Source organism: Pseudomonas sp. IT-P100, assembly GCF_949767185.1.
GTDB classification, from domain to species: domain Bacteria; phylum Pseudomonadota; class Gammaproteobacteria; order Pseudomonadales; family Pseudomonadaceae; genus Aquipseudomonas; species Aquipseudomonas fluorescens_B.
In genome coordinates, this window is sequence record NZ_CATKQK010000010.1 from 1 (window position 1) to 112,541 (window position 112,541).

Genomic DNA, 112,541 nt, shown 5'->3' on the forward strand with positions numbered 1-112,541 from the left:
TTCCCGAGTAAACGGTCCGGCGCGATCGATTCATTGACATGTTAAATCCTGCTAGCGGTCCCGTAGACAATGGAGGCACAGGCTGAATGCCCGTGCGCTACGCGCCAGGTCGAGGCGTTTATTCGGGGACTTCCAGTCGCAAGGATAAAAAGAGCGGGGGCCTGTGTATCGCTGTGTATCCGGACCCGCTGTACAGATGCTGGTGTACAAATGCCCCTCGATCCGGATACATCCGGGATACACGGTTGCAGTCAAATAGCCTGGCCTTAGCGAGAAAGCAAATGCCTCTCGCACCACGGCTTATCGCCCCAGTGGCATGACCCTAAGCGGTCTTACCGCGTACAGTATCCGGAGAAATAACCATGTCACATATCTCGAACAAATCCCGTATTGGCCTGATTGCTGTCGCGCTGGTTGGCAGCATGAACCTCGCTTCGTCCGCCTTCGCCGCTGACGCACTGCCTCAAGGCTACCAACTCGCCGCGGCGGAAAAGACCAGCGAAGGGAAGTGTGGCGAAGGCAAGTGCGGCGCCAGCGAAACCGGCGCCAAGGTCACCAAGACGGGTGAAGGCAAGTGCGGTGAAGGCAAATGCGGCGACGCTTCTTTCGCTCGTACTGACACCGACCACGACGGCCGCGTTTCTCTGAAAGAGTTGCTTGCCGTCGCCCCGCAAGGCGCTGAAGAGTTCAAGGCGATGGACACCAACAACGACGGTTTCCTCTCCGAAGGCGAGGTCTACAAATTCCGTACCAACCAGTTCACCTCCAACGGCAAGAAAGTACCGACCGAACTGTTCACCAAAATGAGCAAAGCGCAGAACTGATAGCAGCGGCTGCCAACTACTGCACCTGTTTCACCCCAACGCCCGATGCATCACATCGGGCGTTTTGTATTTCAAAAGGCAGGTGCCTGAGGTTCAAGTCGACCACTGATTAATACGTCGGGCCAACAGAGTGAACTTCACCCGTTCCTCCATGACGTCCACTACCGGGGAGCCGCCGCTGACTTGCATGACCGCGAGTGTTTTTCCTTGGGGCGGACACTCGGATGACACCAGACCTGTCCTTCAGACCATTGCATCAGCTCGAGCAATTCCTGAACTTTGGGGTGATCGTTTGGAGCGTCATCCGGTAACGGCAATCCCGATGGACTGATCGACTCAATGGTCAGACTCGTTTGCCTCAACCCGTTCAGAGCAAACTCCACGATACCCCGACATACACCCCCAAACCTTCACCCGGCGTGGATCGTGCTGCGTCCAGTCCTTTGTCGTCATAGCCCGGGGTGACGGTGGCGGCGTAGTGCTTGTCGGTCAGGTTGCGCACGTCCAGCCAGGTCTGCCAGTCGCCCTTGGGTGTGTTGTAACCGAGGGTGGCGCCGAACAGGGCATAAGGATCGGCGTAATAGCTGTTGGCGTAATCCACCGCAACTTTGGACACCCACTGCGTGTTGAACGCTGCGAAAAAGCCTTGCGGCCAGTCGTAGCGCAGCTCGCCCTGGTAGTAGTGCATCGGCAGGCCCGGCAGACGGTTGTCGCCGAAGCGGTCGTCGTCGCGGTAGTGGAAGTCGCTGAAGGTATAGCTCTGGCGCAGGCTCAGTTGGCCGCCATCGTCCCGCGACCACAGGTTGCTCTGCAGGCTGGCTTCCACACCCTGGTGAACGGTGGGGCTGGCGTTGAGTTCGTAAGGCGTGGTGGCGCTGGCATCCGGCAATACCGAGAGTAATTCGTGACGCACTTGGGCGAAGTACCAGGCCAGGCTCCATTGCCCCATCGCGCTGTCGCCGCGGCCGCCGATTTCCAGGGTGGTCGCGGTCTGGTTTTGCAGCTTGATCGGATCGCGCTGAGCGCCTGTGGCAACGCCGCTGCCTGCCGGGAATCGAATGTTGGAGCTATAGATCAGCGACCACGGGTGTGGCGCTTCGACCGAGCGGCTGAGATTTCCGAACACTTGCACGTCAGGTGTCAGTTGGTAGCGCAGGCCTAAACGAGGAGCGTAGTCCCAGTCGTTCAGGCTTGTCTTGCCGCCCCCTTGCGGGTAGGTCACGGCACTTTCACGGCGCGTGTAGATAGCCGCGAGACCGGTCGTCAGCCACAGGTCGTCGGCAATCTCCAGGTCGTTGCCCATGTGCAGGACGGTGTCCGAGCCCTGATAGGTGAAGTTGCGAATGGGTGTGCCTGGCGTGTAGCGGGCGGTGTTGCCGGTGGGGATGCGCACCGATTCGCTGGCTCCCGCGTTGGGCAGGTGTTTGGTCACGCGAAGTCCCAGCATGCTATGGCTTTCCAGGCCCCAGAGTGTGTCGCGACGCTTGTAGTCGAACGTGCCGCTGACGTCCGTGTACGCGACCTTCAGACGGTTGGGGCCTTCACGCAAGTCCATGGGATAGTCGTGGTAGACAAGACCGGCCTGAATGCTCGAATCGTCATCGATATAGTAAGTGGTCTTGTTGCCGATGAAGGTACTGCCCGGTTGTTCACGGCTGTCATCGCGCGACACGTAAGCGGGGTTGGCTGCTCGTGAGTCGTGCTCGATGGAGTGCTTGGTCACCCGTCCGGCGAGCTCGTTGTCGGTCTGGCGATAGCGCAGATAGAAACGCGTTTCCAGGTTCGGGTTGAAGCGATAACCGAAGTTGGCGATGACGCCCTGGCTCTCGCTGGTCGTGTGGTCCTGGTAGCCGTCGGAGCGTGCATCGGTCGTGGCCACGTAGTAGTCGAAATCGCCCAGTACCTGCCCGGAGCTGACCTGGCGCTGCTGATAACCATGGCTGCCCATCGCATAACGCACCTGTAACAGCGGTGCGTTGTAGCCGGTGTGGCTGACGTAATCGATCGCCCCGCCCAAGGCCAGGGCGCCCCGGTCGAAACCGTTGGCGCCGCGCAGCACCTCCACGTGGTCGAGCCACAGCGGTTCCAGCAGTTCATAGGGCGTGCCACCCGGGCCGGTCAGAGGCAGACCGTCGAGCAGGGTGTACAACCCCGAGGCATGGGCGCCAGGTGCACGGTTGATCCCCGACCCGCGGATCGAGATTTTTACCCCTTCGTTGCCCGCAGACTGGGCATAGACTCCCGGCTGATAAGCCAACACATCCTGGTTGCTGGCCACGCGGCCCTGCAAGGGGCGGCGCAGGTCGACGACATTGGTGCCGCCAGGCACTTCGGCAAGTCGGGCCTCGGCGTCTTCGACCGACGCGTCTTCGCCGCTCTGGTCCTCAGCCCTGATCAGCACTTGTCCAAGTTCCAGGCCTTGGGCATCGGCCATGGCCGGACAGACAAAGGCCAGGCCCAGCAGCGCAGCGGGCAAGGAATTGGGCGAGGGCATTGAGAAACTCCAGACGAACAGAATGGGCAGTGAAGAACTGCGACGTAGGGAAGAACGAAGGAAACACATGGCAATTTTGTTTTTTGACCAGATAAGCGCGGGGGAGAAGAACGCTCTTGCTACCCTACGCGCCTAATTTCTGCACTCGGCCAACACCACCTGGCAGGTATCCGGCGTGCCACCTGAGCGGCCGGCATAGCGAATGCAGTTGTTCATGGATTTCTGGCGCGCCATGTCCAGGGTATCCCCCCAAGCGAGGCCGCCCTCACCGGAAGTGGGCAATGCCTTGGCATAGCAGCTTGAGCCTATGCTTGAAGCCGAATACCGAACTGTGGAGTTTTTTCCCGAGCATCCCGCCATCATCACCAGATTGATGGCAAGCAGGGAGTGCAGGGCCCATGACGAGTATTGACGTGCTGTTTTTCCGGTCATGGCGTTTTCCTGCAACAGACGACTCGCAGTGTCTGCAGTCGTGTACTCATCAGTTTAGACGGTTGGCTGCGGTTGAGAGCTGGCGGTGTAAACCCACCACGTTGTTCACGGATGCTATTCGGCTAATGGGTGGCAAATGACTCAGGCTGGCATGCGGGCTCAAGCCAGCAGTTCGCTGATCCACCGGGCCTGCCGGGCAATGTCCTGCGCCTTCTCCATGGGCACGGCCTGTCGCGCCCGGGTGAACTGGGCCAGGGTCTTTTGCTTCTGGCGCAGCAGGCGCTGCCACTTGTCCAGGAACGCCGGGCTGCGTGCCTGCATCTGCAGCGGGCCGAAATACAACTCTTCGGCGGTGTACGTCACCGGCCCGGTGCGCTCTGCGACGATGATTTCGTAGTCGAAGCGGTTTTCCCGCAGCACCTCCTCGACGAGGATTTGGTAGCCATTTTCCATCAGCCATTGGCGCAGTGGCTGCTCGCCGCCGTTGGGCTGCAGGATCAGGCGCTCCTGGCCGTTCAGACGCGCTTTGCCATTGTCGAGGATGTCGCGGATCGTCTCGCCGCCCATGCCGCAGATACTGATCGCCGTGATCCCGTCTCTCGGCTCGATCGCTGCCAGGCCATCGGCCCGGCGCACGGTGATCCACTGGTCCAGGTCGTTCTCGCGCACGGTGCGTTCGGCAGAGCGGAACGGCGTCTCTGCCACTTCGCCGGCCACCGCCGCGGTGATGGCGCCACGGCGCATCAACGCCACCGGCAGGTAGCCGTGATCCGAGCCGATATCGGCCAGGCGCGCACCTGCTGGCACATGCGCCGCCACGTGCTCCAGGCGCATGGACAATGTCTGTTCGTTCAACTGCAGCCTCTTTTCATTACGAGCGCCCGCCACTTTTGGCCGGATCGGGACGCGATTCTGCCGAGCTACGCGGTGCATTACAAATGCCTGCCATCCGATGGCCTGACCACGAACGCCCCTTCAACCTTTACGCAACTGCGCCGGACTCACGCCAAGGCGTTGCTTGAAGGCGGTCGCCATGTGCGCCTGGGAGTTGAAACCGCAGGAGAGGGCGATCTCCGGCAGGCTGGCTGTTGAATCGCGCAGCCGGGCACGGGCCTTGGCGAGGCGTCGGTCGATCAGGTAGCTATGCGGGCTTTTGCCCGTCGCGTTTTTGAATGCGCGCATGAAATAGCCTTCGGACAGTTCAAGCAATCCTGCCATCGCCTGCACACTGAGCGGGCCCTCGAGGCCCGCGTCGATAAATTCATCGAGCAGGCGCATTCGGCTGTGGGTGATAGACCCCTGGAACGGTATCGACGACACGTCGTGCCCCTTCGCCCGTTGAGCCAGGGCAAGTGCCCAGGCCTCCCAATCGTCATCCACCGAGGCACGCAACAGCGCGCTGCGCATTCGCAACGCGAGGGTAATGGCCTGCGGATCAATGCGATTGTTGAAGGCATGATCACCTATCCATTCCATACCCTCGGTATGTATGACCCGCAGGTACTCACCGCCTTGGGATGATTCGGACAGCACGTCGCAACCGACCGGGACGAACGCCAGGCTATTGGGCGTGGCCAGGAAAGGGTGCACCCGGTCGCTGCCGATCGCGTGCAGGCCTCGCTGGCTGTCGAAGGCAAAACCGATCGCCGCGTGGGTCGCTACATATCGGGCTGAGTAGGCGCAACCGGGTAACAGTTCGATCGCCCAAGGCCCTGCCTCGGCACGGCGGACCGGTTCAGGAACGAGCGATGGCTGCAGGCGGTTTCGACGGTTCATAAGCGCCATAGTAGAGAAGAGCGGGCATAAAAGTCAGGTCAGTTTTTTGAAAGCCAGCGCAGTGCAGCGGTGCCTAGACTGGGCAAAACCTCAGGAGGCTGCTTCATGAACAGACTGACTCGCGACGATATCGAACAAGCGGCTCGCCATGTGTACCAGGTCATGCCCGCCACCGCCCAGTACGCTTGGCCCTTGCTGGCGGAGCGTGTGGGTTGCACGGTGTGGGTCAAGCATGAAAACCACACCCCTACGGGTGCTTTCAAGGTGCGCGGCGGCATTACCTTCATGCACTGGCTCAAACGTGCGCACCCGGACGTGAAGGGCATTGTTTCCGCTACCCGAGGCAACCATGGCCAGAGCCTGGCGCTGGCCGCAAGCGCGCTGGGCTTGCGGGCGTTGATCGTAGTGCCGGAAGGCAATTCGCTGGAAAAGAACAATGCCATGCGCGGCTTCGGCGGTGAAGTGGTCGAGTATGGCCGCGACTTCGATGAGGCCCGTGAAGAGGCTGCACGCCTGGCAAAAGTGCATGACCTGTACCTCGTGCCGCCATTCCACACCGAGCTGGTCAAAGGCGTGGCCACCTATGCGCTGGAACTGTTCAAGGCTGCGCCGGACCTGGACACCGTCTATGTACCGATTGGCTGTGGCTCTGGGATTTGTGGAGTGATCGCCGCCCGCGACGCACTGGGCTTGAAAACCCAAGTGGTGGGGGTGGTTTCCACAGAGGCGGCAGGCGCCAAGCTATCGTTCGAAGCGGGAGCAATCTGCGAAACCGCCTCGGCGAATACCTTTGCCGATGGCCTCGCCGTACGCAAGCCGGTTCCCGAGGCCTTCGCTATCTACGGGGCAGCGGCGGCGCGGATCGTATCCGTCAGCGAGGGCCAGATTGCCGAGGCCATGCGCGTGTATTACACCGATACCCACAACCTCGCTGAAGGGGCAGGCGCGGCAGCCCTGGCGGCGCTTATTCAGGAGCGTGAAACCATGGAAGGCAAAAGGGTCGGAGTGATTCTGTCTGGCGGGAATGTTGACCGAGCGGTGTATGCGAGAGTGATCGCCCCAGACCTTCATGCCTGAGTGGAGGCCTGTATCTCATAAATGCGAGGCATCTGTGTCTATCGCAAGTCTCTCTGGATGGCTACGGTCCACAGACATTCTTCATTGATGAGGCAACCATGGATCTCACGGCTGTTCCCTTTGGTACGACTGATTGGTCGACGGTCGAACCAGTCCAGCATGCTGGACAAACCGGTACCGCCTCTTGGCGAACGTGCCAGTTTGGATCGACGCGCGTGCGGATGGTCGAATACAGTCCCGGCTATCTGGCCGATCACTGGTGCTGGAGGGGTCATATCCTGTTGTGCCTGGAAGGCGAGTTGCACACGGAACTGGAGGATGGTCGCCAGTTCACACTTACCGCCGGGATGAGCTATCAGGTGGGTAGCAATGCAGAGGGGCATCGATCTTCCAGCCCCCTGGGTGCCAGGTTGTTCGTGGTGGATTGACGCTGGGAGTGACCACTTGCGCACGTTCTTCGTTATCGCCCGAGTTGCTCCACCAATTCAGGCGTCACGTAGTGTGGTCCGTCGAACAGGTAGAGCGGATAGCCGTCATAGGCGGCCAACTGCGGTTTGAGCTCGGCGGCGGTGGCGGAGCGGAATCCGCCACCGAAATTGGGGCGGAAGGCTTCGACGATGATCCGCACACGGTCTTTGCCCAGACGCTGGCGCAAGGCGTCGGCGTAGGTTCGGGCGACCGGCGCGGTGCGGGCGTAGACACCGACGCCATCCTGGAAAAACACGCCAATGTCATTCGGCAGCCACTGTTTGAGCCATTCGGCCGTGGCGACGGGGCCGATATTGGCGCCGTCGTAAACGCTGATCCACAACGGTCGCGGCAGTTTGGCAAGCAGGGCGGGCAACTCTTTGGCACGGGTCCAGCTGGGGTCGACTTCGGCAGGAAAATACCAGCCGGTGACGTGGAGCGGTGTAGGCAGTTTGGCGATGCGTTCCGAGACTTTAGCCAGTTGCTCGATGTTGTCCCGCGAGCGATTTTCGCTGAAGTAACCCGCCAGCCCGAGGATCACATCCTGCGCCCAGGGCGCCTTGGCGATGCGCACCCAGTCGGGCAGCACCGGCACACCGGGCAGGCCGGTGCCGGGGATGAAGGCCTGGTCGTCAACGACGGTCCATTGCACCAGCAGTTCACGAGCACCGAGTTTTTCCCAGTGACCGTTGATGCCGACCGTTCTGTTGTCCGGCTGCCAGACGATGCCGACAATCCCCGGGTTCAGGGGCTTGTTTGTCATGTAGAGCATGCTGGTTCCTGCGCTGAGGGTGACGGCAAACAACAGCGCCGCCACGCTGGCGCGGCGGGCGGTATAGCCAAAAATATTCACGGCAGTGCCTTGTTGATGCGTTGATGCCATTGGCTCAGCGAGGTGACGCCCTTGGCGCTCCAGTTGGCAGTCGCATCCGGGCCAAGATGAAACTGCCCCTCATTGAATTGCCAGACGATCACTTGCGGCTTGTGTTGGGCAAAATCCGCCGACTCCAGGTATTGCAGCAGCGTAGCCCATGGGCCGACATCACCGGGGTTCCAGGTCAGCGCGACGGGGCGGTCCAGCGCATTGGAGAGCTTCTGGGTAAAACCCAGGTAAGGCTGGACAAAGCTGTTGCCGATGACTTGCACCGGTGCCGGCGCGTCATCGATCAGCAAGTCGTTTTCTGCCTGATGGCGAACGGTGTAGAGGTCGCGGCCAATCGCCTTGCGTTTGATCGCCGGCAGAAAATTGCTCGCCAGATCGCCGAACGCGCGGCGGTCGAACCACGGGCCCAGCGCGGCGCCGCCACCGGGTTCGCCTTGCAGCCGATAGCGTTCGCCAATCAGTTGCGCCGTGGCGTCGGCGGTGTTTTCGGCGCTCCAGGCGGTCCAGTGATAGTCGGCGCGGTAAAACGCCGTTTGTTTGCCTTGCTCGGTCCTTTGCAGGATGGGCTTGATGTTCAGCGTACTCAGTCCGGCGCGAGTCAGGTCACTTTGCAGGTGTTCGTAACGCTGCATCACTGCCGCGCTGATCGGCTGATCGACGGGCAGGCGCTGGGCATAGAACGGCGCTTTCATCGGCACAACCAGCACGATCAGCCCGATGTGTTCGCGTTCGAGTTGCTGCTGCAATTCTTTGATCAGCACAACATTGCGGGCAGTGCCGGTGTTGTCGACCTTGCTCAGGCTTTCCCAGGCCGGAAACAGCCACCCGCCGTCGCCCGTGATCACTGCCGAAGCCGCTTGGACGGCGGTGCTCGAGAGGCTCAGCAACAGACCCGCAATCAGGGTGGAAACCGCCAGGCGCGGGGTCAAGCGAACGTGTTTAAAGGGAGAGGTCATGGCGCGGTCTGGTCCACAAGGCCAATCAATCGTGGCGCCTGGCCGGAGCCGATCAGGAACAGGCTGTAACGATCGCCGGCCTTGAACGGTTCCAGCTTCAACGGCAGGCTTCTGTGCTCATTGCAGCTGGCAACCAGCGTCGCCTGAACCGGGTTGATCGTGCGCTGGGCCTGACCGTTGAACGGCACCTGGCTGAACACCGTGGCGCCATTGGCCAATTGGACGTTGGCCTTTTCGCAACCGCTGCCCAGGTTGTACACGTTGAGTTCGGCGCGCAGGTCTTTACCGCGCAAGGGCGGGTCGATCACCAGGCGAGGTGCACGTGCCGGGTCGCTGTCGAGAATCAGCGTGACCCACGCACTTTTTGGTGCGCTCAAGCCCTGGATCACGCGACCATTGACGGTGACTTGCAACGGCTGTCGCGAGTCGACGACCTGAAAGGGACTGGCCACCGCACTCTGGGCGGAAAGTGCGACGCTCATGCCTTGGCCTACCTGAACCTGCATGGCCGTGTCGGATGGATTGACCACCCGCAGCCACGCCGAACCCTCGGGCAATGCGGGTGCGTACAACCGGGCAATGTCGGGGGCGGCCTGGGCCCACGACGGGAGGAGGGCAAGGCCCAGCCACAAACAGATTCGAACGTTCATACAAGTCCTCAATAGGAATAAGTCAGGCGACCGAATACGCCTTGAGCGCGGTCATCGCCCAGCACCCTCACGCGGTACTGCAAGGAAAAATCCACGTAGGAGCGGGGCGCGTTGTACGCGTCCTCGCGGAACCAGTAGCGGACGTTATTGCCGACACCCACGCCTCCGGCCTTGCCGGACGATGATTCGATGCGGCCATCGGCATCGGTCCCGCTGTTCATTTTCGAGTCGTAGTCGAAAGCGGCCACCACATGGGGGAAGGTGATCCAGCGCGAGCCCGCGCCGCCAATGGCGTAGCTGCGACCGACCTGCCATTCGCTGTTGAAGTAGTCCCGCGAGTCGTTGATGTAATGACCGGCTTCAGCGAAGAACTGCGAGGTCCACCAACTGGAAGCATCGACCCGCAGATCGGTGCCGACGCTTGAGCCATACCCCAGGCGCACCAGCCAGTCACCGTCGACGTCTGACGATCCCAAGGGGAATGTGCGCTCGAAGGCAGCCATCACGTTCAGCGACGTGAACGGTTTGACCCGGATTCCGACGGCGCCTTGCAGCGCATCGAAACCGGTATCCGAATCGCCGTTCTTGCTCCACAGCGTGTCAGTGATGCGGCCGTGGAGTTCGACAAAGCGAGCGTTGCGATACCCCAAGGCACGCCAGGACAGTTCGGTGCTGTTTTGCAGGCTGTCATTGCTGCTACTGCCGCTGCCGGGCGCCGAACTCAGGCCACTGCTGGAATTGTTGCCGCGATAGCTGGTGGTGCTGGTCAGGCCGATTCTGCGCGAGACATCGCCCACCGTGCGGCGGGTGTCGAACAGCTGTTGCGCAGGCATGTCCAGGTCACCGGACGCTTGCGCATCGATGACGCGTTTGAAGTAGGCCACGGCTTGCGCGTCGTCATTGACCCGGATGGCGTTATAGGCCGCGTCCTGAGTGGCTGTCGGCGTGAGTGGGGTGACTGCATCGGATTGACGAAATGACGCGTGGGCACCGTCATCATCGCCGGCCTGGACCGACAGATAAGCGATCTGCAAATCGCTCATCGACTCCAGTTCGCCGGTGTCGCGCGCTTGTTGCAATCGTTCGCGCGCAGTCCGGCGCTGGCCGATGGCGGCATACAGGCTGGCCTCTTCGTAAGCGGGCAAACTGCCCATTGCCAAGGCCTGAGTAAAGTCCTGGCGTGCACCGGAATCGTCACCCGACTGTTGACGCAGGCGACCGCGTTGGGCCAGCAGCCGAGCGTCATCGCCGGTGATTATCAGACCTTCGCTGGCCGCCGCGATGGCTTCGGGTACACGTTTCTGCTCGCCCAAGGCGCTGACCAGCAGACGTCGGTAAGCTGGATTCTGCGGCGCCCGGCGAATGGCTTCAGTCGCCAGTGCACCCGCTGTTGCCGGGTCTTTGCGGGCCAGCGCCGCGTAGGCCTGACCGGCCATCTCGGTGCCGCCGTCGCGCTGATTGCCAGGCCAGATATCGCAGACCAGGCCGAACGCGGTTTCCTGACAGTTCAACGCCGGTGCCGGAAAGCGGGTCACTGCATTCGAGCCGTTGTCTTTCTGTCGTAGCGCCATGCGAGCGGCGGTGCGTCGGCGGGCCACTTCGCCGCTTTCATCGTCGGCCAGTGGCTGCAGATGATCGAGCGCTTGTTGCGGCTCGCCATGGGCCAGTGCGGTGTCGGCGGCGAAGAAACGAATGTCACGGGTTTCTGTTGCCAGCAGGCCATCGATAGCCAGGGCATGATTCAGGTCTGCCTGGGCTGCCTGCGTTTTGCCCTGTCGATCAAGGGCGTAGCTGCGCAAAATCCACGGTGCAATTTCCCCGTCGTCCTGGGCCAAAGCGCCTGATGCGGCAAGCTCGGCGCCGCGGTAGTCGCTGGCGGCGAGGAGGGCACTGATCAGCAGTTGCTGATGGGCGCCGATTTCCGGCGCCCAGGCCACGGCTTTTCTGGCCTGGTCCACGGCCAGCGGCACATGGCCTTGCTCGAGGGCGCGATAGCCCGCAACCGCCAGTGGCGCGGCCAGTTGCCGACGAATCGCTTCGCGGCGCATCAGCAACGTATCGTCGTCCGGGAACACGGCCAGCGCCTGAGACGTCGCCTGATCCGCTTCCTGCAAATTCTGTTGGCGCTGCAACGACTCGATCAGCAGCAGCCGATAATCCATGCGTTTGGGTGCCTGAGCGATTGCAATACGTGAAGCTTGAGCCGCCGCGCCGAAGTCATCGCGATCATAGGCCTTGAAGGCCTTTGCCGCGGCCCCGAAGCCAGGGGCCTGACGGGACTGCGGATAGCGCTTGGGATGGTCACGCAATTCCTTGTCGCGCTCAGCCAACGCAATCAGCGTATTCAAGCGCGTGATGTCGGCGCGCTGACGCAATGCTTCGCGGGCCTTGGCGATGGCCAGGTCATAGTCTTTGCGCTCGTAGGCACTGTACGCCTCGTTGGCGGTGACATAGGCCGGACCGGTCAACGGCAGCGGCAATGTTTCGCCGTGCACAAACGCGGGCAGCAGGCTCAGCCCCGTGGCCATGAGGGTCAGCAAGGGGCGGTTCATGCCGGAAGCTCCGCAGGGTAGTGGCTGTGCTGACGGGCCACGGCCTTTTCGATGGTGGAGCGGGGCAGCACGCCGCTGTCGACCAGATAGTCGCCGATGCGTCCGTGACGCTGCGGGCGGTACTGCAACATGGCGCGGTTGAACTCGTCGCGATTCAGCAGGCCCATTTCGATCAGCAGGTCACCCAGCAGTGGCGCGCGGGCATCCGGTACGGCTTGGCCATCGCGCACGCTCAATTGACGCAACTGCGCAACGATTTCGCTTTCCCGGGCAATCAGCTGCACCGGTTCACTACCCAAGACCTCGCTGACTTGTTGCAGGCCGGCGGTCGGCAACGGGCTGGCCACGGCAACTTGTGCGCGGCCGTCGGCATTCAAGCCAAGCGGCACGACGCGCCAACGCAAAGCGAATTCATCGTCCAGGGTCAGGGTCGACAACTGCGCCTTGGCAGCCACATCGAATACCCGCGGCAGGTCGTTCTGGAAGGCGATGGCCTCCGCCAGTGTCTCGTCATCCAGCCAACCGTTGCTGAGCAAAATCCGCCCCAATGGCATGTGCCGGGTTTTCTGTTCGATGAGGGCACTTTGCAGGTCGGTTTCGTTGATCGCCTGCCAGGACAGCAACACGCTGCCCAGCTTGCGCGGTGCGGCCGCGACCAGGTCGGTGGACGGGAAGTCGTGCATGGTCTTGTCCCACACCAGCTTGCGGTTCAGCACTTTGCCGACGATGAACATGCGCCAGGCCCTTGATGCGGCCATGAAGTTGACGAAGTTGCCCACGACCATGCGCGGGATCGACAGCAAGCCATGCTGCCAGCCGTACAGCACGGTGGTGAAATAGCAGCGGTGGGCGATACGCCAGGCCAGCGCGATACCGTTGGCCAGCAGCAGGTATTTGATGAAACCGCTGGTCTCGAACGGCGTCGGGAAACTCACGTCCCACAGACCGCTCTGGCGCAGGATGATCAAGCCCAGCAGTTGCACCAGAATCACGTAGGCGATGATGCTGACGAACGCGGTCACCACGCCTTTGCGGTCACGGAACAGCAAATAGCGGTTGGCCAGCGAACCGTTCCAACCCATTTGTTCCCAGCCTTGCAGGCCGATGCCCAGCGTCCAGCGAGCTTTCTGGCGAAACGCGGTGCGAAAGGTATCGGGAAAGAATTCGCGCACGCACAACGGCATCTTCAGGGTCGATTCGTAAGGCTTGCGAAACCAGGATTTGCGCAACACGCGAAACTGCACCGGGAAACGCACGAAGATCGCGTTCATGCCGACCTTGGCCAGGCGCGCGCCGACGTCGTAGTCCTCGGTGAGACTGTCGGTGTTGAATGGCTGGTTCTGGGTTTCCCCGGCCAGCACTCGCAGGGCGCGATGGGAGAAACAGGTGCCGACCCCGGCGGACGGTACGGTATCGGTCATGCTTTCACGCACCACCAGATCCTTGCCGTGCCATTCGGCGAATTCGTCCATGTAGGTGCCGGCCACCCATTCGTACCAGTTGCGCTCCAGTGACACCACGGGTAACTGGATCATGTCCTTGCGCGGCAGCAAGTAGTTGAACAGGCGCAATTCCATTGGGTGCAGCACGTCTTCGCTGTCGTGCAGAACCACGCCAGCGAAAGTCATGCCGTGGGTTTTCTCGTGCAGGAATATCGCCTGGATCACCCAGTTCAGACAGTCGGCCTTGCAGGTCGGCCCGGCATGCGGGACTTCCACTCGATGCAGTTGCTTGTAGCGCCGACGCATGCGTTCCACTTCGTCGATGGTGCGCTGGTCGTTGATGTAGGTGCCGACGAAGACCACATAGTTCTGGTAATCCAGGGTCGACACCATGTTCTCGATCATCGGCGCGATGACGTCGTATTCCAACCAGGCCGGGACCATGATTGCCAGCGGCTGTTCATCCCGCGCCATCAATTGCTCGGCGGTCAGCGGCCGGTATTTTCGGTCCACGGTGAACTTGCGGAACAGGCGACGAGACCAGTACCACAGGTCAATGAACAGATCGTCCAGGCTGGAGATCAGGATCAGCACCGCGACCACGATGGTCGAGATTTCCAGGAAGCTGTAGTAGTGGGCCAGCCAGTAGGGCCAATAAAGCGACGTCATCGAAGGGTTCCGTTACTGGCGATTGCGACGGGCGTTTCGGCCAGCCAGCAACAGGATGAGAACCAACAGGATGCCACCCGGGATCAGCCACAACAGCGAGGGCGTGCGCCAGGCGTCGAGGCCCTTGGGTTCATTGTTGTCGATCAATTGGCTGCCGCTCGGGTCCTGGGTGTCGAAGGTGTTCAGTGCGCCGTTGTCACCGAGGATCGCCACGTCGCCGCGGGTCAGCAGAATCTGTTTGGCGAAGCGTGGCGCGTCAGTGCCCAGCGGTCGATAGACCAGACCGTGCTGTCCGCCGGCATTCACTACTTGCAACGAGGCCAGGTGGTTCAGGGGATGCACGTCCAGCAACACCTGATCCTTGTGATTGATGCGCAGGCGACCCTGCTCATCCGCTTGTACCGATTCCTTGCTGTCCTTGATCGGCAGCTCGAAGGCGAGGAAGGCTTTATCCGGTGTGACCGAAATCTTTGGATCGGCACTGACTTTCAGTTGTGCCCGCAGCGGCGAAACCCCGGCGCCGTCAGCCACCGAAATCACTTGCGGCAAGCTGCTTGCCGGGTGGTCGAGGTAGGTCTGGGGGACGAGGATTTGCGTGTCCATGGCAAAGCGCGCGGCCATGCCGGAGAAGTCATCACCCAGGGCCGTCTTGTCCAGCACGATGTGGCTGGTCGGCAGCACCGAGACCGGGAAGGCTTGTGGCGTTTCCAGGCAGCGATCACTCACGGGCTGGCGCTGGAACGACACGCGCAAGACGTTCGTTGCACCCACCGCATAACGCGGGATACGCGCTTCGATGCGCTGCATTTCACCGTTGGCCACGAGCTGTTGCGCGCCAATCAGATAATCATTGAGAAACAGCGAGGCTACCGGTGCAGTGTCTGAGGCACCGGGCGCGGCAGACACATCGATCACTGCCTTGACTGGCAAGCGGCCGTCATAGGCCACGCTGCCGAGAGGAAACGAAGTACTCCAGTCGGATTTGGCCAGCACGTCGATGGCACCAGGATTACCGCCCAGGCGGGACAAGGCCACGCGGCCGTCGGCGCTCAATGGCAACTGCGCTTCGCTGACCGTCAATTGGCGGCTGCGCGCCAAGGTGTTCCAGGCCGAACTGAACAGGGCCAGGGCCTTGCCGGTGGCTTGCGGCGCGATCATCAGCACCGGACGTGTGCCGAGTAGTGCCAGGCGCACGTTGTCAGCACCGGTGGCGGCCAGGCCTGCATTGATATGCCGTTCACGCCACTGTACCAGCGCGTTGGCGGCTGTGGCGTCGAGACCTTGAATCTGGCTGTGCAGCGCGTCCAGAGATGCATTGACGGCCTTGAGCAGTTGCGGGTCGTTGATGGCCAGGTCCGCCTGGACGTTCGGCGTCTGGCCCAACATCAGGAGGGCGCCGATTTGTGCAGCGTCCGCCAGCGCGTGCGGGCCTTTGCCGTTGAGGCTGGCGAATGCTGGAATGCTCAGCAGCTCAGCCGGAATGTGCAGGCTGCCCAGGTCAATACTGTCTTGAATGGCAGGGAAGGGCAGGATGCGGCTGTGTTTGCCGATCCGTTCCAGCGCTACCCCGAGGCGCCACGCCGCATCGTAGCTTTCGGCGGACAAGGTGCCCGACGCGACCATGATTCCCGGTTTGCCCGGCAGTGCCGTCCACGCGGCGCCGACGTCCTGCAACTGGCTGGCGTCGTAGCTGTAGGTGAGGCGCGTGTCCGGTTCGATACGCAGCACGTTGCCGATGGCGCGTTCGTCTTCGCACAACACGCGGGACACGATGGACGACCAGGCAATGCCCAGACGCAGCGAGCCGCTGTCCCGCGCTTTCTTGTCCACGCCCAGCGTGGCGCTGGCGTCACCCTGGGGTTCGCTGAGCCCTTCGGCGCGCACCGGATAACCGTCCAGTGAGAGCAGCAGCGTATTGCGGCCGCCTTCACCATTGAGATAGCTGGCGTCGAAATTCAGGGTGGCCTCTGTCAGCGGCACACCCGCCGGCACCGGCAGATAGAGCTCGCGACGGGCATCGGTGGAGCCGAGAATGATCGGCGCGTCGATCCCCAGATCGCTCAAGCGCACCTCACGCTCCTGGCGAGTGTCGGCGTTGAGCCGGTTGATCGCCTGGGTGAGCGGGCTGTCCGCGGCCAGGGCAAAGGTCGGCATGAGCGCGAGCAGGCTCACGCCACAGGCAAGGGCGCTGAGCGCACCCGTATGGATGGCAACGGAAGACTTCATTCAGGCAGATCTCGAGCAGATAGGGGGAGGAGCGGTTTTGGTTTATAGAGAGGTGGAGGCCGAGAGATTTTTCCCGGGTTCCTCGCGCACGGCAGCCGCTGTCGGGTGTTGCAGGAACTTGGGCAGCGTGCGTGCCACGACGAAGTCATCGACCGCGCGACCCATCAGGGCGTCGACGATGCGCGCGCTGGCCTTTCCATCGCCATACGGGTTGGCCGCCTGGGCGCAGCGACGCCACAGCAGTTCGTCATCAAACAGCGCGTTGACACCGGCGATAATCGAGTCCGGTGCGGTGCCAACCAAGCGCACAGTGCCCGCTGCGACCGCTTCCGGACGTTCCGTTACATCACGCATGACCAGCACCGGCTTGCCCAGTGACGGCGCTTCTTCCTGCACGCCACCGGAATCAGTGAGGATCACATGGGCCCGTTGCATCAGGCGCACGAAGGTCAGGTAATCCAGCGGCTTGATCAGGTGCACGTTGGGCAGATCGCCCAGTTGCTCGGTGACCGGGCCGATGACATTGGGGTTCAAATGCACCGGATAGACGATCTGGATATCCGCGCGCCGGGCCAGATGACTCAGGGCCTTGCAGATATGCAGGAAGCCTTCGCCGAAGTTTTCCCGACGATGCCCGGTGACCAGCAGCACCTTGCGGCCGCTTTGCAGAAACGAGAATTGCTGGTCCAGACTGGCCCGCAAGTCAGCGTCCTGCTCGATGCGCCGTGCGGTCATCTGCAACGCATCGATCACCGTATTGCCGGTCACGAAGGTGCGGCCCTGCAGGCGTTCATCGAGCAGGTTCTGGCGCGACTCATGGGTCGGCGCGAACAGCATGTCCGCACCCAGGTCGATGCAGCGACGGTTCATTTCTTCCGGCCACGGGCTGTAGATATCCCCGGTTCGCAGCCCGGCCTCCACGTGGCCGACCGGAATGCGTCGATGAAAAGCTGCCATCGCGGCGACCATGGCCGAGGTGGTATCGCCATGCACCAGCACCCGGTCCGGGCGGGTCATTTCCAGCACCGGGTCAATTGCTGCGTATAACGCCGCAGTCAGCGAGTTGAGCGTCTGGTGTTGCGTCATCACATCAAGGGTGTAATCAGCCTTGAGGTCGAACAGATCCAACACCTGTTTCAGCATGCTTTGATGCTGGCCAGTGACGCAGATCCGCGAATCAATTCCCGGTTCTTCGGCGAGGGCTTTGACTAACGGCGCCATTTTGATGGCTTCTGGACGGGTTCCGAAGATCGAAAGGATTTTAATCTTATGGCGAGCGATGATGCCTTCCTTGCGCAGTTTTAGTGCGCAACACAACAGCGGCCCAGGTTTTATTGGAACTTGGGCAAGCTAGCGTTTTGAATTTAATTAAGGTCGGGTCATCGGCGTGAGAGGTGAGTAGATGTTCACTTCAGGTCAATAAGTTTGTTGCCTGGAACCCGGAATCGTCCGAATTATTAGCATCCGAGAACAGTATTTAAAAGTGTTAAATGTATTTTTTTATCAGATGGAAAAAGTTTGAAACTTTTATATGGGGGGTCGGTCTTTTTTAGTTTTTTACAATTTAAGCAAGAGTCTTGTTGTTTGTTGTGTTTAATTTAACATTATGATTTATATAGGTTTTCTTATTATTTAATACCATTCGTCGCTACGTGTGAATTATTCTCGCATTATAAGAGTCGGGAGCGTTCCCGGTAAGGAGTCGGCTGGCTGGAGTATAACGGGTTATAGTCACTTAAGTGACGCCTGTATATTGTCGCGACGCAACAATGTTTTGTGAGCTTGTCGCCCGTGTTTGATAAAGGTCCTGCTGCGAATTGGCAGGTTAAGTGTTTGACTGCCAAATTAAGCCTGGCTAATCACTTCGCTTTCCAGTGTCCGCCACCCGACTCGCAATCAATCTTCAGCTGGCTCAAGTGTTCGGCGTCGTAGTAATACGTGGTCACTTGGGCATTGTCTGGAATGTTGAGCGGCTTGGCGTTCTTGTCCTTACTGGTGGAGTGAGGATTGGCCAGCGACTCCTGAGTCAAGGTCGCAATGCAAGTGGCCTGATAATGACCGTCGCACTGTTTCACCTTTTTCTTGGTGCTGGTCATCATTTCCTTGCTTTCATTACTGCATGACCAATCGATGGAATTGACCGGCATGCCTTCATACTCATAGCAACTATGGGTTTCGACCACGGGCACGGAAGGGCTTTGGGAGCGGGTCAGGACGTCGCAGCCTTCAGCGAAAGCCAGGGTCGGACTGAGGCTGGCGATCAGAAACAGCACTCTACTGTTCATCGGGGTTTCCTCTCCAATGGCGCCTTGCCAGATCAAGGATCGGCGCTGATAACGTTTCGAAAACGCGATGACGCGCCGGGTTCCATTCGTTTTTGATCGGCGACAGGCTGTCACTGCAGAAGTCGCGAATCGAAGGTACGAATCATGGCGCGGTCCCCAGAGGAACCGATGGGAGGAGCGTGGACCGTTTTGCGATATCCTGATGCACCAGACTCCTGTCCGTTCACGCAACCGAGTGCCAAAAACATTGATCGAACGACGCCAATTTAGCGGAGGCATGAAGGGGAAAAATCTCCGCTATCTGAACGACAACCCCAACGAGCCTGTTCAAATGACGCGAACAGGCTTTTTGCTGCTCGAACATTTCTCGCTGCCTGCTTTTACCCAGGCGCTGGATACAATCGTCACCGCGAATCTGCTACGCCCCAAACTGTTTTCGTCCCGCACCTTCGGCTTGAACGACGGGGAAGTGGTCAGCGATCTGGGGCTGGTCATTCGGCCGGATGCGCGCATCGACTGCTCGGTGATTCATGACCTCGATCTGCTGGTCATTTGCGGTGGCTACCGAACCGAGCTGAAGGCGACTGACGAGTTGATCAGTCTGTTGCGAGCGGCCGCCGACCAGGGCGTGAGCCTGGCGGGATTGTGGAATGGCGCATGGTTCCTCGGGATCGCCGGGTTGCTCGACGGTTATCGTTGCGCGATTCACCCCGAACATCGCCCCGCGCTCGCGGAAATTGCCAAGGCCACGCACGTCACCAGCGAGCCCTTTGTCATCGACCGGGACCGGCTCACGGCGTCCAGCCCGTCAGGTGCCTTCCACATGGCGTTGGACTGGATCAAGGGCCTGCACGACAAGGCGCTGGTCGAGGGTATTGAGGACATCCTCGCGTTCGAAGAGTCCCGCTACCGGCGCATCAAACCGACGGAGAACGTCTGTGTGAGCGCTCCCTTGCGCGAGGTGGTGAAGCTGATGGACGCCAACCTCGAAGAACCGCTGGAGCTGGAACAACTGGCCGTCTATGCAGGTCGTTCTCGTCGACAACTCGAGCGTTTGTTCAAGGAGCAACTCGGCACCACGCCGCAGCGTTATTACATGGAGCTGCGGATTACCGAGGCGCGTCGACTGCTCCAGCACACGGAGCTGTCCCAGGTGGATGTGCTGGTGGCCTGTGGGTTTGTGTCGCCGAGCCATTTCAGCAAGTGCTATAGCTCGTATTTCGGTTACAGGCCGTCCAAGGAAACGCGGCTGGTCAAATGACACTCTTCTGAGCCGGTTCTTCGAGACCGGCAATCTTTGCGTTCGACATGTGTTGTCGTACGACTATCTGAAATTAAAAATATGCTGGCAATTTCGCCCGGACTAAAGGCTGTCGGACTGCTTCGCCCCGCGTGTTTGGCCGATAGCGAATCTTCAGCGAGGGGTGAATGGCGAGACGAACGGCAATTTTCCAGATTGACAGCCGGGTAGGGGACTCGCTATAAAAGGCGCAGTTGTACGACGACATACGATGTTACACCCCTAAAAACAAAAACCGGGTCCCATCATGAACTCAATCCGCTTTCTCGCCTCCCTGCATCCCGCTTCTTATGGTCCGGTCCTGACTGCCTGCCCGTGCGCATTGTCTGCGGCAGCTCCGCCAACCCCCTGCTTGCACGTGCTACTCGTCTGACGCGAGCCGCAGAGCGGCGTGCTGCGCGTAAGAAGTGATCTCGCTTGAAACCGAGAGATCATCACCATAATCCAATAATAAAGTGATGCCATGAATCTGAACGAGCCCATCAATGCGCAACGTGTCGGCCAGGCTGTCGGTAAATACCGCTGGACGATCTGCGCGCTGCTGTTTTTTGCTACCACCGTCAACTACCTGGACCGCCAGGTGCTCAGCCTGCTGGCACCGGATTTGTCGACGCAATTTGGCTGGAGTAACAGCGACTACGCCAACATCGCTTCCGTTTTCCAGTTTGTGTACGCGATTTCCATGTTGTTTGCTGGTCGGTTCGTCGACAAGATCGGGACCAAGAAGGCCTACATCATTGCGATCAGTATCTGGTCGACCGGCGCCATGATGCATGCCTTTTCAGTACCGATGGGCGAGGGCATCGCAGCGGTGTGCGGCGCGTTCGGACTGGCTGTCATCCCAGTGTCGATCGCAGGCTTCATGCTCTCCCGCGCCGTGTTGGCGATAGGCGAAGCGGGTAACTTCCCGATCGCGATCAAGGCCACTGCCGAATACTTCCCCAAGAAGGAACGCTCCTTCGCCACCGGTATCTTCAACTCCGGCGCCAACGTAGGCGCGATCCTGGCACCGATCTGCGTACCGCTGATTGCCGGCCTGTGGGGTTGGGAAGCGGCGTTCATCGTGATCGGCATGCTGGGCTTCGTCTGGGTGGCCGTGTGGATTGCGCTGTACGACAAACCGGAAAAGCAAAAACGTCTCTCGGCGCAGGAGCTGGCCTACATCCGCAGTGATGCGCAGGTGATCGATACTCCGGCGCCGAACGTCGCCGAAAAGAAAGTATCGTGGTTCAAGTTGCTGACCTACCGCCAGACCTGGGCTTTTGCCTTCGGCAAATTCATGACTGACGGCGTGTGGTGGTTCTTCCTGTTCTGGCTTCCGACGTATCTGTCAGCGCAATACGGCATGAAAGGCCAGGCCATCGTGTGGCCGCTGGCCGTGTTGTACAGCATGACCATGGTGGGCAGCATCGGCGGCGGCTGGTTCCCCAGCTACTTCATGGCTCGCGGCGACGCGCCGTATGACGGTCGTATGAAAGCCATGCTGGTGATCGCTTTCTTCCCGCTGCTGGTACTGTTGGCGCAGCCCTTCGGATACATCAGCTTCTGGGTACCGGTGCTGTTGATCGGCGTAGGCGCGTCGGCGCATCAGGCGTGGTCGTGCAACATCTTCACCACCGTGTCCGACATGTTCCCGCAAAAATCCATCGCATCGGTGGTCGGCATTGGCGGATTGGCGGGCGGCTTGGGCGGCGTGGCAATGACCAAAGTCGGCGGCTGGGTGTTCGACTATTACAAATCGATCAACGACATTCACACCGGCTACATGATCATGTTCGCCATCTGTGCGGTGGCTTATCTGGTGGCCTGGAGCGTGATGAAACTGCTGGTGCCACGCCATAAGGAAATCACCGACCTGTAAGGGGCGGGCCCGACAAAAGTGAATGGCAAGGCCCGATTTTATCGAGCCTTGCCATTTTGCGTATCAGCCCAACGTAAATCGTTCGGGCTTCTGAAGAAGGTTGCTGCCTATCGACCATGAGCAACCGCCGCCAGTTGCCCGGCATCGACGCGCACAAAAATGGAGTCCCCGACCGCCGTCAGCACATCCCCGGCATAGACCTCGCAGACGACGCGGGTTTTGCGTCCCACTTCGCCTTCCACTTTCGCACGCAGGGTCAGCGGTACGCCCATCGGCGTCGGCTTGATGAATTTGATGCCCAGGTTGCCAGTGACGCAGTTGATGCGCGGTAGGCTGGCGACTTCGCGGTTTTCCATGCGGTAGTGATAGGCCATCGCCGTCCAGTTGGAATGGCAGTCAACCAGCATCGCGATCAAACCACCGTAAACCAGATCCGGCCAACCACAATACTTGGCTTCCGGCATATGCTCGGCAATGACATGCTCGCCGTCTTCATGCCAGAAGCTCTTGATGTGCAGCCCGTGTGGATTGCTGCCGCCGCAGCCGTAACAAACGCCGTCAGGCGCGGCGGTGTCTTGCAGGGAAGTGTCGGGTGTGGACATGCCTGGATCATCCTCAAGAATGTGAACGGGAGCGGGCAGATATTAACGCTGAACCGCTAGCGATGGTTGCTGCAAATCATGTCCGGCGCGGGTGCCGGATCGTTCCCCAGTGACATCTGTTCACAGTCAGATCGTGGCGGGCGCAGAACCATAGGCTTTAATAGTAATCGGCCCTTCATGGATGCCGCTGTTCATCGTTCTGCCAACGCGGCCGATATCAGGGTATGCAACACACTAACGTCGACGACCAGCAGGAATCTATGCCGAACAGTTCCACCTCCAGTAACCCTGCTTCCTCCCGTCGCTCGAGCGTGGTACTGGCTCGCGCCTCGCTGCTCAAGTTTGTGGGTCTATTGGCGGGCGTGTTTTTACTGGCCAGCTATTCACTCGTTTACCTTGCACATGATTTGGACCGGGCAGAGGAGGCTGAAAGCGCGTTCTACACGAAGAAGGCCGTCCAGTCGCTGGAAAAATCGCTGCGCTCAACCGTCAAGGATTACGCCTTCTGGGGTGACGCCTACAGGCACCTGCATGCCGAAGTGGACCCTGACTGGGCCTTCGTACGACAGAACGTCGGAGCAACGCTTTACACGGATTTCGGGGTCCAGGGACTGTTTGTCGTCAACGACGTTGATCGCACTGTTTACGCTGTGGTCAAGGGTGAGCTGAAATCCGTGGAAGTCACTGAGTGGCTCAAGCAGTCCATCGCCGGAATTCTTGACAAGGCGCGTGCAGGAGCGGAAACAGAGACGCCGATAACAGCCTTCATCAACCTGGGAGGAGTACCCGCCCTCGTCGCGGCAGCAGCCATTACGCCGGGAACCGATCCGACAGTGGTGCCTGATGACAGGCCACCTTCAGTGCTGGTTTTCGTCGATGTGTTGAACAACGCCAAGCTGCAGATGATCGGCGACGATTTCGGGGTCGATCGTTTGCACGTCGTCACGTCCGGCGAAACCGACACTGCGTCGCTCTTGCCACTGGGCGATGACGGTTCGGCCGGCAGCCTGCAGTGGAGACCGGAAAGGCCGGGCCTGCGGTTGCTGGGGATAGGGTTGCCATTGATCGGCATTGCCGCGTTGTTGGTGTGCCTGATGACGTGGGTCATTTTGCGTCGCACGACCGCGGGTGCGCTGGCACTTGATGCCAGCTATGCGTCACTGCAAAGCAGTCAGGACGCCCTTGCCACCAGCGAAGCACGCTTTCGCGACGTGGTTGAAGCCAGCTCGGACTGGGTATGGGAAATTGATCCCGAGTGGCATTTCACCTATTTGTCAGAACGATTCGAAGACGTGACGGGGCTCTCGAGAGACATCTGGATTGGTTCGGTAATCGATGATCTGCTGAGTACCGAACTGGGCACGCTGGCTCAGTGGCTCAGCATCCCGAACCGTCGTCCGGATATCAGCATTCAGTGCCGATACGTCGATACCGAAGGCCAGGAGCGAATCACTCGTCTTTCGGCTCGAAAGATGGCAGGTGGAGGGTTCCGGGGGACTGCGACGGATGTGACAGAGGAAGTCGAAGCTCGTCGGCGTATCGAATTCCTCTCGCAGCATGACGCCCTGACCGGGCTGCCGAACAGAACCCGCCTTCAAGAGTTTCTCGACGGTAAACTTAAGGCATTGCCAACGATAGAACAGCCGCTGGTCATGCTCAGCCTGGATCTGGATCGTTTCAAGCCGGTGAATGACTTGCTCGGGCATGCCGCAGGTGATCTGGTCCTTAATGAAGTGTCGAGTCGCCTGTCAGAGTGCGTGCGCCATGGCGACCTGGTCGCTCGGGTGGGCGGGGATGAGTTTGTATTGATCCTGACCGACGTGAGTTCCCAGGAAGAAGTCGAGACGCTCTGTCGCCGCTTGATCGAGTCCATCGAGCAGCCAATAACGATCGATGAGCAGGAAGTGTTCGTCAGCGCCAGTCTAGGCATTGCAATGGCGCCTCATGACGCATGCGAGGCGACCGAGCTGCTTCGCTATGCGGATATCGCACTCTACGAGGCCAAGGCCGGAGGGCGTAACACCTGGCGCTTTTATGCCGGCGATATGAACGCCAGGATCATCGAGCGCCGTCGTCTGGAAAGCGACCTGCGCTTCGCGATCAAACATGGAGAGCTGCGGCTGCATTTCCAGCCACGCTATCGTATCGCTGACGGTCAGATGGTGGGTGCTGAAGCGCTGGTCCGGTGGCAACATCCTGAGCGCGGTTTGATACCACCCGACACGTTCATCCCGATTGCCGAAGAGTCCGGGCTGATTCTTTCCCTGAGCAACTGGGTTCTCGATACCGCCTGCCGCTGCGCCGCACGGTGGCCGGAAAGTTTGTTCGTATCAGTCAACCTGTCACCGACCGAATTCAAACGAGGCAATCTGGTCGAGCGTATTCAGACAACCCTTTTGGACTCTGGCATCGACCCTGGCCGCGTAGAACTGGAAATTACCGAAAGCGTCATGCTCGAAGACGCCACCGGCGCTCTTGAGGTCATGCGTACGCTCAAACGTCTCGGCGTACGGATATCAATGGACGACTTTGGAACGGGATATTCTTCGTTGAGCTACCTTCGCGCATTCCCGTTCGACGGCCTGAAAATTGACCGCAGCTTTTTGAACAGGCTGGCCGATAGCGAGGATGACAAGGCGATCATCCGGGCTATCGTGGGCCTGGGACGTGCGTTATCGCTCACCGTAACGGCTGAGGGCATTGAGACGGCCGATCACCTGAAGTTGCTGAAGGCGGTATCGTGCGATGAAGGTCAAGGCTATTTCCTGAGCCGGCCGCTGGATATTGTTGCTTTCAATGAGTTGGTAGGCCTCTTCGAGGAAGCTCGTTAGAGGCAGGCTACCAACCCTGAACAACGGTCATTCATCCCTGGACGGATTCCGGAAGTCTGGCGATCACCTTGATCTCGAACTGGAAACCATACAGCCACGTGACGCCAATCCCGGTCAGCGTCGGGTGCGGCGCGTTGCCCCAGAACTCCGGCACGATCTTCCAGATCGTTTCGAACGTCGATTCGGGATCGACGATGAAGACGGTGACATCAATCACGTCGTCGAAAGTGCAACCAGCCGCGACCAGGATCGCGTTCAGGTTGTTGAAGGCAAGCCGGACCTGATTCTCCAAATCAGGCTCGGGCGATCCATCCTCTTTGCTGCCGACTTGTCCGGACACGAACAGAAAGCCATTGGAGCGAATCGCCGGCGAGTAGCGATTGCGCTCATAAAGCGCTTGGCGTCCGCTCGGAAAAACTACGTCACGCGTTGTCATAAACCACCTCGATCAAAAGGGCCGAAACCGACCCGAAACTAACGATGTAGGGACTGTAAGGACTTGCGCCGGGGCGATAAACGAGCAACCTTGGTGATCACTGTTTGGAAAATACAAACAATCTGATCGGAACAAGGGGTGGCGATGGACCGTTTTGACGCGATGCAGGCATTTGCGCGTGTGGTGGAGGCGGGCAGTTTCACCAAGGCTGCAGAGACCCTGCACATGAGCAAGACCACCGTGACTCAACTGGTGCAGCAACTGGAAGCGCGGTTGCGCGTCAAGTTGCTCAACCGTACGACGCGCAAAGTCAACGTCACCGCCGATGGCGCCGTGTATTACGAACGCGTGATCAAACTGCTGGCCGACATCGACGACGCGGAAACCAGTCTGTCCGGCGCCTCGGCATCGCCCCGGGGCCGGTTGCGAGTCGATGTGCCGAGCCCGTTGGCGAGCATGATTCTGATGCCGGCATTGCCTGGGTTCTACGCGCGATATCCGGACATCCAGATCGACATGGGCGTCAGCGATCGCATCGTCGACATGATCGATGAGAACGTCGATTGCGTGGTGCGCGGCGGTGAACTCACGGATCAGTCGCTGATGGCCCGGCGCGTCGCTGATCTGTCGCTTGGCGTTTTCGCAGCACCGAGCTATCTGGCTCGCGTCGGTACACCCTTGCATCCGCGAGAGTTGGAAGAGTCGAACCATAGGATCGTCGGTTTTCTGTGGGCGCGCACCGGCAAACCATTGCCCTATGCGATGCATAAACACAGCGAGCGCTTGCAGATCAAAGGTCGCTACGTGTTGGCCGTCGACGATGGCAATGCCTACCTCGCGGCCGGCCTGGCAGGGTTGGGTGTTCTTTGGCTGCCCAAGTACATGTCCAAAACCTTCGAGGCGAGTGGCGAGTTAGTGCCGCTGTTCGAAGACTGGCACCTCGACACGATGCCGCTTTACGTGGCTTTTCCACCGAACCGGCATATAAGCCTCAAGTTGCGCGTGTTCATCGATTGGGTCGTCGAGGTGATGGCGCTCCATGCGCCGGTGGGCGACCGACAGGCATTGCCGCTGGGCAAATGATCGATGGCTTCGTTGACCCGACGCATGGAGGAAGATGTTCGGCTCCGGTCGAGCGACTCGCGTGGGCATCCTGCGATGACGCCGGGCAGAGCATCGCAGCACTTTGAAATTATCGGCAACACCGGTCACTCTGCACTAACGTTTAGGCATTCGTTCTGAACTGCAACTACGCTACATGTTTTTGCTCGGCCACCGATTCTGAATCTTCTTACTCAGGATCTTATGAGCACGGCGTCAACCTCGTATAGATCATGCGGAGCATAAGGATTAAATGCACGATATTCGCCCAAACCCAACGTTAAGGCTGGAATACTGTGCCGAACGCCCAATATTCATGGACTTCTTGCAGCAGGCGAGGCGTTCGCCCGATGCCATCGCTGTCATCTCTCAAGACGCGACGTGCAGCTATCGACAACTTGAAGAAATAAGCCGGGGCATGGCGTCCTTGCTGATCAGGGAGGGCGCAAAACAATCCGACCGGGTTGTTATTGTTTCGAGTCGTTGTGCGGGGCTGGTCTACGCCATGCTCGGAGCGTCGCGGGCCGGATTGATGTTCACGGTGGCCGACGTCGCCTATCCGCCAGCGCGTGTAGGGCAAATCATCAAGGCGCTGGAGCCTTCCTTTGTGCTGGTGTGCGGCGAGGCGCCTGACGAACTCAGGCTTGAATGCCTTGAGACAAGTACGCGGGTCGTTCACATTCCGGAAAGTCCCGCCCTTGCACTGCAAGCCTTCGCCTGTGATCAAACAAGCCTGCCTGAAGTCAATCCGGCCGATCCGGCCTATGTCACCTTCACCTCCGGCAGCACGGGTGAGCCGAAAGGAATCGTGACTCATCACGCGCCTTTGGTTCACTTCATTGAATGGCATGCCCGGCGTCATTCATTAACCAAAGACGATTGCTTTTCCCTGCTGTCCGGTCTGGGGCATGACCCGGTGTACCGGGATGTTTTTACGCCGCTCTCCATTGGCGCGAAAGTTGTGGTTCCATCGCAGTCAATTGTCATTGATCCTTCAGCTTTGGCTACGTGGATACAGGAAAATGGCGTTTCGATTATTCATCTGACGCCCCCGTTGGGAAAATTGATTGAAACGGGCGCGAAACTTAAAAAACTTGAATTCAATGCCCTGCGATATCTGTTCTGGGGCGGAGATGCATTAAGCCAGACGCTGTACAAACAAATTCTCGTTATTGCGCCCGGTGCCGTCAGCGTGAACTTCTACGGCACGACAGAAACGCCGCAGGCCATGGCGTACCATCATCTAGATCCTGAAATCGACCGTCTGAAAATTCCGCTGGGCAAGGGGATTGAAGGTGCGCAACTGCTGGTGGTCAATGAGTCAAATCAGTTGGTCAGCGAAGGCGAAGTGGGTGAGATTCTGATACGCAGCCCTTATTTGTCGTTGGGTTACTGGAATGACACATCGCAAACCAGAGAAAAGTTTGTGGTGAACCCGTTTACGAACGACGAACACGATATTTGTTATAAAACCGGTGACCTGGGCACTTATCTTATCGATGGCAGTGTCAGCTTCCTGGGGCGAGGTGACAGTCAGGTCAAGATTCGCGGCCATCGAATCGAACTGACTGAAATCGAAGGCGCGCTGTCACGGCATCCCCGAATCAAGCAGTGTGTCGTGCTTGCCAACCATGACACGTCGCTCGCCCGGCTGGTTGCCTACTGCGTTGCGACTACGCCGGTTACATCGGTTGAATTGCGTGACCATGTCGGCAAGGAGCTCCCCGACTATATGGTCCCGGCGTTGTTCGTCTTCCTGGACGCTATTCCACTGACGCCGAACGGAAAGATAGATAGGCGCGCATTACCCTCGATTGATACGGACGCGACGTCGATCAATTCGAGCCAGAACCTGTCACCGCTGGCGCTCCAGCTGGTAGCCGCCTGGTCGGAAATACTCGAAGTCCCGCGTATTGATTCAAATTTGTCGTTCGTCGAACTGGGTGGGGATTCGCTCTCGTTTGTACAGGCTTCCATGGCACTTGAAGCGCTGATTGGCCATCTCCCGGATCAGTGGGAAATGATACCGGTGCGTGAATTGTGTGAGCTGACCCATAAAACCCGGTCTTCCCGGTTTTCACTTCGGGCAATGGAGGTTCCTGTTCTTCTGCGTGTCATGTCCATTTTGCTTATTGTTATCGAGCATCTTGATATTTTTTCAAAATTCCCGCTTGCAGGCGAGACGAAGGTGTTGTTTATCGTGTCGGGCATCAGCCTGGCCAGGTTTCAACTTCAAGCGATCAATGAGCGCGGTAATGCGCGTACACTTTTAAAGTCCATTGTCAGTATCGCGATACCCACCATCCTGTACGCCATCTTGATTCAAATAGTTTTCGACAGGGTTCATTGGCAAACGGTATTGCTCGTTTCGAACTGGTTTCCAGAACGTGTTGTAGGCACCTTCACCTATTGGTATGTCGAAGTTCTTCTGCAAATGATCCTGATCATTGGATTCGCCCTGTCGTTCGAGCGAGTCAGAAAAATGATCATGTCAAATCCGTTTCAGAATCTGGTCATTGCGGCCTGCGTATTGGCCGTGGCGGATGTTCTGATCAGTGCCTATTTGTTTGATGCTGCCGAACTCTATGACAGAGTGCCGCAACACTATCTGGCGATCATGGTGCTCGGAATGGCCATCCATTATGCCAACTCGAGCATCAAGAAATGGATCGTCAGTGCGGTGGCCGTCATTGTGCTGGGCGGGCAGGATCTTCTGCTCATCTATGGACCGCACAACATGGACATAAACGGATATGTCGATATCGCTTTGCCTGCCGTGCTCGTGGTGATCTGGGTCAAGTCCATTCCTGTGCCTGGCTTCATTGCGCGGGGCCTGGCGTTAATTGCCGCATCAACGCTGTATATCTATTTGACGCATTTTCAGTTTCAGTCCCTGGCGCGTCACATTGTTGATGTGCCGGCGTTGTCGGTTGTCGTCGCTCTCGTTGGTGGTGTCGGGGTTGGTTATGTGTGGAACAAGGTGGTTCGGATTGTCTTGATGCGGTGGAACAGGGGGAAGAAGAAAGCCAGTGTGGATGCGGTTGAGCGGGTGGCTTGAATAGAGATTGGGATTGGGATTGGGACTGGGTGAATATCCATTGCTGCGGTGACGGCCACTAATGGTTCCGCCCTTACGGCGGGTTACTTGGAAGAGCGCCAAGTAACCAAGCGCTTGCGCCCCTGACGTACGGTGCCTCGCTAAAGCTCGGCATGCCCTCGCTCCGGTCCTGCTCCGTGGGCCCGCCGCCATCGGCCATCCATGGCCGGGGGCGGCTAACCCGGCATCCATGCCGGGTTGCCCACTGCGCAGAACCTGCGCTCGGCCTTCCGACGGGGCAGATCAAGATCAAAGGCCAAAGCGAGGCGGCCTGATAGCCGGCCTGATTCCGTGAGGTCATCGGCGGCGAACCCCCTGCTCATGCCCGCCAAAAGTCCCCTGTGGGAGCTGGCAAGCCAGCCGGGCCACCACGCCCAACCATTCGTTTAATCAATAACCACCATCAATAAACGCAAGTTCTGTTTTTCCGGCAACGGAGGAGGATAGCTACATACCGAATTCGCCTCCGAAGGAATCTGCGCGATGAGAATCTCTACCTGGCTGGCCCTTGTCGCTGTATTGACCGGCAGCGTTGCCGCCACCGCACCGGCCTATGCCGCTGAACAGACCTGCCATTTCTTGCCGGTCGCCGACAGCGCCGCCAGCCTGAAGCCTGCCCAAACGGTGGGTGTGCTCTACAGCGAAAACACCGTCAACACCCTCGAATACCTTGAGCAGTACCACTCGGTTGCGCTGAACGGCGCGAAGAACCCGGCGCTGGATTCGCGTATCAGCAATGCCTTCGTGAAAAGCTCCGATCCGAAATTGGCAATCAACTGGCTGATGGGTTCGTTGCACAAAAAATTTGCCTCGGTGACCGTCTACGACAACCTTGACGCACTGGTGCAAGCGCACCCGGACGTGGTGGTGATGCTGGACACTTACAGCCGTCTGGTGTCGAAGCGCAACAATCAGGTTGAAGCGCGTTTCATGGCGAAATTCTACGACTCGAACCTGCAATACATTGGCAAGGCCGAAGGCGCTCGCGCACAGCAAATGCCTTCGGTGTGGGTGCAGGGCAAGGCAGCGCCGGAAATCGCCGCGCAGATCGACCAGCAAACCGAGCTGCAAGTGAGCGCCCTGAAACAGTTCGATGCCTCCCTGGCGGCACTGGTGAGTTCGGGCACTGTGGCTCAAGTCGCGAGTAACTGACGGTTGCCCATCGCCGCGCCGATTGTGTTTGCGCCTGGGTTTAGCTAATCTCGCACAAACCCGCAAATTCAGGCGAAAACATGCACGATCATTCGGCGGCCGAACTTCCCCAGCTGCGCCGGCAAAAAATCCTCCTGATCCTCGAGCGTGACGGCAAGGTCATGGCCTCCGAGTTGAGCCAGCATTTCGCAGTCTCCGAAGACACCATCCGCCGCGATCTGTCGGAACTGGCCACGGCCGGTCTGGTGCAGCGCGTACACGGTGGGGCGCTGCCTCGGCCCAAGGACACGGGCAAGGATTATTTCACCCGTGTCAGCGAAACCGATGAGGTGAAAACCCGCCTGGCGCAGCTCGCCGCGGACCGGGTGGAGAATGGCCAGATCGTGATGTTCGATTCCGGCTCCACCACGCTGCAGATCGCGCGTTCGTTGCCGACGGACATTTCTATCACGGCGATCACGACCTCGCCGATGACCGCGATTATCCTCGCCGAATACAAAGGCATCAAAGTGATTCTGGCCGGCGGACAACTCAACCTGGCGACGATGTCGGTCAGTGGTCACGAGACCGTGCGCCTGCTGCAGGGCATCAAGGCCGACGTGCTGTTCACCGGGGTCTGCGCGATTCATCCGGAAGTCGGCATCAGCTCACTGCATTTCGACGAGGTGCCGGTGAAGCAGGCGCTGATTGACAGTGCTTCGCAAGTGATCGCCGTCACCACAGCGGACAAACTGGGCGCGGTGGAACCGTTCGTGGTCGCGCCATGCAACCGCATTCATACGCTGATCACCGAGCGTCATGTGGCGTCGGGCGATGTTGGGGATTATCGGAAACTGGGAATCGAGGTGGTTCAGGCGCAGGACTGAAAACGACGCAACGCCCACCATTCTCAGCCGCCAGTGACTGGCGGAAAAAAGGCGATCTCGTCTAAGTCTCCTACGGCCTGATCGAGCCTCGGTCTACCGCTTTGCACATGTCGTAGATGGTCTGCGCTGATGTCCGTGGCGGAAGCCATCGCCCGACTGCTGACGATGGCCAAGTCGCCCCGTCTCGATCACTCAAGCACAAAATCAACGGGCTCCAGAACCGGAGGAAGTTGCGTCACCCCCAGCGCCGACAGCACTTCACGTTCGATGATACGCACCAAGGCATCGGTGGGCAGGTCATTTTCGTCGCGACCGAGCGGGTCTTCCAGCTCATCGCCAATCGCGTCCAGACCGAAAAACGTGTAGCTGACAATGGCCCAGGCGTTGTTGCGAAAGCTCATGAAGATCGACAACGACAAGCCCAGCAGGGTGAACGGCGTTGCACTGACCTTGGAGAAGTAACTGGGGTGCAGGGTTTCGATCAGCACGATGGCCGAGGCGAGCAATGTCACCATCAGGCTGCGCCAGGCAATGCGTTTGGCGATCGAACCCTTGAGTGAAGTCAGCACGCCGATCAGATTGGGTTTGGGCCTGACAATCATGGTCTTCAGCCGCCGGTCATGTTCATGAAGCGAACCACCTGAACATCATCGTTCACTTCAAAATTGTGCCGATAGGGCTTGAGCTTCATCGCCTCGATAATAGCGTTCTCCAGGCGCTCGGGCTGGCCTGGATGGGCGCGCAACACGGCCTTGAGATCGACGGAATGCTCGTTGCCCAGGCACAGCAGCAGTCGACCTTCGACGGTCAGCCGCACCCGGTTGCAGGTGCCGCAAAAGTTGTTGCTGTGAGGAGAAATGAACCCCAGTCGGATCTGCGGCGCCTCGGCCAGGCGCCAGTAGCGGGAAGGGCCTTGGGTCGACTCGGCGGAGTCAATCAACGTGTAGCGTTCGGCAATCCGTTCACGGACCTGGGCGCTGGAATAAAACGATTCCGCGCGGCTGTGCTCATGGATGGTGCCCAAGGGCATTTCTTCGATGAATGAAATATCGAGCTGGCGGTCGATGGCGAAACTCACCAGGTCGTTGATCTCGTGATCGTTGCGACCCTTCATGACCACGCAGTTGAGCTTGGTGTTGCGAAACCCGGCTGCATTGGCGGCGTCGATGCCCTTGATGACCTGCGCCAGGTCGCCGGTGCGCGTCAGTTCGCGAAAGCGCTGCGGGTCCAGGCAGTCGAGGCTGATGTTCAGTCGCTTGACCCCGGCGTCGAACAACGGCTTGGCCAGTTTGCTCAACTGAGAACCGTTGGTGGTCATGCACAATTCGCGCAGGCCGGGCAGGGCGGCGATGCGTTGGCACAGTTGCACCACGCCCGGGCGAATCAGCGGCTCGCCGCCGGTCAGGCGGATTTTGCGCGTTCCCAGCGCCACGAAGCTTTCAGCGACTTCGTAGATTTCTTCCAGGGTCAGGATCCGTTGGCGTGGCAGAAACTGCATGTCTTCGGCCATGCAGTACACGCATCGGAAATCACAGCGATCCGTGACAGACATTCGCAGATAGTCCACACGCCGGGAGAACCCATCGATCAAGACTCGCTCTGACATGACAGCCTCGCTTGGCGATTCGGGTCGCACTTCTAATGGGTATTCCGTCATTAACGGATGTGTGAGCCGCAGGCTAAGAGCAACTTGAGGGGGCGTCCAATCACTATTTATGACCGGGTGATCGATGGGCTCTATGACGAATTCCGGGAGGGGACCGGTTGCCTGGTGAAACCGGCCTGCTTCAACAAATACGGTCGAACTGCTGTGCAGGGTGGGCATCGGCTACATAGCGTCGACGCCACACCCACTCCGGGTTTTTGCGTTTGTATGGGAGGTGCCTTACGGCGTACCGAACATCGCCGTCCAGTAAATTCCCGAATCACTTTTCGGGTCCACCGCATACGCCGCACCCAACTCCTGGAATTGCGGGTTCATCAGGTTGGCGCAATGTCCGGGGCTGGCGACCCAGCCATCGACTACCTTGCGCACGGCGTCTTGTCCGGCGGCGATGTTCTCGCCGATCTGCTGGCCGCTGTAACCCGCCAGCTCTGCCCGATCACCGGGCGTGCGGCCATCGCGGTCCTTGTGATCGAAATAGTTGTTGTTGGCCATCGACCGCGAATGGGTCTCGGCCGCCGTTGCCAGGATAGCGTTCCAGGTCAGCGGCGTGGCGGCAGCGAAGGACTGCGTGCCGCACTGGCGCGGCCGACCGCGTGCGACATTGAGCTCGGCCAGCAATTTCTGGCCTTCGGCCTGCCAGTCGCTCAGCCGTGCGCTCAACAGTGGACGGGCCAGCACAATGCGCCATTCACGGTCCTGGCGGCTCACACCAATGTCGACGAATTGCGGGTCCAGCACGATCTGGCAAAAGCTCTCCTGGATCGCTTTCATCGCTGATGCCGCATCACGCGGCCCGGACAGGCTGATCGCCTGCACATTCTTCATCGGATAATTCGCGGCGACCATGGCCTGTTGCAGATTGACGACGCTGGTGGCGGACAACGCGAGCCGTGGATCACCCGCCAGCGGCGGCAGTTCCGCCGATACCTCACCCGCGCAACGCTGCACCTGGCTGCGGTAGTCGTTGATCGAATCGATCAGTTGTTTCTCGTCAGCCGCCAGCGCCTTCGCGGCGAACAGCAAGCCCAACGACAACGTGGCAAGACGCAAAGCGGATGACAGGACACGCATGGAAATCTCCCTTGGATCTGACTGCGCCCATGATGCGCGAAGTGGCCCCCCTGCAGGCAATGGATTTTTCCAAAATGCCGGGGAGGTGATTGCTGTCATTTCACTACTACACTTATCCGAAACCGCCAACCGAGTCTTTCGACGATGCGCTTCCATTGGATTGCCACCTGCCTCGCAATTACCCTGTTTGCCGGCCTGGCTTTCGCCACGGATCAGGAGCAAAAACAGCAAGCGGCCGAGAACAAGGCCGAGGTACTGGAGCAAAAAGCGGCGGATAACCCCAGCCCCGCGCCGGCCCCAAAATCCGAAGCCATTACCCAGTCCGAGGTCCAGGCCGTGGATCCCGCAGGCGTAGCGCCGCTGGACGATGCGATCACTTGCCTGGCCCGTTCCATCTATTGGGAAGCCAAAGGCAAGGACGCTGTCGACATGGAAGCGGTCGCCAACGTCGTCATGAATCGCCTGGGTCACAAAGGTTTTCCGGACACCGTGTGCGGTGTGGTCAAGCAGGGCTCCGAAACCAAAAGCTGCCAGTTTTCCTGGTGGTGTGACGGCCGCTCCGATTCGGTCCAGGAAGAGGTGCCTTACGCACTCGCCAAGGAAATCGCGCGCAAGGCGCTGAATAAACAGCTGCCGGATCGCACAAGCGGAGCCTTGTACTTCCACGACCGCACCGTGAAACCGGATTGGGCCAAGGAGTACATCAAAACGGCGGATATCGGATTGTTCCGCTTCTACAAGCCCCATGATGGCGATGCGAAATAGGAGAGTTTTTCGTTCGCCCCGGAGCGTGTCATCTGGGTGTCATCGAACCCATGTCAACATCCTTGCAAACCGTCTTGAGTGTTCAGCGGAGCGGCTTCTGCTGACAGATGAATTGCGCAAGGAATACCTCAATGAAAGGAGACGCCTCCCTGTTTGCGGCCATTGACCTGGGCTCCAACGCGTTTCGTTTGATGATCGGCCAGTCGGTCAGGCGGAACCAGCAACTGGTGATCCAGGAAGTGAAGACCCTGCGTGAGCCCGTTCGGTTGGCGGAGGGGTTTCAGGGTGGCGCGCTGGACGAAATGGCGCTGGATCGTGGATGGCAGGCGCTCGCGCGATTTGGCAAAAAATTGCGTGGCTTCGAGCCCGGTCGTGTGCGGGCGGTGGCCACCAGTGCGGTGCGCGAAGCTGACAATGCGCAGCTGTTTCTGGCCAGCGCGGAAAGGCACCTGGGTTTTCGTATTGATGTGATTTCCGGGCATGAAGAAGCCCGGCTGGTGTACGCCGGCGTGGCCCATACGGTGCCCGGCACCGAGCGCAAGCGACTGGTCATCGATATCGGCGGCGGTTCCACGGAATTGATTCTGGGGCAGGGCGCTCAACCGCTGTTGACCGAGAGCATCGCCATCGGCAGCGGCACCTTTGGCGCGCGCTATTTTCAAGGCGGCCGCATCTCGGCCCCGGCACTGCTGGAGGCCGAGCGTGTCGCGACTCTGCAGTTCGAACGCGTCGCGCGCCGTTATCGCACGCTGGGCTGGCAGCAGGTCATCGGTTCTTCAGGCACCGCACGCATGCTGGCCAAAGTCCTCAAGGCCAACGGTTTGAACGACGATGGCCACAGCGGAATCACCTACAGCGGCCTGTTGCGTCTTTCGTTGCGCCTGCTGGAAGCAGGGCACGTCGAACAGCTCAGGCTGGCCGGTCTGCAGAGTCATCGCCTGAGCATCCTGCCGGGCGGACTGGTGCTGATGCTGGCGGCGTTCAAAGTCTTTGGCGTCTCGCACATGACACCTTCCGAGCCAGGCTTGCGGTTCGGTGTGCTGCACGGGTTGATGACCAGGCACTAGCGACTGATTCAGGAGTACAGTGCAGACTCGGCTGACCGGAAACCCGTCATGCCACCTTTAAGGTCAAAGGAGTCTGCCACCGTGCACAACATCGGCCTCATCGTTTACCCCGGTTTCCAGGTGCTGGGCCTGGCCATGTGTGCGGCTTTCGAAATGGCCAACGGTGCCGTCGACACTCCGATGTACGACATCACCTTGCTGTCCGAGCACGGCGGTACCGTGCGGACCTCGGCGGGTTTCGGCGTGGAGACCACGGCGTTCCACCATGGCCCCTTCGACACGCTGCTGGTGATGGGCGACAACCTGATCCGTCCGGTCTCGCCCGGCATGGTGGAGTTTTTGCGCAGCGCCAGTCGGACCTCTCGACGCCTGGGGTCCATTTGCACCGGGGCCATCGCATTGGCCGAAGCCGGCCTGCTCGATGGCCGGCGTGCGACCACGCACTGGTGTCATGCGCCGGCATTGCAGCGGGCGTACCCGAAAGTGAGGGTGGAAGAAGACCGGATTTTCATCAACGACGGTAACGTCTGGACCGCGGCGGGCATGAGCGCGTGCGTCGATTTGGCGCTGGCGCTGGTTGAAAAGGATCTGGGCGCCGACGTGGCGCGGCGCGTGGCCCGGCAATTGGTGGTGTATCACCGGCGCGCGGGCGGGCAGTCGCAGTTTTCGGTGATGCTCGAACTCGAGCCCAAGACTGACCGCATCCAGTCCGCGTTGATCTACGCCAAGCAGAACCTGAAGTCCGAGCTGTCGGTCGAGGCGCTGGCCAGCGCGGCCAACCTTAGCCCGCGACAGTTCAGTCGTGTGTTTCATGCCGAAACGGGTCAATCACCGGCCAAGGCTATTGAGAACCTGCGAGTGGAAGCCGCGCGCCTGATGATGGAAACCGGCCGGCATGCCATCGATGTGGTGGCGACAGAGACCGGTTTTGGTGATCGTGAGCGTATGCGCCGGGCTTTTATTCGTGCGTTCGGCCAACCACCGCAAGTCATCCAGCGTGCCAATCGGAGTTGATCCCAGGCCGATGGCCGAGCGCTCTACTGTGGCGAGGGAGCTTGTCGGAACGCCGCACCGTCCCGCTCGGCTGCGCAGCAGTCGCAAAATCCAATGGGCACGGATTGTCCTGAAAGGTGGTGTATTCGACATTCAAGACAAAATATTATTACCGTAATCTGGTCCTCGTTGAAACCCATTCCCCAACGAGATCGCCGTCATGACCATCGTCAAAGCCGCCGCCGTTCAGATCGCTCCTGTGCTCTACAGCCGTGAAGGCACTGTAGAAAAGGTCGTCAACAAAATCCTAGAACTCGGCGAGAGGGGCGTGCAATTCGCCGTTTTCCCGGAAACCATCGTGCCGTACTACCCGTATTTTTCCTTCGTGCAGGCCCCATTCAAAATGGGCGCCGAGCACTACAAACTGCTGGACCAGGCCGTCGTTGTCCCTTCCGCGACTACCGATGCGATCGGCAAAGCCGCGAAGGACGCCAACATGGTCGTGTCCATCGGCGTCAATGAACGCGATGGCAGCACCCTCTACAACACTCAGTTGCTGTTCGATGCGGACGGCACCCTGATTCAGGCGCGGCGCAAGATTTCGCCGACCTATCACGAACGGATGATCTGGGGCATGGGCGACGGCTCCGGCCTGCGGGCCACCGACAGCGCCGTCGGCCGCATCGGCCAACTGGCTTGCTGGGAGCATTACAACCCGCTGGCGCGTTACGCCTTGATCGAAGACGGTGAACAGATTCACGCCTCGATGTACCCCGGTTCATTTGCCGGCCCGCTGTTCACTCGCCAGATGGAGGTCAGCATCCGCATGCACGCGCTGGAATCGGCGTGCTTCGTGGTGAACTCGACGGCCTGGTTGTACCCGGAACAGCAGGCGCAAATCATGGCTGACACCGGTTGCGAGATCGGTCCGATCTCCGGCGGCTGCTACACCGCGATCATCGATCCGCAAGGTGAGGTTGTCGGCGCACTGACCGAAGGTGAAGGCGAAGTCATCGCTGACATCGACTTGTTCCAGATCGAAATCCGTAAACGCCAGATGGATGGCCGCGGTCACTACAGCCGACCGGAAATTCTGAGCCTTAACATCGACCGCACGCCCCATCGCCATGTGCATGAACGTAACGCTCAACCGCAGCTGGTGGTGGCTGCCCAAACGGAAGAAGTGAGCCTGTAGCCATCGTTGCAAAAAAAAAGGCACCTTCATCGTCGTATGAAGGTGCCTTTTTCGCGGGTGTGGGCCTTACAGTTCCATACCCAAAAAGATCAGCGTATTGCCATGGGCCTCGGCCGCTGCACGCTGGTTGTAGCTGTCACGGTGCGAGCAGTTGAAGCCATGTTCGGCTTCCGGGTACACGACGATTTCCACGTTATCGTTGTTGTCGAAGCGCTCGGCGATTTTCTCGACGGCTTCCAGCGGAATGTGGCTGTCCTGTTCACCGAAGTGCATCAGCAGCGGCACTTCGATTTCGTCGGCCCGGTCCAGTTGGTTCTGGATGCCGCCGCCGTAATAGGCAATGGCCACGTCCACCAGCCCGTTGGCGGCGGTGTGGTACGAGAGCAGGCCGCCAAAGCAGTAGCCGATGGAAGCGATCCCGCCGTCCAGGCCCGGCTGGGCTTTCAGGGCGTCGATGGCCAGTTCGATGTCCTTCTGCGCCTTGTCGACGTCGGTGGCGTTCATCAACTCGATCGCACGTTTCCAGCCGGCTTCATCGTAGGTCAGTTCGATACGGTGGCCGCTGCGCCAGAACAGGTCCGGCGCGATCACCAGGTAGCCGTCGGCGGCGTACTGTTCGGCGACGGAGCGAATGTGTTCGTTGACGCCGAAGATCTCTTGGATCAGCACGATCCCAGGGCCTTTCCGGGTATGCGGAATGGCCAGGTAGGCGCCGAATTTACCTTCGGCGCTGTCGATCTCGATCCATTGGGTGGTCACGCTCATGGTGGCTCCTGTCTACGCAAGTGAGGTGGGAGGTACAGCTTGCCACATTAACATTTCAGCGATTGTTGCGACGCCAGAAGAATCGGGCCAGCAACGCATCGAGGCTGAGTTTGCCGGCACCCGAGAGCAACAGTGGCATCAGGGCGGCGAGGTAGATCAGCGGCAATTTGAAGTTGCCGTACCCCTTGTTGCTGATGGAGTAACCCTGGGCAAGCTCACTCAATGTAGACCAATCGGCTGGCCAGTGAACGGCAGCGGTCGCAACGACAGTCACCACGATCAACACAATGGCGGAAATCCGCGTACCCAGTCCGACAAGGATGGCGAGGGCGCAGATCAGTTCGGCCCACATCGACAGTTCCCAGTTCAGCGTGGCCGGCACATGGTCGAAGGGAAACGGGAAGCGGTCCTGAATGTCGGCGAACCAGTTTTCGCCGTTCCACTTTTCCAGGCCCGACTCGAAGAATTCCCAGGCGATGAACAACCGCAAGGTCAGAGGGGCGAGCCAGCTACCGGCACGGTCAAGGTTCAGGTGCAGGCCTTTTACGGCCGACGAGATTGCAGCGTTCATGGACTTGGTCTCCGTTCAGTCAGGGATGCGGGGCCCGACGGCCCTGCGCAGGGGTTACTCGCTGGCGCCGCACTTGCCTTCGCCGCATTTGCCTTCAGCCGGTTTTTCCGCGGTGTCGGCCTGGACCTGGCTGTAGCCGTGGGCCAGCTGTTTCATGCTGAACGCTTCGGACTCGGAAGCCGACGCGACGTTGGACAGGGCCAGGCCGCCCGCAACGATCAGGCCGAGGGTCAGGGAAGAAGTCGAGAGCTTGAACATGGTGATACCCCATAGCATTGAGTGAGTTGAGCGCTTTGATCGGCTGAGCCAATCGACAGGCACATTTCATCAATCGGGTGTATCTGCGATGTGTCGCGGGTGCGGGGTTTTATGGACGGGGTGTGTCAAAAACGGGGCTGTATACATGCTGATACACAGGCAATGCAAATCCCCTGTGGGCGCGAGCAAGCCCCCACGGGGAGCAGTGGTGTTTATGAGATTGTGCTCAGGCAATCTGTGATTCGTTGCTGACCGCCAGCGTCTAGCGTCAGTGTCCCCGCAATCCCATGGGGCAAGACTTCGGAACCCGGCATGCAAGCGCTGTTGAACGAGATCCTTGACGCAGTTCGTCCCCTGATTGGTCAGGGCAAGGTGGCTGACTACATTCCCGCCCTCGGCACCGTGCCGGCCAACCAGTTGGGCATTGCCGTGTATGGCAACGACGGCGAACTGTTTTGTGCCGGTGACGCCCATACACCGTTCTCAGTGCAGAGCATTTCCAAGGTGTTCAGCCTGGTGCAGGCCATCGATCATTCCGGCGAAGCCATCTGGCAGCGCCTGGGCCACGAACCTTCCGGCCAGCCGTTCAACTCGCTGGTGCAACTGGAGTTCGAGCGCGGACGCCCGCGCAATCCGTTCATCAACGCTGGTGCGCTGGTGATCTGCGACATCAACCAGTCGCGTTTTGCCGCCCCGGCGTTATCGATGCGCGATTTCGTCCGGCGTTTGTCGGGCAACCCGCAGGTGATGGTGGACGGCAAGGTCGCCGAGTCCGAATACCAGCACCGTGCGCGCAACGCCGCCATGGCCTACCTGATGCAATCCTTCGGTAACTTTCATAACGATGTCGAAGCGGTATTGCGCAGCTATTTCAGCCATTGTGCCCTGCGCATGAACTGCGTGGACCTGGCCCGGGCGTTCTGCTTCCTGGCCAACGACGGTTTCTGCAAACACAGCGGCGAACAGATCCTCAGCGCCCGCCAGACCCAGCAAGTCAACTCGATCATGGCCACCAGCGGCCTCTACGACGAGGCGGGCAACTTCGCCTATCGTGTCGGCCTGCCTGGCAAGAGCGGCGTGGGCGGCGGGATCGTCGCCGTGGTGCCGGGGCAGTTCACGGTGTGCGTCTGGTCGCCGGAACTGAACACGGCCGGCAACTCGCTCGCGGGCATGGCCGCACTGGAACTGCTGAGCCAGCGAATTGGCTGGTCGGTGTTTTGAGAAATTCGAGCGGGCGGGGTTAATGACGCTTCCGGCGTTTTGCTATACATTTTCCAGCCGCCCCTTGCATGGTGAAACCGCTTCATGTCTCTTGCGCTCGAACGTCTAATCGCTGGCACGCCAATTCCTTTCGCTGGTAACCGCGTCACCGTGGTCAGCCCCGAACTGGCCTTGCGCTTTCAGCCCGGGGACCACCTGCTGGTGGAGCAGGTCAGCGGCGAGTTGCTGCTGATTCCCGTCGCGGACCAGAAAGCGGCGGCGGTAGCGATCGAGCGGGCCGAAACGGCGTTTACGGCAATGTCCGCCGTGTCGGACCAGGCGATCAGTGAGTTCTTTGATTTCTTTGCCCGGCGCCTTGAAGATCAGGGCTGCTGGGACTTGATCGAGGCGGCCAACCTCGCCGACATCGAGTGGGCCAAGTCTCGTGGACGCTCGACCACGCGGTTGCTGGCCGATGAACGCATGCGCCGCGACATGATCGCGGGCCTCAGGGCCTGGCGCGATGCGTCAGCCACGCGTGGCAAAGTGATCAGTTGCGTCGAGCATGACGGCTGGAAAGTCGAGCAGGTGGTTTCGCCGCTGGGTATCGTCGCCTTCGTCTTCGAAGGACGGCCGAATGTCTTCGCCGACGCCGCTGGCGTGTTGCGTACTGGCAACACCGCGGTGCTGCGCATTGGCAGCGACGCCTTGGGCACGGCGAAAGCCATCGTCACCCACGCGTTGAACCCGGCGTTGAGCGACGCCGGTTTGCCGGTGGGTGCGGTGTCGCTGGTGGAAAGTGTCAATCACGCCGCCGGTTGGGCGATGTTCGCCGACCGACGCCTGTCGCTCGCGGTGGCCCGTGGTTCGGGGCGTGCCGTCAGCCAATTGGGCAGCATCGCGCAGCAGGCCGGCACGGCCGTCAGTCTGCATGGCACCGGTGGCGCCTGGCTGATCGCCGACAAGGAGGCCGACGCCCAGCGTTTTGCCGCCGTCGTGCGCAATTCCCTGGACCGCAAGGTCTGCAACACCCTGAACGTCTGCCTGATCCACCGCGACCGCGCCGCCGAACTGGTGCCGCTGTTTCTGCAGGCCTTGAAACAGGCTGGCGCCGCTCGGGACGAGGGCTGCAAGTTGCACATCGTCGAGGGCAGCGAGACGTACCTGCCTTACGATTGGAGGACCGCGAAGGTCGACGTCTGCCGCGCTGAAGGTTATCAAACTGAAGCATTGGCCGAGCCGCTGCCCGAGGACCAGTTGGGCCGCGAGTGGGAGTGGGAAGAAACCCCGGAAGTCAGCCTGAAGATCGTCGACGACCTGGACAGCGCCATCGCCTTGTTCAACCGCTACAGCCCGCAGTTCACCGTGTCGTTGATCAGTGAAGATGCCGAGGCCCATGAGCGTTTCTACAATGCGGTCAACGCGCCTTTTGTCGGCAACGGCATCACTCGCTGGGTCGACGGACAATACGCGCTGAACAAGCCGGAGCTGGGGCTTTCGAACTGGGAGAGCGGCCGCCTGTTTGCCCGCAGCGCGATTCTCTCGGGGGATGGTGTGTTCACGATTCGCAGTCGCATGACGCAGGTGGATCTGTCGGTCAAACGCTGAGAACCCCGACCACAGACGCAGGCCGCACTATAATTTAGGTGTCTGCGTCTGCGTTTCGAAAGAGGGTTCGCCATGAAACATCATTCCTTGGAGCATTACTCTCATCAATTGGGAATAATCGCGCATGACGCGTGGCTGACCGCTCGGGTGAAGTCGGCCCTGGCGCTGGCCGATCCTGCCCTTAGTCTGCAAGTCCATGTCAAAACACTTGCAGGAACGGTGGTGTTAAGTGGTCGCGTCAACACCCATAAACAATGTGAGCAGGTCGTTGCGCTGGCCCGCACGGTGAATGGCGTCAATGAAATCGATGCCAGGGAATTGCTGACTCACGTGTTCACGCCCGGAAGCGTTCCAACACCGCCAAGCGCCGAGGACAGCCCGGAGATCCGGTCACCAGCGTCAGGCAAGCCTGACGACAAATGAAACTGGATGCAGCGCTCCCGTGAACCGGGCGCGCTGCATCGGCTGCCGACCTGGATCAAGCCGCTTCCATCGCTTTGCCGTGCACCGCGCAGGTAGTCGGGTGTTCGACCAGCGACACGAACGTGCGGCTGTGGGCATCCAGCGCATCGATCGAACCGGTTTCAATGTCGTAGACCCAGCCATGCAGGTTCAGCAGGCCTTTTTCCTGAGCCAGTCGCACGCTCGGGTGGGTCTGGATGTTGGCCAGTTGAGCGATCACATTCTCCCGCACCATCGAACTCACCTTCGCCGCGTCATTGGCGTGAGGGCGCGATTCATTGATCACTTTCGCCGACTCGGCGTGTTGCAACCAGCCGCTGACGGCGGGCAGGTGGTCCATGCATTTGCACGAGGCGACGGCGGTCATGGCGCCGCAGTCCGAATGGCCACAGATCACGATGTCGGTGACGCCCAGCACGGCGACCGCGTATTCGACCGTGGCCGATACACCGCCTGGATGCGGGCTGTAGGAGGGCACAATGTTGCCGGCGTTACGGATTACGAACAGTTCGCCGGGTTCTTGCTGGGTCAGCAATTCCGGCACGACACGACTGTCGGAGCAAGTGATAAACAACGTACCGGGGTGTTGCGTGGTGGCCAGGTGTTTGAACAGGTCGGTGCGTTGCGGAAAGGCTTCCTTCTGGAATTTCAGAAAACCTTCAATGAGCGTTTTCATAACAATGTCCTCATGCGTGATTCGGGTTTGGCCCGCACCTGTGTGCGGGCCGGTATCCACTTAGAAAGGACGCAGTGGCAGGAACTTGCCGTCGAGGGTGATCACGGCGCGAGAGCCACCTTCCGGGTCATCGACTTTCTTCATGTCGAGCTTGAAGTTGATCGCGCTGATGATGCCGTCGCCGAATTGTTCATGAACCAAGGCTTTCAGGGTGGTGCCGTAAATCTGGATCATCTCGTAGAAGCGGTAGATGGTCGGGTCGGTCGGGACACCCGAAAGGCTGCCGCGCAGCGGGATGATCTGCAGGCGGGCCACAGCGTCGGCGTCCAGGTCGAGTTTTTCGCCGATCACTTTGGCCGCGGCTTCCGGCAATGGATGTTGACCGAGCAGGGCGGCGGTGACGTAGGCGAGGCCAAGGCCGGTGCCGTCGGTCAGGTCCTGCCAGGACAGGTTTTTGCGTGCCTTGGCGTCGAGGATCGACGTGGTCAGGGCCAGACTCGGGTCGTTGTAAGCGTGGGACTGTTGCATCGGGTATCTCCTGTCGGCGTGGTGTTGCTTGGGTGTGAAGCCATCTTCTGCTGGTTGATTCATAGCGTCCAAGACCGATATGCAATGCTGCGCATAAGTCCTGCCTATAGGTTCAATCCTGCGGCGGTTTCACCCGTGCTGCCGCGGCACTGCACGTGTCACAGCCAACCTTGTCGCAACAGATTCGCCGACTGGAGGAAACACTGGGGGGTAGCCTGTTCGATCGCACCTCGCGCACGGTCAGGCCGACTGACGCGGGCGAGGCCTGCATCGGGTGTGCGAGGTGGGGGCTGGTGGCGTTGGAGGCGGGCAAACGGACGCTGCATAACGTGAAGGAATTGCCGTTATGGAGTTGGTTCTGGGAAAGCCGAGTCGTCGACGTCAGTCATCGACTGACTGGCACACTCCATTGGGCGCCTTGCCGGTGGAAGACACGACCACCGAATCGTCATCGGCCAGGACGATGGACAGTGTGATGCCGGAGCTCTTGGCTTCGAAGCGGCGATCATTGATGGCTTTGGTTTCGGCTTCCTTGCCGTTGATCATCACCGGCCCGTCCTGATCCGCCTGGACGAGGATCTTGCCAGGGCACTCCACTGCGAATGACGGGACTCCGTTGACGCTGTTTGCCTGAACAGCGCTCGTCATCAGCAGCAACAGCAGGAATTTCAGGTTGTTTTTCATCGCAAGTCTCCAGGGACCAACAGCGGATACCTTTAACGATAGCTTTGTTTGGCACAGTGGAGACAAACAAAAAGCCCCGCTCGATCATCATTCGAGCGGGGCCTTTTTATTGCGTTGAATTATCAGTAGAACCGGTCAATCACCCGAACTTCATTCTGGTTCTGCATCGAGGCCCAGGCCTGTTTCAGCGTTTGCAGAACATTACCGATGAAGTCTTTGTCGGCTGCGGCTTTTTTGCCGACATAGCCCTGACCGCGACGGTACATCTTCAATCGGGCCAGCAGATTCTGGTTGTTCTGGTCGAACTCGGCTTCATGGGCATGCGGCGACAGGCAGTCGATATGCACCTGGCCCGATTTGCTGATCCACAGGATATGGCTGTCATGGCTGTCTTTTTGCGCAGCGAACATACGAGCCAGTTCATCGATGGTGGGTTGATTGTTCAGATTCATATAAAGCCCCTTGACCATTTGGTGATCTTTCAAAGTTGATTCGCTAATACAGGTAGCCCATCGGTTAGTTGATCCCTGGCACCGAAACCAGGACGTCAGCGGTCGGCCGCCGAAATGACGGGGTCCCGCGTCTGTTGCATGTAGTCGTGTTGAATAACTGCTACGCAATAGCGTCACAACGAAGAGAAGCAGCGATAACCTTCGGGCCACTACCGACGTTTTCAGGGTCGGCCACAAGCTTCATGAGGATTGATCGCCAGCGCTTCTCGTCCTTGTACTGGACGTTCGGGCCAGGTCAGCTTCTTCAATCTGCCTTGTGGGCAGCGTGTATCCGGGAAAAACAGCTCGGCGGTCAGACGAGCTTGCTCAAACATGTTGCCGTACTCCCGATCGGGGAGATGTCTGCATCATGCAAGGGCAAATCGGAGGCGTCAACGGTTTTGTAGTGATTATTTTCAAGCACTACATATTGTCGGACAAAGCTGTTTGGAATGAGAAAGCGGAACTGGAGAACGTCACTCAGGACGATAGCGGTGAGCTTTGGAAGCGATAAAAGGTGCAGGGGAAATCGTCTACCGGCTGCTGATGCCGTGTGTACGTGCCGCCGGTGAGATCGTCAATCACACTCGCCCAGAACAAACGCGCGGGCTGATTGGCGTCGATGTGGAAAATCTGCCATTGACCGGGGAGCTGGCTCAAGAGGGTGGATGCGACAAACGTCGCGACACCTTGGCCACGAAAGCGGCGGCTGACGAACAGGTAGCCGATGTTGTGCTCGGCGCCGGGAAGATGGGTGCGGTCATCCACGGTCACGAAACCGGCCAGTTCCCCATCGACCTTGATCAAAAAGGGGCGGGTGGCAGGGTTTCGCCAGTAATCCTGTTGGTCCTGGAGGTTGAAGAAACCATTCGCGCCGAGTTTCAGCGGCAGCCATTCACTGAAGTCGTGCAGGTAGAACTGCATCAGGTTTTCAATGGTTTCCAGTTCATCGCGCTGTGCGGCGTGCAGTTCAATCGAGGGCATGCGGGCTCGCTCCTGATGTCAGCGGATCTGATGAACAGTAGACCATTGCCCGATCACGCCTTGCTCGCCGGTTTTGCTGCGCGCGTGCCAGCAGTCGCGGGTTTGCGCTTGGCCGGTTTGCGTTTGTTTTTCCATGGCGCGCCACCGCGCCCGGCCGGGCTTGCCGGGCCGCTGATGGTCAGGCTGAGGCCGGCGCAGCGGGCCACCTGCTTGCTCATCCACGCGGCTTGTTTGGTGACGAACTCTTCCAGGCTCATTTCGCCGCTTTGCACCATGTCCAGCGCCTGTTCCCAGATCGCCGTGGTGCCCGGATCGGCAATGGCACGTGGCACCGCGTCGATCAGGCTGAAGGCGGCCGGCGTCGCGGCCAGTGCCTTCCCGTTCTTGATCAGGTAACCGCGGTCGAGCAGGCCCTGGATGATCGAGGCGCGGGTGGCTTCGGTGCCGATGCCGGTGGTGTCCTTGAGTTTCTGCTTGAGCAGTGGGTCTTCCACCAGTTTGGCGACGTTCTTCATCGCTTTGATCAAGTCACCTTCGGTGAAGGGTTTGGGCGGCTGGGTCCAGAGGTCCTTGAGCTTCACCTCGGCCACCGTGCACTCACGTCCTTCGGCCAATGTCGGCAAGGTTTGTGGCGCTGGCGCTTCGCGGCCCTTGGCCGGGGCGAGGGCCTCGGGCAGGGCGCGTTTCCAGCCAGGCTCGATGATCTGCTTGCCGACGGCGCGCAAGGCTTGACCGGCGCAGTCGAAGTCGGCCTGGGTCCGGTCGTATTCATGACTGGGCAGAAACTGCGCCAGATAACGTGCACGGATCAGGGTATAGACCGCACGCTGCTTGCCCGCCAGCCGATCAAGGTTTTTTGCCGCGGCAGTGGGGATGATGCCGTGGTGAGCGCTGACTTTCGCATCGTCCCACGCCCGTGAGCGGCGCTGGGGTTCCAGGTAGTCCTGCAAGGCGTTGAGGGCCGGATCAGCCTGCCTCAACGCTGCCAGAATACCTGGCGCTTCGCTGTGTTGACTGACAGGCAGGTAGCCGCAATCACTGCGCGGATAGGTAATGACCTTGTGGGTTTCGTAAAGCGCCTGGGCGATGTCGAGCGTTTCCTGGGCGCCGAGGCCAAGCTTCTTCGAGCAGACTTCCTGCAAGGTGCCCAGATCGAACGGCAGCGGCGCCACTTCTCGCATCCGCTCGGTACGCAGCTTGATCACCCGGGCACTCGCCGCATTGCCAATCGCCGCCGCCGCTTGTTGCGCGAGCGCCTGGTCGAGGCAGCGATCCTGATCGTCGCAAGCGTCGGAGGCCGCGCGCCACTGTGCGGTGAACGCGGTGCCATCGTGCAGCAGCTGCACGTCGATGGCCCAATAAGCCACGGGGACGAAATCGGCAATGCTGCGGTCGCGATCCACGACCAGCCGCAGGGTCGGCGTTTGCACCCGACCGACCGGCAACACGCCCTGGTAGCCGGACTGGCGCCCCAGCAGCGTGAACAACCGGCTCATGTTCATCCCGATCAGCCAGTCGGCCCGTGAACGGCCCAATGCCGAATGATAGAGACTGAACGTCTCCGCTCCCGGTTTCAGTGCAGCCAACGCCTTGCGGATCGACGCATCGTCCAGCGCCGACAGCCACAATCGCTGGATCGGCCCGCGATAACGGCAATGCTCCACCAGTTCCCGGGCGATCATTTCGCCCTCACGGTCGGCATCGGTGGCGATCACCAGCTCATCAGCCTCGCCAAGCAAGCGTTTGACGGCCTTGTATTGACTGGCGGTGCGCGGTTTGACGGTCATTTTCCATTTGTCCGGAATGATCGGCAGATCCGCCAACACCCAGCGCTTGTAACGTGCGTCGTAGGCATCCGGCGGCGCGGTTTCCAGCAGATGGCCGATGCACCAGGTTACCGTGACGTCCGTTCCCAGCCAGCAGCCGTCGCCGCGACGCCGAGCGCCGAGCACGGCCGCAATGTCTTTGGCCTGGGAAGGTTTTTCACAGAGGTACAACCGCATAACCACCATCGTTCATCAGCTGCCGGAAGGTGCACAGAATGGCGGCTGATGAGCGATGGAGCAATCTTTATCTGTATGGATGTACAGCTTGTGCATGTCCAGACATTGCAACGATCTGCAGATCGAGGCGCTCAATGGGAGGACACAAACTGCGCGTTCTCCAGAGGCGGCAGGGCGAACGAGCCTTTCATTCGCGTCACCTCATCGGTGGGCGTACGACCGAACAGCCTTTTGAATTCGCGACTGAACTGCGAACCGCTTTCATAGCCGACTTGCGAAGCGGCCGACGCGACGCTGCAGCCGTTGCGCGCCATCAACAGGCGGGCCTGATGCAGGCGCGTGGTCTTCAGGTACCGCATCGGCGAAGTGTGGGTGATCGCTTTGAAATGCGCGTGGAAGGTCGGCACGCTCATGTTGGCCTCCCTGGCCAGGTCTTCCACCTCCAACCGTTCGCCGAGGCTGGCGTGGATTTTTCGCAGGGCCAGGGATATACGGCCAAATCGGCCTTTGGCGCTGAGGGCGGCGCGCATCGAACCGCCCTGAGCGCCGGTAAGAATCCGGTAATAAACCTCCCGCACCAGCGCCGGTCCGAGCAGGCGACTGTCCAGCGGCGAGTCAAGCGCCTCCAGCAGCCTCAGGACCGATTGGCTCAGGCGCGGTTCCATGGGCGAGGCGAACATGCCTTGGGGCGCGGCCGACGGTTGGTCGTCGAGTTGCAACATCAGTTCGGCGACGAGGTTGAAGTCCAGATGCAGATAGATCGCCAGCAGCGGTTCGTCCTCGCTGGCGTCGGTTTCCATGGTGAAGGGCACCGGCACGGTCACCGCCAGATAATGCCGGGCATCGTAGAGGTAGGTCGTTTCCCCCCAATAGCCGCGTTTGCGCCCCTGGCAGACGATGACGATGCCCGGATCGTAAAGCACCGGGGTGCGATGCAGCGGACAATTTGAGCGCAGCAAACGCACATCCGCCAGCGCGGTGAGGTTGTAGCCTTCGTCCGGAGCGAGTCGGCTGAGCAGGTCGATCATCCGTTGCTGGCAATCGTTTTGATCTACGGCTGATGGGCTCACGGTTCGGTCCTGCTGCGTGTTCATTGGGCTTGAATGTGGCCCTGCCGTCTGTGTAAAGCAATCAATCCATAGGATTAGGCAAATAACTCACAGCAATGAGCGTTCAGTCAGCGCGTGCGCACTTCTAACATGGTGTCGAGCCTGACTGTCGCGCTGTGCGGCAGCACTACCTGGGTGGAATGTGAACATGAGTACAAAAAAGACCCTCTTCATCACCGGCGTCAGCAGCGGTTTCGGCAAGGCGTTGGCCAACGAGGCACTTGCGGCGGGGCATCGGGTGATCGGCACTGTGCGCAGCGAATCGGCGCGGGTTGAGTTCGAGGCGCATGCCTCGAAACAGGCTTTCGGTCGATGCCTGGATGTCACTGACTTCGCGCGGATCGACGCGGTGGTGGCCGAGGTCGAAGCCAGCCTCGGCCCGGTGCATGTATTGGTCAATAACGCTGGCTATGGTCACGAAGGTATTTTCGAAGAGTCGGCCCTTGAAGAAATGCGCCAGCAGTTTGAGGTGAATGTGTTCGGCGCGGTGGCGGTGACCAAGGCTTTCGTGCCCTTTTTTCGCCAGCGCCGGGCAGGGCACATCATCAACATCACGTCCATGGGCGGTTTCATCACGATGCCTGGCATTGCCTATTACTGCGGGAGCAAATTTGCACTGGAGGGGATTTCCGACACCTTGAGCAAGGAACTCAAGCCATTCGGCATCGCAGTCACGGCCGTTGCACCGGGATCGTTTCGCACTGATTGGGCCGGGCGTTCAATGCGCCGATCCGAACGCAGCATTGCCGAATACGATGCCACTTTCGACCCGATCCGTAGCGCGCGGCAGAACAAGAGCGGCAAACAGTTGGGCGATCCGGTGAAAGCCGCCCGAGCCATGCTGACGTTGATTGACAGTGAGGCGCCACCTGCGCACCTGTTGCTCGGTAGCGATGCGCTGCAGCTGGTGCGCGAGCGGCTGGAGGCGATGACGCGTGAAATCGAGGCGTGGGAAGCGGTGAGCCGGTCCACGGACGGATAAAGCACTTGATCCCGTTCGGCTGCGAAGCCGTCGTGATGGCAAAATCTGGGTTATACCTGAAGCTGTGTTCTCACGTTTTAGGGCCGCTGCGCGCCCCATCGCGGGCAAGTCGGACCGCCGCTCGCACGCTCCTACAGGTTTATCATCATCCCGAGGAACGCAATTCATGAAAAGCTCCGGTCCCAGTCCTGTCATCACCATTGCCGAGCAACCAGGCACCCTGCTGGTGAAGTTTCACGATATTCAGGTGGCCGCGTCCACCCGCGCGCTGGTGCTGCTGGAGGCCAATTACCCTCCGGTGTATTACGTCCCGCGGGAGGACATCGACGAGCAATATTTTGCCCGCACCGATCACACCAGCTATTGCCCTTACAAGGGCGACGCGAGCTATTTCAGCCTGCAGATTACGGGGCATGAGGGGGCCAATGCGGCATGGAGTTATGAAAACCCCAAAGTGTCGGTAGAACAAATCAAGAATCATGTGGCCTTCTATCCCGATCAAGTGAAGTTCGAGATTCTCGAAAACATTGAATGAGGGGCGCTTCAGCGAAGATAGAGCTTCTACGGCTGACAACCCCGTCACACCTACGGGTGAGGCGGGGTTTGGCCAATACAGCTATTGCCAATCACCTCCTGTACCGATGACAATGCGATTCATTATCAGTCGCGAATTATTCCATTGTCATGTCCGCCAACGATTTGTCCCTGCGCAGCGCCGTCAATGATCTGTATTGCGACCACCACAGTTGGCTTAATGGCTGGCTGCGCAAGCGCTTGGGGAACGCCTTCGATGCGGCGGATCTGGCGCAGGACACCTTCGTCCGGGTGATCAAGGCGCGCAACGCGCTGGATATACGCGAGCCGCGGCCGTATCTGTCGATGATCGCCAAGGGCTTGTTGATTGACCTGTTCCGCCGGCGTTCGCTGGAACAGTCGTATCTGGAAGCCTTGGCGGCCATGCCCGAAGGGCAACAACCTTCGCTGGAAGAGCAGGCGATCCTGCTGCAAGCCCTGATGGAAATCGATCGTTTGCTGCAAGGGTTGGGGCCGAAGGTCAAACAGGCGTTCATTCTGTCTCAGTTCGAAGGCCTGACCTACCCGCAGATTGCCCAGCGCCTGGGCGTCAGCGTGCGCACCATCAACAATCACATGGCCAAGGCCATGGAGCATTGCTGTCTGATGCAAATCCAGTTGCAGCTGGCATGAGCCTTTCACCCGCCGAATTGAAGGCGATCAGTGTCGCGGCTCAGTGGTATGCACGCCTACAGTCAGGTGTCGCGACCGACACCGATCGCGCGGCATGGAACGAATGGCTGCTCGCCGACCCTGTGCACACTCAAGCCTGGCAGCGCATGGCCGCCGTCGGCGAGCAAATGAGTCGCGTGCCTGGCGCTTTGGCCTCACCGGCCTTGCGCGGCGCTGACAGCTCGCGTCGGCAGGTGTTGCGTAGTGTCGTGGTACTGGCCTCGGCCGGTTCGCTGGGTTGGTTGGGATGGCGCAGTGAAACAAGCCAGAACCTGTTCGCCGATTTCCGCACTGCCGTGGGTGAGCGCCGGGAGTTCCGTCTGGCGGATGGCAGTTCATTGCTGCTGAATACCGACACGTCGGTCAACCTGCGTTTCGATGGGCACCAACGGGTGCTGGAACTGTTGTGGGGCGAGATGCTTGTCACGACCGCTGTCGATCCTTCGCAGCGACCGTTCAAGGTGGTCACTCGCCATGGCGAGGTGCTGGCGCTGGGGACACGGTTTATCGTCCGGTCCGGGCATCAGGGCGGCGAGGTGGCCGTGCTTGAGAAGGCGGTGGAGGTGACTTCATCTGGCGTTGGCCCGAAGGTGCGCCTCGAGGCTGGCCAGTCCCTGAGTTTCAATCCTGCTTCACTGGGGACGGTACGGCGAAATGATGCTTCGACGGGCGCCTGGCAGCAGGGCAGCATCATCGCCATCAATCGTCCGTTGGCCGAGTTGCTGGCCGACCTGTCGCGCTATCGCACTGGCGTGCTGCGCTGTGATCCGCGCATTGCCCATCTGAAGGTGTCCGGGGCGTTCCCCATCGATAACACGGACCTGGCGCTGGCTGCGCTGGAAAGCGGTTTTTCCCTGCGTATCAGCCGATTCAGTCGCTATTGGGTCAATGTTTCCGGCTGAGGCGACAAAAAATAATTTCAGTCTTTTGCACTTTTCATTCACATCGTTCGGCTCATCCCTCAGTGAGTTTTATTGATGATCTTTGGGGGAGGGTAAGCATGTCTCGGGTCTACACGTCAGGTCGTCTGGCGATTGCAGTGAACGTCGGATTGATCGCGGCAACGTCGATGTGCGTATGGCCGGTCGCGGCGATGGCGGCGCAACAGCAAACTTCGGTTCAATCCTTCGACATTGCTGGCGGCAGTCTGACCGAAGTCCTCAGTCATTTCGCCAGTGCGGCGGGCGCCGCCATTTCCTTTGATGCGCGACAAACCGAAGGGCTGAAGTCCCCCGGACTCAAGGGGGCGTTCGGTGTGAGTGAAGGATTCGCGCGAATTCTGGGCGGCAGCGGTCTGCAAGCCGAACCCCAGGCCAACGGCACTTACGTGCTGCGGCCAGTACCGGCCACCGGCTCGGCACTGGAACTGGGGGCGACCAACATCAACGGGCAGATGCTGGGCGCGACCACCGAGTACAGCGGCTCGTACACCACGGGCGCGGTGACCATCGGCAAGGGCGAGCACTCGCTCAAGGAAACGCCGCAATCGGTCACGGTGATGACCCGCAAGATGCTTGACGACCAGAACCTCAACACCATCGAACAGGTCATGGAAAAGACGCCGGGCATTACTGTCTACGACTCGACCATGGGCGGCAAATATTTCTATTCGCGCGGCTTCCGTATGTCGGGCCAGTACCAGTACGACGGCGTGCCGCTGGATATGGGCAACCTTTATGTTCAGGCCGACAGTTTCAGTGGTGACATGGCGTATTACGACCGGGTCGAAATCCTTCGTGGTGCCGCGGGCATGATGAAGGGTTCGGGTGGTACGGCCGGTGGGGTGAATTTCGTGCGCAAGCGCGGCCAGACCGCGCCGCATACGGACATCACGCTGTCCGGTGGCAGTTGGGACAATTATCGCGGACAGGTCGACACCGGCGGACCGCTGAACGACTCCGGCACGGTGCGCGGCCGGGCGGTAGTCGCCGAGCAGAGCCGGCATTACTTTGTGGACGACGCCAGTCGCAAGGATCAGGTGTATTACGGTGCCCTCGATTTTGATGTGAGCCCCGACACGACACTCGGGCTGGGCGTTGCCTATGAAGACGTCGACGCCAATCCCTGCTGGGGCGGTCTGCCGCGTTACCGGGATCGCAGTGACCTGAAACTCAGCCGCTCCAGCTGCCTCGACCCTTCCTGGAACACCTGGCGCAGCCAGCGCACCACCGTCTTCAGCGATCTGAAACATCAAATCAACGAAGACTGGTCCTTGAAGGTCGCAAGCGTTTACACCAAAAACACCCAGGACATCAAATACGCGTTTGCCTCAGGCGCGGTGACTCCCGGCACCAACACCACGGGTATGCTCGGCAGTATGTATGACTACGACCAGGTCGATTACGGCCTGGATGCTTACGTGGACGGCAAGTTCGACGCGTTCGGCCAACAACACGAATTGGTGGCAGGTTTCAACGCCAGCCGTGCGAAAAAAGACGACTTCTACTCAGTGGCGTTTCTGCCGCAGCGGCAGAATGTGTTCAACCCCGACAAGCATGTTCCTGAACCGGACGACAGCTACTTCATCGACAACTCGTCTCGCGGCGGGCCGGTCAATTCCGTGACCAAACAGAAAGGCGTTTACTCGACGTTGCGCCTGAAACTGGCAGATCCGTTGACCCTCGTCGTCGGCGGTCGTGTGAGCTGGTACAACTCGGAAACCGACTACGACTTCATCAATACAGGCACCTCGGAACACGCCAGCACCACGGAGACAGGCCAGGTCACGCCATTTGCCGGCGTGCTGCTGGACCTGAACGAGCACCTGACGGCTTACGCCAGCTACTCGGATATCTTTACCCCTCAAGGCAACTTTCGTTCGGAAGACGGTTCGGCCCTCAAACCGCTGGTGGGGCAGAGTTATGAATTGGGGATCAAGGGCGCCTGGTTCGATGGTCGCCTGAACAGCTCGTTCAACCTTTTCCGCACCATCCAGAAGGACCAGGCGCAGACGGACTTCAACTCCTCTTGCCCGTCATCGGATGGCTACTGCTATGTCAACGCGGGAAAAGTGCGCGCCCAGGGTTTCGAGGCCGAGATCAGCGGTGAAGTGATCGAACGATTGCAATTGCTCGCGGGTTACACCTACACCCAGACCAAGACCCTCGACGACATCGACACCAGCCTGAACGGCGCCGCGTTCAACAGTTATGTGCCGAGACACGTGTTGCGCATGTGGGGTGATTACGCGCTGGGCGGTGCTCTCGAGCGGTTCACCCTGGGTGCCGGCGTCAACGCGCAAAGCGATAATTTCCGCGTCTCTCCGGCCACTGGCGACAAGATCACTCAGTCAGGTTATGCGATCTGGAACGGTCGGATCGGCTACCGTATCGACGACACCTGGTCGGTGGCGTTGAACGGCAACAACCTGTTCGACAAGCGTTATTACACCACCATCGGTACCGAGAGCTTCGGCAACTATTACGGCGACCCACGCAACTTCATGGTGTCGGTCAAAGCGAGTTTCTGACGCTCGCCTCCCTGGAAAAGCCGCGCCATTGCGCGGCTTTTTAATGATTGCGATCAGCTCACCGAACCGCCTGCACCAGCGTCGATTCATCAATCTGACCAATCGAAGTGACCCCGGTCAACGTCATCGCCACGCGCATCTCTTTGGCGAAAATGTCCAGCATGTTTTCCACCCCGCGTTGACCGTCGGCGGCCAGCGCGTACGCCATGGAACGCCCCAGCAACACGCCTTTCGCGCCCAGCGCCAGCATCCGCACGACATCGAGCCCCGAGCGGATTCCCGAGTCGACCAGCACCGTCAGGTCATTGCCCACCGCTTGCATGATCGGCGGTAATGCCTTGGTGGTGGAGAGCACGCCGTCCAGCTGCCGCCCGCCGTGGTTCGACACCACAATGCCGTCCGCGCCAAAGCTGACTGCGTCCCGGGCATCCTGAGGGTCGAGGATGCCTTTGATGATCATCGGGCCTTGCCAGAAATCCCGTATCCATTCCAGATCGCTCCAGCTGATCGACGGGTCGAAGTTGTTGGCCAGCCAGCCCATGTAGTCTTCGAGGGTGACGGCTTTGCCGAGGTACTTCGAGATGTTGCCCAAGTCATGCGGACGACCCATCAGGCCGACGTTGAAGGCCCAGTCGGGTTTGGTCATGGCTTGCAGGATTCTTCGCGAAGACGCAAAAGGCCCGGACATCCCCGAGTGTGCGTCCCGGTAGCGCGCGCCGGGCGTGGGCATATCGACGGTGAACACCAGGTTTTTCACCCCGGCGGCCTTGGCCCGCTCCAGGGCATTTTTCATGAAGCCTCTGTCTTTCAGTACATACAGCTGAAACCAGATGGATTGTTGGGTTTGGGCCGCCACTTCTTCGATCGAGCACACCGAGACCGTTGACAGGCACAGGGGGATGCCTTTGTTTTGTGCGGCCTTGACCGCTTGCACTTCGCCACGACGGGCGAACATGCCTGTCAGGCCGACCGGTGCGAGGATGATCGGCATCGCAAGGGGCTGGTCGAAGAGGGTGGTTTCAAGGCTAAGGGTTTCGACGTTTTTCAGGATGCGCTGACGCAGGCTGATGCCCGTCAGGTCGGCGCTGTTGGCCCTCAGTGTGTGCTCGGCATAAGCGCCGCCGTCGATGTAGTCGAACAGGAAGCGGGGAAGTTTGCGGCGGGCTGCCTCGCGGTAGTCGGATGCGGATGAAATGATCATGGTGCCTCGGTCGGGTGAGTGGCGGGGCGATGGGTGCTTCGGGTCAGAGTAGCGAAAACGGCTCGCGATTGCGGTAATTCTGTTCACTTGAGGAAGTGGATACCGATTTGAACTCGCGGATGTCAGCGGAACCCTGTGGGAGCTGGCTTACCAGCGATGGACGTCCAGACAGCGCGTTCATTCAGACAGCGCGTTATCGTTAACGACCATCGCTAGCAGGCTGGCCTACCAATCAATTCATCAAGTCAGGTGTCAGTTGGTATCCAGATCCACATTCTTGGTCTCACGCAAACAAATCATCCCCACCACCAGGCTCACCGCAGTAATCACTACCGGGTACCAAAGCCCGTAGAAAATGTCACCGGTATACACCACCAACGCGAACGACACCGTCGGCAGAAACCCGCCAAACCAGCCATTACCGATGTGATAAGGCAGGGACATCGAGGTGTAGCGGATGCGCGTCGGGAACAGTTCGACCATCAGCGCCGCCAGCGGGCCGTAGCACATGGCGGAGATGATGATCAGCACCACCATCAGCGCCACGATCATCGGCTTGTTGACCTGTTGCGTATCCGCTTGTGACGGATACCCCGCCAATGTCACCGCGCCACGCAGGGCCGCTTCGTCGTAGCCATCGATTTTTACCTCACCAACGCTGATCTGCACGTCGCTGCCGGCCGGGGCTGCTTCACTGGTGTAGGGCAAGCCCTGTTTCACCAGGAAGGTTTTGACCTTGTCGCAAGGGCTGTCAAATTTCGCCTTGCCCACCGGATCGAACTGGAAGGTGCACGTGGCCGGGTCGGCCAGTACGGTGATCGGCGCCTGGCGACTGGCTTGGTCGATGGCCGGGTTGGCGTAGTGAGCGATGGACTTGAAGATCGGGAAGTACAGCGCGGTGGCCAGCAACAGGCCGATCATCAACACCGGTTTGCGCCCGACCTTGTCCGACAGCCAGCCAAAGAAAATGAAGAACGGCGCGCCGATGATCACGCTGACGATCAACAGGCTGTTGGCCAGTGCCGGATCCATTTTCAGGAACTGGGTGAGGAAGAACAGCACATAAAACTGCGCCGCATAAAACGTCACTGCTTGCCCGGCGTTGATGCTGAACAGGGCGATCAGCACGACTTTGAGGTTTTCCCATTTACCGAAGGAATCACGCAGCGGCGACTTGCAGAGTTTGCCTTCCTCTTTCATTTTCACGAACGCAGGAGATTCGTGCAGGCTCAGGCGAATCCAGGTCGAGATGCCCAACAGCACGATCGAAAACAGAAACGGAATCCGCCAGCCCCAGACTTCGAACTGGTCACCGGTGAAATAACGGCAACCCAGCACCACGAGCAGCGACAGCAGCAAGCCGAGGGTTGCAGTGGACTGAATCCAGCTGGTGTGGAAGCCGCGTTTGCCGATGGGCGCGTGTTCCGCGACATAGGTCGCAGCGCCGCCGTATTCACCGCCAAGGGCCAGCCCCTGAAGCATACGCAACACCACCAGAATGATCGGCGCGGCGATGCCGATGCTGGCGTAGGTCGGCAGCAGCCCGACGCAGAACGTCGCCACACCCATGAGGATGATGGTCGCGAGGAAGGTGTATTTACGCCCGATCATGTCCCCCAACCGACCGAACACCAGCGCACCGAAGGGGCGCACGATGAAACCGGCGGCGAACGCCATCAGCGCAAAGATGAACGCGGTGGTGTCGTTGACCCCGGCGAAGAACTGTTTGCTGATGACCGCCGCGAGGGCACCGTAGAGGAAGAAGTCGTACCACTCGAACACCGTCCCGAGTGACGAAGCGAAAATGACTTTGCGGGTGTCGCGGCTCGTGTCGACGCTGCGTGTGATGTCCAGGGGCTGTACATGTTCTGACATATCGGTATCCCTCACAGTGATTGTTTTTGTTGTTCCACTGTCGGCGCCTGCCTTGTGGGCGGGTGCCGCTACTGTCAATTCGACGCTACCTGCATCGATCTTGCTGATTTACCCGATCCCTGTAGCAGCTGCCGCAGGCTGTGATCTTTTGACCTTGATGCTCTGGCGTACCAGGGGCGCCAAAAGTTCGCAGGCTTCGCCAGCGCCTACATTGACCGAGTTCGGCATTCAGACGTTCGTGACCAGTTCCCTTTCCTGGCTGTTGCTCCTTGTATTGGGGTTAAGAATGAGTTGCGCGGCTTTTTCGGCAATCATCAGCGTAGGCGAACAGGTGTTGCCCGAGGTGATGCGCGGCATGTTCGACGCATCGGCAATGCGCAGGCCGGGGATGCCATGGACTTTGAGCTGCGCATCGACCACCGCGTCGGCGTCGTCGCCCATGCGGCAGGTGCCGACCGGATGGAAAATCGTCGTGCCGATGCGGGCGGCGGCTTCGTGCAGTTCTTCTTCAGTCTGCAAGCGGTCACCGGGCAGGTATTCCACCGGCTTGAATGCTTGCAGGGCGGGGGCGGAAACGATGCGCCGGGTCAGGCGTATCGCGTCAGCCGCGACGCGCAAGTCTTCCGGGTGGCTCAAATAATTAGGTTGGATCAGCGGTGCTTCCTGGGGATTCGCCGAACGAATGTCGATTCGACCACGGCTCTGCGGGCGCAAATCGCAGACCGACGCGGTGAAGGCGGGGAAGGCGTGCAATGGCTCGCCGAAACGTTCCAGCGACAAGGGTTGCACGTGGTATTCGAGGTTCGCCGAGGTCTGTTCCGGCCCTGACCGGGCAAACGCACCGAGCTGACTTGGCGCCATGGACAGCGGCCCGCTGCGGTCATACAGGTAACGCAACCCCATGCCCATTTTGCCCCAGACGCTGCCGGCGATCTGGTTCAGGGTCCGGGCATTTTCCAGTTTATAGATCAGCCGCAGTTGCAGGTGATCCTGCAGATTGCCGCCCACGCCGGGCAGCTCATGCATCACGCCGATCCCCAGTTTTTCCAGGAGTGGGCGAGGGCCGATGCCGGAGCGTTGCAGGATGCTCGGTGAACCGACAGCGCCAGCGCAAAGGATGATTTCCTTGCGTGCCTTGAACGTTCTTACCTGGCCTTGCCAGCGCGTGCTGACCGCCGAGGCGCGGCCGTTTTCCAGGAGCACGCGGTCGACTTCGACGTCGGTCAGTACGGTGAGGTTGGGACGGAGACGGACCGGTTTGAGAAATGCCTTGGCCGCGTTCCAGCGAATGCCGGCTTTCTGATTGACCTGGAAGTAGCCGCAACCTTCGTTGTCGCCCTGGTTGAAGTCGTCGATGCTGGCGATGCCACTTTGTTCGGCTGCGCTGCGAAACGCATCGAGAATCGGCCATGACAGTCGCTGGCGCTCGATCCGCCATTCCCCGGCGGCACCGTGGAATTCAGAGTCGCCGGCAAAGTGATTTTCGCTTTTCTTGAACAGCGGCAGGACGTCGTTCCAGCTCCAGCCGGGATTGCCGTCGGCGGCCCAGCGGTCATAGTCGCCAGCCTGGCCACGCATGTAGATCATGCCGTTGATAGAGGAACAGCCGCCGAGCACCTTGCCACGGGGGTAACTCAGGGCGCGACCTTGCAGGCCGGGTTGCGCTTCGGTCTTGAAGCACCAGTCGGTGCGCGGGTTGCCGATGCAGAACAGGTAACCCACGGGGATGTGAATCCACGCGTAGTTATCGCGGCCGCCGGCTTCAAGCAGCAGCACGCGGTGTTGCGGATTGGCCGATAACCGATTGGCCAGCAAACAACCGGCCGGCCCGGCTCCGACTACGATGTAGTCGAATTCTTCAAGGGAAGTCTGCATCCCTGACCTCTTATTGTTGTTCTTGTTGTCGGTCATCCTAGTTGTTAGCTTTCGTCAAAAGAATGTTAGTTTTTGCGCAGCCGCTGTGCGTTTTCAAACAGCGCAGCCCTAAGGACGGTTCATGTTCGATTGGAATGACCTGCGGTTTTTTCTCGAATTGCAGCGCAGCGGGCGTTTGCTCACTGCCGCCCGCCGTTTGAACACTACCCACGCCACGGTGGCCCGGCACATCGAGGCCATCGAAAAGAGCCTTGGCTCGGCGCTGTTCGTCCAGCATGCCCAGGGCTACGAGATGACCCCGGCCGGCGAAGCGCTGCTCAAACACGCCGAGGCGATGGAAAACGTTGCGCTGCTGGCTCAGGAGGAGATCACCCAATCGACGGCGCCCTTGGGCAAGATTCGCGTCGGCGTGACGGAAGGGCTGGGCATCATGTTCCTCGCCAGTCGCATAAACGGGCTGTTCGAACGCTATCCGGGGCTCGAAGTGGAACTGGTGGCGGTGCCACGGTTTGTCAGCATTCTCAACCGCGAAGCCGAGATCAGCATCCACCTGGAACGCCCGTCCGCCGACATGCTGGTCACGCGCAAGCTCACCGACTATCGCCTGGCGCTGTACGCCAGCCAGGCGTATCTCGACAGCGCACCACCGCTGCGCAGCCGCGAAGACCTCGGTCGCCATGCGTGGATCGGTTATGTCGACGATTTGCTGTTCAGCCAGGAACTGATGTTCCTCAACAGCTTCTGCCGCAACCCGCAGGTGGTCTTCCACAGCACCAGCGTCATCGCCCAGCAACAGGCGGCGCGATCAGGCCTGGGGATCGCGGTGTTGCCGTGCTACATGGCCAGTGCCGATCCGCAGCTGGTGCCGTTGTTGCCGGATGAAAGCATCCAGCGCAGCTACTGGATCAGCACCCGCCGCGAGCTGCACAAATCCGTGCGGCTGCGGGTGTTGTGGGATTACGTGGTGGAGTTGTGTGAGCAGGAACAAACTTTACTGCTGGGCCAGAACCCTTTGTAGGCGCCGGGTTTCAGGGGAGGATTTCGAAGGCCGTGCTGGCCAGGCGCTCGCCGTTCACCATCACGTGTACTGCATGTTTGCCCGCGTAATGTTTGCGGGTGGTGAGTTCCTTGATGTGCTGACCACGGCTGAGCACGGCGGTGGTGTGGCCGGGCAATGTCAGCGCTTTGAGCTTGAACACCTTCGCTGAAGTGCTGCCATTGGCTTTGACGTAATCGATGGTGTAGTCGATCACCAGTCGCTGGCTGTTCTCGACTGTGGATTTAACGGTAAAGGACAAGGTGATTTTCTCCCCCAATGCAATCACCGCCGGTTCGACGTTCACGTCCATGATCTCGACCTCGGGTTTGCCACCCGCGCCAATGATCGCCAGTGCCCGCGAGTTACCTTGTTTGATCAGGCTGCGAAGGGCGTGCCTGGCAATCCACGCGGTGTGCCTGTTGTCCAGCGACCAGCCTTCGATCAGGTCCAGCACCCACTCGGGATGGTCCTTGGTGATGTCGTTCAAGTGGTTGGCCACCGACTTGCGCACATAAAGGCTGTCGTCGGCCTTGAGGTTGTCGAGGATGGCGGCGGCGAGGGTCGGGTCAGCCTGGATCCGTTCCAGTCGAAATGACCACGGCAGACGCGGGCGGCAGCCTTCGCTGGCCAGACGCCGGACGTGTTCGTTTTCGTCCAGCGACCACTCGTGCATCACCGCCAGCGCGCGCTCGAAGTCGCTGCGCAGGAAATAGCGGATCGCGAATTCAGCGGAGCCGAAGGTGGTGAAGTATTTGAGCGCGTCCATGGACTGCTCGAACGCGTGGCCGCCATAGGTCGCGACGTAATGGGGCAGCGAGATGCTGACGAAACCGCTGTTCAGGCGCGGGGCGAGGGCGCGCAGCACGTCCAGCGACGCTTCATAACTCAACGGCAGGACAGCGTGCAGGCACTCGCTGACCCGGGCCATGCGCTGCATGATCGACAACTCGGCGAGCCCGTCGTTGGCCATTTTCAGGAAGGCCCTGGCGTTGAACGCGGGGTAGACCGCCGTCATCTCCGTGGCGATGTGCTTGAGGCGCTCGGCGTTGAAGATTTCCTTGAGGGCGGGGGCGGGTGGGGCAGCGGCCATTGTGGATTCCTTGAAGTCGTTATTTATTCGGATATACCGCGTTATCGTTCTTCGCGAGCAAGCCCGCTCCCACAGTTGATCGAATGAGCATGCCAGATGCGCTCTAGTGTGGGGTGCGGGCTTGCACGCGATGAGGCCCTCACATTCACTTCAACTCTTACTGGATTCTTCTTCCAGCTGATCGGACTCAAACAGCTTCGCCAGTTCCGCCCTGGCTTCCTGCGCAGTCTGCAACACCTTCGCCGCATCGTCATACACCGCATGCTGCGCTTCCAGCACCTGTTCATCGTGATGCTTGAAGCGCTTGATCCGCGCATCGGCCTGAGCCTGGGTCAGCCCCAGTCCTACCAAGGTGCGCCGGCTCATTTCCAGACTCGAATAATAGGTTTCCCGAATCGCCTCGGCCCCCAGGTCCACCAACCGGTGCACATGCTGGCGGTTACGGGCGCGGGCGATGATCTTGATGTGTGGATACAGCCGGTGTACCACCTCGGCGGTCTTGATATTGGTGTCCGGATCATCGGTGGCGATGATGAAGTACTCTGCCTGCTCGACCTTGGCCGCGCTGAGGATTTCCGGGCGCATCGGGTCGCCATAGAACACCGGTACGCCGCCAAAGCTGCGCGACAGTTCGATGGTCTCCACCGAAGTGTCGAGGGCCACGAACTTGATATTTTGCGCACGCAGGATACGGGCGACGATCTGTCCCATCCGGCCCATGCCGGCGATCACCACGCGGGGTTCGTCGGTGTCGATCTCGCGGAATTTTTCCGGCACCACCACAGGTTGCACCTTCGGTGTGACCAGTCGCGCGCAGAGCAGCAGCAACAACGGCGTCACGGCCATGGACAGCGTGATCGTCAGCACCAGCAAATCGTACAGGCGCGGCTCGAACAAGCCCTGATCCCGTCCGATCTTGAACACCACGAACGCGAATTCACCACCGGCGGCGAGCACGATGCCGAGGCGAATCGCACTGACCTTGCCCAGGCCACCGGCCAGTCGACCCACCACAAACAGCAGCGGCAGCTTGATGGCGATCAGCAGCAGTGTCAGCCCCAGCACCGTGATCGGCGCGCTGAGCAGCAAACTCAGGTTCGCGCCCATGCCGACGCTGATGAAAAACAGTCCCAGCAGCAAACCCTTGAAGGGTTCGATCTGTGCTTCCAGCTCGTGGCGATACTCGGAGTCCGCCAGCAGCAAACCGGCGAGGAACGCGCCCAGCGCCATCGACACGCCCACCAGGTCCATCAGCCACGCCGTGCCAATCACCACCAGCAACGCGGTGGCGGTGGAGACTTCCGGTAAACCGGTCCTGGCCACCACGCGGAACACGGGTCGCAGCAGATAGCGACCACCAATGACCACCACCGCAATGCTGCCCAATACCCGCAAACCGTGATTCAAATCCTCGGCCGCACTGCTGGTGTGATCGCCGCCCGCCAGCAGCGGCACCATGGCAATCAACGGGATCGCGGCGATGTCCTGGAACAACAGAATTGCAAAGGCCAGGCGCCCATGCGGACTGGTCAGTTCCTTGCGTTCAGCCAGGCTTTGCAAACCAAACGCAGTGGACGACAACGCCAGGCCCAGGCCCAGCACAATCGCGCTGTTCAACGGCTGGCCAAACACGAACAGCGCCAACACGCCAATCACCGACCCGGTCAGCAGCACCTGCGCCAGGCCGACGCCAAACACTGACTTGCGCATCACCCACAAGCGCCGAGGCGACAGCTCAAGGCCAATGATGAACAGCAGCAATACCACGCCGAGTTCGGAAATATGACTGACGCTCTGCGGATTGCCGATCAGGCCCAGCACCGACGGCCCGATAATCACGCCAGCAAACAGATAGCCCAGCACCGCCCCCAGTTGCAGGCGCTTGGCCAAAGGAACGGTGAGCACCGCCGCGAACAGAAACACGACAGCGGCTTGCAACAGGTTGCCTTCATGGGGCATTGGGAAACTCCAGAACTCGGTACGGCGGGGGGCACAAGGATAAAGGCTGCGACGGCAGGCGTCAGCCCGGATGGCAATGATTGTATGAATGGTGCGTCGTTGCCTCCGTCACGCAACCACAAGGAATGTTTCTGTGCTGCCGCAGTCGGAGTTCAGAGACCACGACATTACTGGAGCTTCACCCATGAACAGCAAGACCCTTATCGCCAGCCTCGCCCTCGTCGCAGGCATCGCCGGCATCAGCTCGATCGTTCAAGCCGATGAACCGCAAAAAACTGTCCAGCCCGGCGTCAACAACACCCGCGAACTGGTGGTCGGCGACCGCGCCCCGGATGTTTACCAGCGCAGCGAGAAGGCCATCGGCAACTGGAAGGCAAAGGGCCTGAAAGCCCCGAAGGAACAGGCGCAGTGGGTGCAGATCAATGACAAGTACATGATGGTGATGATCACCAACGGGACGATCATGGATATCACGCCGGTGGAGCGTTAAGCCGCCAGCAACAATTGGGCATGGACGGTTGATTGTCATTGTCCAGGCTCGCGGTAAAGCTCCACGGCGATGTCGTTGACTGGACGTCTGGAGCGACTCGTTTTCAACGACGTTGCCTATGGCCAAGGTTACGACTGAACAGTTTCACTCAACCCGACTATGACTCAACGTCTGCTCACCCAGCCGATACTGGTTATTCCCGCTGCGTTTTGCCTCATACATCGCCAGGTCGGCAATATGAATCAACCGGTCCATGCTCGGCGCATGGTCCGGAAACACCGCGACGCCCAGGCTGGTGCCGATGTGGCGATGGTCGTTGCCGATGGTCACTGGCGGTGAGAGTTCGACGAAAATTTTCTGGCAGATACGTCGGGCTTCGTCTTGCAGGCAGCCACCTTGAGGCAGGCCCTGGAGGATGACCACGAATTCGTCGCCGCCGATGCGGGCGACGGTGTCGGTTGCGCGCAGGATCCTCTTCAGGCGCGTGGCGGTGGTGACGAGTACGCGGTCACCGGCGGCATGGCCGTAATGGTCGTTGATGGCCTTGAAACCATTGAGGTCGACGAACACCAGGGCTACTCGCGTGGCAGTGATTCGCGCCTGCTCCAGTGCTTGGGACAGGCGTTCTTCGAGCACCAATCGATTGGGCAGGCCGGTCAACGGATCGAAGTGGGCCAGGTGCTGCAAGTAACTGGCGGAAGCTTTTTCCTCGGTGATGTCACGGACCACGCCCATCATCTTGATCGTTTCATCGTGATCGTTCTTCACCACGTTGCCGGTCTCGCGTAGCCAGCGAACGGTGCCGTCGGGCCAGATCACCCGGTATTCCTCGTCATGATTCTCGCCGGTTTCCAGGCAACGCAGCTCACCGGCCCGCACCCTGACCCGGTCGTCGGGGTGCACGCAGGCGCAAAACAAGGCGTAGGAGGGCGTCACTTCGCCGATCTTGAAGCCGAACATGCCGTAGATCGCTTCCGACCAGTAGAGCCGGTCGGTGTCGACATCCCAGTCCCAGGTGCCGATCCTGGCGAAATACTGGCTGCGTTTGAAGCGTTCGGCGTCGCCATCCTGGTGGATGGTTTGTCGTTCGGACAGGTTGGTAATCAGCGCACGGTACTCGGCCAACTGCTTTCGCTGCGAGCGTTCGCGGCAGATCAGCAGGATGATCAGGGCAACTACTAATGAGCCGAGGGCTGCGCTGGTCCAGACAAAATTCATTCAGGGTTTGCCATCATGGCGTGCCATCATCACGAAAAGGTGTGCTTATGTTAGTTCACACGCTTGCTCAATTGCACGGCCCCCCCTGAAGAAGTACACCTTTGTCCCACAACTGCACCAGTTCCCCCGGTGCCTGATCCTCGGGAACATTCAGCACCCAACCACCACCCTGATCATTGACGCGCGAACGCACTTCGATTTGATAGAAGCGTTGATCGCCCTGACCGCAAGACTCCCGGGCCAGTGGCAGGCAACCCTCCAGCAACGTGCAGATACGCGCGCGCTGATCGAGATCGCAGTGCGTGAACTCGATTTCACGGGGGCGGGTCAAGGCGTGGACCCTCGCGAAACCACCCTGACGGGACAGGCGAACGACGGTTTCATCGCCCAGCGCTGGCAGCGTTTTCATGAACCCTCCTGACTCGGTTTAACACCTACTTCGGCCCATCCGTGTTTTACCGCTCGGGCTTCGTCGGTGCCGAAGCGGTTGCGAGCGTGGGCAACGGTCAGTTGCGCGAACTGCTCGAACGACGCTTCGCCGGGCAGACGTTTGTCGCACAGCGTGTCGTACCAGATGCGCCCGGCCTTCTCCCACGCAAATCCGCCCAAGGTTTCGGCCACCAGATAAAACGCTCGATTGGGGATGCCGGAATTGATGTGCACACCGCCATTGTCTTCCTGAGTGATGACGAACTTGCGCATGTGATCCGGTTGCGGGTCCTGGCCGAGCAGCGGGTCGTCGTAAGCCGTGCCCGGATGAACCATCGAACGCAAACCGACGCCCTTGATGCGAGGCGTCAGCAAGTCGGCGCCGATCAGCCAGTCCGCCTCTGCGGCTGTCTGACCCAGCACGCGTTGCTTGATCAGCACCCCGAAAACATCCGATATCGACTCATTCAATGCCCCGGACTGGTTGGCATAGACCAGGCCGGCTTCGCTTTCGATCACGCCGTGGCTCAGTTCGTGGCCGATCACATCCAGCGAGCGGGTGAAGCGCTCGAAAATCTCGCCGTCGCCGTCCCCGAAGACCATTTGTGCGCCGTTCCAGAATGCGTTTTCGTAATTCTGGCCGTAATGCACACTGCCGATCAGCGCAAAACCCTGATTGTCTATCGAGTCGCGCCCCAGCACCTTCCAGAAAAAATCGTGACTGGCACCCATTGCATCATAAGCCTCGTCAACCGCTGCGTCGCCCGTCGCGGGCTGGCCTTCAAGGCGCGCGGGCATTCCCGGCAGCAGCATTTTGCCTTGCGCATCATGAATGCTGCGCTGGACCTGACCGGGTTTAGCCGAAGTGGGCAGGATCGCCGCAGCGGAAGAAGGCACCGACAAACCCGGCGTGTGCCGAAGCGTGCGCACGTGGGTCAAGGTGATCATCGCGCTGGAGCGCTGACGCTCGGAACCGTGGGCGATGATTCGATTGAGAATGTAGGGCGGAATGAAACTGCGCGGTGATCGTTGATCGGTCATCTGAGCGTCCTTTGCTGAGCACGAGGTCGATACTCATGTGAGCGGAAGCCAAGGGCTTCGGTTCCATGGATTGCCTTCGGTGCAGAATTCTGCGAAAACCTTCGTCCGCGCCCCGGACCGGGCGACCGTAAACGAGTAGAAGCATGAACGACGAACTGCAAATCATCGATATTGAGCCGGGCGATGGCAAAGCCGCCGTCAAAGGTGCACTGATCACCACCCAGTATCGTGGCTGGCTGGAAGACGGTACCGAATTCGATTCTTCCTACAGCCGAGGCAAGCCTTTCCAGTGTGTGATTGGCACCGGGAGGGTTATCAAGGGCTGGGATCAAGGGATCATGGGCATGCAGGTCGGCGGCAAGCGCAAGTTGCTGGTGCCGGCGCACCTGGCCTATGGCGAGCGCACCATGGGCAAGATCACGCCGAATTCGAACCTGGTTTTCGAGATTGAATTGCTGGAAGTGCTGACGCGGGATGATTGATCCCACATCAGCTGAAACGCCTTATCGCAGCGTGTAACCACTGTCGACAATCCAGTCCTGCCCATACACGCTGCGAGCACCGCGACTCAGCTGGAACAGGATCACGTCCGCCACCGCACCGGCTTCGAGGAATTTCCCATCGAGCAGCCTCAGGTTGACCGCGGTGGCGACGTCACCCAACTCTTCGGTCTTGAGCCCCAGGGTCGACCAGATCGGCGTTGCCGTTGGGCCGGGCGAGACGGTGTTGATGCGGATTCCGAAGGGGGCCAGCTCAACCGCCAGGGTTCGTGCATGGGCGATCAGTGCTGCCTTGGAGGCGATGTAAGCGGCCAGGCCGGGAAAGGTGATTCCGGCCAGGAACGTGCCAATGAATACCACTGAAGCGGAATCGGCCAGGTGGCTGCGCAGGCACGCCAGGGTATTCAGCGCCCCTGCACCGTTCACTGCCCATTGCCGGTCGAAAGCTGAAACATCAAGGCCATCGGCCAGTTGCGCGATGCCAGCGTTGGGGACCACGAAATCCACCGGTCCCAGGACTTTGGCGCGCTCGGCTAACCGGTCGAGATCCTCCTGGCGGGTCACATCCCCATCGACCCAGGCCAACTGGTCGCTGAAGCGTTCCGCCAATCCCGCCAGTCCACCGAGCTGGCGTGACATTGCCAAGACGCGAGCGCCCTGTTCCAGCAGGCGTTCGGTGACGGCCAGGCCAATGCCGGAGCTCGCGCCGGTGACGACCGCCAGGCGATTCTGAAATTCATTGTGCATGCAGCAATCCTTTTACTCATGGGCAGCCTGTTTTTTGGTTGGTGCGTTCGCAGGCCAATCGAGCGCGCGAGAACGTCTTCAAAAAACGGGCCAATGCCAGAAGCCTTGCAGATTGCGGTTTGCACGGAGGGTGTTGTTATTTTGACTAAGTCATTGAAGAGTCTTAGTGACTGCTTTTGCAGTCATTAAGACTCTTCCTGTTTCTTGAGGTTCGGCTTTTATTTCTGAAACGTTTCCCGATAGGCATACAACCCAGGCGTCCCGCCGGTCATCACGAACAGCACGTTGTCGCCGTCACGGAAACGACCTTGTTTCAGATCGGCCAACAGGCCCGCAAACGCTTTGCCGGAATACACAGGGTCGATCAACAGACCTTCCGCACGCGCCATCAGGCGTACGGCGTCTTGCATGGCCTGGGTCGGCAGACCGTAACCATCGCCCAGCTGACTGCCGTCAATCACGATGTCCTCGGGCGGTACGAGGGCGTTGCTGCCCAGTAACGCCAGGGTGTCCCGGGTCAGTTTCAGGGTCCGGGTCGCTGACGAGTCGCGATCCGATAACACCGAGTAAGACTTGACGAGGGCTGTGCCTCGGCCCAGCAACTGGAAACCGGTCGCGAGCCCGGCGTGGGTGCCGGCGCTGCCGTTGGGCACCACGACCTGGGTGAAGGTGAGGCCGAGCGCCGTCTCCTGCTCCGCGATTTCCGCTGCGCAACGCGCATAGCCGAGACTGCCCAGCGGGGTTGAGCCGCCCATGGAAATCACCAGCACCTTGCGCCCCGATTCCCGAAGTTGCGCCGCTCGCGCCTCGGCCCGGGCGAGTGAGTCGGTGCCTGCGGCCAGCACTTGCAGCTGTGCACCAAACAATTGGTCGAGCAGCACGTTGCCGTTGAGTTCGTAATCCACCTCGGATTTGGGCACCGAGCGGGTGAGGATTAATTCGCAATCGATGCCCAGACGCGCGCAGACCGCCGCGGTCAGTCGCGCATGGTTGGACTGCACACCGCCCACGGTAATGACCGTATCGATGCCGGCCTGCTGCGCGGCACCGATGTGGAATTCGAGTTTGCGCAGCTTGTTGCCGCCACCGCCCAGCAGCATGTGATCGTCGCGCTTGAGAAACAGGCGGATTCCCCGGGTCTGCAGGCCCAACAGCTGTTCGAGACGTTCGGCGCGCTGAATGGGCGTTGAACCTTGCAGGAGGTCTGCTCGCGCAAAAGCACTCAGTGACTTGTCCAGTTGGGTTTGCATCGATGGCGCCTCGCTGACTGTTATCAGCCTGACTCTATGGAGAAAGTCCGTCGTGATAAACGCATCGCCAGTCATTTCACCTTTAACCTGATGTAACTAATTGGCCCTTCATGCGAACAGTGGAATTCGACCATTCAGGGAAGGGCGGTAGTGCCAGGTCAATCGGCCCAGCAAGGGTTTCAAGGCCAGGATCTGCGCCAATGTGGCGCTGGCGATGTTCAGGGCGAGCGTCTGGCCCGGGCATTGATGACGTCCCGAACCGAAAGTGAAGCTGTGACGCTGCGGACGCTCGAACATGAAGGTATCAGGCTGATCATTGAGCTGCAGGTCACGATTGGCCGAAGCCAGCAGCACCAGAATCACATCGCCGGGCTGCAGGCTCACACCTTCGATTTCACAGGGGGCGGCGACAAACCGGCGGGTGTTCTGAACCGATGGATCGAAACGCTGGGCTTCAGCTACCAGGTCGTCAATGCTGATCGAATCACTCAGCCACTGTGGGTTTCGAATCAACGCCAACAACGCGTTACCGATCAGCCCGGCGGTGGCCTCATAGGTCTGGGAGAGCAGGCCGATGAGATTGGCGATCATTGCATCGCTGTCGGCGGAACCCGCCGCAAACCGCTGGCGAATACCGGCGAGCAAGCCGCTTTGATTGTCCGGGTCATCCAGCAATTCAACGAAATAACCGCTCAACTGTTCCGCCGCCGCATGGGCATCGTTCAGTTGTGCCTGATCGCTGAGGGGCGACAGGCACGCGACGAACTCCGCGGTCAGCTCACTGACGATCCGGCCCTGCGCAGGCGTGAACCCCAGCAGGGCCGCCACCACGCACACCGGGCCACGGAACATCGCCTTGTGCAGCCCATCGGCGTCCGCACTGATCAATCGCGCGCCGACCAGCGCAGTGATCTCATCCCTGTCGATCATCGCCAGCCCTGGTTGAATGGCCGACCTCGGGCAGCGCTGGCGTTCGCCTTCATTCATCCGCATCAACTGACTGAAGACCTTGCCGGCCACACCGCTGGCAATGGCCTTGGGCACCGGCTCATGAGCCGGCCGCACATGACAGTCAGCATGCGCGAGCACCGCCACCACAGCCTTGGCGCTGCTGGCGACCCACAGCTTTAGTCCTTCGTGAAAAACCAGCCCACCTTGAGCGCGCAATTGCGCGTAATAAGGATAAGGATCGGCGTGAGTCGCAGCGATGATCGGGTCCATGGGGCGCAACCTTGTTCGTGGTTGAAAAAGTGTTGCTACTATCTCCAGTCCGAATGGCCCTTGATTCGTCCGGGAGCGAAATATGAACGTAGAACAACACGACATCGGCGTTTCTCAAGTGGCCGCCGCGATTGCGGAACCGGCGCGGACCAGGATCCTCTGCTCATTGATGGACGGCCACGCCCGCACCAGCACCGAGCTGGCGGCGATTGCCGAGGTCAGCGCTTCCACCGCCAGCGCGCACCTGGCCAAACTCAAGGAGTTGGCGCTGGTGCGCCTGCACGTTCAGGGACGCCATCGCTACTACAATCTGGCGGACAAGCGCGTGGCCCAGGCACTGGAAGCATTGATGGTGATCGGCCAGAACACGGCGCCGACCTTCAACCCGCGCACGCCGGACCGCCTGCAATTTGCCCGCACGTGCTACGACCATATGGCCGGCACGCTGGCGGTGTTGTTGCATGACCGGCTGCTGGAAAACGGCTGGTTGCTGGACACCGATGAGCAGGCCTATCGGCTGAGCGACAGCGGCGAAGCGCTGTTTGAAGGATTGGGCATTGAGGTCAAGGACCTGAGCACCCTGAGGCGGCGGTTCGCCTGTCCCTGCCTGGACTGGAGCATGCGCCGGCCGCATCTGGGCGGTTCACTGGGGGCGGCGTTGCTGCAGACGGCGATCCAGCGCAAATGGGTGACTCAGGATCTGGACAGCCGCGCGCTGACGTTGACGGCAACGGGGCGAAAGGAATTCAGCAGCCGGTTTGCCGTTGAACTGCCGGTTCAGGTCACGACAGCACAGCCTGCGTCCACCGAGCCCAAGCGCCGCGCGATCGCCAGTTCTGTGCCTTAACGATTGGCCGAGGCCATCAGTACGCCGAAACCGGCGAAGGTTACGCCCGAGACTTTCGCCGCCAGCCAGGAACCTTTCGCGCTCGATAACCAGCCTTTGGCGGCATTGGCGAGCAAGGCATAGCTGCCATGCACCAGAACAACCAGTACGGCGTAGGAGGCGACGAGCTTGAAGAACTGGGTGGAGAAGTGCGCCGAGGTGTCGATGAATTGCGGGAACACCGCCAGAAAGAAAAACACAGCTTTGGGGTTCAAGAACTGAATGGAAGCCGCTTCAAGGAAGCGATAGCCCGGACTTGAGGCGCGCGTTTCAAGCAGCGTACTGAAACGATCCGAGCGCCAGCTTTTGTAACCCAGGTACAACAAATAGATGGCCCCTGCGTATTTCAATACGGTAAAGGCATTGGCGGAGGTGCCGAGGATCAGGCCGACACTCGTGGCGCTGATGGTGGCTACGACAAACGCCCCCGACGCGATCCCCAGAATGCCCGGCACCGCCCCTGTCCATCCGTGGCGCACCGCGTTGGAAAGGGTCAGCACCACGCCAGGTCCTGGGCTCAAAATGGTCAGGGTGGCAAACAGTAGAAAGAGTCCGTAGCTGTTCATGTCTTGCTCCGTCAGGTGGTGCAGGCAGATTGGCGCGACGACGTGGGCGTGACAAACTCTTTAAATGCAGCGCATAGGTGACTAAATTAGACGCATGATTAATCAACTACCACCGCTTAATGCTGTGCGCGCTTTCGCTGTTGCTGCTCGTTATCAGAGTTTCAGCCTGGCGGCCGAGGAGCTGCATGTCAGTCACAGTGCCGTCAGCCGACATATCAAATTGCTTGAGGAACACTTGGGGGTGCTGCTGTTCGAGCGGCGTGTCCGCCAATCGGTGCTGACGCCGGCCGGTCAGCGCTTTTATGAACAAGTCAGTGCCGGGCTGGCGCAGATCGCCAACGCCGCCGCTGCGCTCAAACACCATGCGTCGCTGCCGACCGTGAAGATCAATGTCCGTCCCTCCTTTGCCATGCTCTGGCTGATGCCCAGGCTGGAGGATTTCATTGCGCAGCACCCGGACATCACGCCGCAGGTGATCACCCAGACCCAGGCACCGGATCATGCACGCGACGGGTTTGACATCGTCATACGCCGTGGTCGTGACGATTGGGCCCCGGCGATTGAGGCGCAAGCCCTCTTCGAAGACGAGCTGTTGCTGGTCGCGGCACCCTCGCTCATCCAGCGCCAGGCCCTTGAGGACCTCGCGTCCCTGGGGCGGCACACGTTACTGACCGCCAAGGCGCGTCGCGAAGACTGGCACAATTGGGCCCTGCACTTTGGTCAAACCCAGTCAGCCACTCAGCTCACCCGGCAGTTTGATCACATGCACCTGGTGCTTGAGGCCGCCGTGGATGGGCAGGGCATCGCCTTGTGCCCGACCTCTTTGCTGGGCACCCACCTTTCGAGCGGTCGCCTGATTTGCCCGTTGCCCGAGTTGCGGATGCCGTTGCCGCGTTATTACTACGGTGTTGCGCCGGATGTGACGGCGCAGGCACGAGTGTTTGTCGAGTGGTTGTTTGCGCGGATCGAAAAGGATTCCGGACAGGTGGGGGCGCAAGGTGATTCGCCTGCAAGTGACCGGCGCTGAAAGACGGCCGGCCAACAAAAAACCCACCCGACGCATTCGCGAGGGGTGGGCTTCTTTAGTGCCTGAAGTGCTGGATCAAACCTTGACGATCCAGCCTGCTGGCGCTTCGATCTCGCCAGTCTGTACGCCCGTCAGCTCTTTGTAGAGCTTCTGGGTAACCGGGCCGACTTCGGTTTCGCTGTGGAACACATGCAGGTGGTCGTTGTAGCTGATGCCGCCGATCGGGGTGATCACGGCAGCCGTGCCGCAAGCGCCGGCTTCCTTGAAGTCGGACAGCTTGTCGATGAACACGTCGCCTTCAACCACTTCCAGGCCCAGACGCGTCTTGGCCAGCTCGATCAACGACAGGCGGGTGATACCCGGAAGCACCGACGGCGAGTTCGGGGTCACGAACTTGTTGTCGTGGGTGATCCCGAAGAAGTTGGCCGAACCGACTTCCTCGATCTTGGTGTGGGTCATCGGGTCCAGGTAAATGCAGTCGGCGAAATGCGCTTTCTTGGCCTGGGAACCTGGCATCAGGCTGGCGGCGTAGTTGCCACCGACCTTGGCCGCGCCGGTGCCTTGTGGAGCGGCACGGTCGTAGCTGGAGATCAGGAAGTTGTGCGGGGTCAGGCCACCCTTGAAGTAAGCGCCGACCGGGATGCAGAAGATCGAGAAGATGAATTCCGGTGCGGTACGCACGCCGATGTTGTCACCCACGCCGATCACGAACGGACGCAGGTACAGCGCGCCGCCGGTGCCGTAAGGCGGGATGAAACGCTCGTTGGCACGGACCACGTCCTTGCAGGCTTCGATGAACTGCTCGGTGGGCACCTGTGGCATCAGCAGGCGGGCGCAGCTGCGTTGCATGCGTGCGGCGTTCTGGTCCGGGCGGAACAGGTTGATCGAGCCGTCCTTGCAACGATAGGCCTTCAGGCCTTCGAAGCACTGCTGGCCATAGTGAAGGGCAGTGGAGCCTTCGCTGATGTGCAGCACATTGTCTTCGGTCAGGGTGCCTTTGTCCCACTCGCCATTACGCCAGTGCGACAGATAGCGCTTGTCTGTCTTGATGTAATCAAAACCCAGCTTGTCCCAATTGATGCTTTCGTTACCCATGACACCCTCTATCACTTAACAACCGCCGAAACGGTTCAAGGCTTCTGACGTTTTTTGGATGGGGACAACAATACTTCATTCCGGACCTGTTTCGCAGCCCGGACTATCGGATGACAGGCAGATAAATCGGGTTGGCCTCAAGAAATCGCCAGCAGGTTAGCTCCCACAGGAGAACGCATTCCAAACGTGGGAGCTAGCTGCGGGCGATGGGGCCATCTCTGCCGCCATCCTTTTCTCTGAATCACAGGTGCAGCGCATGCCCCAAAGCACGCAACGCGGCTTCCTGCACCGCTTCACCCAAGGTTGGATGCGCGTGAATCGTGCCCGCAATGTCTTCCAGCCGGGCGCCCATTTCCAGGCTCTGGCCAAACGCGGTCGACAATTCCGAAACACCCACACCGACCGCCTGCCAACCGACAATTACATGATTGTCCCGACGAGCGACGACTCGCACGAAGCCGCTTTTCGACTCCAGCGTCATCGCCCGGCCATTGGCCGCGAACGGGAAGCTCGAAACGATGCAGTCCAGGCCCGCCGCCTTGACGTCGTCCGGGGTCTTGCCGACTACCACCAGTTCCGGGTCGGTGAAGCACACGGCGGCAATAGCGGTCGGGTTGAATTCGCGGGTTTTACCGCTGATCAACTCGGCGACCATCTCGCCCTGAGCCATGGCCCGGTGTGCAAGCATCGGTTCGCCGCTCAGGTCGCCGATGGCGTAAACGTTACGCATGCTGGTCTGGCAGCGGTTATCGATCTTGATCGCCGAGCCATTCATGTCCAGATTCAGCGCTTCGAGGTTCCAACCCTGAGTGTTCGGTTTGCGGCCCACAGCCACTAGCACCTGATCGGTTTCCAGGTTCATCGTGCCGCCACCCGGTTCAAGAACTTGCAGAGTATTGCTAGAAGAATCAAAGCCTTGGACGCTATGTTTCAAGTAAAGCTTCACGCCAAGTTTTTTCAGTTCATCGTGAACAGGCTGGGTCAGTTCGGCGTCGTAGGCCGGCAGGATACGATCCTGCGCCTCGACCACGCTGACGTCGGCACCGAGCTTGCGATAGGCAATCCCCAGCTCCAGACCGATGTAACCGCCACCGACCACGACCAGGCGTTTCGGTACAGCAGTCGGCGCCAGGGCTTCGGTGGAGGAAATGATCGGTCCGCCAATCGGCAGCATCGGCAGGTTCACGCTTTTCGATCCGGTGGCCAGCACCAGGTGCTCGCACTGAATCCGTGTGTCGCCGACTTCAACGGTCTTGCCGTCGATCACTTTCGCCCAGCCCTGAATGACCTGAACCTTGTTTTTCTTCAGCAGCGCCGAGACGCCGGTGGTCAGGCGATCAACGATGCCATCCTTCCACTCGACACTCTTGCTGATGTCGAGGGTCGGCGCGGAAACGCTGATGCCCAATGCCGAGTTTTTGCTGTGGTGCTGAGTCTGATGGAATTGTTCGGCAACGTGAATCAAGGCTTTCGACGGAATACAGCCGATGTTCAGGCACGTCCCGCCCAGCGATTCGCCTTCCACCAATATGGTTGAAATGCCCAGTTGGCCAGCACGAATTGCCGTCACATAACCGCCAGGGCCGCCGCCGACGATCAGCAACGTGGTGTTCAAAGTCTGCATGTCTTACTCCACGAACAGGGTGGCGGGTTGTTCGAGCAGGCCACGCACGGCCTGGATGAATTGCGCCGCGTCCATGCCATCGACCACGCGATGATCGAAGGAACTGGAGAGGTTCATCATCTTGCGGATCACGATCTGGCCTTTGACGACCATCGGGCGTTCGACGATTTTGTTGACGCCGACGATTGCCACTTCCGGCAGGTTCAGCACTGGCGTACTGACGATCCCGCCCAACGCGCCGAGACTGGTCAGGGTAATGCTCGAGCCGGACAGTTCATCGCGAGCGGCCTTGCCAGTGCGCGCGGCGGTGGCCAAACGGGAGATTTCCTGAGCGTTGTCCCACAAACTGCGAGCTTCAGCGTGACGCACCACCGGCACCATCAAGCCGATGTCGGCCTGGGTGGCGATGCCCACATGCACCGCGCCGAGGCGGGTGATGACCTGGGCTTCGTCGTCGTAACGGGCGTTGATCTGCGGGAAGTCGCGCAGGGCGACGACCAGCGCACGGACGAGGAACGGCAGCAGTGTCAACTTGCCCCGGGTCGCGCCGTGTTTTTCATTCAGGTGTGCGCGCAACTCTTCCACGGCCGTGACATCGATTTCTTCGACATAACTGAAGTGGGCAGCGCGTTGCGTCGCGTCCTGCATGCGCTGGGCAATCTTGCGACGCATGCCGATGACCGGGATTTGTTCTTCGTCGTTGCGCTGTGCGTATGCGGCAGTGGCGGTCGATGCATTCGACTGGCCTTGCGCCAGATAGGCCTCGAGGTCTTCGTGCAGCACGCGACCGGCAGGGCCGGTGCCACGCACCAGACGCAACTGGATGCCGAGATCAAGGGCATGTTTGCGTACGGCCGGGGACGCCAACGGGCGTTCATCGGCTTCGCGAGCCACCATCGGGCTTTGGCATACGGCTGCTCGTGGCGCCGCAGCAGGGGCTGGTTTGCTTTCCACAACGGCTTCGACTTTCGGCGCCGGTGCTTCTTTCACGGCAGCAGCCACAGGCTGTGCCGACTCTTTAACATTGCCCGCGCCTTCGACTTCAATGCTGATCAGGACGCTGCCCACCGCCATGACTTCGCCGGGCACACCGCCCAGCGCGATCACCTTGCCGTGCACCGGCGAAGGAATGTCGACCATCGCCTTGTCGGTCATCACATCGGCCAGCACCTGATCTTCGACGACCATGTCGCCGACCTTGACGTGCCACACCGACAGTTCAACTTCTGCAATGCCTTCGCCAATGTCCGGCATTTTAATAACGTGCGTGCCCATTCAGACCTCCATGACCCGTTTCAACGCCGCGCCCACCCGGGACGGACCAGGGAAATACGCCCACTCTTGCGCGTGCGGGTAGGGGGTGTCCCAGCCGGTGACGCGTTCGATCGGCGCTTCCAGGTGATGGAAGCAATGCTCTTGCACCAGGGCGACCAGTTCGGCGCCGAAGCCGCAAGTACGGGTGGCTTCGTGAACGATCACGCAACGGCCGGTTTTCTTCACCGACTTGACGATGGTTTCCAGGTCCAGTGGCCACAGGCTGCGCAGGTCGATGACTTCAGCGTCGATCCCGGTTTCTTCAGCGGCGACTTGCGATACGTAGACCGTGGTGCCGTAAGTCAGGATGGTCACGTCCTTGCCGGGACGGGTGATGGCAGCCACGTCCAGCGGCACGGTGTAGTAACCGTCCGGCACTTGCGCAGCCGGGTGTTTCGACCACGGGGTGACGGGACGTTCGTGGTGGCCATCGAACGGGCCGTTGTACAGGCGTTTCGGCTCAAGGAAGATCACCGGGTCATCGTTTTCGATGGAGGCGATCAGCAAGCCTTTGGCGTCGTACGGGTTGGACGGCATGACCGTGCGCAAGCCGCAGACCTGAGTGAACATCGCCTCGATACTCTGGCTGTGGGTCTGGCCACCGTAGATGCCGCCGCCGCACGGCATGCGCAGGGTCATCGGTGCGGTGAACTCGCCGGCCGAGCGATAACGCAGGCGGGCGGCTTCGGAAATGATCTGGTCTGACGCCGGGTAGACGTAATCGGCGAACTGGATTTCGGCCACCGGGCGCAAACCGTAAGCGCCCATGCCCACGGCAACACCGACGATGCCGCTTTCGGAGATCGGCGCGTCGAATACGCGGGAGGTGCCGTACTTGTTCTGCAAGCCTTCGGTGCAACGGAACACGCCACCGAAATAGCCCACGTCCTGGCCGAACACCACGACGTTGTCGTCACGCTCAAGCATCACATCCATGGCCGAGCGCAGGGCCTGGATCATGGTCATGGTGGTCGTGGTCATGGCGGTTTCCAACTCGATTTTATTGTTGTGATCGTTCATGTCAGATCCCCAACTCTTGACGCTGGCGCTTCAAGTGCTCCGGCATCTCTTTGTAGACGTCTTCGAACATGGTCGCGGCGCTCGGAATCTGGCCGCCGGCGAGGGTGCCGTACTGCTCGGCTTCTTTCTGCGCGGCGATCACTTCAGCTTCCAGTTCGGCGCTGACGGCAATGTGTTCCTCTTCGGACCAGTGGCCGATTTTCACCAGGTGCTGCTTGAGGCGCGCAATCGGATCGCCCAACGGGAAGTAGCTCCAGTCGTCGGCAGGACGGTATTTGGACGGATCATCCGATGTCGAGTGCGGGCCGGCACGGTAGGTGACCCATTCGATCATGGTCGGGCCGAGGTTGCGGCGGGCGCGTTCGGCGGCCCAGGCAGAGGCGGCGTAGACCGCGACAAAATCGTTGCCATCGACCCGCAGGGAGGCAATGCCGCAACCGACGCCACGACCGGCAAACGTGGTCGCTTCACCGCCGGCAATCGCCTGGAAGGTGGAGATCGCCCACTGGTTGTTGACCACGTTGAGGATCACCGGCGCACGGTAAACGTGAGCGAAGGTGAGGGCGGTGTGGAAATCGGATTCAGCCGTGGCGCCGTCGCCGATCCAGGCCGAGGCGATTTTGGTGTCGCCCTTGATCGCCGAGGCCATGCCCCAGCCTACGGCTTGTACGAATTGAGTGGCGAGGTTGCCGGAAATGGTGAAGAAGCCGAAATCCTTGACCGAATACATGATCGGCAACTGACGGCCTTTGAGCGGATCGCGCTCGTTGGACAACAGTTGGCAGATCAGGTCTACCAGCGGCACTTCACGCGCCATCAGGATGCTTTGCTGACGGTAGGTCGGGAAGCACATGTCATCGACATTCAGGGCCAGGGCCTGGCCGCTGCCGATGGCTTCTTCGCCAAGGCTCTGCATGTAGAACGACATTTTTTTCTGGCGTTGAGCGACAACCATGCGGTTGTCATAGATCCGCGTCTTGAGCATGGCGCGCATGCCTTTACGCAGGATCTCGACCGGGACGCCTTCGGCCCATGGACCGAGGGCATTGCCCTGATCGTCGAGCACGCGAATCAAGCCCTTGGCCAGGTCGGCGGTGTCGGCGGGTTCTACGTCAATGGCGGGTTTGCGCACCGTGCCAGCGTCGGTCAGACGCAGGTAGGAGAAGTCGGTTTTGCAGCCTGGGCGGCCCGAAGGTTCGGGAACGTGCAGGCGCAGCGGTTCGTACGCTTGGTTCATGGCTTCTACGCTCGATCTTGTGAATTTCTTGTAGTGAGCTGACCGTCATTCCTCTGTGGAGGAAATCTTGTCCTACAACAATCATAGGCCCGGCCAAGAAGAATATTTCTCTCTGTTTCGTTGCGCTTGAGATCATTTGAGGATAAAAAATCTTCATAAACATAAAAAACAGGTGGTTTTGTCTCATGCGCAAACTGGACCGTACCGACATCGGCATTCTCAACAGCCTCCAGGAGAACGCCCGCATCACCAACGCTGACCTTGCTCGCTCGGTGAACCTGTCGCCGACGCCGTGCTTCAACCGGGTCAAGGCGATGGAAGAATTGGGCCTGATTCGCGAGCAAGTGACGCTGCTGGACGCCGATCTGCTGGGGTTGCATGTGAACGTGTTCATTCACGTCAGCCTGGAAAAACAGGTGGAGGAGGCGTTGCAGCATTTCGAGGAAGCGATCTCGGATCGCCCGGAAGTGATGGAGTGCTACTTGATGGCAGGCGATCCGGATTATCTGATCCGGGTGCTGGTGCCGACCATTCAGTCGCTGGAACGCTTCATGATGGACTTCCTCACCAAGGTTCCCGGCGTGGCCAACATCCGTTCGAGCTTTGCGCTGAAGCAGGTGCGTTATAAAACCGCGCTGCCGTTGCCGGCGAATGGGTTGACACTGGCCAATTGAAAATCAAAGGATCGCAGGCTTCGCCGCTCCTACATTGACGGTATACGCCGTGACACCGAATCCTGCAGGAGCCTGCGATTCTTTGATTATGATTTTCAGAGCTTGTTGATCGGGATCTTCAGGTATATGACGCCATTCTCTTCAGCCGGCGGAAAATGCCCCGCCCGCACGTTCACCTGAATCGCCGGCAGCAACAGCGTCGGCATGCCCAACCCCGCATCCCGCTGGGTGCGCATCGCAACGAACGCGGCTTCGTCGATGCCGTCGTGAACGTGGATGTTGCTCTTGCGCTGCTCGCCGACCGTGGTCTGGCATTGGGGCTCGCGCGTTTCAGGCGGATAGTCGTGACAAACGTAGAGCCGCACGCTGGCCGGAAACGCCAGCAACTTCTGGATCGAGGCAAACAACTGGCTGGCATTGCCGCCGGGGAAGTCGCAGCGCGCGGTGCCGACATCCGGCATGAACAAGGTATCGCCCACCAGAATGATGCTGTTGCCGATCAGATAGGCCATGTCCGCCGGGGTATGACCGGGCACATGCAGGGCCTTGGCCTTGAGGTTTCCGATCATGAACGATTCGTCCGGGGCGAACAGATGATCGAATTGCGAACCGTCCACCGCAAATTCCGGTTCAAGATTGAACAGGCTTTTGAACACCCCCTGAACCTTGCTGATCGACTGGCCAATCGCAATTCTGCCGCCCAGCTTCCGGCGCAGATACGGCGCGGCGGACAAGTGATCGGCATGGGCGTGGGTTTCCAGCAGCCATTGCACCTGCAGCTGATGTTCACCCACGAAAGCGATGATTTTATCGGCCTGGGTGGTGGCGGTGCGTCCGGCGGCCGGGTCGTAGTCGAGCACCGGGTCGACGATCGCACACGGGCCGCCGTCGGCTTCGTAGATCACGTAACTGTAGGTCGACGAGGCAGGGTCGAGGAAGGCTTCAATCAAGGCGGGCATGGTGGCCGTTTCTTTTGGGACAAGCCTTGAGGGTAGTGTCAATTTCCCTGCGCTGACCAGCCCTACAACAATTCAATTGATGTAAAAAGCTGCGCGGGTTCTATCCTGTCAGTCATCGATACCGGGCGTTCCCGGCTTTTGTCATGGATTACGAGCGTTCTATGTTGCTGGCAAGTTTTTTTGGTGTGGTCATGGGCCTGGTCCTCGGCTTGACCGGTGCCGGTGGCGGCATTCTTGCGGTTCCGGCCCTGGTGCTGGGGTTGGGTCTGACCATGACTCAGGCGGCACCCGTCGCCTTGTTTGCGGTGGGAAGCGCGGCGGCGGTCGGGGCGATTGACGGGTTGCGCCATGGTTTGGTGCGTTATCGCGCAGCGCTGTTGATTGCATTGCTGGGGGCGATTTTTTCCCCGGTCGGCATCTACTTCGCCCATCAGTTGCCGGAAAAGATCCTGATGATTCTGTTCAGCCTGCTGATGGTCATGGTGGCCTGGCGGATGCTGCGCCGCGAGCGCCAGGACGAAGGCCCGAGCGACCACGGGCACGCCAACTGGGGACAGAAAAACTGCATGCTCGATCAACAGACCGGACGCTTTTCCTGGACGGCAAAGTGCACCGCGACTCTCGCGGCATTGGGCGCGGTGACCGGTGTGGTTTCCGGTCTGCTCGGGGTCGGCGGCGGGTTCCTGATCGTCCCGGCGTTCAAGCAACTGACCGATGTGCAGATGCGCGGGATTGTGGCGACGTCCCTGATGGTGATCAGCCTGATTTCCGCCATCGGCGTGATCGGTGCGTTTCATGCCGGGGTGCGGATCGATGGCCTGGGCGTGGCATTCATCATTGCAAGCGTGGTCGGCATGATCATTGGCCGACAGCTGTGCGCCCGAGTCCCGGCCAGGGTCCTGCAGGTCGGCTTCGCCAGCGTCTGCGTCGTGGTCGCGGCCTACATGCTGTTCAGAGCGGGTGTCTAACGGTCTTACACCCTAAGTTCCGGGCCCTCGTCGTGGCCCGGTCTTACGCCGAATTTGCTGCACTCCACCCGCCACGCCAAAGCACTTCAATACCCCCTCCAAGGCAGCGTATGACGCCGCCGGTCAGCTTTCGATAATCGCCTCCGACATCCAGTCCCCCGCTGCGGAGCGCGTCATGCACAACAATAAGAATTTCAAGCATCGTTACTTGCCAGCCTTGATCGCCGGCCTGTCGACCCTCGGTTTGAGCTCAATGGCCGAAGCCGAGATCATGCTGTACGACAAGGACCAGACCACATTTTCCACCGACGGCTATATCAACGCGTTTTACGTGAACAGTGATGTGGACCGCGCCGGTGATCAATACGATCGTCGACAGGCGCGGGTCAAAATGGGCTTTCTGCCCAACTACCTGGGCTTCAACATGGGCAAGCAGGTCGATGATCTCAAGCTCGGCGCCCGGGCGTCGTTCTGGGTGACGATCAACGACAGCGAAACCAACGGCACCGACACGGCTATCGATGTGCGGCAGTTCTACGGCACGGTGGCCAACCCTGAATGGGGTGAAGTGCTGATCGGCAAGGACTTCGGCCTGTTTGCCCGTTCCAACATCCTGCTCGATGAATTGCTCGCCGGTTACGGTCAGGTCAGCGATACCCTGGGGCTGGTGGATGGTGGCGGGGTGTCGTTCGGCAACATCGGCAGCGGTTATCCGTACCCGTTCCCGACCTCGCAGATCACCTATCGCACACCGGTGATGGACGGCTTGCGGGTGGCGGTGGGGATCATGGACCCGGTGGACACCAACGACAGCAGCCCGACGGGCAAGGCGTATCAGGAGAACCCGCGGACCGAGAGCGAGATCACCTATCAGTTCGACGTCGCCGGAGCGAAGATTTACAGCTGGGTCAACGGCAGCTACCAGACGTCGGACAATACCGACTCCACGGTGCAGTCCGTCACCTCCAAAGGCGTCGGCTATGGCGTTCAAGCGAAAATGGGCGGGTTGTCGCTGACCGGTTCCGGCTTCCAGGCCAAGGGCATCAACCCGTTCTTCACCAACAACGCCGGCGAACCGACGTTGCGCAACGTCGACAGTGACGGTTACCTGTTGCAGGGCTCCTACAAACTGGGGAAAAACCGCCTGGCCTTGTCCTACGGCAAGACCAAGGACGATGGCAACGGCGTGGTCGGCAGCGGCGCAGACTACGAGACCCGTGGCATCGCGCTGTTCCATGACGTCAACGACAACCTGAAGCTGGTGGCCGAGTACAACCAGTTCGAAATCAACGGTCACGACACCAGCGCGCAGAACGAAGACACCGACACCTTTGCAGTGGGGGCGGTGCTGACCTGGTAACCGCTGGCGATGTAGATCATCTGTGGTGAGGGAGCTTGCTCCCGCTGGGGCGCGAAGCGGCCCTGGTTCTGGTCGCGCATCGGCCGGTTCCGGGCCTGCTTCGCAGTCCAGCGGGAGCAAGCTCCCTCGCCACAAATGTGTCAGCGACCAGCCTTTGATGTCCGACTCTCATCCCATCGAACCGCCTGACCGCTACCCAAGTAGCATACGTGGCAGCCCCTGGCCTTCGTACACTCCAACCTCATACATGCGCACCTGCGGGAGGCGACGATGCAGCAGGTCCAGAGCGAAGGTGTCGTCAGTGCAATGTCCCAGTCGACCGATGCCGAACAGGTGGCTCAAGAACTGGCGCGGCAACTGTTGCATCCGCATTTGGGGTTCGTGTTGTTTTTCTGTTCCGCCGAGTACGACTTGCAGGCGCTGGGTCAGGCCTTGCAACAAAGCTTCGGCGGTATTCGCCTGGTCGGCTGCACCAGCGCCGGTGAAATCACCCCGCTGGGCTACGGTCGCAACTGCGTGACGGCAGTGGGGTTCGACCATCGGCATTTTTCCATCGACGCCGAACTGATCGACGAGATGGAGCGATTCAGCCTGATCGACGCCCAGCAAATGGTCGAGCGTCTGGTCAGTGGCTGTCGCAGCAACACCCTGGCGCCGATCAAGGGCAACAGTTTTGCCCTGACCCTGCTGGATGGTTTGTCCAGCCGTGAAGAAATGGTCCTCGCAGCGCTGAGCGCAGCGTTGGGCGACATCCCGCATTTCGGTGGTTCGGCCGGCGACGACAATTACCTGACCCATACCCACGTCTATTTTAATGGCGAGTTTCACAGTGGCGCGGCGGTGGTGGTGCTGGTCAACACCTGGCTGGATTTCGAAGTCTTCACCACCCACCACATCCTGCCGCGGGCGGAAAAACTGGTGGTCACTGGCGCCGACAGTGCTTCGCGCCGGGTGTTCGAACTGAATGCCGAACCCGCCGCCGAGGAGTACGCCCGGCACATCGGCGTGCCCGTGGCCGAGCTCGATCACCGGGTCTTCGCCGCCCACCCGCTGGCGGTGCGGATCAACGATCAGTACTACGTACGGGCAATCCAGCAGGTTCATCCGGACCTGAGCCTGAGTTTCTACTGCGCGGTGGAAAACGGCATCGTCCTCACGGTCATGACGCCGGGCCCGATGCTGCCGAACCTGCAAAATCTGTTCGAGGGCTTGCAGGAACGCCTCGGTGACCTGTTGCTGACCATCGGCTGCGATTGTTTTCTCAGGCGTCTGGAACTGGAAGACGGCGGCAGCCTCGAGCAGATCGGCACGTTTTTGCGGGACCAGCGGGTGATGGGTTTCAACACCTACGGAGAACAGTTCAATGGCATGCACATCAACCAGACCTTCACCGGGGTTGCCATTGCCCGAGGCCGGTCCCCTGGACATCGTTGAGCTTCAGGCGCAAGTCGCCAGCCTGCGACACGAAAACCAGAAACTGCAGCGCATCAATGGCGCGCTGATCGAACGGATCGAATCCGGTATCACCCGCGGCAACGACCCGTACGCGGCGTTCCAGCATTCGGTGGTGCTGGCCGAACAGGTGCGTGAGCGCACCGACGCCCTGAACCAGGCCATGGCCGAACTCAAGTCGGGCAATCATTTGCTCAGCGAAGCGCGCTTGCGTGCAGAAACCGCGCATCAACACCTGATCGACGCCATCGAGAGCATTTCCGACGCTTTTGTACTGTTCGATGCCGACCAGCGAATCGTGCTGTTCAACAGCCGCTTCAAGGCGTTCTGGGGCAACAGTCGGGTGCGGATCAACGCCGGCATGCGCCTGGCTGAGGTCAAGCGGCTGATGCTGTCCACCGGCCTGTTTACCGAAGAACCGCGCGGGCAGGCCGACGAAAATCTGCTGTTCCGTTTGCAGGATGGTCGCTGGCTGCAAGTCAGCGAACGGCCGACGCAAGAGGGCGGGCGGGTGATCCTGTTCACCGACATTACCGACGTCAAACTCAGCGAAACGGTGCGCCGCGAGCAGGCGGTGGCGCAGAAATCCCATTTGCTGCAACGGGCGGTCGACAACCTGTCCCAAGGCGTGGCGATGGTCAACGCCGACGGCATTCTGGAGTTGTGGAACCGGCGCTTCCTTGAACTCAGCGGCCTTGCGCCGGTGGCGGCGCATCGGCCGTTCGCCGAAGTGATCGCCGACAGCGAGTTGAACCTGTTGACCCCGGCCAGTCGAGACGGCAACGGGCGCCCGGTGCAGGAATGCGAGCAGCGCCTCTACGATGGCCGGGTCCTGGAAATCCGCACCCATCCGTTGCCCACCGGCGGCTTCGTCAACACCTTCACCGACATCACCGAACGCTACCAGCACGCCGAAGCGCTGAGCGAAAGCGAGCGCTGGATTCGCCTGATCACCGACCACGTACCGGCACTGATCGCCTACCTCAATGCCGATCTGGTCTACGAGTTCACCAACAAGGTCTACGAAGAATGGTACTGCTGGCCGCGCGGCGTGATGCTCGGGCAGAGCCTGCGCGAGGTGCACAGCGAGCAACATTATCAGCGGCTGGAAGCCTACGTGGCCCGGGCACTGGCCGGTGAAAGCGTAACGTTCGAGTTTGCCGAAACCAACATCAACAATCAGGAGCGCTACATGCTGCGCTCCTATGTGCCGAATCGGCTGGCCACCGGGGAGGTGGTGGGGATTTTCGTGTTGATCCGCGATATCACCGAGCGCCGCCGTACCGCCGAGGCGCTGCACCAGGCCTATCAGAACCTTGAGCTGCGGGTACGTGAGCGCACGGCGGAACTGACGAACCTCAATGACCAGTTGCTGCGCGAGATCGACGAGCGTCGGCGCGTTGAATCACGCCTGCGCGAAGCCAAGCTCGAAGCCGAACAGGCCAACCTGTCGAAAACCAAATTTCTCGCCGCCGTCAGCCATGACTTGTTGCAGCCACTGAATGCAGCGCGACTGTTTACCAGTGCCTTGCTCGAACGCCGGGAACCGGTGGCCAACGAGATTCTGGTGCGCAATGTCAGTAATTCCCTGGAAGACGTGGAAAACCTGTTGGGCACCCTGGTGGATATTTCCAAACTCGATGCCGGGGTGATCAAGGCCGACATTGCGCCGTTCGCCTTGAGCGAGTTGCTGGAAAACCTCGCCGCCGAGTACACCCAAGTGGCCCGCAGTGAGGGGCTTGAGCTGCATTTCATCGCGTGTTCGGCACTGGTGCGCAGCGACATTCAATTGCTCGCGCGGATCCTGCGCAACCTGTTGAGCAACGCGATTCGCTACACCTACAGCGGCCGGGTGGTGCTCGGTTGTCGGCGTCATCATCAGCGGCTGACGATCGAAGTCTGGGACAGCGGCATGGGCATTGCGGATAACCGTCTGGAAGAGATTTTCCAGGAGTTCAAGCGTGGCGATGTGCAGCGTCCGGATCAGGATCGTGGTTTGGGCCTGGGGCTGGCGATTGTCGAGAAAATTGCCGGGATTCTCGGGCACCGCATTCACGTGCGTTCGTGGCCGGGCAAGGGTTCGATGTTTTCCGTCGAAGTACCGCTGAGCGCCACGGCACCCATGGCGCCGCCGAGCCTGCAGATGAGTGAGCCGATGCTCGAGCGTCTGCGTGGCGCGCGGGTGTGGGTGCTGGACAACGACGCGGCGATTTGCGCCGGCATGCGCACCTTGCTTGAAGGGTGGGGGTGCCTGGTGGTGACGGCGCTGTCGGAGCAGGACCTGGCGCGGCAGGTGGATAACTACCATGAAGAAGCGGACTTGCTGATCGCCGACTATCACTTGGATGACGAGCAGAACGGCGTGGATGCGGTGGCCCGGATCAACGCCCGGCGCGGTTCAGCCATTCCGGCGATGATGATCACCGCCAACTACAGCAATGAGCTCAAATTGCAGATTCGCGAGCTGGGGCACACCTTGATGCACAAACCGGTGCGGCCGATGAAGCTGAAGACGGCGATGAGTCATTTGCTCGGACTGTCCCGTTAACTCCCTCCGGACACTGAATCTGTGGCGAGGGAGCTTGCTCCTGTTCGACTGCGAAGCCGTCGTAAATCAGGCCACTCGGCGTATTTGGACGTTTGCAGGGGGCCGCTTCGCGACCCGGCGGGAGCAAGCTCCCTCGCCACAGAGATTGGTAAACCCGACATTCAACGCCGCAGATAAGACCCGAAATCAATATCCCCGGCACTCAGGATCGCCTGCACCCGGTTGTGCACGTTGAGTTTGCGCAGGATCGCCGAGACGTGGGCCTTGACCGTGGTTTCGGCGATTTCCAGGGTGTAGGCGATCTGTTTGTTCGACTCGCCCTTGGTCATGCGTTCCAGCACCAGCAACTGTTTGCGCGTCAGGGCCTGGAGCAGTTCCGGAGGGAAACTCGGGTTATCGTTCATCCGGCGGTGGGTGCCGCTTTTCTGCGTGCGGATGATGTCCGGCGGCAGGTAGACATTGCCGTTGAGAATCTGCTGGATCGCCTCGGTCATTTGCACCCGCGGCGAGGATTTGGTGATGAAGCCCACCGCACCATAAGTGATGGCTTGCAGCACGATCTGCTTGTCCTGCTCGGCGGAGACGATCACCACCGGGATGGTCGGTGCCTCGTTGCGCAGGTTGATCAGGCCATTGAGGCCGTGCATGCCGGGCATGTTCAGGTCGAGCAAAATCAGGTCCAGGTCGTCATGTTCCTGAGTCAGCGCCAGGGCGCTGTCGAGGTCGGCGGTTTCCATGACCTCGCTGCCCGGGAACCCGTCGCTGATGACGTTATGTATGGCTTCGCGAAACAGCGGGTGATCGTCGGCAATCAGAATTTTGTACATAGCCTTTCACCTCATTATTTTGATTATGGTGTGGCAACAACACGCACGCGTAAAGGTCACGGAAAGGGTTCGGGCCGGGCGGGCGCCACGGGCAGGTTTGCCGCTTGCCACGCATCCAGGCCGTCGCGATACCAATACAGAGTCTTATAGCCCAAGGCGGCGGCACGTTTCACCGCGTTCCAGCTCAACCAGCAGTCGGAGCGGCAGTAGAAGACCAGCGGTCGCGCAAGGTCGCCCGCGGTCAATGTGTTCAGGTTACGCGCAAAATAGCCCTGCCAGTCGGGCGTCAGGTCGCCATCGCCGGTATTGGCCAGCCAATGACTGCCGGGCAGGTTCTCATGGGGCTGGTCTTCGATGAAGCGACCTTGCAGCCACTGACGGCGATAGACGTCGATCAGCACCGGACGTGGTGTCTGGGTGAGCAGGGTTTGCAGGGCCGGCGTATCGATGATGGACGCGCCTTGCAGTTGATTCGGGGTTGGACTGCGGTAGAGGCCGATGCGATAGCCTTCGGCGGAGAACAGCGGTGTTTCGGCCTGTGCCGCGCCCAGCAGCAGGCTCAGCGACAGCGCAGCGAGAGAAGGGCGTAGCAGACGACGTCGGGCACGCGGCATGGGGTTCAATCCTTATAGTTATGAACCCATTACATGCCAGTCTCGGTGCGTTGGGAATGCGACGATAGACAGGAAAACCAGTACTAAAGTAGTAATTTTCCCCCGTGTTCAACACGAATTCCCTGTGGGAGCGACGGTTTTGTCAGTTGGCTTTGCGCAGGGCGGCGTGTTGCGGGTTGAAGGTCAGTACCGCCAGCAGCGCGAACACCAGCGTCAACCCTGCGCACACTATCAGCGCCAACGGATTGAAGCGTTCATACAGCGCAAACCGCACCAGCTCCACTGCATGGGTGAACGGGTTCACGGCGCACAACCAATACAGCCACTCGCTGGACTCGCGCATCTTCCACAGCGGATACAGCGCCGAGGACAGGAAAAAAAGCGGGAAGATCACGAAGTTCATCACCCCGGCGAAGTTCTCCAACTGGCGGATGGCGTTCGACAGCAACAACCCCAGCGCGCTGAGCATCAACGCCACCAGCAACAACGCCGGCAGGGCGATCAACAGTCCCATGGCCGGTGGCTGCACGCCGTACACCCAGGCAATCGCCAGAAAGGCGTACACCTGCAACAGCGAAATCAACGACGTCGCCAACAATTTGCTGCACAGCAGAAAGGTCCGGGGCAAGGGGCTGGTCAGCAGTACGCGCATGCTGCCCATTTCCCGGTCATAGACCATCGACAATGAACCTTGCATGCCATTGAACAGCAGAATCATGCAGGCCAGGCCAGGGATGATGTAGACCTCATACGGGATGTACGTGTCGTAGGGCTCGATAATGGCAATGCCCAGGGCCGCGCGAAAACCGGCGGCGAACACCAGTAGCCACAGCAACGGCCGGACGAGCGCACTGAGAAACCGCGTGCGCTGCAACACAAAACGCAGCCATTCACGCAGCACGATGCCGCTGAAACATTGCCAGTAAGCATTCATCAGGCGGCTCCGGAGGTGGTCAGGCGAGCGAAGGCGGAGCCGAGGTCGCCGCCGTGTTCCAGGCTCAGTGCATCGGCTTGTCCGCTGGCCACCAAATGCCCTTGGTGAAGAATCAGCAAATCATCGCTGGGCTGTACTTCATCCAGTAAATGGGTGGTCCAGAGCACACTGATGTGTTGCTCGCGGCACAAATTGCGGATGTGTTGATTGAGCGCCAGGCGACTGGCCGGATCGAGGCCGACGCTGGCCTCGTCGAGCAATAACAGACGTGGCTCATGCAGCAGCGCGCGGGCGATTTCCACCCGGCGACGATGTCCGCCATTCAGTTCGCGCACCCGCTCGCGCCGGCGTTCGGTCAGCGTTTGCCGCGCCAGTTCGGCGTCGACCCGCAGGCGGGTCTGGCGCCGCGACATTCCATGCAGTGCGGCGTGATACCGCAGGTTCTGCTCGACGCTGAGGTCCAGGTCCAGGGTACTTTGCTGAAACACCACACCCAGTTGTCTCAGCGCCGGGCGCGGCGCGTTACGCAGTGAACAACCGCCGATGCGGATGTCGCCACGCTGCAAATCGTAGAGCCGGGTGAGCAGTGCGATCAGGGTCGATTTTCCTGCCCCGTTGGGCCCCAGCAGCGCCGCGAAACGCCCCGGCTCCAGGCAGAAACTCACCTGGCGCAACGCCTCGCGCGCGCCATAGGCGAAACTCAGGTCGCTGACTTCCAGCGCGTTCATGGCGTCACCACCACGCCCCACGGATAACGCCCGACCTTCACCGATTTGCTCACTTTGAGGCTGTCGACATCGATCACCGACACATCGCCGCTGACACCATTGGTTGCCAGCAATTGCTTCTGATCCGGGGTAAACGCCATCTGCCAGACGCGGCGGCCGACCAGCAGATAATCGAGGATCTCGAAGGTTTTGGCATCGATCACCGCCACATGATTGGCCGGGCCAAGCGCGACGAAACCGTACTTGCCGTCGGCGCTGAGTTTGATGCCCACCGGCTGCACCTTGTCCGGGTGCACGCCTTTGATCTGGAAGCTCAAGGTCTTGAGCACCTGGCGGGTCGCGACGTCGAGAATGGTCACGGTGCCGCCGATTTCAGCCGAGGCCCAAAGTTGTTTGCCATCGGGCGCGAACTCGACGAAACGCGGTCGCTGATCCACCAGCGTGCTGTCGGCCAGGGTCTGGGTGCTGGTGTCGATCCAGTGCAGCATGTTGGTGGTTTCGCTGGTGTTTACCGCCCATTTGCCGTCGGGGCTGACCGCCATGCCTTCGGGTTCGACGCCGACGTTGATCTGGCCCAGCACCTTGGAAGTCTCGGTGTCGATCACTGTCACCAAAGCATCGTCCTCGTTGGAAACGTAGAGCCAGCGATTGTTCGGGTGCAGGGCGAATTGCTCGGGGTCCTTGCCTGAAGGCAGTTCCTTGATGATCTTGCGCGTGGCGACGTCCATTACCTGAACCCGGTCCGAATCGCTGGCGCAGATGTACAGCAGCTTGCTGTCGTGGGACAGCAACAGACCGCGCGGGCGCTGGCCGACCGGCAGGGTGTCGGTGACTTGCAAGGTCTGCATGTCGATCAGGCTGAGGCTGTTGTCTTTCTCGTTCGAGACCCAGGCGGTGCTGGCCACGGCATGCCCGGCAGCGAGCAGCAGGGCGCATGAAAGCAGGGTGCGGCGCATGGCAGATTCCTTATTGTTGTCGTTGTTGTGGAAGATCAGGGAAAGCGGCAGCTGACTTCGGGCTTGTCGTAACCGAGGCTGTCCATTTCGTTGAAAGGGTGCAGAAAGCCGTCCTGCGGCGAGGTGCTGACCAGCGCCCGGGGCTGGACGATGGGGATCGGCTGGCGCAACTGGCCGTTCCACGGGCGATAACTGAGCTTGCGACCCTTGAAACCATCCAGTGGCAATTGATCGCTGATTTCCAGCGTGCGGATCGCCATCGGATCGGTCTGACGCAATTTGCTCACTGCACTGGCGATGCTGCGCACGGCCATCCACGCGGCAAAGTCGCGGTCGTTCATCCAGCGCCCGGCCATGGCTTCGAAGCGCTTTTGCAATTGGGCGGCGCCGTAGGTTTCCACGGTCTTGTGCCAACCCACCGGGGTCAGGCCTTGAGTGCCGGCCACCGGGCGCGGATACCAGGTCTGGTAGGGCACGTATTCGCCGAAGTCGCCGCGTTCATCGGCCACCAGCACCACGTCGTACTCGGCAGTCTGGGTGAACAGCGGCATGTCGGCCTGGGCGCTGCGGCGCTGGTCGTTATCGAAACTCCAGGCTTTTTCCGCGACCAGTTGCACGCCGAAGCGCTTCGCCGAGCGGCGCAGGGCGGCGGCATAGGCTTGATCGTCAGCGGTCGGGCCGACGATCAGCAGCGCCCGTTGCCATTTGCGCACCACCAGAAACTGCGCCAGCGCATCGGCCAGCATCGCCCGGCTCGGCAGCGTGTGCAGCACGTTCGGCAAGCAGTCGGTGGTGCGCAGGCTGTCATCCGGGCTGCCAGCGTTGAACAGCAAACTGTCGGGCAGTGCGGCGCTGAGTTGGCGAAGGCTGGCCACTGGCGCGTTCACCACAAACAGGCGCAGACCTTGCGCGTGCTGAGTCTTGGCGGCTTCAAGCAAGGCCTCGGGACTGTCGACGTTGGCGCTGGACAGGCTGTAACTGTGGTTGAGAAAGCGCCCGGTGCTGTTGCTGTCGGTGATCGCCAGCTCGGCGCCACGCCCTCCGGCATCGACCGGCTCGGGAATCACGTTGGACAGCAACGGTCCCGGATCAGGGCGATAACCCAGGTAGCCGATCTGCACCTGCAAGGGCGCGTCGGCCGCCTGACTCAGGGTCGCCAGCCCGGCGGCGCAGGCAATCGCCAGCACGTAGATCAGGGCGTAAGGGGCAAGCTGGCGCATAAGGCACTCCACGGGGGTTAGCGCCAGCATAGGAAGCCTGAGGACAGGATGAAATATGCAGAAAGTACCAGTGAGGCAGTACCAAGGTAGTAACTCGCCGAGGGCGGCGCGGTTTTAGCATGGACAACAACGGCCATCACTCTGGAGGAGATCGACCATGCGTATTCTCAAAGCGCTGCTCCTGCCGTTACTGCTGATCCTGAGTCTGATCGGCGTCGACAAGCTCCACAGCCCGCGCCCCGCGTCGCTGCAGGTCTTGCCCGCGACACCGGGGCGCTAGGCATGTCAGCGCTGTGGCGGATCAACCTCTGGGTCTGCGGATTCTTCGCCCTGGTCACCTTCGCGTGCATGGGCTTGCTGGTGCACCAGGCGCTGGCGGATGTGGAGCGTGAGCTGCAATCCGCCGAGGCGGTGGTCGAATACTTGAGCGAAACTGCCGAGCGTGATCCCGTCAGCCTGCAACCACGGCTGACGCAAAGTCTGCGTCACGTACGGGTGCGCTGGCTCGAACCGGGCGAGGCGGCACAACTGCCGACGCAGGACGGGCTCGACGCCTGGCTCGGGCGATTGCTGTTTGCCGAGGCCCGACACCACGCACGGGTGCTGGATTTGCAGGATGGCCGACGCGTGCAGATCGCGGTCGACCCACGGGATGAAATCGATGAAGTCTGGGATTCCCTCCAGCAATTACTGAGCCTGTGCGGTCTGGCGTTGTTGTTGAGTCTGTTGACCATTCGCTGGGCCGTGCGCCGGGGCATGGGCCTGCTCGACGAGTTGCTGCGCGCGTTGCGGCAGGTCTCCGGCGGCCAGCTCAAGGTGCGATTGCGTGCGCAAGGACTGCCGGAAGCGCAGCAACTGGCGACGCATTTCAACCGCATGACCGAAGCGCTGGAACAGGCATGCGCCGACAACACGCAACTGACCCAGACCTTGCTGGCGGTGCAGGAACAGGAACGCACCCATCTGGCGCAGACCCTGCACGACGACCTCGGTCAATACCTGGCGGGGATTCGGGCTCAGGCCTGTCTGTTGCGGTTGGTCGCCGATCAACCCGACACCGTTGAGCGCACGGTGCGTGAGCTGGAGCACAACTGCGAACACCTTCAACACGGTTTCAGAGCGTTGGTTCACGACCTCTACCCGGTGGTGTTGCAACACCTGCCACTGGCCGAAGCCCTCGGGTTGCTGGTGGAACACTGGCAAGCCCGACAAGGGATCGATTGCCGGTTACGGGTCAGCGCGCACTTGCCGTCGTTGTCCGCACCGGACAAGACCCATCTCTACCGCCTGTTGCAAGAAGCCTTGACCAACGTCGCCCGCCACGCCGGTGCCAGTGAAGTGCGGGTGCGCCTGCACCACCGTGGCGGGCGGTTGCGCTTGCTGGTGCGTGACAACGGTTGCGGTGCGCACCCGCCACAGCGACCGGGCGTCGGTTTGTATTCGATGTTCGAGCGCGCCCGCAGTCTGGGCGGCGAGCTACGCATCATCAGCCACCCCGGCGCCGGTTGGGCGCTGGCCTTGAGCATGCCTTTGGAGGCGTCATGAATATTCTGCTGGTGGATGACCATGCGGTGGTCCGTCAGGGCTACGCGAGTTTGTTGCGCGCGTTGTTGCCGGCGATGGAAGTACGTGAAGCCGCAACGGGTGAAGAGGCGCTGACCAAGGTTCAGGAAGCCGTGCCGAATCTGGTGATCATGGATTTCGGCTTGCCGGGGATCAGCGGGCTGGAAACCACGCGCCGCCTGCGACAGCGCCTGCCGCAATTGCGCGTGCTGTTTTTCAGCATGCACGATGAGCTGCCGTTGGTGCGCCAGGCACTGGACGCGGGCGCCTCGGGCTACCTGACCAAAAGCTCGGCGCCGGATGTATTGATCGAGGCTGTGCGGCGCATCCTCGCCGGCCACGCGTACATCGAACAACCGCTGGCCACTCAACTGGTCTGTCATCCGCAGCAGGACGCCAGTGATCCGCGTTTGCAGAGCATGACCCAGCGTGAACTGGAGATTTTCGTGATGCTCGCCAAAGGCACCCCGGCCCGGTTGATTGCCGAGCAGTTGAGCATCAGCAGCAAGACCGTCTCCAATCACCTGACCTTGCTCAAGAGCAAATTGCAGGTCAGTTCCCACGCCGAGCTGGTGCATTTGGGGATTGATATGGGGGTGGTGCGGGTGGCGAGATGATTCAATCCACGGCAAGACCCTGTGGAAGCGAGCCTGCTCGCGATGAGGGCGTAACATTCAACATTGATATTGGCTGCCATACCGTCATCGCGAGCAGGCTCGCTCTCACAGGAGGTCTGTGTTGCATTGTCGATTCGGGTCTCACTTATTCCACGTCGTCGGGCAGCCGCTGCAACCCTCCATATTCGCATCCTGAAAATTCGCATAATGCTGGCGCGAGCCATTGAGGTTCGCTTGCTCAAGGTTGCTTTCGCCAAACTTGGCCTCCTGCAGATTGGCATCGCTAAGATCCGCGCCCTTGAGATCAGCCTTGCTCAGCCAGGTCATCTCCAGGTCGGCCGCCCGCAGGTTGGCGTTGTGCAATCTGGCCCCGGAGAGCCGGGCGAATTGCAGATAGGCGCCGCTGAGGTTGGCGTCTTCGAATTGCGCGCCTTGGGCGAACATTCCCCAACCCTGAATCGCCATCAGCGTCGCGCCGGTGAAATCGGCGAGACGCAGGTTGCTCTGTTGAAGGCTGGCCCGGGTCAGGTTGGCGCCTTGCAGCTGGGCTTTTTCCAGATTGGCGAGGTCGAGGCGGGCGTGACGCAAGTCGGCATCGCGCAGGTCAGCGCCGCTGAGGTTCATGTTGCGCAGGTCCTGATTGCTCAGGTTGGCGCCTTTAAGATTGGCGCCGGGGCAGGGGCTGTGTTCGGCGATGGTGCAGCCGTTGATGATCAACGGGGTGTCTTCGCCGTCATCGGTGGCGTAAGCCGGAAGTGCAGTCAGCAACAGTATCAAAGGTAGATAGTTCATGGCAGGTCCTCGGAATGGAGAGGCGGCGGGATACACACAAAACTGTGGCCAGGCAGGTTCCTGTGGCGAGGGAGCTTGCTCCCGCTCGACTGCGAAGCAGTCGCAAACCCGGACAACCCGGTATTGCTGAAGTATGGAGGGGCCGCTTCGCGACCCAGCGGGAGCAAGCTCCCTCGCCACAGAAGGGCTTGCTGAATACAGGCAAGCCCCCTGTGACTACAGGGGGGAGGCGTGTTACTTCTTCGCCACCTTGCTATCCCAGCTCGGAATCTTGAACACCCAGAACGACCCGCCCTGAGCCACCGGTTTGGTCAGCTCGGCCATGTCGCCGCCCCACAACGGCACCGCACCGCCATACCCGACGGTCACACCGATGTACTGCTCGCCGTCCTGTTCCCAGGTGATCGGCGGCGAGACGATGCCGCTGCCGGTCTGGAACTTCCACAGCTCCTTGCCGGTTTTCGCGTCGAAGGCCTTGAAGAAACCATCGCCGGTGCCGGTGAACACCAGGTTGCCCTTGGTCGCCAGCACGCCGGCCCACAGTGGCAGGGGTTCCTTGTGCTCCCACACCACTTTGCCGGTGGTCGGGTTCATCGCGCGCAAGGTGCCGACGTGATCGTCGTACATACGCTTGATGCGGAAACCCATGCCCAGATACGCCGAGCCTTTCTTGTAGTTGACCTCTTCGGTCCAGTATTCCTCTTTCCATTGGTTGCCCGGAATGTAGAACAGCCCGGTGTCCTGGCTGTAGGCCATCGGGTTCCAGTTTTTGCCGCCAAGGAACGGCGGCGACACTTCAACCGGTTTGCCTTTGGTTTCGCCCGGCAGCGGTTTCGCCGGACGCTGGCCTTCGTTCTCGACCGGCCGCCCGGTCTTCAGGTCGATGTGGCTGGCCCAGGTGATGTTGTCGACGAAGGGGAAGGCGTTCTGCAATTTGCCGTTGTTGCGGTCGACGACGTAGAAGAAACCGTTGCGGTCGGCGTGGCCGGTGGCCTTGACCGCTTTGCCGTCCTTGTCCTTGTAGTCGAACAGCACCAGCTCGTTGTTGCCGGAGAAATCCCAGGCATCGTTCGGGGTGTGCTGGTAGAACCATTTCACCTCGCCGGTGCTCGGGTCGACGCCGACCTGGCCCGAGGTGTAGAGGCTGTCGTAATCGTGCGGGTTGCCATCCTTGGCGGTGCGCGCCCAGGTATTCCACGGGCCAGGGTTGCCGGCGCCGACGATGATGGTGTTGGTTTCCGGATCGAAACTGGCGCTCTGCCAAGGGGCGCCGCCGCCGTGGCTCCAGGCTTCGACCTTGCCGGTTTCGGTGGTCGGATCGTTCGGCCAGGACGGCGCCTTGACGTCACCGGTCGGGGTACTGTCCTTGCCGTTCAAACGACCCATGTGGCCTTCGACGAAAGGCCGCATCCACACTTCTTCGCCGGTGTCCGGGTCGCGGGCAAACAGTTGCCCGACCACGCCGAACTCATCGCCGGAACTGCCATGAATCAGCAGTACCTTGCCGCTGGTCTTGTCCTTGATCAGCACCGGGGCGCCAGTCATGGTGTAGCCGGCGGCGTGGTCGCCGAATTTCTTGTTCCACACCACTTTGCCGGTGTTCTTGTCCAGCGCGATCAGGCGCGCGTCGAGGGTGCCGAAGTAGATTTTGTCGCCATAGATCGCCGCCCCGCGATTGACCACATCGCAGCACGGACGAATGTTGTCCGGCAGGCGATGGTTGTAGGTCCACAGGCGCTTGCCGGTCTTGGCATCGAGGGCAAATACCCGCGAGTACGAACCGGTGACGTACACCACGCCGTCACTGACGATCGCCTGGGATTCCTGGCCGCGCTGCTTCTCATCGCCGAATGAATAGGACCAGGCGGGCGTCAGTTTGAATACGTTCTTGTCGTTGACTTGGGCCAACGGGCTCCAGCGCTGGGCGTTGGTGCCCATACCGTATTGCAGAACATCCTTGGTGGTCAGGTGATCGTTGGCAATGTCTTCCCAGCTCACGTTGTGTGTCGGCTTCGCGGGTTCGGTCGCGGCTTGGCCGGCAGCGCTCAGGGTCAGGCTGCTCACCAGCAAAAAGGCTTGCACGGCGAGGGTCAAAGGGGAAAGGGCGGGTAGCGATCTTATTGTCATGGTTGCAGTTCCCAGTGGAGGTTTTGGCCTGCACAGGGTGGTGTGTCCGACGGGGTGGCGAATACGGAAAAAGTCCCGCTGTTGCCGGGAATATTTCCCATGCGGCACCTGATTTGGGTGTGCGCCACAAGCCCTACTACCAAGGTACTGGACGGCGGCCACCAAAGCAGCATGGGGCTTGCGTGAAACGCTTCCTAAGATGGTTGCCATAGCCTCTGCCAAGAGGTTTTGCGTGCAATCCTGAGGGCATAACAATGACAACAAAACGCAACGCCTTGCTCGTTGCCGGACTGCTGGCCGGCTTTATCAGTGCAGGTTCAGTCTGGGCCCACGGCAACGTGGTGCCACAAGCCGTCGAAACCAAGGGACTGACCCCGATCAAGGACGCCGGCGTGCAGGTTGATGGCGATGGCTGGGCGGCAGTAAACCCTTACCGTACGACAGCCGAGCACGATAAAGCCGTCGAAATCGGCTCATCGGCCTACAACCAGAACTGCGCGGCCTGTCATGGTCTGGAAGCGAAATCTGGCGGGATCGCCCCTGATTTGCGCATGCTCGACGTCGGCGAGGCCGGTGATGAATGGTTCGTCGAACGGGTCCGCCACGGCGCCGTGAGGGACGGCCGGGTGTACATGCCAAAGATGGCTGATTACCTGAGTCAGGAAGCCCTGTGGGCTGTGCGCACTTACCTGGACAGCGTTCACGTCGAGGAGTAATGCATGCGCCTGCTCGCTGTGTTGATCAGCGCTGTGCTGCTGTGCTGCCAGGTGGTGCAGGCGCAGATTCGTACCTATGACGAAATGATCGCTGCCGGGGAGCTGAAGGTGGCGGTCTACAAAGACTTTGCTCCCTACAGTTTCGAAGACGCCGGCCAGCCCCGTGGTGTGGATGTCGAACTGGCCGAGGCCTTGGCCAAAGCCCTTGGCGTTCACTTGAAACTGATCTGGGCGCCTGCCGGCGAGAAGCTCGACGACGACCTGCGCGACTACATCTGGCGCGCCAGCCAGTTGCACGATCTGCAACTGGCCGACCTGATGATGCGCGTGCCCTATGACCAGGATTACGCGCGCAAGCGCAACGAACTGGGCGAGCTGGAAAACGGCCATGTGGTGATGTTCGGTCCGTACCAGAACGAGCAATGGCAGGTCGCGTATGACCGCCGTCGGCTGGAGTCGGTGGGCAGCGTCGCGGTGTTCGAGCACCACCCGATTGGCGTCGAGGTCGACAGCGTGCCGTCGTTCTACCTGACCTCGGTGTTCAGCGGCATGCTCGCCGGCAAAACCCGCCACTATCCCGGTGTGCCCCAGGCGTTCGCGGCCATGAAGGCCGGTGAAGTAGACGCGGTCATGGCGATGCGCGGCGAGATCGACTGGCAGGTTCACGAGGCGGCGGACCCGCAACTCGCGCTGGCGGAAAACGCCTATCCGAACATGGGCAAGCAACTCTGGGAGATCGGCATGGCGGTGCACGAAAGCAATCGTCAATTGGCCTATGCCGTGGAAGAAACCCTGGAAACCTTGATCCGTGAAGGCTCGGTCAAAGCCATTTATGCCCGTTACGGCCTGCGCTATGACGTGCCGGAGATGTATCAACAGTGAACTGGAGCGCGTTTTGCCTGTTGGCCTGCTGGCTACCCTTGGCCGCGCACGCGGCAGTCATCGAACCGGGCAAAGACCCGGTGCCGTCGGTGATGTGGGCCTTCTATCACAAGCAAATGCTTGGCGATGCGCCGTTCGTGTTCGACGAGCGGGTCAAGCTGATGGCGCCGCCGTTCGCCGAAGATGCCCGGCAAGTGCCGCTGGAAATCGACGCCCGGGCGTTCAAGGGCGAGGTGGTAAAAATCCTTGCCTGGGCCGAGCTTAATCCGTTGCCGAAAATTGTCGATTTTCAACCGCTGGATCGCGTGCTGCCGTGGCTGTCGATCCGCATTCGTGTCGAACAAGCCACGCCGTTGCGTGCAGCGGTGCTGACCCGCGATGGATTGTGGCATGTCGGCTCGACCCTGATCGATGCGGCGGGCGGCGGCTGCACGGCGCCCAGCGTGGTGCGCACCCAGCCGGGTTGGGAAGAACACATTGGCGAAGTCATCGGCGGGCGCTACCCGCGTGGCGAATACAGCCGCTTGCGCTTGCAGGTGGCGCATCCGATGGACAACGGCATGGTCAGCGGTATCCCGGAATTCTTCATCAACCATGCCGAGTTGCGCGATCACAACGACCGGTTGCTGGCCCGCCTCGAACTGTTTCCCGCCGTCAGCGAAAACCCCAGCCTGGCGTTCGACATTGAAGGGGCAGGGCAGACGCGCTTGTTGCTGCGCGACAACAGCGGCAACCAGTTTGATGCGGCCATACCCTGACTCAAAGGAGCGCGTGATGCGCTGGATGCTGCTGTTGTTAATGAGCCTGAGCCTTCCTGCGTTGGCTGATCTCGACTATTCACTCAAGCCCCGGCAGATCGCCGCAGACACCTGGCTGCTGGAAGGCAGCACCGACAATTTCGCCAAGGACAACGGTGGCAACATCGTCAACACCGCGTTCATCGTCACCGAACGCGGCGTGGTGGTGGTCGACACCGGGCCGTCCAGGCGATACGGCGAAGCGATGCGCAAAGCGATTGCCGCGACCACCGACAAACCGGTGATCCAGGTGCTGCTGACCCATCATCATCCCGATCATGTGCTGGGCAATCAGGCCTTCAGCGACGTACCGATTGGCGCGTTGGGCGGTACAGTCGAGCTGTTGAAACAGCAGGGCGATGCCATGGCCGAGAACATGTACCGACTGGTGGGCGACTGGATGCGTGGCACCGAAGTGGTGTTGCCGACCGAGACGCTGACGCCGGGCGTGCGAACTTTTGGGAATCACGATCTGCGTCTGCTGAGCCTGGGTGGGCACACGGGCGCTGATCTGGCTATTCTCGACCAGACAACCGGCGTGCTGTTTGCCGGGGATCTGGTGTTTTATCAACGGGCGCTGACCACGCCCAACAGTCCGGGTTTGTCGGTGTGGCTGGCGGACATTGCGACGCTGCAAGGCTTGCCGTGGACGCTCATCGTCCCCGGCCACGGCCCGGTCGCCACGGACGCAAAACCCTTCGAGCAAATGCGCGATTACCTGGGCTGGCTCGATCAACTGATGCGTGATGGCGCGGCCAATGGCAGCGACATGGGCGAGATGATCCGCAGTCCCATCCCTGAACGGTTCGCCAGTATCAGCCTGAGTCGCTATGAGCTGATTCGCAGCGTCAGTCATCTCTACCCGCGCTACGAGCGCGCACAAATGCCCCGAGTCGATTCCGCCGCAACCAGGTGAAAACACGCAACCTTGTGGGAGCGAGCCTGCTCGCGATAGCGGTGTAGCAGTCGATAAAAATATCGACTGTCAGGCCCTCATCGCGAGCAGGCTCGCTCCCACAGGGAACTGGTGTCGATCACAAAAAACGGTGTTCATCTCCTCCGACCCGCTACTAAGGAACTAGCAATCTCCGCACTGCGGGCAATTGTTGCAAGGGCGGCGGCGCCCAAGAATCTGCACCAGACCGGGAAAATTTCCCGGGTATAACAAAAACCGCAGAGGCAGCCGTCATGACCCAACCCGCACGTCGCCAACCCTTCGTCTTGAGCCTGTTGCTCAGTGCCATGCTGTTGTCCGGCACGGCATTGGCCGCCGTCACCGACCAGGACATTCTCCAGGACCCCAAGAACCCGGAGCAGATCGTCACCAACGGTCTGGGCGTCCAGGGTCAGCGCTACAGTCCGCTCGACACCCTCAACGTCAACAACGTGAAGGATTTGCGGCCGGTCTGGGCCTTCTCCTTCGGCGGCGAAAAACAACGCGGTCAGCAAGCACAGCCGATGATCAAGGACGGCGTGATGTACATGACCGGTTCCTACTCGCGGGTGTTTGCGGTGGACGCGCGCACCGGCAAGAAGCTCTGGCAATACGATGCGCGCCTGCCCGATGACATCCGCCCGTGCTGCGACGTGATCAACCGGGGCGTGGCGCTGTACGGCGACCTGGTGTTCTTCGGCACCCTCGACGCCAAACTCGTGGCGCTGAACAAAGACACCGGCAAAGTCGTCTGGAGCAAGAAAGTCGCCGACCACAAGGAAGGCTATTCCATCAGCGCAGCGCCGCTGGTGATCAACGGCAAGCTGATTACCGGTGTGGCCGGTGGCGAGTTCGGAGTGGTCGGTAAGATTGAAGCCTATGACCCGAAAAACGGCGACTTGCTGTGGAGTCGCCCGACCGTCGAAGGGCACATGGGTTATGTCTACAAGAACGGCAAAGCCGTAGAGAACGGCATTTCCGGTGGCGAAGCGGGCAAGACCTGGCCGGGCGATCTGTGGAAAACCGGCGGCGCGGCACCTTGGCTCGGCGGTTACTACGACCCGGAAACCAATCTGTTGCTGTTCGGCACCGGCAACCCGGCGCCGTGGAACTCGCACCTGCGTCCTGGCGACAACCTTTATTCCTCGTCACGTCTGGCGCTGAACCCTGACGACGGCACGATCAAATGGCACTTCCAGAGCACGCCCCACGACGGTTGGGACTATGACGGCGTGAACGAACTGGTCTCGTTCAACTACACCGAAGGCGGTAAGGAAATCAAAGCGGCGGCAACTGCCGACCGTAACGGTTTCTTCTACGTGCTGGACCGCACCAACGGCAAATTCATTCGCGGCTTCCCGTTCGTGGACAAGATCACCTGGGCCACCGGGCTCGATAAAGAGGGCCGGCCGATCTACAACGAGGCCAGCCGTCCTGGCGCACCGGGCACTGAAGCCAAAGGCAGTTCGGTGTTCGTCGCACCGGCGTTCCTCGGCGCGAAAAACTGGATGCCGATGGCCTACAACAAGGACACCGGGCTGTTCTACGTACCGTCCAACGAATGGGGCATGGACATCTGGAACGAAGGCATTGCCTACAAGAAAGGCGCGGCGTTCCTCGGTGCCGGTTTCACCATCAAGCCGTTGAACGAAGACTACATCGGCGTGCTGCGCGCCATCGACCCGAAAACCGGCAAGGAAGTCTGGCGTCACAAGAACTTCGCGCCGCTGTGGGGCGGGGTGCTGACCACCAAGGGCAACCTGGTATTCACCGGCACGCCGGAAGGTTTCCTCCAGGCATTCAACGCCAAGACCGGCGAGAAAGTCTGGGAATTCCAGACCGGCTCCGGCGTGCTGGGTTCGCCCGTGACCTGGGAAATGGATGGCGAGCAGTACGTCTCGGTGCTGTCCGGTTGGGGCGGTGCTGTTCCGCTGTGGGGTGGTGAAGTGGCCAAGCGCATCAAGGACTTCAACCAGGGCGGCATGCTCTGGACGTTCAAGTTGCCGAAAGACCTGGTCGCCAAACACTGACCCAACCACCACAACCCTGGGGTAATGACGTACCTGTGGCGAGGGAGCTCGCTCCCGCTCGGCAGCGAAGCAGTCGTAAATCCGGCTGGGTTCGGGAGCGCTTAGCACTCCAGCGGGAGCAAGCTCCCTCGCCACAAAAGCCTGCTGACCCGGCGGCGACTACTACCAAATAACGAGAACCCCCCTGCCAACGGCGCATTCGTTCGGCACGCGGGGCTCTCTACTATCGGTTCATCGCCTGTTTGCCCGACAGGCATCGACCCAGACAGAGGCTCACCATGATCTACGCACAACCCGGAACACCAGGCGCCGTCGTCACGTTCAAGGCGCGCTACGGCAACTTCATCGGTGGCGAGTTCGTCGCGCCAGTCAATGGCGAATACTTCACCAACACCTCGCCGGTCACCGGTGAAGTGATCGCCGAGTTCCCGCGCTCCAGCGCCGCCGACATCGACAAAGCCCTCGACGCCGCTCACGCCGCTGCCGATGCCTGGGGCAAAACCTCGGCGCAGGACCGCTCGTTGGTGCTGCTGAAAATCGCTGATCGCATCGAGCAGAATCTGGAAATCCTCGCCGTCACCGAAACCTGGGACAACGGCAAGGCCGTGCGCGAAACCCTGAATGCCGACGTGCCGCTGGCCGCCGACCATTTCCGCTACTTCGCCGGCTGCATTCGCGCGCAGGAAGGCGGCGCCGCCGAGATCAACGAGCTGACCACCGCCTATCATTTCCACGAACCGCTGGGCGTGGTCGGGCAAATCATTCCGTGGAACTTCCCGCTGCTGATGGCCGCGTGGAAACTCGCCCCGGCCCTGGCGGCCGGTAACTGTGTCGTGCTCAAACCGGCCGAGCAAACGCCGTTGTCGATCATGATCTTCGCCGAACTGATCGCCGACCTGCTGCCGGCCGGTGTGTTGAACATCGTGCAAGGTTTCGGTCGCGAAGCCGGTGAGGCGCTGGCCACCAGCAAGCGCATCGCCAAGATCGCCTTCACCGGTTCCACCCCGATTGGTGCGCACATCATGAAATGTGCGGCCGAGAACATCATTCCAAGCACCGTCGAACTGGGCGGCAAGTCGCCGAACATCTTCTTCGAAGACATCATGAACGCCGAGCCGCAGTTCATCGAGAAAGCCGCCGAAGGCCTGGTGCTCGCCTTCTTCAACCAGGGCGAAGTCTGCACCTGCCCATCGCGAGCGCTGGTGCAGGAATCGATCTACGACGACTTCATGAAAGTGGTGATGAAAAAGATCGTCAAGATCAAGCGCGGCAACCCGCTGGACACCGAAACCATGGTCGGCGCCCAGGCGTCGGAGCAGCAATACGACAAGATCCTCTCGTACTTGAAAATCGCCCAGGAGGAGGGCGCCGAACTGCTCACCGGCGGCGCGGCCGAGCGGCTCGAAGGCGACTTGTCGACCGGTTACTACATCCAGCCGACCCTGCTCAAGGGGCACAACAAGATGCGCGTGTTCCAGGAAGAAATCTTTGGTCCGGTGGTGGGCATCACCACGTTCAAGGACGAAGCCGAAGCCCTGGCGATTGCCAACGACAGCGAGTTCGGCCTCGGTGCCGGCCTGTGGACCCGCGACATCAACCGTGCGTACCGTATGGGTCGGGCGATCAAGGCCGGGCGTGTCTGGACCAACTGCTACCACCTGTACCCGGCGCACGCTGCGTTCGGTGGCTACAAGAAATCCGGTGTCGGCCGTGAAAACCACAAGATGATGCTCGATCATTATCAGCAGACCAAAAACCTGCTGGTGAGCTACGACATCAATCCGCTCGGGTTCTTCTAACCCCCGCAAGAACACCACAATCCCCCTGTGGGAGCGGGCTTGCTCGCGATGAGGCCAGTACATTCAACATTGATGTTGACTGTCACGCCGCCATCGCGAGCAGGCTCGCTCCCACATTGGTTTGTGTGTGCTTGAACTCCCCGCCATACCCCCTACCAACGCACCCCACAACCTCCTTCGAAAGTAGCATTCGGGCGCCTGCCGCCCCGTGCATTAATGGCTTTACCGGAATCGTCCGGCACAAGAAGAGGAATGACCCATGTGGACTAAACCCGCGTTTACCGATCTGCGCATTGGCTTCGAAGTGACGATGTATTTCGCCAACCGTTGATCGTCCACCCGGCCAGCCGCTGCGTTGGCCGGGCCTGCCTTCTGGAGCATCGCCCATGTACATTCGGGTTCTCGGTTCCGCCGCTGGCGGTGGTTTTCCGCAGTGGAACTGCAACTGCCGCCAGTGCGCCGGTATGCGCAATGGCAGCCTGCGCGCGCAACGACGCACGCAGTCTTCCATTGCCCTGAGCGACAACGGTGTGGATTGGGTGCTGTGCAATGCGTCCCCGGACATTCGCGCGCAACTCGAGAGTTTCGCGCCGTTGCAACCGGCCCGCCGCTTGCGCGACACGGCGATTGCCGGCGTGGTCCTGATGGACAGCCAGATCGACCATTGCACCGGCCTGTTGAGCCTGCGCGAAGGTTGCCCGCATTCGGTCTGGTGCACCGAGCGGGTTCATGAAGACCTGAGCAGCGGTTTCCCGTTGTTCACCATGCTCAAGCATTGGAACGGCGGCTTGCAGTGGCAACCCGTGGGGCTTGACCGCGAGCCGTTCACTATCGCGGCGTGCAGCCATTTGCAGTTTCGGGCGATTCCGTTGGTCAGCAACGCGCCGCCGTATTCGCCCAATCGCGGCAATCCGCAACCGGGCGACACCATTGGCCTGTTCATCGAAGACCTGCGCACGGGCGGGTCGCTGTTCTATGCCCCGGGCCTGGGCCAGATCGACGATGAGGTGCTGAGCTGGATGCAACGTGCCGATTGTTTGTTGCTGGACGGTACGTTGTGGCGCGATGACGAGATGCGCGTGTGTGAAGTCGGCCAGAGCCTGGGCAGTGAAATGGGCCACCTGCCGCAAAGCGGACCGGGCGGCATGCTTGAAGTGCTGGAGGGTTTCAGCCGCCAGCGCAAGGTGCTGATCCACATCAACAACACCAATCCGATCCTCGATGAAGACTCGGCGGAGCGGGCGTTGCTGGAGCGGCGGGGCGTTGAGGTCGCATTCGATGGCATGAGTATTGAGCTGTAGCTGATGGCCTCATCGCGAGCAGGTTTGTGTACACCGCAGATCCCTTGTGGGAGCGAGCCTGCTCGCGATGGGGCCAGACCAGACACCGCATATTCCCGGAGAACCGCAATGACTGACACCCCAATGACCCCCACCGAATTCGAAGCCGCCCTGCGCGCCAAAGGTGCGTACTACCACATCCATCATCCTTTCCACCAAGCCATGTACGCCGGACGCGCCACTCGCGAGCAGATCCAGGGCTGGGTCGCCAATCGCTTTTACTACCAGATCAACATTCCGCTCAAGGATGCCGCCATCCTGGCCAACTGCCCGGACCGCGACGTGCGCCGCGAATGGCTGCAGCGGATTCTCGACCACGACGGCGTGCCCGGCAGTGAAGGCGGCATCGAAGCCTGGCTGCGCCTCGGTGAAGCGGTGGGCCTGGATCGCGAACAGATCCTGTCCCAGGAACTGGTATTGCCCGGCGTACGTTTCGCCGTGGACGCCTACGTCAATTTCGCCCGGCGCGCCTGCTGGCAGGAAGCGGCCAGCAGTTCGCTGACCGAGCTGTTCGCGCCGCAGATCCACCAGTCGCGGCTCGATGCCTGGCCCACGCATTACCCGTGGATTGACGTCGCCGGCTACGACTATTTCCGCACGCGCCTGAGTCAGGCGCGGCGTGATGTCGAGCACGGTTTGCGCATCACCCTGGCGCATTACGTCACCGTCGAAGGCCAGCAGCGGATGCTGGAAATCCTTCAGTTCAAGCTCGACGTGCTGTGGAGCATGCTCGATGCCATGAGCATGGCTTACGAGCTGCAACGCCCGCCGTATCACACGGTGACGACCGACCGCGTCTGGCATCGGGGGATTGCGCTGTGAGCCTGATCAACCGTGCGCAGGCGCCGACGTTGCGCCAGGGTTTCCGCTTGCAGTGGGAGCCGCGTCAGGACTGCCATGTGCTGCTGTACCCCGAAGGCATGATCAAACTCAACGCCAGCGCCGGGCAGATTCTCGATCTGCTGGACGGTCAACGCAGTGTGGCGGCGATCATTGATTTACTCTCCGCGAGTTTTCCCGGTGTGCCGGGGATCGACGAGGACGTGCTGGCGTTTCTGGAGGTGGCCCATGCTCAATTCTGGATCGAATGATTCGCGCCCGGGACCGCCGCTGTGGCTGTTGGCTGAGCTGACTTATCGTTGTCCGCTGCAATGCCCGTATTGCTCCAATCCACTGGATTTCGCCCAGCAAGGCGCGGAGTTGAGTACCGAAGAATGGATTCGCGTGTTCCGCGAGGCCCGCGAAATGGGCGCTGCGCAACTGGGCTTTTCCGGTGGCGAGCCGTTGGTGCGCCAGGACCTGGCGGAGCTGATAAAAGCCGCACGGGACATGGGTTACTACACCAACCTGATCACCTCGGGCATCGGTTTGACCGAGCAGAAAGTCCATGATTTCAAAGTCGCCGGGCTCGACCATATCCAGATCAGCTTCCAGGCCGCCGACGAAGCGGTCAACAACATGCTCGCCGGCTCGCGCAAGGCTTTCGCGCAGAAGCTTGCCATGGCCCGCGCGGTGAAAGCCCAGGGTTATCCGATGGTGCTGAACTTCGTCACCCATCGGCACAACATCGACGAGATCGCGAAGATCATCGACCTGTGTCTTGAGCTGGAAGCGGATTTCGTCGAATTGGCCACGTGTCAGTTCTATGGGTGGGCCGAGCTCAACCGCGTGGGCCTGTTGCCGACCCGCGAGCAATTGCAGCGCGCCGAGCGCATCACCAACGAATACCGTGAGCGGCTTGAGGCGCAGGGCCATCCGTGCAAGCTGATTTTCGTCACCCCGGATTACTACGAAGAACGCCCCAAGACCTGCATGAACGGCTGGGCCAATCTGTTTCTCGACATCACCCCGGACGGCACGGCCTTGCCTTGTCATAGTGCCCGGCAATTGCCGGTGACGTTCCCGAATGTGCGCGAACACAGCATCGAGCACATCTGGACCGATTCCTTCGGTTTCAACCGCTTTCGTGGTGATGACTGGATGAAGGAACCGTGCCGCTCCTGTGATGAAAAGCACAAGGACCTTGGCGGCTGTCGCTGCCAGGCGTTCATGCTCACCGGCGATGCGGCCAATGCCGACCCGGTGTGCAGCAAGTCGCCGCACCACGGCGTGATCCTCAAGGCTCGCGAGGAGGCCGATGCGCCGGGACAGGGGATGGAGCACCTGACGCTGCGCAACGAGAAGGCTTCTCGGCTGATCTACCGCGGATGAATCGAACGACACAAACCCCTGTGGGAGCGGGCTTGCCTGCGATAGCGGTTTGTCAGGCAATACAGATGTTAAATGTGCCGCCCCATCGCGAGCAGGCTCGCTCCCACAGGGATCTGCGGTGTAACCATTGGTCTGATTGCATTCACAGCCGGATGGGTTAGTGTGGCTCTTACCTTCCAAAACAATAAAAACAGGCTTTCCAATGAGCCAGAGTCTCAGCCAGCTGCGTAAATTCGTTTCACCTGAAATCATCTTTGGTGCCGGTTGCCGGCACAACGTCGGCAACTACGCCAAGACCTTTGGTGCCCGCAAGGTCCTGGTGGTCAGCGATCCTGGCGTGATCGCCGCCGGTTGGGTCGCCGATGTCGAGGCCAGCCTGCAAGCCCTGGGCATCGATTACTTCCTCTACAGCGACGTTTCGCCCAACCCACGGGTCGAGGAGGTCATGCTCGGTGCCGAGTTGTACCGGGAAAACCATTGCGACGTAATCGTCGCCGTCGGTGGCGGCAGCCCGATGGATTGCGGCAAGGGCATCGGCATTGTCGTCGCTCACGGGCGCAGCATCCTCGAGTTCGAAGGGGTGGACACCATTCGCGTGCCCAGCCCGCCGCTGATCCTGATTCCGACCACCGCGGGTACCTCGGCGGACGTCTCGCAATTCGTGATCATCTCCAACCAGCAAGAACGCATGAAGTTCTCCATCGTCAGCAAAGCGGTGGTCCCGGACGTGTCGCTGATCGACCCGGAAACCACTTTGAGCATGGACCCGTTCCTGTCGGCCTGTACCGGCATCGACGCGTTGGTGCACGCCATCGAAGCCTTCGTGTCCACGGGTCACGGCCCCTTGACCGACCCGCATGCGCTGGAAGCGATGCGCCTGATCAACGGCAACCTGGTGCAGATGATCGCCAACCCGAGCGACATCGCCCTGCGCGAGAAGATCATGCTCGGCAGCATGCAGGCCGGGCTGGCGTTCTCCAACGCGATCCTCGGCGCAGTGCATGCCATGTCCCACAGCCTGGGCGGCTTCCTCGACTTGCCCCATGGGCTGTGCAACGCGGTACTGGTGGAACACGTGGTGGCCTTCAATTACAGCTCCGCGCCGGAACGGTTCAAGGTGATTGCCGAAACGTTCGGCATCGATTGCCGTGGCCTCAATCACCGGCAGATCTGCGGGCGTCTGGTTGAGCACCTGATCGCGTTGAAACATGCGATTGGCTTCCATGAAACCCTCGGTCTGCACGGCGTCAGCACGGCGGACATCCCGTTCCTGTCGCAACACGCCATGCACGATCCGTGCATCCTCACCAACCCGCGCGAATCCAGTCAGCGTGATGTCGAGGTCGTCTATGGCGAAGCCCTCTGACGAACAACAACGGGCGCTGGCCGGGTTACTCGGATTAGGCAGTCACTCGGCGCGCAAGAGCCATTACCCGGAACTCGCCGCGCGCCTCGACGAGCTCGAAGCCGAGCGCAATCGCTACAAGTGGCTGTTCGAAAATGCCGTGCACGGGATCTTCCAGGCGAGCCTGCTCGAAGGCATGCGCGCCGCCAACCCTGCGTTGGCGCGGATGCTGGGCTATGCAAACCCTCAGGACGTGCTGTTTTCCCTGGCGGATCTGGCGAGCAACCTGTTTGTCGGCGGTGCGCGGGAACTGGAAAACATCGGTGAAATCCTCCGGCATCAGGGCAGTCTGCACGGCTATGAAACCCAGTTGCGGCGCAAGGACGGCAGCAGCCTCGATGTGCTGATGAACCTGCTGCTCAAGCCCGATCAAGAGGCGCTGGTGGAGGGTTTTGTCGCCGACATCACTGAACGCAAGCAGGCGCAGCAACGGTTGCAACAGCTCAATGACGAACTGGAACAGCGTGTCACCGCGCGCACCGACGAATTGCTTGAAGCCAACCGCAACCTGCAGCAACAGATCACCCAGCGCAAACAGATCGCCGAGGCCTTGCGCGATGCCCGGGACGCTGCCGAGGCCGCCAATCGCAGCAAGGACAAATACCTCGCCGCCGCCAGTCACGACCTGCTGCAACCGCTCAACGCCGCGCGTTTGCTGATTTCGACCTTGCGTGAACGCAAACTGCCGGACGTCGAACAGGTGCTGGTCGAACGCACCCATCAGGCCCTGGAAGGGGCGGAAGACTTGCTTACCGATTTGCTCGACATCTCCCGGCTCGATCAGGCCGCGGTCAAACCGGATGTCGCGTTGTACCGCCTCGATGAATTGCTCGGGCCGCTGGCGTCCGAGTTCCGGTCAGTGGCCGATGCGGCCGGGTTGCGTTTGCGCGTGCACATGGGCGATTTCGCCATTCGCACCGACCTGCGGCTGATGACCCGTATCCTGCGCAACTTCCTCAGTAACGCCTGCCGCTACACCGACGAAGGCAGCATTCTGCTCGGGGCCCGGCGGCGGGGTGACAGGCTGCGCCTGGAAGTCTGGGACACCGGGCGCGGGATACCGGCGGATCGCCTCGACTCGATTTTCCTCGAGTTCAATCAACTGGACGTCGGCCGCGCCGCCGACCGCAAAGGTGTGGGGCTGGGGCTGGCCATCGTCGAGCGCATCGCCAAGATCCTCGACTACCGGATCCAGGTGCATTCGCTGCCGGGACGCGGCTCGATGTTCAGCATTGAGGTGCCGATCTCCCATGAGATTCCGTTACCCATCAGCCTCGCGGCGCCCCAGTCGGGGACCGGAAATCCGTTGCCGGGCCGGCGGTTGCTGGTGCTGGACAATGAGGTGAGCATTCTGCAAAGCATGAGCGCATTGCTCGGGCAGTGGGGCTGCGAAGTGGTCGTCGCCACCGACGAAACCTCGGCACTGGCCGCGTTGCAGGGCCAGGCGCCGGAACTGATCCTGGCGGACTACCACCTCGATCACGGGGTGGTGGGGTGTGAGGTGGTCCGGCATCTACGCGAGCATTTCAGCCAGACCATTCCGGCGGTGATCATCACCGCCGACCGCACGGACCAGTGCCGACGCTCGTTGCAACGACTCGACGCGCCGCTG

General features: G+C 60.3%; 102 protein-coding genes and 2 pseudogenes (1 of these 104 running past the window's edge). 49 read left to right on the forward strand and 55 right to left on the reverse strand.

Translation table 11 applies throughout. The features are described from left to right. Positions 1-362: 362 nt before the first annotated feature. On the forward strand, positions 363-824 hold the full coding sequence (locus ACM6IQ_RS07530) for a hypothetical protein (protein ID WP_017339543.1): 462 nt from the start codon (positions 363-365) through the stop codon (positions 822-824). A 227-nt stretch (positions 825-1,051) separates the two neighbouring features. Here the strand turns inward: ACM6IQ_RS07530 and ACM6IQ_RS07535 are convergent. From ACM6IQ_RS07535 to ACM6IQ_RS07555, 5 genes and pseudogenes are all read right to left on the reverse strand, one after another. Next, positions 1,052-1,150, reverse strand: a pseudogene (locus ACM6IQ_RS07535) (arsenical resistance protein ArsH); the annotation flags it as partial. Positions 1,151-1,191: 41 nt separating this feature from the next. After that, entirely contained in the window at positions 1,192-3,318 is a 2,127-nt protein-coding gene (locus ACM6IQ_RS07540) for a TonB-dependent receptor family protein (RefSeq protein WP_414878413.1), read from the reverse strand. Positions 3,319-3,450: 132 nt separating this feature from the next. After that, positions 3,451-3,750 (reverse strand): hypothetical protein, encoded by a 300-nt coding sequence (locus tag ACM6IQ_RS07545; protein ID WP_414878414.1) that lies wholly within the window; start codon positions 3,748-3,750, stop codon positions 3,451-3,453. Positions 3,751-3,909: 159 nt separating this feature from the next. Beyond that, positions 3,910-4,605 (reverse strand): tRNA (adenine(22)-N(1))-methyltransferase, encoded by a 696-nt coding sequence (locus ACM6IQ_RS07550; protein ID WP_414878415.1) that lies wholly within the window; start codon positions 4,603-4,605, stop codon positions 3,910-3,912. Between the two features lie 120 nt (positions 4,606-4,725). Further along, entirely contained in the window at positions 4,726-5,535 is an 810-nt protein-coding gene (locus ACM6IQ_RS07555; protein ID WP_414878416.1) for a helix-turn-helix transcriptional regulator, read from the reverse strand. A 96-nt stretch (positions 5,536-5,631) separates the two neighbouring features. On the opposite strand from ACM6IQ_RS07555, the gene ACM6IQ_RS07560 reads away from it, so the two are divergent. Continuing rightward, positions 5,632-6,603 (forward strand): threonine dehydratase, encoded by a 972-nt coding sequence (locus ACM6IQ_RS07560; protein WP_414878417.1) that lies wholly within the window; start codon positions 5,632-5,634, stop codon positions 6,601-6,603. A 98-nt stretch (positions 6,604-6,701) separates the two neighbouring features. Beyond that, a complete protein-coding gene (locus tag ACM6IQ_RS07565; RefSeq protein WP_017339536.1) occupies positions 6,702-7,031 on the forward strand; it encodes a DHCW motif cupin fold protein in 330 nt (109 codons plus the stop codon). Between the two features lie 32 nt (positions 7,032-7,063). Here ACM6IQ_RS07565 and ACM6IQ_RS07570 read toward each other — a convergent pair whose 3' ends face one another. From ACM6IQ_RS07570 to ACM6IQ_RS07605, 8 genes are all read right to left on the reverse strand, one after another. After that, positions 7,064-7,843, reverse strand: coding sequence for a hypothetical protein (locus ACM6IQ_RS07570; protein ID WP_414878478.1), 780 nt, complete (start codon positions 7,841-7,843; stop codon positions 7,064-7,066). A 77-nt stretch (positions 7,844-7,920) separates the two neighbouring features. Beyond that, positions 7,921-8,910 (reverse strand): alginate O-acetyltransferase AlgX-related protein, encoded by a 990-nt coding sequence (locus tag ACM6IQ_RS07575; RefSeq protein ID WP_414878418.1) that lies wholly within the window; start codon positions 8,908-8,910, stop codon positions 7,921-7,923. Next, on the reverse strand, positions 8,907-9,560 hold the full coding sequence (locus ACM6IQ_RS07580; protein ID WP_017339533.1) for an alginate O-acetyltransferase AlgF: 654 nt from the start codon (positions 9,558-9,560) through the stop codon (positions 8,907-8,909). The genes ACM6IQ_RS07575 and ACM6IQ_RS07580 overlap by 4 nt, the downstream gene beginning before the upstream one ends. Before the next feature lie 8 nt (positions 9,561-9,568). Further along, entirely contained in the window at positions 9,569-12,112 is a 2,544-nt protein-coding gene (locus tag ACM6IQ_RS07585; protein ID WP_414878419.1) for an NfrA family protein, read from the reverse strand. Continuing rightward, entirely contained in the window at positions 12,109-14,223 is a 2,115-nt protein-coding gene (locus ACM6IQ_RS07590; protein ID WP_414878420.1) for a glycosyl transferase family protein, read from the reverse strand. Before ACM6IQ_RS07590 ends, ACM6IQ_RS07585 begins: the two co-directional genes overlap by 4 nt. Before the next feature lie 12 nt (positions 14,224-14,235). Further along, complete coding sequence (locus tag ACM6IQ_RS07595) at positions 14,236-16,449, reverse strand: hypothetical protein (RefSeq protein WP_414878421.1); 2,214 nt, start codon at positions 16,447-16,449, stop codon at positions 14,236-14,238. Between the two features lie 42 nt (positions 16,450-16,491). Then, positions 16,492-17,670, reverse strand: coding sequence for a non-hydrolyzing UDP-N-acetylglucosamine 2-epimerase (wecB, locus tag ACM6IQ_RS07600; RefSeq protein WP_414878422.1), 1,179 nt, complete (start codon positions 17,668-17,670; stop codon positions 16,492-16,494). 638 nt (positions 17,671-18,308) lie between these two features. Further along, positions 18,309-18,734 carry a hypothetical protein gene (locus ACM6IQ_RS07605; protein ID WP_414878423.1) on the reverse strand — a complete coding sequence of 142 codons (426 nt, stop codon included), beginning with the start codon at positions 18,732-18,734 and terminating at the stop codon, positions 18,309-18,311. 247 nt (positions 18,735-18,981) lie between these two features. Here ACM6IQ_RS07605 and ACM6IQ_RS07610 point away from each other — a divergent pair, with 247 nt between their 5' ends. Both ACM6IQ_RS07610 and ACM6IQ_RS07615 read left to right on the forward strand, forming a co-directional pair. Then, the gene (locus tag ACM6IQ_RS07610; protein ID WP_033037628.1) at positions 18,982-19,995 is read left to right on the forward strand and encodes a GlxA family transcriptional regulator; all 1,014 of its coding nucleotides are present in this window, start codon (positions 18,982-18,984) and stop codon (positions 19,993-19,995) included. A gap of 502 nt (positions 19,996-20,497) precedes the next feature. Further along, positions 20,498-21,895 (forward strand): MFS transporter, encoded by a 1,398-nt coding sequence (locus ACM6IQ_RS07615; protein ID WP_017339527.1) that lies wholly within the window; start codon positions 20,498-20,500, stop codon positions 21,893-21,895. A gap of 107 nt (positions 21,896-22,002) precedes the next feature. On the opposite strand, the gene ACM6IQ_RS07620 is transcribed toward ACM6IQ_RS07615, so the two are convergent. Continuing rightward, on the reverse strand, positions 22,003-22,497 hold the full coding sequence (locus tag ACM6IQ_RS07620) for a PaaI family thioesterase (protein ID WP_017339526.1): 495 nt from the start codon (positions 22,495-22,497) through the stop codon (positions 22,003-22,005). A 260-nt stretch (positions 22,498-22,757) separates the two neighbouring features. Between ACM6IQ_RS07620 and ACM6IQ_RS07625 the strand changes: the two genes are divergently transcribed. Further along, positions 22,758-25,328: an EAL domain-containing protein gene (locus tag ACM6IQ_RS07625; RefSeq protein ID WP_414878479.1), complete on the forward strand. Its 2,571-nt coding sequence runs from the start codon at positions 22,758-22,760 to the stop codon at positions 25,326-25,328. 31 nt (positions 25,329-25,359) lie between these two features. Here the strand turns inward: ACM6IQ_RS07625 and ACM6IQ_RS07630 are convergent, their stop codons facing one another. Further along, entirely contained in the window at positions 25,360-25,764 is a 405-nt protein-coding gene (locus ACM6IQ_RS07630; RefSeq protein WP_414878424.1) for a RidA family protein, read from the reverse strand. Positions 25,765-25,908: 144 nt separating this feature from the next. On the opposite strand from ACM6IQ_RS07630, the gene ACM6IQ_RS07635 reads away from it, so the two are divergent. The 4 genes from ACM6IQ_RS07635 to ACM6IQ_RS07650 all read left to right on the forward strand — a co-directional run bounded on the left by ACM6IQ_RS07635 (position 25,909) and on the right by ACM6IQ_RS07650 (position 31,980). Next, positions 25,909-26,847 carry a LysR substrate-binding domain-containing protein gene (locus ACM6IQ_RS07635; protein ID WP_414878425.1) on the forward strand — a complete coding sequence of 313 codons (939 nt, stop codon included), beginning with the start codon at positions 25,909-25,911 and terminating at the stop codon, positions 26,845-26,847. 271 nt (positions 26,848-27,118) lie between these two features. Next, a complete protein-coding gene (locus ACM6IQ_RS07640) occupies positions 27,119-29,923 on the forward strand; it encodes an amino acid adenylation domain-containing protein (RefSeq protein ID WP_414878426.1) in 2,805 nt (934 codons plus the stop codon). A gap of 522 nt (positions 29,924-30,445) precedes the next feature. Beyond that, positions 30,446-31,114: an ATPase gene (locus ACM6IQ_RS07645; RefSeq protein WP_414878427.1), complete on the forward strand. Its 669-nt coding sequence runs from the start codon at positions 30,446-30,448 to the stop codon at positions 31,112-31,114. Positions 31,115-31,194: 80 nt separating this feature from the next. Further along, positions 31,195-31,980 (forward strand): DeoR/GlpR family DNA-binding transcription regulator, encoded by a 786-nt coding sequence (locus tag ACM6IQ_RS07650; RefSeq protein ID WP_414878428.1) that lies wholly within the window; start codon positions 31,195-31,197, stop codon positions 31,978-31,980. A 188-nt stretch (positions 31,981-32,168) separates the two neighbouring features. Here the strand turns inward: ACM6IQ_RS07650 and ACM6IQ_RS07655 are convergent, their stop codons facing one another. The 3 genes from ACM6IQ_RS07655 to ACM6IQ_RS07665 all read right to left on the reverse strand — a co-directional run bounded on the left by ACM6IQ_RS07655 (position 32,169) and on the right by ACM6IQ_RS07665 (position 34,717). Continuing rightward, positions 32,169-32,582, reverse strand: coding sequence for a bestrophin family ion channel (locus ACM6IQ_RS07655; RefSeq protein ID WP_017339519.1), 414 nt, complete (start codon positions 32,580-32,582; stop codon positions 32,169-32,171). A 5-nt stretch (positions 32,583-32,587) separates the two neighbouring features. Continuing rightward, on the reverse strand, positions 32,588-33,586 hold the full coding sequence (gene moaA, locus ACM6IQ_RS07660) for a GTP 3',8-cyclase MoaA (RefSeq protein ID WP_017339518.1): 999 nt from the start codon (positions 33,584-33,586) through the stop codon (positions 32,588-32,590). Positions 33,587-33,865: 279 nt separating this feature from the next. Next, on the reverse strand, positions 33,866-34,717 hold the full coding sequence (locus ACM6IQ_RS07665; protein ID WP_017339517.1) for a CAP domain-containing protein: 852 nt from the start codon (positions 34,715-34,717) through the stop codon (positions 33,866-33,868). 144 nt (positions 34,718-34,861) lie between these two features. On the opposite strand from ACM6IQ_RS07665, the gene ACM6IQ_RS07670 reads away from it, so the two are divergent. From ACM6IQ_RS07670 to ACM6IQ_RS07685, 4 genes are all read left to right on the forward strand, one after another. After that, positions 34,862-35,482 (forward strand): cell wall hydrolase, encoded by a 621-nt coding sequence (locus ACM6IQ_RS07670; protein ID WP_017339516.1) that lies wholly within the window; start codon positions 34,862-34,864, stop codon positions 35,480-35,482. Between the two features lie 131 nt (positions 35,483-35,613). After that, the gene (locus ACM6IQ_RS07675; RefSeq protein ID WP_017339515.1) at positions 35,614-36,549 is read left to right on the forward strand and encodes a phosphatase; all 936 of its coding nucleotides are present in this window, start codon (positions 35,614-35,616) and stop codon (positions 36,547-36,549) included. An 81-nt stretch (positions 36,550-36,630) separates the two neighbouring features. Beyond that, positions 36,631-37,563, forward strand: a complete 933-nt coding sequence (locus ACM6IQ_RS07680) for a GlxA family transcriptional regulator (protein ID WP_017339514.1) — start codon at positions 36,631-36,633, stop codon at positions 37,561-37,563. Between the two features lie 199 nt (positions 37,564-37,762). After that, positions 37,763-38,737: a nitrilase-related carbon-nitrogen hydrolase gene (locus ACM6IQ_RS07685; protein ID WP_414878429.1), complete on the forward strand. Its 975-nt coding sequence runs from the start codon at positions 37,763-37,765 to the stop codon at positions 38,735-38,737. Between the two features lie 66 nt (positions 38,738-38,803). On the opposite strand, the gene ACM6IQ_RS07690 is transcribed toward ACM6IQ_RS07685, so the two are convergent. From ACM6IQ_RS07690 to ACM6IQ_RS07700, 3 genes are read right to left on the reverse strand one after another with little or no spacing between them, the layout of a single operon-like run. Beyond that, a complete protein-coding gene (locus tag ACM6IQ_RS07690) occupies positions 38,804-39,502 on the reverse strand; it encodes a dienelactone hydrolase family protein (RefSeq protein ID WP_017339512.1) in 699 nt (232 codons plus the stop codon). Positions 39,503-39,557: 55 nt separating this feature from the next. Next, entirely contained in the window at positions 39,558-40,073 is a 516-nt protein-coding gene (locus tag ACM6IQ_RS07695) for a DoxX family protein (RefSeq protein ID WP_414878430.1), read from the reverse strand. A gap of 54 nt (positions 40,074-40,127) precedes the next feature. Then, a complete protein-coding gene (locus tag ACM6IQ_RS07700) occupies positions 40,128-40,331 on the reverse strand; it encodes a hypothetical protein (RefSeq protein ID WP_414878431.1) in 204 nt (67 codons plus the stop codon). A 312-nt stretch (positions 40,332-40,643) separates the two neighbouring features. On the opposite strand from ACM6IQ_RS07700, the gene glsB reads away from it, so the two are divergent. From glsB to ACM6IQ_RS07715, 3 genes are all read left to right on the forward strand, one after another. Further along, a complete protein-coding gene (gene glsB / locus ACM6IQ_RS07705; protein WP_414878432.1) occupies positions 40,644-41,552 on the forward strand; it encodes a glutaminase B in 909 nt (302 codons plus the stop codon). Between the two features lie 84 nt (positions 41,553-41,636). Beyond that, complete coding sequence (locus ACM6IQ_RS07710) at positions 41,637-43,139, forward strand: aldehyde dehydrogenase family protein (protein WP_414878433.1); 1,503 nt, start codon at positions 41,637-41,639, stop codon at positions 43,137-43,139. A 72-nt stretch (positions 43,140-43,211) separates the two neighbouring features. Next, a complete protein-coding gene (locus tag ACM6IQ_RS07715) occupies positions 43,212-43,562 on the forward strand; it encodes a BON domain-containing protein (protein WP_414878434.1) in 351 nt (116 codons plus the stop codon). 55 nt (positions 43,563-43,617) lie between these two features. Here the strand turns inward: ACM6IQ_RS07715 and ACM6IQ_RS07720 are convergent, their stop codons facing one another. Beyond that, complete coding sequence (locus ACM6IQ_RS07720; RefSeq protein WP_017339506.1) at positions 43,618-44,277, reverse strand: carbonic anhydrase; 660 nt, start codon at positions 44,275-44,277, stop codon at positions 43,618-43,620. Between the two features lie 60 nt (positions 44,278-44,337). After that, complete coding sequence (gene cynS / locus ACM6IQ_RS07725; protein ID WP_017339505.1) at positions 44,338-44,805, reverse strand: cyanase; 468 nt, start codon at positions 44,803-44,805, stop codon at positions 44,338-44,340. Between the two features lie 122 nt (positions 44,806-44,927). Between cynS and ACM6IQ_RS07730 the strand changes: the two are divergent. Beyond that, positions 44,928-45,146, forward strand: a pseudogene (locus ACM6IQ_RS07730) (LysR family transcriptional regulator); the annotation flags it as partial. A 40-nt stretch (positions 45,147-45,186) separates the two neighbouring features. Here ACM6IQ_RS07730 and ACM6IQ_RS07735 read toward each other — a convergent pair. From ACM6IQ_RS07735 to ACM6IQ_RS07760, 6 genes are all read right to left on the reverse strand, one after another. Further along, entirely contained in the window at positions 45,187-45,489 is a 303-nt protein-coding gene (locus ACM6IQ_RS07735) for a hypothetical protein (RefSeq protein WP_017339504.1), read from the reverse strand. A 122-nt stretch (positions 45,490-45,611) separates the two neighbouring features. After that, positions 45,612-45,941, reverse strand: a complete 330-nt coding sequence (locus ACM6IQ_RS07740; protein ID WP_031319009.1) for a hypothetical protein — start codon at positions 45,939-45,941, stop codon at positions 45,612-45,614. Between the two features lie 221 nt (positions 45,942-46,162). After that, entirely contained in the window at positions 46,163-46,315 is a 153-nt protein-coding gene (locus tag ACM6IQ_RS07745; protein ID WP_007946257.1) for a hypothetical protein, read from the reverse strand. Between the two features lie 145 nt (positions 46,316-46,460). Beyond that, positions 46,461-46,964, reverse strand: a complete 504-nt coding sequence (locus ACM6IQ_RS07750) for a GNAT family N-acetyltransferase (protein ID WP_017339502.1) — start codon at positions 46,962-46,964, stop codon at positions 46,461-46,463. A gap of 53 nt (positions 46,965-47,017) precedes the next feature. Beyond that, positions 47,018-48,967, reverse strand: coding sequence for a DNA topoisomerase III (locus tag ACM6IQ_RS07755; protein WP_414878435.1), 1,950 nt, complete (start codon positions 48,965-48,967; stop codon positions 47,018-47,020). Positions 48,968-49,098: 131 nt separating this feature from the next. Then, the gene (locus ACM6IQ_RS07760) at positions 49,099-49,995 is read right to left on the reverse strand and encodes an AraC family transcriptional regulator N-terminal domain-containing protein (RefSeq protein WP_414878480.1); all 897 of its coding nucleotides are present in this window, start codon (positions 49,993-49,995) and stop codon (positions 49,099-49,101) included. Positions 49,996-50,224: 229 nt separating this feature from the next. Here ACM6IQ_RS07760 and ACM6IQ_RS07765 point away from each other — a divergent pair, with 229 nt between their 5' ends. The 5 genes from ACM6IQ_RS07765 (at position 50,225) to ACM6IQ_RS07785 (ending at position 55,772) form a co-directional block, all read left to right on the forward strand. Then, positions 50,225-51,058, forward strand: coding sequence for an oxidoreductase (locus tag ACM6IQ_RS07765; protein ID WP_414878436.1), 834 nt, complete (start codon positions 50,225-50,227; stop codon positions 51,056-51,058). A gap of 166 nt (positions 51,059-51,224) precedes the next feature. Further along, a complete protein-coding gene (locus ACM6IQ_RS07770; protein WP_414878437.1) occupies positions 51,225-51,593 on the forward strand; it encodes a DUF427 domain-containing protein in 369 nt (122 codons plus the stop codon). 149 nt (positions 51,594-51,742) lie between these two features. Then, entirely contained in the window at positions 51,743-52,264 is a 522-nt protein-coding gene (locus ACM6IQ_RS07775; protein WP_414878438.1) for a sigma-70 family RNA polymerase sigma factor, read from the forward strand. Beyond that, positions 52,261-53,205, forward strand: a complete 945-nt coding sequence (locus tag ACM6IQ_RS07780) for a FecR domain-containing protein (RefSeq protein ID WP_414878439.1) — start codon at positions 52,261-52,263, stop codon at positions 53,203-53,205. The genes ACM6IQ_RS07775 and ACM6IQ_RS07780 overlap by 4 nt, the downstream gene beginning before the upstream one ends. Before the next feature lie 98 nt (positions 53,206-53,303). Further along, the gene (locus tag ACM6IQ_RS07785) at positions 53,304-55,772 is read left to right on the forward strand and encodes a TonB-dependent siderophore receptor (protein ID WP_017339495.1); all 2,469 of its coding nucleotides are present in this window, start codon (positions 53,304-53,306) and stop codon (positions 55,770-55,772) included. A gap of 58 nt (positions 55,773-55,830) precedes the next feature. Here the strand turns inward: ACM6IQ_RS07785 and lldD are convergent, their stop codons facing one another. The 3 genes from lldD to ACM6IQ_RS07800 form a co-directional block, all read right to left on the reverse strand. After that, a complete protein-coding gene (lldD, locus tag ACM6IQ_RS07790; RefSeq protein WP_414878440.1) occupies positions 55,831-56,973 on the reverse strand; it encodes an FMN-dependent L-lactate dehydrogenase LldD in 1,143 nt (380 codons plus the stop codon). Between the two features lie 252 nt (positions 56,974-57,225). Beyond that, positions 57,226-58,848, reverse strand: a complete 1,623-nt coding sequence (locus tag ACM6IQ_RS07795) for an MFS transporter (RefSeq protein WP_414878441.1) — start codon at positions 58,846-58,848, stop codon at positions 57,226-57,228. A gap of 228 nt (positions 58,849-59,076) precedes the next feature. Then, on the reverse strand, positions 59,077-60,723 hold the full coding sequence (locus ACM6IQ_RS07800) for a GMC family oxidoreductase (protein ID WP_414878442.1): 1,647 nt from the start codon (positions 60,721-60,723) through the stop codon (positions 59,077-59,079). A 121-nt stretch (positions 60,724-60,844) separates the two neighbouring features. Between ACM6IQ_RS07800 and ACM6IQ_RS07805 the strand changes: the two genes are divergently transcribed. Further along, on the forward strand, positions 60,845-61,741 hold the full coding sequence (locus ACM6IQ_RS07805; protein WP_414878443.1) for a LysR family transcriptional regulator: 897 nt from the start codon (positions 60,845-60,847) through the stop codon (positions 61,739-61,741). Positions 61,742-61,751: 10 nt separating this feature from the next. On the opposite strand, the gene ACM6IQ_RS07810 is transcribed toward ACM6IQ_RS07805, so the two are convergent. Continuing rightward, positions 61,752-62,852 carry a DNA alkylation repair protein gene (locus tag ACM6IQ_RS07810; protein ID WP_414878444.1) on the reverse strand — a complete coding sequence of 367 codons (1,101 nt, stop codon included), beginning with the start codon at positions 62,850-62,852 and terminating at the stop codon, positions 61,752-61,754. Positions 62,853-63,002: 150 nt separating this feature from the next. Then, positions 63,003-64,811 (reverse strand): monovalent cation:proton antiporter-2 (CPA2) family protein, encoded by a 1,809-nt coding sequence (locus tag ACM6IQ_RS07815; protein ID WP_017339489.1) that lies wholly within the window; start codon positions 64,809-64,811, stop codon positions 63,003-63,005. Positions 64,812-64,995: 184 nt separating this feature from the next. On the opposite strand from ACM6IQ_RS07815, the gene ACM6IQ_RS07820 reads away from it, so the two are divergent. Continuing rightward, entirely contained in the window at positions 64,996-65,301 is a 306-nt protein-coding gene (locus ACM6IQ_RS07820; protein ID WP_017339488.1) for an RcnB family protein, read from the forward strand. 144 nt (positions 65,302-65,445) lie between these two features. Here the strand turns inward: ACM6IQ_RS07820 and ACM6IQ_RS07825 are convergent, their stop codons facing one another. The 3 genes from ACM6IQ_RS07825 to ACM6IQ_RS07835 all read right to left on the reverse strand — a co-directional run bounded on the left by ACM6IQ_RS07825 (position 65,446) and on the right by ACM6IQ_RS07835 (position 67,989). Further along, on the reverse strand, positions 65,446-66,519 hold the full coding sequence (locus ACM6IQ_RS07825) for a diguanylate cyclase domain-containing protein (protein ID WP_414878445.1): 1,074 nt from the start codon (positions 66,517-66,519) through the stop codon (positions 65,446-65,448). Positions 66,520-66,586: 67 nt separating this feature from the next. Continuing rightward, complete coding sequence (locus ACM6IQ_RS07830; protein ID WP_414878446.1) at positions 66,587-66,928, reverse strand: protealysin inhibitor emfourin; 342 nt, start codon at positions 66,926-66,928, stop codon at positions 66,587-66,589. Beyond that, entirely contained in the window at positions 66,925-67,989 is a 1,065-nt protein-coding gene (locus ACM6IQ_RS07835; protein WP_414878447.1) for a M4 family metallopeptidase, read from the reverse strand. The genes ACM6IQ_RS07830 and ACM6IQ_RS07835 overlap by 4 nt, the downstream gene beginning before the upstream one ends. 143 nt (positions 67,990-68,132) lie before the next feature. Between ACM6IQ_RS07835 and ACM6IQ_RS07840 the strand changes: the two genes are divergently transcribed. Further along, positions 68,133-68,471 carry an FKBP-type peptidyl-prolyl cis-trans isomerase gene (locus ACM6IQ_RS07840; protein WP_017339484.1) on the forward strand — a complete coding sequence of 113 codons (339 nt, stop codon included), beginning with the start codon at positions 68,133-68,135 and terminating at the stop codon, positions 68,469-68,471. Positions 68,472-68,492: 21 nt separating this feature from the next. On the opposite strand, the gene ACM6IQ_RS07845 is transcribed toward ACM6IQ_RS07840, so the two are convergent. The 3 genes from ACM6IQ_RS07845 to ACM6IQ_RS07855 all read right to left on the reverse strand — a co-directional run bounded on the left by ACM6IQ_RS07845 (position 68,493) and on the right by ACM6IQ_RS07855 (position 71,707). After that, positions 68,493-69,236 (reverse strand): SDR family NAD(P)-dependent oxidoreductase, encoded by a 744-nt coding sequence (locus ACM6IQ_RS07845; protein ID WP_414878448.1) that lies wholly within the window; start codon positions 69,234-69,236, stop codon positions 68,493-68,495. 218 nt (positions 69,237-69,454) lie between these two features. Next, the gene (locus ACM6IQ_RS07850; protein WP_414878449.1) at positions 69,455-70,486 is read right to left on the reverse strand and encodes a D-cysteine desulfhydrase family protein; all 1,032 of its coding nucleotides are present in this window, start codon (positions 70,484-70,486) and stop codon (positions 69,455-69,457) included. Between the two features lie 108 nt (positions 70,487-70,594). Then, positions 70,595-71,707, reverse strand: a complete 1,113-nt coding sequence (locus ACM6IQ_RS07855; protein ID WP_414878450.1) for a cytochrome P450 — start codon at positions 71,705-71,707, stop codon at positions 70,595-70,597. Between the two features lie 82 nt (positions 71,708-71,789). On the opposite strand from ACM6IQ_RS07855, the gene ACM6IQ_RS07860 reads away from it, so the two are divergent. Continuing rightward, positions 71,790-72,554 carry an ArsR/SmtB family transcription factor gene (locus ACM6IQ_RS07860; protein WP_414878451.1) on the forward strand — a complete coding sequence of 255 codons (765 nt, stop codon included), beginning with the start codon at positions 71,790-71,792 and terminating at the stop codon, positions 72,552-72,554. Here the strand turns inward: ACM6IQ_RS07860 and ACM6IQ_RS07865 are convergent. Continuing rightward, complete coding sequence (locus ACM6IQ_RS07865) at positions 72,551-73,159, reverse strand: LysE family translocator (protein ID WP_414878452.1); 609 nt, start codon at positions 73,157-73,159, stop codon at positions 72,551-72,553. The two genes, ACM6IQ_RS07860 and ACM6IQ_RS07865, sit on opposite strands and share 4 nt — an antisense overlap. Positions 73,160-73,253: 94 nt before the next feature. Here ACM6IQ_RS07865 and ACM6IQ_RS07870 point away from each other — a divergent pair, with 94 nt between their 5' ends. Continuing rightward, positions 73,254-74,186, forward strand: coding sequence for a LysR substrate-binding domain-containing protein (locus ACM6IQ_RS07870; RefSeq protein WP_414878453.1), 933 nt, complete (start codon positions 73,254-73,256; stop codon positions 74,184-74,186). A 75-nt stretch (positions 74,187-74,261) separates the two neighbouring features. Here the strand turns inward: ACM6IQ_RS07870 and ACM6IQ_RS07875 are convergent, their stop codons facing one another. From ACM6IQ_RS07875 to ACM6IQ_RS07895, 5 genes are all read right to left on the reverse strand, one after another. Beyond that, complete coding sequence (locus ACM6IQ_RS07875) at positions 74,262-75,281, reverse strand: branched-chain amino acid aminotransferase (protein WP_414878454.1); 1,020 nt, start codon at positions 75,279-75,281, stop codon at positions 74,262-74,264. A 241-nt stretch (positions 75,282-75,522) separates the two neighbouring features. Then, positions 75,523-76,905, reverse strand: a complete 1,383-nt coding sequence (gene lpdA, locus ACM6IQ_RS07880) for a dihydrolipoyl dehydrogenase (protein WP_414878455.1) — start codon at positions 76,903-76,905, stop codon at positions 75,523-75,525. A gap of 3 nt (positions 76,906-76,908) precedes the next feature. Then, the gene (locus ACM6IQ_RS07885; RefSeq protein ID WP_414878456.1) at positions 76,909-78,180 is read right to left on the reverse strand and encodes a dihydrolipoamide acetyltransferase family protein; all 1,272 of its coding nucleotides are present in this window, start codon (positions 78,178-78,180) and stop codon (positions 76,909-76,911) included. Beyond that, positions 78,181-79,239 carry an alpha-ketoacid dehydrogenase subunit beta gene (locus tag ACM6IQ_RS07890; protein WP_414878457.1) on the reverse strand — a complete coding sequence of 353 codons (1,059 nt, stop codon included), beginning with the start codon at positions 79,237-79,239 and terminating at the stop codon, positions 78,181-78,183. A 1-nt stretch (position 79,240) separates the two neighbouring features. Further along, complete coding sequence (locus ACM6IQ_RS07895; protein ID WP_017339473.1) at positions 79,241-80,476, reverse strand: 3-methyl-2-oxobutanoate dehydrogenase (2-methylpropanoyl-transferring) subunit alpha; 1,236 nt, start codon at positions 80,474-80,476, stop codon at positions 79,241-79,243. Positions 80,477-80,661: 185 nt separating this feature from the next. Between ACM6IQ_RS07895 and bkdR the strand changes: the two genes are divergently transcribed. Further along, positions 80,662-81,150: a Bkd operon transcriptional regulator BkdR gene (gene bkdR / locus ACM6IQ_RS07900; protein WP_017339472.1), complete on the forward strand. Its 489-nt coding sequence runs from the start codon at positions 80,662-80,664 to the stop codon at positions 81,148-81,150. Between the two features lie 95 nt (positions 81,151-81,245). Here bkdR and ACM6IQ_RS07905 read toward each other — a convergent pair whose 3' ends face one another. Further along, the gene (locus ACM6IQ_RS07905) at positions 81,246-82,109 is read right to left on the reverse strand and encodes an MBL fold metallo-hydrolase (protein ID WP_414878458.1); all 864 of its coding nucleotides are present in this window, start codon (positions 82,107-82,109) and stop codon (positions 81,246-81,248) included. Between the two features lie 161 nt (positions 82,110-82,270). On the opposite strand from ACM6IQ_RS07905, the gene ACM6IQ_RS07910 reads away from it, so the two are divergent. From ACM6IQ_RS07910 to nahK, 4 genes are all read left to right on the forward strand, one after another. Beyond that, positions 82,271-83,077 carry a sulfite exporter TauE/SafE family protein gene (locus ACM6IQ_RS07910; protein WP_017339470.1) on the forward strand — a complete coding sequence of 269 codons (807 nt, stop codon included), beginning with the start codon at positions 82,271-82,273 and terminating at the stop codon, positions 83,075-83,077. Positions 83,078-83,252: 175 nt separating this feature from the next. Continuing rightward, entirely contained in the window at positions 83,253-84,437 is a 1,185-nt protein-coding gene (locus tag ACM6IQ_RS07915) for a porin (RefSeq protein WP_414878459.1), read from the forward strand. A 270-nt stretch (positions 84,438-84,707) separates the two neighbouring features. Further along, the gene (gene nosP, locus ACM6IQ_RS07920; protein WP_253427595.1) at positions 84,708-85,871 is read left to right on the forward strand and encodes a nitric oxide-sensing protein NosP; all 1,164 of its coding nucleotides are present in this window, start codon (positions 84,708-84,710) and stop codon (positions 85,869-85,871) included. Then, the gene (gene nahK, locus ACM6IQ_RS07925) at positions 85,840-88,437 is read left to right on the forward strand and encodes a hybrid sensor histidine kinase/response regulator NahK/ErcS' (RefSeq protein WP_017339467.1); all 2,598 of its coding nucleotides are present in this window, start codon (positions 85,840-85,842) and stop codon (positions 88,435-88,437) included. Before nosP ends, nahK begins: the two co-directional genes overlap by 32 nt. A gap of 161 nt (positions 88,438-88,598) precedes the next feature. On the opposite strand, the gene ACM6IQ_RS07930 is transcribed toward nahK, so the two are convergent. The 6 genes from ACM6IQ_RS07930 to ACM6IQ_RS07955 form a co-directional block, all read right to left on the reverse strand. Beyond that, positions 88,599-89,264 carry a response regulator transcription factor gene (locus ACM6IQ_RS07930; protein WP_017339466.1) on the reverse strand — a complete coding sequence of 222 codons (666 nt, stop codon included), beginning with the start codon at positions 89,262-89,264 and terminating at the stop codon, positions 88,599-88,601. A gap of 56 nt (positions 89,265-89,320) precedes the next feature. Then, entirely contained in the window at positions 89,321-89,878 is a 558-nt protein-coding gene (locus ACM6IQ_RS07935; RefSeq protein ID WP_017339465.1) for a PQQ-dependent catabolism-associated CXXCW motif protein, read from the reverse strand. A 142-nt stretch (positions 89,879-90,020) separates the two neighbouring features. Further along, a complete protein-coding gene (locus tag ACM6IQ_RS07940) occupies positions 90,021-90,812 on the reverse strand; it encodes an ABC transporter permease (protein ID WP_414878460.1) in 792 nt (263 codons plus the stop codon). After that, on the reverse strand, positions 90,812-91,540 hold the full coding sequence (locus ACM6IQ_RS07945) for an ABC transporter ATP-binding protein (RefSeq protein WP_414878461.1): 729 nt from the start codon (positions 91,538-91,540) through the stop codon (positions 90,812-90,814). Before ACM6IQ_RS07945 ends, ACM6IQ_RS07940 begins: the two co-directional genes overlap by 1 nt. Beyond that, the gene (locus tag ACM6IQ_RS07950) at positions 91,537-92,496 is read right to left on the reverse strand and encodes a YVTN family beta-propeller repeat protein (RefSeq protein ID WP_414878462.1); all 960 of its coding nucleotides are present in this window, start codon (positions 92,494-92,496) and stop codon (positions 91,537-91,539) included. Before ACM6IQ_RS07950 ends, ACM6IQ_RS07945 begins: the two co-directional genes overlap by 4 nt. Before the next feature lie 35 nt (positions 92,497-92,531). Further along, the gene (locus ACM6IQ_RS07955; protein ID WP_414878463.1) at positions 92,532-93,716 is read right to left on the reverse strand and encodes an ABC transporter substrate-binding protein; all 1,185 of its coding nucleotides are present in this window, start codon (positions 93,714-93,716) and stop codon (positions 92,532-92,534) included. 157 nt (positions 93,717-93,873) lie between these two features. Between ACM6IQ_RS07955 and ACM6IQ_RS07960 the strand changes: the two genes are divergently transcribed. Genes ACM6IQ_RS07960 through ACM6IQ_RS07970 form a run of 3 tightly spaced genes read left to right on the forward strand, consistent with a single transcriptional unit; the run spans position 93,874 to position 95,896 of the window. After that, positions 93,874-93,996: a hypothetical protein gene (locus tag ACM6IQ_RS07960; protein WP_017339460.1), complete on the forward strand. Its 123-nt coding sequence runs from the start codon at positions 93,874-93,876 to the stop codon at positions 93,994-93,996. Positions 93,997-93,998: 2 nt separating this feature from the next. Continuing rightward, positions 93,999-95,261: a histidine kinase gene (locus tag ACM6IQ_RS07965; RefSeq protein ID WP_414878464.1), complete on the forward strand. Its 1,263-nt coding sequence runs from the start codon at positions 93,999-94,001 to the stop codon at positions 95,259-95,261. Next, complete coding sequence (locus tag ACM6IQ_RS07970) at positions 95,258-95,896, forward strand: response regulator transcription factor (protein ID WP_017339458.1); 639 nt, start codon at positions 95,258-95,260, stop codon at positions 95,894-95,896. Before ACM6IQ_RS07965 ends, ACM6IQ_RS07970 begins: the two co-directional genes overlap by 4 nt. Before the next feature lie 141 nt (positions 95,897-96,037). Here ACM6IQ_RS07970 and ACM6IQ_RS07975 read toward each other — a convergent pair whose 3' ends face one another. Both ACM6IQ_RS07975 and exaA read right to left on the reverse strand, forming a co-directional pair. Beyond that, positions 96,038-96,688, reverse strand: a complete 651-nt coding sequence (locus tag ACM6IQ_RS07975; RefSeq protein WP_414878465.1) for a pentapeptide repeat-containing protein — start codon at positions 96,686-96,688, stop codon at positions 96,038-96,040. Between the two features lie 234 nt (positions 96,689-96,922). After that, entirely contained in the window at positions 96,923-98,815 is a 1,893-nt protein-coding gene (gene exaA, locus ACM6IQ_RS07980; protein WP_017339456.1) for a quinoprotein ethanol dehydrogenase, read from the reverse strand. Between the two features lie 254 nt (positions 98,816-99,069). Here exaA and pedF point away from each other — a divergent pair, with 254 nt between their 5' ends. The 13 genes from pedF to ACM6IQ_RS08045 form a co-directional block, all read left to right on the forward strand. Then, positions 99,070-99,531: a cytochrome c-550 PedF gene (gene pedF / locus ACM6IQ_RS07985; protein ID WP_017339455.1), complete on the forward strand. Its 462-nt coding sequence runs from the start codon at positions 99,070-99,072 to the stop codon at positions 99,529-99,531. Positions 99,532-99,534: 3 nt separating this feature from the next. Beyond that, positions 99,535-100,413, forward strand: coding sequence for a substrate-binding periplasmic protein (locus ACM6IQ_RS07990; protein WP_017339454.1), 879 nt, complete (start codon positions 99,535-99,537; stop codon positions 100,411-100,413). Beyond that, positions 100,410-101,171: a quinoprotein dehydrogenase-associated SoxYZ-like carrier gene (locus tag ACM6IQ_RS07995; RefSeq protein ID WP_017339453.1), complete on the forward strand. Its 762-nt coding sequence runs from the start codon at positions 100,410-100,412 to the stop codon at positions 101,169-101,171. The genes ACM6IQ_RS07990 and ACM6IQ_RS07995 overlap by 4 nt, the downstream gene beginning before the upstream one ends. A 16-nt stretch (positions 101,172-101,187) precedes the next feature. Further along, positions 101,188-102,126 carry a quinoprotein relay system zinc metallohydrolase 1 gene (locus ACM6IQ_RS08000; RefSeq protein ID WP_414878466.1) on the forward strand — a complete coding sequence of 313 codons (939 nt, stop codon included), beginning with the start codon at positions 101,188-101,190 and terminating at the stop codon, positions 102,124-102,126. A gap of 272 nt (positions 102,127-102,398) precedes the next feature. Further along, a complete protein-coding gene (locus tag ACM6IQ_RS08005; RefSeq protein WP_414878467.1) occupies positions 102,399-104,174 on the forward strand; it encodes a PQQ-dependent methanol/ethanol family dehydrogenase in 1,776 nt (591 codons plus the stop codon). A gap of 278 nt (positions 104,175-104,452) precedes the next feature. Then, entirely contained in the window at positions 104,453-105,973 is a 1,521-nt protein-coding gene (locus ACM6IQ_RS08010) for an aldehyde dehydrogenase family protein (protein WP_052909709.1), read from the forward strand. A gap of 259 nt (positions 105,974-106,232) precedes the next feature. Further along, a complete protein-coding gene (pqqA, locus tag ACM6IQ_RS08015) occupies positions 106,233-106,304 on the forward strand; it encodes a pyrroloquinoline quinone precursor peptide PqqA (protein ID WP_003253598.1) in 72 nt (23 codons plus the stop codon). A 55-nt stretch (positions 106,305-106,359) separates the two neighbouring features. Continuing rightward, a complete protein-coding gene (gene pqqB / locus ACM6IQ_RS08020) occupies positions 106,360-107,274 on the forward strand; it encodes a pyrroloquinoline quinone biosynthesis protein PqqB (protein WP_414878468.1) in 915 nt (304 codons plus the stop codon). A gap of 108 nt (positions 107,275-107,382) precedes the next feature. Then, positions 107,383-108,135, forward strand: coding sequence for a pyrroloquinoline-quinone synthase PqqC (gene pqqC / locus ACM6IQ_RS08025; protein ID WP_017339447.1), 753 nt, complete (start codon positions 107,383-107,385; stop codon positions 108,133-108,135). Continuing rightward, complete coding sequence (gene pqqD / locus ACM6IQ_RS08030) at positions 108,132-108,404, forward strand: pyrroloquinoline quinone biosynthesis peptide chaperone PqqD (protein ID WP_017339446.1); 273 nt, start codon at positions 108,132-108,134, stop codon at positions 108,402-108,404. The genes pqqC and pqqD overlap by 4 nt, the downstream gene beginning before the upstream one ends. Continuing rightward, on the forward strand, positions 108,382-109,524 hold the full coding sequence (gene pqqE / locus ACM6IQ_RS08035; RefSeq protein ID WP_017339445.1) for a pyrroloquinoline quinone biosynthesis protein PqqE: 1,143 nt from the start codon (positions 108,382-108,384) through the stop codon (positions 109,522-109,524). Before pqqD ends, pqqE begins: the two co-directional genes overlap by 23 nt. A gap of 202 nt (positions 109,525-109,726) precedes the next feature. After that, entirely contained in the window at positions 109,727-110,890 is a 1,164-nt protein-coding gene (gene ercA, locus ACM6IQ_RS08040; RefSeq protein WP_017339444.1) for an alcohol dehydrogenase-like regulatory protein ErcA, read from the forward strand. Next, positions 110,874-112,541: the 5' portion of a NahK/ErcS family hybrid sensor histidine kinase/response regulator gene (locus tag ACM6IQ_RS08045; RefSeq protein WP_017339443.1), read on the forward strand. It continues 60 nt past the right edge of the window; only the first 1,668 of its 1,728 coding nucleotides appear in the window; its start codon is at positions 110,874-110,876; its stop codon lies off the right edge, out of view. Before ercA ends, ACM6IQ_RS08045 begins: the two co-directional genes overlap by 17 nt.

Bases quoted from the DNA above. Each gene is read 5' to 3' on its own strand.
- ACM6IQ_RS07530 (WP_017339543.1), top strand. From the start codon at position 363: ATGTCACATATCTCGAACAAATCCCGTATTGGCCTGATTGCTGTCGCG.
- ACM6IQ_RS07540 (WP_414878413.1), bottom strand. From the start codon at position 3,318: ATGCCCTCGCCCAATTCCTTGCCCGCTGCGCTGCTGGGCCTGGCCTTT.
- ACM6IQ_RS07545 (WP_414878414.1), bottom strand. From the start codon at position 3,750: ATGACCGGAAAAACAGCACGTCAATACTCGTCATGGGCCCTGCACTCC.
- ACM6IQ_RS07555 (WP_414878416.1), bottom strand. From the start codon at position 5,535: ATGGCGCTTATGAACCGTCGAAACCGCCTGCAGCCATCGCTCGTTCCT.
- ACM6IQ_RS07560 (WP_414878417.1), top strand. From the start codon at position 5,632: ATGAACAGACTGACTCGCGACGATATCGAACAAGCGGCTCGCCATGTG.
- ACM6IQ_RS07565 (WP_017339536.1), top strand. From the start codon at position 6,702: ATGGATCTCACGGCTGTTCCCTTTGGTACGACTGATTGGTCGACGGTC.
- ACM6IQ_RS07570 (WP_414878478.1), bottom strand. From the start codon at position 7,843: ATGCTCTACATGACAAACAAGCCCCTGAACCCGGGGATTGTCGGCATC.
- ACM6IQ_RS07575 (WP_414878418.1), bottom strand. From the start codon at position 8,910: ATGACCTCTCCCTTTAAACACGTTCGCTTGACCCCGCGCCTGGCGGTT.
- ACM6IQ_RS07580 (WP_017339533.1), bottom strand. From the start codon at position 9,560: ATGAACGTTCGAATCTGTTTGTGGCTGGGCCTTGCCCTCCTCCCGTCG.
- ACM6IQ_RS07585 (WP_414878419.1), bottom strand. From the start codon at position 12,112: ATGAACCGCCCCTTGCTGACCCTCATGGCCACGGGGCTGAGCCTGCTG.
- ACM6IQ_RS07590 (WP_414878420.1), bottom strand. From the start codon at position 14,223: ATGACGTCGCTTTATTGGCCCTACTGGCTGGCCCACTACTACAGCTTC.
- ACM6IQ_RS07595 (WP_414878421.1), bottom strand. From the start codon at position 16,449: ATGAAGTCTTCCGTTGCCATCCATACGGGTGCGCTCAGCGCCCTTGCC.
- wecB (WP_414878422.1), bottom strand. From the start codon at position 17,670: ATGGCGCCGTTAGTCAAAGCCCTCGCCGAAGAACCGGGAATTGATTCG.
- ACM6IQ_RS07605 (WP_414878423.1), bottom strand. From the start codon at position 18,734: ATGAACAGTAGAGTGCTGTTTCTGATCGCCAGCCTCAGTCCGACCCTG.
- ACM6IQ_RS07615 (WP_017339527.1), top strand. From the start codon at position 20,498: ATGAATCTGAACGAGCCCATCAATGCGCAACGTGTCGGCCAGGCTGTC.
- ACM6IQ_RS07620 (WP_017339526.1), bottom strand. From the start codon at position 22,497: ATGTCCACACCCGACACTTCCCTGCAAGACACCGCCGCGCCTGACGGC.
- ACM6IQ_RS07625 (WP_414878479.1), top strand. From the start codon at position 22,758: ATGCCGAACAGTTCCACCTCCAGTAACCCTGCTTCCTCCCGTCGCTCG.
- ACM6IQ_RS07630 (WP_414878424.1), bottom strand. From the start codon at position 25,764: ATGACAACGCGTGACGTAGTTTTTCCGAGCGGACGCCAAGCGCTTTAT.
- ACM6IQ_RS07635 (WP_414878425.1), top strand. From the start codon at position 25,909: ATGGACCGTTTTGACGCGATGCAGGCATTTGCGCGTGTGGTGGAGGCG.
- ACM6IQ_RS07640 (WP_414878426.1), top strand. From the start codon at position 27,119: ATGCACGATATTCGCCCAAACCCAACGTTAAGGCTGGAATACTGTGCC.
- ACM6IQ_RS07645 (WP_414878427.1), top strand. From the start codon at position 30,446: ATGAGAATCTCTACCTGGCTGGCCCTTGTCGCTGTATTGACCGGCAGC.
- ACM6IQ_RS07650 (WP_414878428.1), top strand. From the start codon at position 31,195: ATGCACGATCATTCGGCGGCCGAACTTCCCCAGCTGCGCCGGCAAAAA.
- ACM6IQ_RS07655 (WP_017339519.1), bottom strand. From the start codon at position 32,582: ATGATTGTCAGGCCCAAACCCAATCTGATCGGCGTGCTGACTTCACTC.
- moaA (WP_017339518.1), bottom strand. From the start codon at position 33,586: ATGTCAGAGCGAGTCTTGATCGATGGGTTCTCCCGGCGTGTGGACTAT.
- ACM6IQ_RS07665 (WP_017339517.1), bottom strand. From the start codon at position 34,717: ATGCGTGTCCTGTCATCCGCTTTGCGTCTTGCCACGTTGTCGTTGGGC.
- ACM6IQ_RS07670 (WP_017339516.1), top strand. From the start codon at position 34,862: ATGCGCTTCCATTGGATTGCCACCTGCCTCGCAATTACCCTGTTTGCC.
- ACM6IQ_RS07675 (WP_017339515.1), top strand. From the start codon at position 35,614: ATGAAAGGAGACGCCTCCCTGTTTGCGGCCATTGACCTGGGCTCCAAC.
- ACM6IQ_RS07685 (WP_414878429.1), top strand. From the start codon at position 37,763: ATGACCATCGTCAAAGCCGCCGCCGTTCAGATCGCTCCTGTGCTCTAC.
- ACM6IQ_RS07690 (WP_017339512.1), bottom strand. From the start codon at position 39,502: ATGAGCGTGACCACCCAATGGATCGAGATCGACAGCGCCGAAGGTAAA.
- ACM6IQ_RS07695 (WP_414878430.1), bottom strand. From the start codon at position 40,073: ATGAACGCTGCAATCTCGTCGGCCGTAAAAGGCCTGCACCTGAACCTT.
- ACM6IQ_RS07700 (WP_414878431.1), bottom strand. From the start codon at position 40,331: ATGTTCAAGCTCTCGACTTCTTCCCTGACCCTCGGCCTGATCGTTGCG.
- glsB (WP_414878432.1), top strand. From the start codon at position 40,644: ATGCAAGCGCTGTTGAACGAGATCCTTGACGCAGTTCGTCCCCTGATT.
- ACM6IQ_RS07710 (WP_414878433.1), top strand. From the start codon at position 41,637: ATGTCTCTTGCGCTCGAACGTCTAATCGCTGGCACGCCAATTCCTTTC.
- ACM6IQ_RS07715 (WP_414878434.1), top strand. From the start codon at position 43,212: ATGAAACATCATTCCTTGGAGCATTACTCTCATCAATTGGGAATAATC.
- ACM6IQ_RS07720 (WP_017339506.1), bottom strand. From the start codon at position 44,277: ATGAAAACGCTCATTGAAGGTTTTCTGAAATTCCAGAAGGAAGCCTTT.
- cynS (WP_017339505.1), bottom strand. From the start codon at position 44,805: ATGCAACAGTCCCACGCTTACAACGACCCGAGTCTGGCCCTGACCACG.
- ACM6IQ_RS07735 (WP_017339504.1), bottom strand. From the start codon at position 45,489: ATGAAAAACAACCTGAAATTCCTGCTGTTGCTGCTGATGACGAGCGCT.
- ACM6IQ_RS07740 (WP_031319009.1), bottom strand. From the start codon at position 45,941: ATGAATCTGAACAATCAACCCACCATCGATGAACTGGCTCGTATGTTC.
- ACM6IQ_RS07745 (WP_007946257.1), bottom strand. From the start codon at position 46,315: ATGTTTGAGCAAGCTCGTCTGACCGCCGAGCTGTTTTTCCCGGATACA.
- ACM6IQ_RS07750 (WP_017339502.1), bottom strand. From the start codon at position 46,964: ATGCCCTCGATTGAACTGCACGCCGCACAGCGCGATGAACTGGAAACC.
- ACM6IQ_RS07755 (WP_414878435.1), bottom strand. From the start codon at position 48,967: ATGCGGTTGTACCTCTGTGAAAAACCTTCCCAGGCCAAAGACATTGCG.
- ACM6IQ_RS07760 (WP_414878480.1), bottom strand. From the start codon at position 49,995: ATGATCGACCTGCTCAGCCGACTCGCTCCGGACGAAGGCTACAACCTC.
- ACM6IQ_RS07765 (WP_414878436.1), top strand. From the start codon at position 50,225: ATGAGTACAAAAAAGACCCTCTTCATCACCGGCGTCAGCAGCGGTTTC.
- ACM6IQ_RS07770 (WP_414878437.1), top strand. From the start codon at position 51,225: ATGAAAAGCTCCGGTCCCAGTCCTGTCATCACCATTGCCGAGCAACCA.
- ACM6IQ_RS07775 (WP_414878438.1), top strand. From the start codon at position 51,743: ATGTCCGCCAACGATTTGTCCCTGCGCAGCGCCGTCAATGATCTGTAT.
- ACM6IQ_RS07780 (WP_414878439.1), top strand. From the start codon at position 52,261: ATGAGCCTTTCACCCGCCGAATTGAAGGCGATCAGTGTCGCGGCTCAG.
- ACM6IQ_RS07785 (WP_017339495.1), top strand. From the start codon at position 53,304: ATGTCTCGGGTCTACACGTCAGGTCGTCTGGCGATTGCAGTGAACGTC.
- lldD (WP_414878440.1), bottom strand. From the start codon at position 56,973: ATGATCATTTCATCCGCATCCGACTACCGCGAGGCAGCCCGCCGCAAA.
- ACM6IQ_RS07795 (WP_414878441.1), bottom strand. From the start codon at position 58,848: ATGTCAGAACATGTACAGCCCCTGGACATCACACGCAGCGTCGACACG.
- ACM6IQ_RS07800 (WP_414878442.1), bottom strand. From the start codon at position 60,723: ATGCAGACTTCCCTTGAAGAATTCGACTACATCGTAGTCGGAGCCGGG.
- ACM6IQ_RS07805 (WP_414878443.1), top strand. From the start codon at position 60,845: ATGTTCGATTGGAATGACCTGCGGTTTTTTCTCGAATTGCAGCGCAGC.
- ACM6IQ_RS07810 (WP_414878444.1), bottom strand. From the start codon at position 62,852: ATGGCCGCTGCCCCACCCGCCCCCGCCCTCAAGGAAATCTTCAACGCC.
- ACM6IQ_RS07815 (WP_017339489.1), bottom strand. From the start codon at position 64,811: ATGCCCCATGAAGGCAACCTGTTGCAAGCCGCTGTCGTGTTTCTGTTC.
- ACM6IQ_RS07820 (WP_017339488.1), top strand. From the start codon at position 64,996: ATGAACAGCAAGACCCTTATCGCCAGCCTCGCCCTCGTCGCAGGCATC.
- ACM6IQ_RS07825 (WP_414878445.1), bottom strand. From the start codon at position 66,519: ATGAATTTTGTCTGGACCAGCGCAGCCCTCGGCTCATTAGTAGTTGCC.
- ACM6IQ_RS07830 (WP_414878446.1), bottom strand. From the start codon at position 66,928: ATGAAAACGCTGCCAGCGCTGGGCGATGAAACCGTCGTTCGCCTGTCC.
- ACM6IQ_RS07835 (WP_414878447.1), bottom strand. From the start codon at position 67,989: ATGACCGATCAACGATCACCGCGCAGTTTCATTCCGCCCTACATTCTC.
- ACM6IQ_RS07840 (WP_017339484.1), top strand. From the start codon at position 68,133: ATGAACGACGAACTGCAAATCATCGATATTGAGCCGGGCGATGGCAAA.
- ACM6IQ_RS07845 (WP_414878448.1), bottom strand. From the start codon at position 69,236: ATGCACAATGAATTTCAGAATCGCCTGGCGGTCGTCACCGGCGCGAGC.
- ACM6IQ_RS07850 (WP_414878449.1), bottom strand. From the start codon at position 70,486: ATGCAAACCCAACTGGACAAGTCACTGAGTGCTTTTGCGCGAGCAGAC.
- ACM6IQ_RS07855 (WP_414878450.1), bottom strand. From the start codon at position 71,707: ATGGACCCGATCATCGCTGCGACTCACGCCGATCCTTATCCTTATTAC.
- ACM6IQ_RS07860 (WP_414878451.1), top strand. From the start codon at position 71,790: ATGAACGTAGAACAACACGACATCGGCGTTTCTCAAGTGGCCGCCGCG.
- ACM6IQ_RS07865 (WP_414878452.1), bottom strand. From the start codon at position 73,159: ATGAACAGCTACGGACTCTTTCTACTGTTTGCCACCCTGACCATTTTG.
- ACM6IQ_RS07870 (WP_414878453.1), top strand. From the start codon at position 73,254: ATGATTAATCAACTACCACCGCTTAATGCTGTGCGCGCTTTCGCTGTT.
- ACM6IQ_RS07875 (WP_414878454.1), bottom strand. From the start codon at position 75,281: ATGGGTAACGAAAGCATCAATTGGGACAAGCTGGGTTTTGATTACATC.
- lpdA (WP_414878455.1), bottom strand. From the start codon at position 76,905: ATGCAGACTTTGAACACCACGTTGCTGATCGTCGGCGGCGGCCCTGGC.
- ACM6IQ_RS07885 (WP_414878456.1), bottom strand. From the start codon at position 78,180: ATGGGCACGCACGTTATTAAAATGCCGGACATTGGCGAAGGCATTGCA.
- ACM6IQ_RS07890 (WP_414878457.1), bottom strand. From the start codon at position 79,239: ATGAACGATCACAACAATAAAATCGAGTTGGAAACCGCCATGACCACG.
- ACM6IQ_RS07895 (WP_017339473.1), bottom strand. From the start codon at position 80,476: ATGAACCAAGCGTACGAACCGCTGCGCCTGCACGTTCCCGAACCTTCG.
- bkdR (WP_017339472.1), top strand. From the start codon at position 80,662: ATGCGCAAACTGGACCGTACCGACATCGGCATTCTCAACAGCCTCCAG.
- ACM6IQ_RS07905 (WP_414878458.1), bottom strand. From the start codon at position 82,109: ATGCCCGCCTTGATTGAAGCCTTCCTCGACCCTGCCTCGTCGACCTAC.
- ACM6IQ_RS07910 (WP_017339470.1), top strand. From the start codon at position 82,271: ATGTTGCTGGCAAGTTTTTTTGGTGTGGTCATGGGCCTGGTCCTCGGC.
- ACM6IQ_RS07915 (WP_414878459.1), top strand. From the start codon at position 83,253: ATGCACAACAATAAGAATTTCAAGCATCGTTACTTGCCAGCCTTGATC.
- nosP (WP_253427595.1), top strand. From the start codon at position 84,708: ATGCAGCAGGTCCAGAGCGAAGGTGTCGTCAGTGCAATGTCCCAGTCG.
- ACM6IQ_RS07930 (WP_017339466.1), bottom strand. From the start codon at position 89,264: ATGTACAAAATTCTGATTGCCGACGATCACCCGCTGTTTCGCGAAGCC.
- ACM6IQ_RS07935 (WP_017339465.1), bottom strand. From the start codon at position 89,878: ATGCCGCGTGCCCGACGTCGTCTGCTACGCCCTTCTCTCGCTGCGCTG.
- ACM6IQ_RS07940 (WP_414878460.1), bottom strand. From the start codon at position 90,812: ATGAATGCTTACTGGCAATGTTTCAGCGGCATCGTGCTGCGTGAATGG.
- ACM6IQ_RS07945 (WP_414878461.1), bottom strand. From the start codon at position 91,540: ATGAACGCGCTGGAAGTCAGCGACCTGAGTTTCGCCTATGGCGCGCGC.
- ACM6IQ_RS07950 (WP_414878462.1), bottom strand. From the start codon at position 92,496: ATGCGCCGCACCCTGCTTTCATGCGCCCTGCTGCTCGCTGCCGGGCAT.
- ACM6IQ_RS07955 (WP_414878463.1), bottom strand. From the start codon at position 93,716: ATGCGCCAGCTTGCCCCTTACGCCCTGATCTACGTGCTGGCGATTGCC.
- ACM6IQ_RS07960 (WP_017339460.1), top strand. From the start codon at position 93,874: ATGCGTATTCTCAAAGCGCTGCTCCTGCCGTTACTGCTGATCCTGAGT.
- ACM6IQ_RS07965 (WP_414878464.1), top strand. From the start codon at position 93,999: ATGTCAGCGCTGTGGCGGATCAACCTCTGGGTCTGCGGATTCTTCGCC.
- ACM6IQ_RS07970 (WP_017339458.1), top strand. From the start codon at position 95,258: ATGAATATTCTGCTGGTGGATGACCATGCGGTGGTCCGTCAGGGCTAC.
- ACM6IQ_RS07975 (WP_414878465.1), bottom strand. From the start codon at position 96,688: ATGAACTATCTACCTTTGATACTGTTGCTGACTGCACTTCCGGCTTAC.
- exaA (WP_017339456.1), bottom strand. From the start codon at position 98,815: ATGACAATAAGATCGCTACCCGCCCTTTCCCCTTTGACCCTCGCCGTG.
- pedF (WP_017339455.1), top strand. From the start codon at position 99,070: ATGACAACAAAACGCAACGCCTTGCTCGTTGCCGGACTGCTGGCCGGC.
- ACM6IQ_RS07990 (WP_017339454.1), top strand. From the start codon at position 99,535: ATGCGCCTGCTCGCTGTGTTGATCAGCGCTGTGCTGCTGTGCTGCCAG.
- ACM6IQ_RS08000 (WP_414878466.1), top strand. From the start codon at position 101,188: ATGCGCTGGATGCTGCTGTTGTTAATGAGCCTGAGCCTTCCTGCGTTG.
- ACM6IQ_RS08005 (WP_414878467.1), top strand. From the start codon at position 102,399: ATGACCCAACCCGCACGTCGCCAACCCTTCGTCTTGAGCCTGTTGCTC.
- ACM6IQ_RS08010 (WP_052909709.1), top strand. From the start codon at position 104,453: ATGATCTACGCACAACCCGGAACACCAGGCGCCGTCGTCACGTTCAAG.
- pqqB (WP_414878468.1), top strand. From the start codon at position 106,360: ATGTACATTCGGGTTCTCGGTTCCGCCGCTGGCGGTGGTTTTCCGCAG.
- pqqC (WP_017339447.1), top strand. From the start codon at position 107,383: ATGACTGACACCCCAATGACCCCCACCGAATTCGAAGCCGCCCTGCGC.
- pqqE (WP_017339445.1), top strand. From the start codon at position 108,382: ATGCTCAATTCTGGATCGAATGATTCGCGCCCGGGACCGCCGCTGTGG.
- ercA (WP_017339444.1), top strand. From the start codon at position 109,727: ATGAGCCAGAGTCTCAGCCAGCTGCGTAAATTCGTTTCACCTGAAATC.